The 115,343-nt window shown below is 57.5% G+C and carries 92 protein-coding genes and 2 pseudogenes (2 of these 94 running past the window's edge); 44 read left to right on the top strand and 50 right to left on the bottom strand.

Annotated elements, in window-relative coordinates; genetic code table 11:
• The 7 genes from AC0V6W_RS05100 to AC0V6W_RS05130 form a co-directional block, all read right to left on the bottom strand.
• Positions 1 to 2,396 carry the 5' portion of a hypothetical protein gene (locus AC0V6W_RS05100; protein ID WP_486147802.1) on the bottom strand. It extends 1,261 nt beyond the left edge of the window, so only the first 2,396 of its 3,657 coding nucleotides appear in the window; it begins with the start codon at positions 2,394 to 2,396; the stop codon falls past the left edge of the window.
• Positions 2,397 to 2,401: 5 nt separating this feature from the next.
• On the bottom strand, positions 2,402 to 10,744 hold the full coding sequence (locus AC0V6W_RS05105) for a putative Ig domain-containing protein (protein WP_486147804.1): 8,343 nt from the start codon (positions 10,742 to 10,744) through the stop codon (positions 2,402 to 2,404).
• A 576-nt stretch (positions 10,745 to 11,320) separates the two neighbouring features.
• A complete protein-coding gene (locus tag AC0V6W_RS05110) occupies positions 11,321 to 14,680 on the bottom strand; it encodes an autotransporter domain-containing protein (RefSeq protein WP_486147806.1) in 3,360 nt (1,119 codons plus the stop codon).
• Between the two features lie 246 nt (positions 14,681 to 14,926).
• On the bottom strand, positions 14,927 to 15,529 hold the full coding sequence (locus AC0V6W_RS05115; protein WP_486147808.1) for a sugar transferase: 603 nt from the start codon (positions 15,527 to 15,529) through the stop codon (positions 14,927 to 14,929).
• Positions 15,530 to 15,778: 249 nt separating this feature from the next.
• On the bottom strand, positions 15,779 to 15,919 hold the full coding sequence (locus tag AC0V6W_RS05120; protein ID WP_486147810.1) for a hypothetical protein: 141 nt from the start codon (positions 15,917 to 15,919) through the stop codon (positions 15,779 to 15,781).
• A 162-nt stretch (positions 15,920 to 16,081) separates the two neighbouring features.
• Complete coding sequence (locus AC0V6W_RS05125) at positions 16,082 to 17,410, bottom strand: outer membrane beta-barrel protein (RefSeq protein WP_486147812.1); 1,329 nt, start codon at positions 17,408 to 17,410, stop codon at positions 16,082 to 16,084.
• Between the two features lie 31 nt (positions 17,411 to 17,441).
• Positions 17,442 to 19,592: a GumC family protein gene (locus tag AC0V6W_RS05130; protein WP_486147814.1), complete on the bottom strand. Its 2,151-nt coding sequence runs from the start codon at positions 19,590 to 19,592 to the stop codon at positions 17,442 to 17,444.
• Between the two features lie 227 nt (positions 19,593 to 19,819).
• Between AC0V6W_RS05130 and AC0V6W_RS05135 the strand changes: the two genes are divergently transcribed.
• A complete protein-coding gene (locus AC0V6W_RS05135; RefSeq protein ID WP_486147816.1) occupies positions 19,820 to 20,896 on the top strand; it encodes a sulfotransferase family protein in 1,077 nt (358 codons plus the stop codon).
• A gap of 11 nt (positions 20,897 to 20,907) precedes the next feature.
• Here the strand turns inward: AC0V6W_RS05135 and AC0V6W_RS05140 are convergent, their stop codons facing one another.
• Complete coding sequence (locus AC0V6W_RS05140; RefSeq protein ID WP_486147818.1) at positions 20,908 to 21,783, bottom strand: hypothetical protein; 876 nt, start codon at positions 21,781 to 21,783, stop codon at positions 20,908 to 20,910.
• A gap of 118 nt (positions 21,784 to 21,901) precedes the next feature.
• Between AC0V6W_RS05140 and AC0V6W_RS05145 the strand changes: the two genes are divergently transcribed.
• Positions 21,902 to 22,795 carry a hypothetical protein gene (locus tag AC0V6W_RS05145; protein WP_486147820.1) on the top strand — a complete coding sequence of 298 codons (894 nt, stop codon included), beginning with the start codon at positions 21,902 to 21,904 and terminating at the stop codon, positions 22,793 to 22,795.
• On the top strand, positions 22,792 to 24,003 hold the full coding sequence (locus AC0V6W_RS05150) for a glycosyltransferase family 2 protein (RefSeq protein WP_486147822.1): 1,212 nt from the start codon (positions 22,792 to 22,794) through the stop codon (positions 24,001 to 24,003). Before AC0V6W_RS05145 ends, AC0V6W_RS05150 begins: the two co-directional genes overlap by 4 nt.
• Here the strand turns inward: AC0V6W_RS05150 and AC0V6W_RS05155 are convergent.
• Positions 23,961 to 25,481 (bottom strand): GMC oxidoreductase, encoded by a 1,521-nt coding sequence (locus AC0V6W_RS05155; RefSeq protein ID WP_486147824.1) that lies wholly within the window; start codon positions 25,479 to 25,481, stop codon positions 23,961 to 23,963. The genes AC0V6W_RS05150 and AC0V6W_RS05155 overlap by 43 nt on opposite strands.
• Positions 25,478 to 26,470 carry a glycosyltransferase family 2 protein gene (locus AC0V6W_RS05160; RefSeq protein ID WP_486147826.1) on the bottom strand — a complete coding sequence of 331 codons (993 nt, stop codon included), beginning with the start codon at positions 26,468 to 26,470 and terminating at the stop codon, positions 25,478 to 25,480. The genes AC0V6W_RS05155 and AC0V6W_RS05160 overlap by 4 nt, the downstream gene beginning before the upstream one ends.
• A gap of 113 nt (positions 26,471 to 26,583) precedes the next feature.
• Here AC0V6W_RS05160 and AC0V6W_RS05165 point away from each other — a divergent pair, with 113 nt between their 5' ends.
• The 7 genes from AC0V6W_RS05165 to AC0V6W_RS05195 all read left to right on the top strand — a co-directional run bounded on the left by AC0V6W_RS05165 (position 26,584) and on the right by AC0V6W_RS05195 (position 34,143).
• The gene (locus tag AC0V6W_RS05165; RefSeq protein ID WP_486147828.1) at positions 26,584 to 27,699 is read left to right on the top strand and encodes a glycosyltransferase; all 1,116 of its coding nucleotides are present in this window, start codon (positions 26,584 to 26,586) and stop codon (positions 27,697 to 27,699) included.
• Positions 27,696 to 28,703, top strand: coding sequence for a glycosyltransferase family 2 protein (locus tag AC0V6W_RS05170; RefSeq protein ID WP_486147830.1), 1,008 nt, complete (start codon positions 27,696 to 27,698; stop codon positions 28,701 to 28,703). Before AC0V6W_RS05165 ends, AC0V6W_RS05170 begins: the two co-directional genes overlap by 4 nt.
• 107 nt (positions 28,704 to 28,810) lie before the next feature.
• Entirely contained in the window at positions 28,811 to 29,749 is a 939-nt protein-coding gene (locus tag AC0V6W_RS05175) for a hypothetical protein (protein ID WP_486147832.1), read from the top strand.
• Between the two features lie 3 nt (positions 29,750 to 29,752).
• On the top strand, positions 29,753 to 31,288 hold the full coding sequence (locus AC0V6W_RS05180; RefSeq protein WP_486147834.1) for a lipopolysaccharide biosynthesis protein: 1,536 nt from the start codon (positions 29,753 to 29,755) through the stop codon (positions 31,286 to 31,288).
• On the top strand, positions 31,285 to 32,355 hold the full coding sequence (locus AC0V6W_RS05185; protein ID WP_486147836.1) for a glycosyltransferase family 2 protein: 1,071 nt from the start codon (positions 31,285 to 31,287) through the stop codon (positions 32,353 to 32,355). Before AC0V6W_RS05180 ends, AC0V6W_RS05185 begins: the two co-directional genes overlap by 4 nt.
• 1 nt (position 32,356) lies before the next feature.
• On the top strand, positions 32,357 to 33,361 hold the full coding sequence (locus AC0V6W_RS05190; RefSeq protein WP_486147838.1) for a glycosyltransferase family 2 protein: 1,005 nt from the start codon (positions 32,357 to 32,359) through the stop codon (positions 33,359 to 33,361).
• Between the two features lie 11 nt (positions 33,362 to 33,372).
• A complete protein-coding gene (locus AC0V6W_RS05195) occupies positions 33,373 to 34,143 on the top strand; it encodes a sulfotransferase (RefSeq protein WP_486147840.1) in 771 nt (256 codons plus the stop codon).
• Positions 34,144 to 34,150: 7 nt separating this feature from the next.
• Here AC0V6W_RS05195 and AC0V6W_RS05200 read toward each other — a convergent pair whose 3' ends face one another.
• A complete protein-coding gene (locus tag AC0V6W_RS05200) occupies positions 34,151 to 35,176 on the bottom strand; it encodes a glycosyltransferase family 2 protein (RefSeq protein WP_486147842.1) in 1,026 nt (341 codons plus the stop codon).
• A gap of 218 nt (positions 35,177 to 35,394) precedes the next feature.
• Here AC0V6W_RS05200 and AC0V6W_RS05205 point away from each other — a divergent pair, with 218 nt between their 5' ends.
• Positions 35,395 to 36,672, top strand: a complete 1,278-nt coding sequence (locus tag AC0V6W_RS05205) for a cell wall hydrolase (RefSeq protein ID WP_486147844.1) — start codon at positions 35,395 to 35,397, stop codon at positions 36,670 to 36,672.
• A 19-nt stretch (positions 36,673 to 36,691) separates the two neighbouring features.
• On the opposite strand, the gene AC0V6W_RS05210 is transcribed toward AC0V6W_RS05205, so the two are convergent.
• Entirely contained in the window at positions 36,692 to 37,435 is a 744-nt protein-coding gene (locus AC0V6W_RS05210) for a metallophosphoesterase (RefSeq protein ID WP_486147846.1), read from the bottom strand.
• A 65-nt stretch (positions 37,436 to 37,500) separates the two neighbouring features.
• Between AC0V6W_RS05210 and AC0V6W_RS05215 the strand changes: the two genes are divergently transcribed.
• Together AC0V6W_RS05215 and AC0V6W_RS05220 are read left to right on the top strand one after the other, a co-directional pair.
• Positions 37,501 to 38,460 (top strand): glycosyltransferase family 2 protein, encoded by a 960-nt coding sequence (locus AC0V6W_RS05215; RefSeq protein WP_486147848.1) that lies wholly within the window; start codon positions 37,501 to 37,503, stop codon positions 38,458 to 38,460.
• Between the two features lie 107 nt (positions 38,461 to 38,567).
• A complete protein-coding gene (locus AC0V6W_RS05220) occupies positions 38,568 to 39,140 on the top strand; it encodes a polysaccharide biosynthesis/export family protein (protein WP_486147850.1) in 573 nt (190 codons plus the stop codon).
• 64 nt (positions 39,141 to 39,204) lie between these two features.
• Here AC0V6W_RS05220 and AC0V6W_RS05225 read toward each other — a convergent pair whose 3' ends face one another.
• Positions 39,205 to 40,269 carry a nucleotidyltransferase family protein gene (locus tag AC0V6W_RS05225; protein WP_486147852.1) on the bottom strand — a complete coding sequence of 355 codons (1,065 nt, stop codon included), beginning with the start codon at positions 40,267 to 40,269 and terminating at the stop codon, positions 39,205 to 39,207.
• A 222-nt stretch (positions 40,270 to 40,491) separates the two neighbouring features.
• Here AC0V6W_RS05225 and AC0V6W_RS05230 point away from each other — a divergent pair, with 222 nt between their 5' ends.
• The 7 genes from AC0V6W_RS05230 (at position 40,492) to AC0V6W_RS05260 (ending at position 47,305) form a co-directional block, all read left to right on the top strand.
• Positions 40,492 to 40,629, top strand: a complete 138-nt coding sequence (locus tag AC0V6W_RS05230; protein ID WP_486147854.1) for a lasso RiPP family leader peptide-containing protein — start codon at positions 40,492 to 40,494, stop codon at positions 40,627 to 40,629.
• Between the two features lie 117 nt (positions 40,630 to 40,746).
• Entirely contained in the window at positions 40,747 to 41,031 is a 285-nt protein-coding gene (locus AC0V6W_RS05235) for a PqqD family protein (protein ID WP_486147856.1), read from the top strand.
• Complete coding sequence (locus AC0V6W_RS05240) at positions 41,032 to 41,469, top strand: lasso peptide biosynthesis B2 protein (RefSeq protein WP_486147858.1); 438 nt, start codon at positions 41,032 to 41,034, stop codon at positions 41,467 to 41,469.
• Between the two features lie 52 nt (positions 41,470 to 41,521).
• Positions 41,522 to 43,339 (top strand): asparagine synthase-related protein, encoded by a 1,818-nt coding sequence (locus tag AC0V6W_RS05245; RefSeq protein ID WP_486147860.1) that lies wholly within the window; start codon positions 41,522 to 41,524, stop codon positions 43,337 to 43,339.
• Positions 43,336 to 44,265, top strand: a complete 930-nt coding sequence (locus AC0V6W_RS05250; protein WP_486147862.1) for a hypothetical protein — start codon at positions 43,336 to 43,338, stop codon at positions 44,263 to 44,265. The genes AC0V6W_RS05245 and AC0V6W_RS05250 overlap by 4 nt, the downstream gene beginning before the upstream one ends.
• Positions 44,262 to 46,046, top strand: coding sequence for an ABC transporter ATP-binding protein (locus tag AC0V6W_RS05255; RefSeq protein WP_486147864.1), 1,785 nt, complete (start codon positions 44,262 to 44,264; stop codon positions 46,044 to 46,046). Before AC0V6W_RS05250 ends, AC0V6W_RS05255 begins: the two co-directional genes overlap by 4 nt.
• A complete protein-coding gene (locus tag AC0V6W_RS05260) occupies positions 46,043 to 47,305 on the top strand; it encodes a glycosyltransferase family 4 protein (protein ID WP_486147866.1) in 1,263 nt (420 codons plus the stop codon). The genes AC0V6W_RS05255 and AC0V6W_RS05260 overlap by 4 nt, the downstream gene beginning before the upstream one ends.
• On the opposite strand, the gene AC0V6W_RS05265 is transcribed toward AC0V6W_RS05260, so the two are convergent.
• From AC0V6W_RS05265 to AC0V6W_RS05295, 7 genes are all read right to left on the bottom strand, one after another.
• Positions 47,290 to 47,610: a family 16 glycosylhydrolase gene (locus AC0V6W_RS05265; protein WP_486147868.1), complete on the bottom strand. Its 321-nt coding sequence runs from the start codon at positions 47,608 to 47,610 to the stop codon at positions 47,290 to 47,292. The genes AC0V6W_RS05260 and AC0V6W_RS05265 overlap by 16 nt on opposite strands.
• On the bottom strand, positions 47,610 to 48,107 hold the full coding sequence (locus tag AC0V6W_RS05270) for a family 16 glycosylhydrolase (RefSeq protein WP_486147870.1): 498 nt from the start codon (positions 48,105 to 48,107) through the stop codon (positions 47,610 to 47,612). The genes AC0V6W_RS05265 and AC0V6W_RS05270 overlap by 1 nt, the downstream gene beginning before the upstream one ends.
• Before the next feature lie 81 nt (positions 48,108 to 48,188).
• The gene (locus tag AC0V6W_RS05275) at positions 48,189 to 49,124 is read right to left on the bottom strand and encodes a hydroxymethylglutaryl-CoA lyase (protein ID WP_486147872.1); all 936 of its coding nucleotides are present in this window, start codon (positions 49,122 to 49,124) and stop codon (positions 48,189 to 48,191) included.
• A 4-nt stretch (positions 49,125 to 49,128) separates the two neighbouring features.
• Positions 49,129 to 49,815 (bottom strand): GntR family transcriptional regulator, encoded by a 687-nt coding sequence (locus AC0V6W_RS05280; RefSeq protein WP_486147874.1) that lies wholly within the window; start codon positions 49,813 to 49,815, stop codon positions 49,129 to 49,131.
• A 24-nt stretch (positions 49,816 to 49,839) separates the two neighbouring features.
• Complete coding sequence (locus AC0V6W_RS05285) at positions 49,840 to 51,039, bottom strand: CaiB/BaiF CoA transferase family protein (protein ID WP_486147876.1); 1,200 nt, start codon at positions 51,037 to 51,039, stop codon at positions 49,840 to 49,842.
• Complete coding sequence (locus tag AC0V6W_RS05290) at positions 51,036 to 52,928, bottom strand: hydantoinase B/oxoprolinase family protein (RefSeq protein WP_486147878.1); 1,893 nt, start codon at positions 52,926 to 52,928, stop codon at positions 51,036 to 51,038. Before AC0V6W_RS05290 ends, AC0V6W_RS05285 begins: the two co-directional genes overlap by 4 nt.
• A 4-nt stretch (positions 52,929 to 52,932) precedes the next feature.
• Complete coding sequence (locus tag AC0V6W_RS05295) at positions 52,933 to 54,990, bottom strand: hydantoinase/oxoprolinase family protein (protein WP_486147880.1); 2,058 nt, start codon at positions 54,988 to 54,990, stop codon at positions 52,933 to 52,935.
• A gap of 430 nt (positions 54,991 to 55,420) precedes the next feature.
• Here AC0V6W_RS05295 and AC0V6W_RS05300 point away from each other — a divergent pair, with 430 nt between their 5' ends.
• Complete coding sequence (locus AC0V6W_RS05300; RefSeq protein ID WP_486147882.1) at positions 55,421 to 57,934, top strand: TonB-dependent receptor; 2,514 nt, start codon at positions 55,421 to 55,423, stop codon at positions 57,932 to 57,934.
• Positions 57,935 to 58,042: 108 nt separating this feature from the next.
• Here AC0V6W_RS05300 and AC0V6W_RS05305 read toward each other — a convergent pair whose 3' ends face one another.
• The 3 genes from AC0V6W_RS05305 to AC0V6W_RS05315 are packed head-to-tail and all read right to left on the bottom strand — an operon-like array spanning position 58,043 to position 59,860.
• Positions 58,043 to 58,471 carry a DoxX family protein gene (locus AC0V6W_RS05305; RefSeq protein ID WP_486147884.1) on the bottom strand — a complete coding sequence of 143 codons (429 nt, stop codon included), beginning with the start codon at positions 58,469 to 58,471 and terminating at the stop codon, positions 58,043 to 58,045.
• Between the two features lie 31 nt (positions 58,472 to 58,502).
• On the bottom strand, positions 58,503 to 59,096 hold the full coding sequence (locus tag AC0V6W_RS05310) for an FMN-dependent NADH-azoreductase (protein WP_486147886.1): 594 nt from the start codon (positions 59,094 to 59,096) through the stop codon (positions 58,503 to 58,505).
• A 47-nt stretch (positions 59,097 to 59,143) separates the two neighbouring features.
• Positions 59,144 to 59,860 carry a pirin family protein gene (locus tag AC0V6W_RS05315; protein ID WP_486147888.1) on the bottom strand — a complete coding sequence of 239 codons (717 nt, stop codon included), beginning with the start codon at positions 59,858 to 59,860 and terminating at the stop codon, positions 59,144 to 59,146.
• A gap of 132 nt (positions 59,861 to 59,992) precedes the next feature.
• Between AC0V6W_RS05315 and AC0V6W_RS05320 the strand changes: the two genes are divergently transcribed.
• Complete coding sequence (locus AC0V6W_RS05320; RefSeq protein ID WP_486147890.1) at positions 59,993 to 60,889, top strand: LysR family transcriptional regulator; 897 nt, start codon at positions 59,993 to 59,995, stop codon at positions 60,887 to 60,889.
• A gap of 30 nt (positions 60,890 to 60,919) precedes the next feature.
• Here the strand turns inward: AC0V6W_RS05320 and AC0V6W_RS05325 are convergent, their stop codons facing one another.
• From AC0V6W_RS05325 to AC0V6W_RS05340, 4 genes are all read right to left on the bottom strand, one after another.
• Positions 60,920 to 62,347 (bottom strand): DUF1501 domain-containing protein, encoded by a 1,428-nt coding sequence (locus AC0V6W_RS05325; protein ID WP_486147892.1) that lies wholly within the window; start codon positions 62,345 to 62,347, stop codon positions 60,920 to 60,922.
• A 14-nt stretch (positions 62,348 to 62,361) separates the two neighbouring features.
• Complete coding sequence (locus AC0V6W_RS05330) at positions 62,362 to 64,269, bottom strand: DUF1800 domain-containing protein (protein WP_486147894.1); 1,908 nt, start codon at positions 64,267 to 64,269, stop codon at positions 62,362 to 62,364.
• A gap of 143 nt (positions 64,270 to 64,412) precedes the next feature.
• Positions 64,413 to 65,453 (bottom strand): hypothetical protein, encoded by a 1,041-nt coding sequence (locus AC0V6W_RS05335; RefSeq protein ID WP_486147896.1) that lies wholly within the window; start codon positions 65,451 to 65,453, stop codon positions 64,413 to 64,415.
• A 5-nt stretch (positions 65,454 to 65,458) separates the two neighbouring features.
• The gene (locus AC0V6W_RS05340) at positions 65,459 to 66,871 is read right to left on the bottom strand and encodes a vanadium-dependent haloperoxidase (protein ID WP_486147898.1); all 1,413 of its coding nucleotides are present in this window, start codon (positions 66,869 to 66,871) and stop codon (positions 65,459 to 65,461) included.
• Between the two features lie 227 nt (positions 66,872 to 67,098).
• On the opposite strand from AC0V6W_RS05340, the gene AC0V6W_RS05345 reads away from it, so the two are divergent.
• Positions 67,099 to 67,863, top strand: a complete 765-nt coding sequence (locus tag AC0V6W_RS05345; protein WP_486147900.1) for a hypothetical protein — start codon at positions 67,099 to 67,101, stop codon at positions 67,861 to 67,863.
• Here AC0V6W_RS05345 and AC0V6W_RS05350 read toward each other — a convergent pair.
• Entirely contained in the window at positions 67,838 to 68,125 is a 288-nt protein-coding gene (locus AC0V6W_RS05350) for a hypothetical protein (RefSeq protein WP_486147902.1), read from the bottom strand. The genes AC0V6W_RS05345 and AC0V6W_RS05350 overlap by 26 nt on opposite strands.
• Positions 68,122 to 68,514, bottom strand: a complete 393-nt coding sequence (locus AC0V6W_RS05355) for a hypothetical protein (RefSeq protein ID WP_486147904.1) — start codon at positions 68,512 to 68,514, stop codon at positions 68,122 to 68,124. The genes AC0V6W_RS05350 and AC0V6W_RS05355 overlap by 4 nt, the downstream gene beginning before the upstream one ends.
• Positions 68,515 to 68,583: 69 nt before the next feature.
• Here AC0V6W_RS05355 and AC0V6W_RS05360 point away from each other — a divergent pair, with 69 nt between their 5' ends.
• The 4 genes and pseudogenes from AC0V6W_RS05360 to AC0V6W_RS05375 all read left to right on the top strand — a co-directional run bounded on the left by AC0V6W_RS05360 (position 68,584) and on the right by AC0V6W_RS05375 (position 72,956).
• Complete coding sequence (locus tag AC0V6W_RS05360; RefSeq protein ID WP_486147906.1) at positions 68,584 to 69,447, top strand: hypothetical protein; 864 nt, start codon at positions 68,584 to 68,586, stop codon at positions 69,445 to 69,447.
• Between the two features lie 41 nt (positions 69,448 to 69,488).
• The gene (gene serS / locus AC0V6W_RS05365) at positions 69,489 to 70,901 is read left to right on the top strand and encodes a serine--tRNA ligase (protein ID WP_486147908.1); all 1,413 of its coding nucleotides are present in this window, start codon (positions 69,489 to 69,491) and stop codon (positions 70,899 to 70,901) included.
• Positions 70,902 to 71,045: 144 nt separating this feature from the next.
• Positions 71,046 to 71,809 (top strand): annotated as a pseudogene (gene surE / locus AC0V6W_RS05370) (5'/3'-nucleotidase SurE).
• 25 nt (positions 71,810 to 71,834) lie between these two features.
• A complete protein-coding gene (locus AC0V6W_RS05375) occupies positions 71,835 to 72,956 on the top strand; it encodes a potassium channel family protein (protein ID WP_486147910.1) in 1,122 nt (373 codons plus the stop codon).
• A gap of 38 nt (positions 72,957 to 72,994) precedes the next feature.
• On the opposite strand, the gene AC0V6W_RS05380 is transcribed toward AC0V6W_RS05375, so the two are convergent.
• From AC0V6W_RS05380 to AC0V6W_RS05400, 5 genes are all read right to left on the bottom strand, one after another.
• Positions 72,995 to 73,216, bottom strand: a complete 222-nt coding sequence (locus tag AC0V6W_RS05380) for a helix-turn-helix domain-containing protein (protein WP_486147912.1) — start codon at positions 73,214 to 73,216, stop codon at positions 72,995 to 72,997.
• Positions 73,216 to 73,779: a hypothetical protein gene (locus tag AC0V6W_RS05385; RefSeq protein ID WP_486147914.1), complete on the bottom strand. Its 564-nt coding sequence runs from the start codon at positions 73,777 to 73,779 to the stop codon at positions 73,216 to 73,218. The genes AC0V6W_RS05380 and AC0V6W_RS05385 overlap by 1 nt, the downstream gene beginning before the upstream one ends.
• A gap of 200 nt (positions 73,780 to 73,979) precedes the next feature.
• A complete protein-coding gene (locus tag AC0V6W_RS05390) occupies positions 73,980 to 74,276 on the bottom strand; it encodes a hypothetical protein (RefSeq protein WP_486147916.1) in 297 nt (98 codons plus the stop codon).
• A 275-nt stretch (positions 74,277 to 74,551) separates the two neighbouring features.
• Positions 74,552 to 75,226: an outer membrane protein gene (locus AC0V6W_RS05395; RefSeq protein WP_486147917.1), complete on the bottom strand. Its 675-nt coding sequence runs from the start codon at positions 75,224 to 75,226 to the stop codon at positions 74,552 to 74,554.
• A gap of 339 nt (positions 75,227 to 75,565) precedes the next feature.
• Positions 75,566 to 75,967, bottom strand: a complete 402-nt coding sequence (locus tag AC0V6W_RS05400) for a DUF1761 domain-containing protein (RefSeq protein WP_486147918.1) — start codon at positions 75,965 to 75,967, stop codon at positions 75,566 to 75,568.
• Between the two features lie 392 nt (positions 75,968 to 76,359).
• Here AC0V6W_RS05400 and rimO point away from each other — a divergent pair, with 392 nt between their 5' ends.
• A complete protein-coding gene (gene rimO, locus AC0V6W_RS05405; RefSeq protein ID WP_486147919.1) occupies positions 76,360 to 77,745 on the top strand; it encodes a 30S ribosomal protein S12 methylthiotransferase RimO in 1,386 nt (461 codons plus the stop codon).
• Here the strand turns inward: rimO and AC0V6W_RS05410 are convergent.
• From AC0V6W_RS05410 to AC0V6W_RS05420, 3 genes are all read right to left on the bottom strand, one after another.
• The gene (locus AC0V6W_RS05410) at positions 77,742 to 79,415 is read right to left on the bottom strand and encodes a bifunctional helix-turn-helix transcriptional regulator/alpha/beta hydrolase (protein WP_486147920.1); all 1,674 of its coding nucleotides are present in this window, start codon (positions 79,413 to 79,415) and stop codon (positions 77,742 to 77,744) included. The genes rimO and AC0V6W_RS05410 overlap by 4 nt on opposite strands.
• Positions 79,416 to 79,528: 113 nt before the next feature.
• A complete protein-coding gene (locus AC0V6W_RS05415; RefSeq protein WP_486147922.1) occupies positions 79,529 to 79,840 on the bottom strand; it encodes a hypothetical protein in 312 nt (103 codons plus the stop codon).
• Between the two features lie 161 nt (positions 79,841 to 80,001).
• Complete coding sequence (locus AC0V6W_RS05420) at positions 80,002 to 80,868, bottom strand: hypothetical protein (RefSeq protein WP_486147924.1); 867 nt, start codon at positions 80,866 to 80,868, stop codon at positions 80,002 to 80,004.
• 267 nt (positions 80,869 to 81,135) lie between these two features.
• On the opposite strand from AC0V6W_RS05420, the gene AC0V6W_RS05425 reads away from it, so the two are divergent.
• The 5 genes from AC0V6W_RS05425 to AC0V6W_RS05445 all read left to right on the top strand — a co-directional run bounded on the left by AC0V6W_RS05425 (position 81,136) and on the right by AC0V6W_RS05445 (position 87,274).
• Positions 81,136 to 81,936: a transglutaminase-like domain-containing protein gene (locus AC0V6W_RS05425; protein WP_486147926.1), complete on the top strand. Its 801-nt coding sequence runs from the start codon at positions 81,136 to 81,138 to the stop codon at positions 81,934 to 81,936.
• Positions 81,937 to 82,037: 101 nt separating this feature from the next.
• The gene (gene zwf, locus AC0V6W_RS05430) at positions 82,038 to 83,483 is read left to right on the top strand and encodes a glucose-6-phosphate dehydrogenase (RefSeq protein WP_486147928.1); all 1,446 of its coding nucleotides are present in this window, start codon (positions 82,038 to 82,040) and stop codon (positions 83,481 to 83,483) included.
• The gene (gene edd / locus AC0V6W_RS05435; protein WP_486147931.1) at positions 83,476 to 85,281 is read left to right on the top strand and encodes a phosphogluconate dehydratase; all 1,806 of its coding nucleotides are present in this window, start codon (positions 83,476 to 83,478) and stop codon (positions 85,279 to 85,281) included. The genes zwf and edd overlap by 8 nt, the downstream gene beginning before the upstream one ends.
• Positions 85,281 to 86,261, top strand: a complete 981-nt coding sequence (locus tag AC0V6W_RS05440; protein WP_486147933.1) for a glucokinase — start codon at positions 85,281 to 85,283, stop codon at positions 86,259 to 86,261. The genes edd and AC0V6W_RS05440 overlap by 1 nt, the downstream gene beginning before the upstream one ends.
• Before the next feature lie 92 nt (positions 86,262 to 86,353).
• Positions 86,354 to 87,274, top strand: coding sequence for a L,D-transpeptidase family protein (locus AC0V6W_RS05445; protein WP_486147935.1), 921 nt, complete (start codon positions 86,354 to 86,356; stop codon positions 87,272 to 87,274).
• Positions 87,275 to 87,560: 286 nt separating this feature from the next.
• Here AC0V6W_RS05445 and tilS read toward each other — a convergent pair whose 3' ends face one another.
• From tilS to AC0V6W_RS05470, 5 genes are all read right to left on the bottom strand, one after another.
• Entirely contained in the window at positions 87,561 to 88,598 is a 1,038-nt protein-coding gene (tilS, locus tag AC0V6W_RS05450; RefSeq protein WP_486147937.1) for a tRNA lysidine(34) synthetase TilS, read from the bottom strand.
• A gap of 27 nt (positions 88,599 to 88,625) precedes the next feature.
• The gene (locus AC0V6W_RS05455; RefSeq protein WP_486147939.1) at positions 88,626 to 89,654 is read right to left on the bottom strand and encodes a tetratricopeptide repeat protein; all 1,029 of its coding nucleotides are present in this window, start codon (positions 89,652 to 89,654) and stop codon (positions 88,626 to 88,628) included.
• Between the two features lie 238 nt (positions 89,655 to 89,892).
• A complete protein-coding gene (locus tag AC0V6W_RS05460) occupies positions 89,893 to 91,011 on the bottom strand; it encodes a RodZ domain-containing protein (RefSeq protein ID WP_486147941.1) in 1,119 nt (372 codons plus the stop codon).
• Between the two features lie 125 nt (positions 91,012 to 91,136).
• Entirely contained in the window at positions 91,137 to 93,407 is a 2,271-nt protein-coding gene (ptsP, locus tag AC0V6W_RS05465; RefSeq protein WP_486147943.1) for a phosphoenolpyruvate--protein phosphotransferase, read from the bottom strand.
• A 104-nt stretch (positions 93,408 to 93,511) separates the two neighbouring features.
• Positions 93,512 to 93,667, bottom strand: coding sequence for a YdcH family protein (locus AC0V6W_RS05470; protein WP_486147945.1), 156 nt, complete (start codon positions 93,665 to 93,667; stop codon positions 93,512 to 93,514).
• 361 nt (positions 93,668 to 94,028) lie between these two features.
• Here AC0V6W_RS05470 and AC0V6W_RS05475 point away from each other — a divergent pair, with 361 nt between their 5' ends.
• Complete coding sequence (locus AC0V6W_RS05475; RefSeq protein ID WP_486147947.1) at positions 94,029 to 94,226, top strand: DUF465 domain-containing protein; 198 nt, start codon at positions 94,029 to 94,031, stop codon at positions 94,224 to 94,226.
• A gap of 320 nt (positions 94,227 to 94,546) precedes the next feature.
• Positions 94,547 to 95,008: a DUF1465 family protein gene (locus AC0V6W_RS05480; RefSeq protein ID WP_486147949.1), complete on the top strand. Its 462-nt coding sequence runs from the start codon at positions 94,547 to 94,549 to the stop codon at positions 95,006 to 95,008.
• A gap of 368 nt (positions 95,009 to 95,376) precedes the next feature.
• On the opposite strand, the gene glpK is transcribed toward AC0V6W_RS05480, so the two are convergent.
• Positions 95,377 to 96,849 (bottom strand): glycerol kinase GlpK, encoded by a 1,473-nt coding sequence (gene glpK, locus AC0V6W_RS05485; protein WP_486147951.1) that lies wholly within the window; start codon positions 96,847 to 96,849, stop codon positions 95,377 to 95,379.
• A 65-nt stretch (positions 96,850 to 96,914) separates the two neighbouring features.
• On the opposite strand from glpK, the gene AC0V6W_RS05490 reads away from it, so the two are divergent.
• On the top strand, positions 96,915 to 97,793 hold the full coding sequence (locus AC0V6W_RS05490) for an MBL fold metallo-hydrolase (RefSeq protein WP_486147953.1): 879 nt from the start codon (positions 96,915 to 96,917) through the stop codon (positions 97,791 to 97,793).
• Positions 97,794 to 98,122: 329 nt separating this feature from the next.
• Here AC0V6W_RS05490 and AC0V6W_RS05495 read toward each other — a convergent pair whose 3' ends face one another.
• On the bottom strand, positions 98,123 to 99,742 hold the full coding sequence (locus tag AC0V6W_RS05495) for a class I adenylate-forming enzyme family protein (protein WP_486147955.1): 1,620 nt from the start codon (positions 99,740 to 99,742) through the stop codon (positions 98,123 to 98,125).
• 104 nt (positions 99,743 to 99,846) lie between these two features.
• Between AC0V6W_RS05495 and nadA the strand changes: the two genes are divergently transcribed.
• Positions 99,847 to 100,854, top strand: coding sequence for a quinolinate synthase NadA (gene nadA / locus AC0V6W_RS05500; RefSeq protein WP_486147957.1), 1,008 nt, complete (start codon positions 99,847 to 99,849; stop codon positions 100,852 to 100,854).
• Between the two features lie 4 nt (positions 100,855 to 100,858).
• A complete protein-coding gene (locus tag AC0V6W_RS05505) occupies positions 100,859 to 101,698 on the top strand; it encodes a hypothetical protein (protein WP_486147960.1) in 840 nt (279 codons plus the stop codon).
• On the opposite strand, the gene AC0V6W_RS05510 is transcribed toward AC0V6W_RS05505, so the two are convergent.
• Positions 101,695 to 102,417 (bottom strand): DMT family transporter, encoded by a 723-nt coding sequence (locus AC0V6W_RS05510; protein WP_486147962.1) that lies wholly within the window; start codon positions 102,415 to 102,417, stop codon positions 101,695 to 101,697. The genes AC0V6W_RS05505 and AC0V6W_RS05510 overlap by 4 nt on opposite strands.
• 238 nt (positions 102,418 to 102,655) lie before the next feature.
• On the opposite strand from AC0V6W_RS05510, the gene AC0V6W_RS05515 reads away from it, so the two are divergent.
• Positions 102,656 to 103,768 carry an alkene reductase gene (locus AC0V6W_RS05515; RefSeq protein ID WP_486147964.1) on the top strand — a complete coding sequence of 371 codons (1,113 nt, stop codon included), beginning with the start codon at positions 102,656 to 102,658 and terminating at the stop codon, positions 103,766 to 103,768.
• 6 nt (positions 103,769 to 103,774) lie between these two features.
• Here the strand turns inward: AC0V6W_RS05515 and AC0V6W_RS05520 are convergent, their stop codons facing one another.
• Together AC0V6W_RS05520 and lipB are read right to left on the bottom strand one after the other, a co-directional pair.
• The gene (locus tag AC0V6W_RS05520; RefSeq protein WP_486147966.1) at positions 103,775 to 104,215 is read right to left on the bottom strand and encodes a hypothetical protein; all 441 of its coding nucleotides are present in this window, start codon (positions 104,213 to 104,215) and stop codon (positions 103,775 to 103,777) included.
• Positions 104,212 to 104,909, bottom strand: a pseudogene (gene lipB, locus AC0V6W_RS05525) (lipoyl(octanoyl) transferase LipB). The gene AC0V6W_RS05520 and the pseudogene lipB overlap by 4 nt, the downstream one beginning before the upstream one ends.
• A gap of 65 nt (positions 104,910 to 104,974) precedes the next feature.
• On the opposite strand from lipB, the gene AC0V6W_RS05530 reads away from it, so the two are divergent.
• Both AC0V6W_RS05530 and AC0V6W_RS05535 read left to right on the top strand, forming a co-directional pair.
• On the top strand, positions 104,975 to 105,805 hold the full coding sequence (locus tag AC0V6W_RS05530) for a hypothetical protein (RefSeq protein ID WP_486147968.1): 831 nt from the start codon (positions 104,975 to 104,977) through the stop codon (positions 105,803 to 105,805).
• Positions 105,806 to 105,890: 85 nt separating this feature from the next.
• The gene (locus AC0V6W_RS05535) at positions 105,891 to 107,243 is read left to right on the top strand and encodes an MFS transporter (protein WP_486147970.1); all 1,353 of its coding nucleotides are present in this window, start codon (positions 105,891 to 105,893) and stop codon (positions 107,241 to 107,243) included.
• A gap of 60 nt (positions 107,244 to 107,303) precedes the next feature.
• Here AC0V6W_RS05535 and AC0V6W_RS05540 read toward each other — a convergent pair whose 3' ends face one another.
• On the bottom strand, positions 107,304 to 107,648 hold the full coding sequence (locus tag AC0V6W_RS05540; RefSeq protein WP_486147972.1) for an arsenate reductase family protein: 345 nt from the start codon (positions 107,646 to 107,648) through the stop codon (positions 107,304 to 107,306).
• 190 nt (positions 107,649 to 107,838) lie between these two features.
• Between AC0V6W_RS05540 and AC0V6W_RS05545 the strand changes: the two genes are divergently transcribed.
• A complete protein-coding gene (locus AC0V6W_RS05545) occupies positions 107,839 to 110,028 on the top strand; it encodes a TonB-dependent receptor (protein WP_486147974.1) in 2,190 nt (729 codons plus the stop codon).
• Here the strand turns inward: AC0V6W_RS05545 and AC0V6W_RS05550 are convergent.
• On the bottom strand, positions 110,025 to 110,591 hold the full coding sequence (locus AC0V6W_RS05550) for a (2Fe-2S)-binding protein (RefSeq protein WP_486147976.1): 567 nt from the start codon (positions 110,589 to 110,591) through the stop codon (positions 110,025 to 110,027). The two genes, AC0V6W_RS05545 and AC0V6W_RS05550, sit on opposite strands and share 4 nt — an antisense overlap.
• A gap of 48 nt (positions 110,592 to 110,639) precedes the next feature.
• Positions 110,640 to 111,416, bottom strand: a complete 777-nt coding sequence (locus AC0V6W_RS05555) for a class II aldolase/adducin family protein (protein WP_486147978.1) — start codon at positions 111,414 to 111,416, stop codon at positions 110,640 to 110,642.
• Positions 111,417 to 111,573: 157 nt separating this feature from the next.
• Here AC0V6W_RS05555 and AC0V6W_RS05560 point away from each other — a divergent pair, with 157 nt between their 5' ends.
• Both AC0V6W_RS05560 and AC0V6W_RS05565 read left to right on the top strand, forming a co-directional pair.
• Positions 111,574 to 112,929, top strand: coding sequence for an MATE family efflux transporter (locus tag AC0V6W_RS05560; RefSeq protein ID WP_486147980.1), 1,356 nt, complete (start codon positions 111,574 to 111,576; stop codon positions 112,927 to 112,929).
• A 119-nt stretch (positions 112,930 to 113,048) separates the two neighbouring features.
• Positions 113,049 to 115,343: the 5' portion of a chemotaxis protein CheA gene (locus tag AC0V6W_RS05565; protein ID WP_486147982.1), read on the top strand. The gene runs 150 nt beyond the window's last position; the window shows 2,295 of its 2,445 coding nt (coding positions 1-2,295); its start codon is at positions 113,049 to 113,051; its stop codon lies off the right edge, out of view.

Raw genomic sequence — 115,343 nt, forward strand, 5'->3', positions numbered from 1 at the left:
TGTGCGCTGTTGCCGATAAGGCCTGCGGCCTGATCATCATGGCGCACACCAAGGCTGAGCGAAATCTCGCTATCCAGCGCCTGCGTTATATCGGCAGAGGCCACCGTGCGATCACCAATCCCATCGCTGTCGAGCATTTCGATCTCAGCAGCAAAACGCGTGGTCTCACCAATTTTCGCATCAAGCGCTGCGCCCCAACGGGTGGTGTCCGTTTGGGTCAATTGGCCATTGGCGCTGAAGCCTGCTTCGAAGTCTTCGTAAAAGGCCGTCAGCTTGCCAAGGTCTCCAGTGGACCCAGAGACTTCCGCAAAATCAACCGCAATCTCGCCGCGAAAGGCGTTCGCTTTAATGTCAGCGACGCCCGTTGCACCGATATTGGTGAAAGACAGGCCGCCATCGACCGAATTGTTCTGGCCAAAGCCAGGCCCTTCGGATTGAGCAAACTCTGCCTTGGCATAGGTGCCTGCATGCAGCCTTATGGTCGCATCGCCTGCGATCAGGGTCTGGTCCGCCGCATCGGTCGTCTCGCGCTGAGCGGTCGCGCCCAGTTTTACGACATCGCCAATCCAGCCTGAAACTCGTCCGCCAAGCGTATAGCCCGACACATCGCCGACAGTCGGTGTGAATTCATAACGCGCGACCAGCACGGGGACATTGCCCGGCGCAGAGCTTTGCCGCACCAGCGAACCGTCAGCCACATAAGATGACAGCGGATTGAGCAGGACAACGCGGCCCTGGAAATAATCGATGTCGTAATCTTCCTGCGGACGCAGATCGCGCCGCGAAAGGACAAGACCTGTATCCAGATCGCGAACTTCGACGCTCAGCCGTTCCGAACCCAGCGTAATATCGCGCCGATTGAGGAAATAGAGCGATCCGCCCGTCCCGCGAAATTCATCGCGGCCCGGAATGGTGCCAGGATCAGAAGCAAAAGCAGTGACCTGAAACTTGCGTTCGCCAAATTCGGTAGTGCTAAGCGAATTGTGATCGATGATCGCACCGAATGTCCCGCGGTTCAGCTGAGCGAGTTCCGCTTGTTCGATATCGGCAATGTAATTACCGATCAGCAGGCTGGAATCGTTCTTTTGCACTTTGAGATAGAACCGCCCTTGCGTCGGAGCATCTTCTACAAGCGTCGAATCGTCACCATAAGTGGTGTAGAATTCATCGGAATCGAGCCTGCGCAGCAATTGGCGCGGATCTTTGCGATCCAGATTGCTGAAGATATCTTCCAGCAGCGTCTCGCCTGTATCCAGCGCGCCCGTAATGGTCACACCGCTTTTCAATCGGCCCTTGGCATAAAAGGCCGCGCGCGATGCGACATTGTCGCCATCTGTTAGCGGATCGCCGCTCACTTCTACCGCAGTTGCCCCGCCATTGGTGGAGACGAAAGTCAGATCGCCCTGACCAACGATAAACCAATCGTCTTTTTCCGCTTCGACATCGCGGGTCGCGGTGAAATTGACAGCATCAGCAGTGCCGATGCGGACATTCACTTCATCCGTGCCGCGATCAACGATCTGCTGACTGACGAAGAAACCATCCTCATCAATTGGCACGGTCTGCCCTGCAACCTGCACCCGGTCATTGCCAGCAGGCGCATTGCCCGTGACAGTAACGGTTGTGCCGCGTTCCACGCTGATATTGCGGATCGCTGCTTCGTCTTGGGTGCCAAACAGCGGACGAACAGGTTCTACCGGATGATCGAACTGTTTTTCCAGCACTGTCAGCTCGTGCGGCTGTGTCTGGTCAAAACGGCCCTTTGCATCATAAGCGCGGAACACAAAGAACAGCTCAGCAAAGTCGATGCCCTCGGGCGTCCAGCGTGCAACGCCATCCTTATTGGCGGTTACAATGGCAAGCGGCTCTGAATCGACGCTTACACCCTGGCGGAAAATCCGCACCTCACCCTTTTCAATGAAAGTCGGGTAATTGGTGTAAGTGACAAAAGTCGCCTCGGTATCTTTGACAATCGCGCGTTCGCTATCGCGCAATGCGACAGCCAGCACCGGATCCACATGGATCTGATCGGTACGCACTTTGACCGAATAGGGATTTTCTGCCGTGCGCTCTTCGGGAGCATCCAGAGTGATCTGCATGCCTTCTTCGAGCACGAGCACTTCGGGCTGAACTTCCTGTTCAAGCGCGGGTTCCGCCACAAAGACATTGGCGCGGTTGCCCTGTTCACTGGCTTCGAGCGAAGCAAGAGTTGCAGCCGCGCTCGCATTTTCGCCAGCTTCCGGCTTTTCGTCATCTGCCAACTTGGCCGTATTCAAGGCCGCAGCAGGTGATGCTGCGGTCAGGCAGGCCGTGGTCGAAACGCCTGCCAACATGATCACTTTCAAAGCGGCCTTGTTCGCGGTGGGCGAGGTGAAGATGGTGTTAGATTTTTTCATTGTCTTCACTCCCCGCCCGCGCTGCTGAGGGCAGCACCATTGGCTGCGCGCACCATGTTGGTTTCGATGGTGGGTGGTGGCCCATCCCATTCATCGTCGGCAAAGGCAGCCTCGATCGCGGAACGCATCGTGCTCAGACGATCTGCGATCATCGCATCATTCTCACTCGCCCCCGCAGAATAGGTCACCTGGATCACCAGACGCTGTTCTTCGAGACGGGCCAGATCAGCCAGCTTGCCAGCAAAGGCAGGCTTTAGAACGACACCGCTTTCGAAGGCCCGATCATCAATCGCGATGGTGATGACGCGGCCTTTGACCACTCCGAAGTTCAACTCGCTGATCTTACCGCGTGTGAGGCGGATTGACTGCGGGTTGTCAGTGGACGGCGTGTAGCCATCCGGGATGGTGCGCGGATCAAGTTTGAGCACGAAGTTCGAACCGATCTGAGCATTTGGCACGGCTGCACAAGTGATGTGATAGCGACCAAATTCGTCAGTCGTGATCAGCTCACCATTGACCGTTGCGACACGCGCGCCCGGAATGCCCGGCTCGCCTTCGTCCTGATATCCATCGCCATCAAAGTCATCGAAGACTTTGCCGATGATCTCAGCACAATCGAAGATTGCACTTGCCGTGATTGTCACGACCGCCTGGGCCCGGTTGGACACCTCGGCATTGGAATTGCCGTTCTGTGCAACCGCTGTGTTGATCCGGTCACCTTCACTGACACCTGCCCCGATCACCGCGATGATCGAATAGACGCTGGTTGCATTGCCGGCGAGGAATTGATCTTCCCAGCGCAGTTCGCGAACCGCTTCGGCGGGTTCCTCGGGCACATCATTCACCCGTGCAGATCCGGGCACATATTTGAAGCCTGGCGGAAGGATGTCGACGATATCGACATTGTCGCGGTCAGTGGCTTCAGTGTTGCGCACTGTGATCGTGTACGGAACCAGCTCGCCCACACTTGCCGTGCGCTTGGTGCTGGTTTTGGTCACCAACAGATCAGGCCGATCGGTGAAGGGATCAAGCGGGATGTGGTTGTTCACCACATTCGCATCGCCCTGCGCGATCAGGAAGCTGAGGAAGTAGGTCGTCGGCTCGCCCACTTGCGGTGCGCGCGAGTTTGGCACAACCGCTGCGGGATCACCAAGACCTGCAACATTCAACGAACCGTCTTCAGGTGCAATGATAGTCGATACGGGATCAGCAAACCCATTGGGCGCAGTCACCTGAAGCGCATATTCGGTGCGTCCCACAGGACAGGCCGGATCAGCGCCAGCGACAATGTCAAAGCGATAGAAGCCGTCAGGACCAGTGATCTGACCCGATTGGCTGGGATCGATATAGCAGACATCGGGCAGGATATTGCCAAACTGATCAACCAGATTGACGACCGCACCTGTCACTGGCTGACGCGAGATCGCATCGTAAACGACACCTGACGGGTCAATTGGCTGGTTCTGATCGGTAGTAGTGGTTCCGGCGGCGATCGTAATATCTTCGATCGAGCCAAACTGCGCGCCGCCATTGGGGCTGAAGAAGCGTACTTCATAGTCATCACCTGCAAGCAGGTCTTCGACTGTATAGAAACCATCCGCATCGGTTTGGACGGTGGCAACCACTTCGCCATTACGCACAACCTGCACGGTCCAACCGGTCTGCAGATCCTCTCCGCCTTCGAATGTGCGGTTGAGGTTTTCATCGAGGAAGACCACGCCGCTAATCCCGCCAGCTGTCGGTACGACATTCAGATTGACCGTCGCAGTGGTGCAATTGGTCGGGTTCAGAGCTTCGCAGATTTGATATTCGAAGCTGTAATCACCCTCTGGCGTGCCGCGTTCGACACCCACGATACCGGTGGCCGGATCGAAAGTGATACCGGGCGGCAGCGATGAACCAGGCGCAATTGTCAGGATCGCATTGTCGGGCCCCGCGGGCTGGCCATCAATTGTATCGCCATCAAAGACGTTGAGGACATTAGGCTGGTCAAACGAGCTGTCGATTTCAACTTCGCTGTCATCGGTCGCTTCAATCGGAGCCGCGATCACGGTTACCGTCGCGGTCGCCATGGTGCAATTGGTCGGATTGAGTGTCTCACAGATCTGATAATCAAAGCTGTAAGTGCCAGCAGGAGTGCCCGGATCAACCGAAATGCTGCCAGTGGCAGGATCGAATGTGAGCCCTGCAGGCACTGCCGATCCCGGTGCAACCGTAATCGTGACATTGTCCGTTGTGGCAGGTGCGCCGTTCAGCGTGTCACCGGTCAGAACATTGAGCACATCATCTGCACCATTCGCGCCGACGATATCGTTCACGCTCACATCTTCTGCGAGGATCTCAGATGCCTCGACTGGAACGGTAACCGTAGTGGTCGCGCAATTGGTCGGGTTGATCTCTTCGCAGATCTGATAGGTGATCTCGTAATTCCCAGCAGGGGTGCCGGGCGGCACATTCACCAGGCCAGTGGCCGGATCAAGCACAGGCACCAGCCCGCCATTCACCGGATCAGCAGGTGTTACGACTGTGATATCCACGGTGCTAAGGTCCGCTGGCACACCGTTCAGCGTGTCATTGGGCAGAACATCGATCACGCCATTGGCACCATCAGCGCCATTGGTGGGCGCTGCCACATCCGGATTGGCTTCAATCGGCGCGGCGATCACTTCAACAGTGGCTGTCGCGGTTGAGCAGTTCATCGGGTTGAGGATTTCGCAGATCGTATAATCAAATTCATACGTGCCAGCAGGCGTGCCCGGATCAACCGAGATATCGCCCGTTGCCGGATCGAATGTCAGACCTGCGGGGACGCTGGAGCCGGTCGCAACCGTGATGACGACATTACCCGTGGTCGCCGGATCGCCGTTCAGCGTATCGCCGGTAAGCACATTGAGCACATCATCGCCGCCATCAGCGCCATTGATACCGCCCACGCTGTCATCCACCGCCGCTATCGGAGCCGCATCGACAACCACTGTCGCCGTCGCAGTTGAGCAATTCATCGGGTTGAGGATTTCGCAGATCGTATAATCAAATTCATACGTGCCAGCAGGCGTGCCCGGATCAACCGAGACGCTCCCCGTCGCCGGATCAAATGTGAGCCCTGCAGGAACGCTGGTGCCGGTTGCCACAGTCAGCGTGACCGTGGTCAGATCAACAGGATCACCATCAAGCGTGTCATCATCAAGCACATTCAGGACATCATTTTGCCCATCAAGGCCATTGATACCCGTCGCGCTGTCATCCACCGCAACGATCGGTACCGCATCAACCGTGACGGTTGCAGTTGCAGTTGAGCAATTGGTCGGCACTGCGATTTCGCAGATTGTGTAATCAAAGCTGTAAGTGCCAGTGGGTGTACCCGGATCAACCGAGACGCTGCCCGTTGCTGGATCGAATGTCAGACCAGCCGGGACAGTTGAACCTGTCGCCAGCGTGATGGTCACATTGCTGGTCGTCGCTGGAGCGCCATCGAGCGTATCGTCATCAAGGACATTGAGAACATCGGCCTCACCATCTTGCCCGTTAACACCAAGCCGCGTGTCATCAACCGCCAGAATAGGCGTCGCATCAACAGTGACCGTTGCGGTCGCAGTTGAACAATTCATCGGGTTGAGGATTTCGCAGATCGTGTAGTCAAACTGATACGTGCCGGCAGCCGTGCCCGGATCAACCGAGACATTGCCCGTCGCAGGATCAAATGTGAGCCCGGCCGGAACCGTTGAACCCGTGGCGACTGTAATCACAACCTCGCCTGTTGTTGCCGGATCGCCATTCAGAGTGTCGTCATCAAGGACGTTGAGCACATTGGCTTGGCCCACAGCGCCATCAATTCCTGATGCACTGTCATCAACTGCAAGAATAGGAGCGGCATCAACATCGATGGTTACTGTCGCGGTCGAGCAGTTCATCGGGTTGATCGTCTCGCAGATCGTGTAATCGAACGTGTACTGACCAGCAGGAGTGCCCGGATCAACCGAGACATTGCCCGTCGCCGGATCAAAAGTAAGGCCAGCCGGAACGGTGAAACCGGTCGCGACCGTAATCGTCACATCGGCAATATCTGCCGCTGCACCGTCGAGCATGTCGTCATCAAGGACATTGAGTACATTGGTCTGACCCGTCAGGCCATTAATGCCGGTTTCGCTGTCATCAACCGCCATGATCGATGCGGCCGTGACTTCGATGGTCACCGTCGCAGGTGCGCAGTTATCAGGATCATCCTCATCGCAGATTTCGTAATCGATAGTGTAGGTTCCAGCAGGGGTACCAGCGGGAACATCGACGAGCCCGGTCGCCGGATCAAGCACAGGAACCGACCCGCCATTGATCGGAGTGGCAGGGTTGACGATATTGATATCGATTTCGCCCAGCGTAGCAGTCGCGCCATTGAATTCATCATTGTCGAGCACATTGATGATGTCATCGCCGCCCATCGCGCCAACAACTGCCGCCGGATTGTCATCATCGGCATCAATCACCGCATTGGGGCGGTTCTGGAAGATATAGCCTGTCGCATCAGTGGACGCCGCAAGAACAACCGCACTGATCGTATTTTCAGCGGCGCTATCGCCAAAGGTACCGTTGTTGACTGTGCCGCCAACAGAACCTGCGGTTTCCGCGCGGTCATAGAAGGCAGGACTTTCGGTTTCGACAATCTGATAGCCGTTTGAATCGGATGGCGGCAGATTGGGGAACGTGTAATTGCCATTGCCATCAGTCGTGGCGGTAAAGCTGACCATATTTCCAAACGCATCATCACCGCTGAGCGTTACCGTGATGCCGGACTGGCCTTCGCCTGCGTCAATTATGTCGTTCTCATTGGCATCACCATAAACGGTGCCTGACAAGGACGAAGGCTGGATTTGCGTGTTGGCAGACCCATCATTGTTGCTGTTGTCAGGGTCTTCGCTGAGCGGATCGCCAAATCCATCAACACCTGGCGTAATTGTGGCAGTGTTGGTGGCGTTGGTCGGTGCGACATCACCGGAATACGGGGCCTCTGCCACGGCAAACACTGACAGGTCGACCGTGTTGGCAGCACCCGCCGGGAAATTGCCCGTAACTGTGCAAGTGATCGTGCCGGTGCCGGTGCAGTTGACACCAGTCACACTGGCCCCGCTGCCGCCGGGGATGGAGGTGCTGGGCGCAGGCGTTGCCGAATAGACGAAGCCTGTCGGCAGGACGTCCGTAATGATGACTTCAGTCGCGGTCGATGGGCCATTGTTGCGGAACTGGATCACATATTCGACCGGTTCGTTCACACTGCGAAGAAGCGCGCCATTGCGAACCTTGCTGACAATCTCAAGATCGGTTGACGGAAGAACAGTCGTGTTTTGCGACGCCGTGTTGTTGGGCAGTTGAGAATCTGCACCAGCGCCAGTCGTCGAGGTTTGCTCCGCCGCTGTAACTTCAGCCGCGTTGCCAAAGGTCACAACCCCCGAAGGCGGCGTGCCGCCCGTGGTAAAGGTCAGGCGGAAGATCACCTGATTGCCGGGGTCGAGGAAATTATCCGCCGTGCTGGTCGTATCGATCCGGCACAGCACATTGGCACCAGAAGGCGAGCAACCCGCGTTCGGAGCAGCCTGCAAAGACAGCCCGCTATTGGCAGCAACCGGGTTAATCGTGACGGTATCAAGCGTCATCGTCAGACCGGACGGCGGCGCAGGAATATCTGTCAGCAGGACATCAGTGGCGCGCGACGGGCCAAAGTTCGACACGCGAATGTCGTAATTCAACGTCTCGTCAAAACGCACCGGATCATCGGTTGCGGGATTGGTTTCAACCTTGGTGACGGCCAAATCAAAGGCTGGCGGGTCAACATCATGGACAAGATCAAAGAAATTGTTGCCGGCATTGGGATCATTGCCGCCATTGCTGTCCAGGCTGCTGGTCTCAACCGTCGCGCGGTTCGTGAACGAGGTTGAGCCAAATGGGAATTTAGGCAGAACTTCGACTTGAACCTGGCGGATTTCATTGCGGATGAACTGGTTGAGATTACACGTCACTGTACCGGTTGCGGGCACAACCGAGCAGCTTCCACCGGGTTTCGTAGTTGTGGGCGTGCCAATAATGTCAAACAAGGCAGGATCGATTACATCGGTGACAACCACGTCTTCGGCCGGGTTTGCGCCATCATTGCGCACACTGATCAAATATGTCGCTGGCACACCAACCCGCATGGGGTCAGGCGTCACACTTTTGTTGTTGATCGTCATGTCAGCGACAGGGCCAATCGTGTAATTGGCATCATCGCTGTTGTTGCTGTTGTCTGTTTCTGTCGTGTTGGACGAGAAAATTGTCGCGGTGTTCGTAAACGTGCCGCTGCCAAAGGGCCGCTCAACGCGCAGAACGAAAGTCTGCGGCGAACCCACGACCAGATTGTTGAAATTGATATCGACCCGGTTGTTGTTCGGCTGATAGCTGAAAGAAGGGGCGGTCGGGGTAGTAAAGCTTTCAAGCGTCACCCCCGTGGTAAGGCCGCCTGAATTGATAACGTTTGGAAGCAGATCACGAACGCGAACATTGGCCGCAGGATCGCCAGTGCGATTGCGGGCAACCAACTGGATGTAGAAGACATCAGTCGTATCGGGGATAGTCAAATTGCCAGTAAAGCCGCTCGATGGCGAGAGGCTGACCGATTTGTCGATCGTCAGATCAGCAGAGGAAGTCGTCGACGTTACACTACGCGAAGAGCAGTCATCGCCCGAAGGGCTGGCCGCTGACGACGGGGTATGCATGGAACCTGCGGTTGTATCAGTGCAGGCCTCGTTCGTGATGGCGCCATTTGTACCGGCATTCGCCTGAGTGATCAGCCGCAGTTCAATGTCTGACCCTACCGCCAAGGTGCCTGTCGTGTTTGTACGACAGGTAACCAAAGTGCCGCCCGCATTAGGCGCGGTTGTACAATCGAATTCCGCAGGACCACTGACGAAAGTTTCATTCGGACCCAATTGGTCGGTTATGATCAGAGGGCTGGCAGCGGAATAGCTGGCAATTGATGGACCATCATTGCGTACAAATATCCGTGAAGTAACGTTCGAGCCGGGCGCAACAGGGTTAGGAAACTTGCTCTTGGTGCGCAGGCGAAGATCAGCGTTGGGCTCTTCAACCTCAAACTGAACCGTATCGGTGTTGTTGCTCGCATCGGGATCGGGAAATCCAGCAACAGGCGTTAGAGTGGCAACGTTGTTGATCTGGCCGCCCGTGGCAGAAGCGCCGGTAACCGGAATATCAAAAACAGCCTGGCCCGGCGCATTCAACGAACCGGCGGTACACGTCACCGTCTGACCACTTTGCGTACAACCGGCAGGCAGCGCACCAATGGTGAGTGAAGAGTCAATGGTATCAGAAATCGTGACACCAGCCGGCACGGTCTGCGGACCCGTATTGCTGATCGTCAGCCGGATCGTTGCACTTTCACCAACGATGATTGTCGACGGCATGGACTTTTGCGCGGCAAGATCGCTGCCCGCCTCGACATTGGTCACAACGGTGTTGGAAGTGTTGTTCGACAAGTCAGGATCGAGCGTTGTCAGCTCTGTAATTTCGACGCTGGCGATGTTCGAGATTGTTCCAGCTGAATTCGATATAATCTGGCCGACAATCGAGATATCGGGATAAGGATTGCCCGGAGCGGGTGCCGCACCTGAATAGTCGCACGTAACCGTTTGGCCTGATCGCGAGCACGACCAGCCAGTGCCGCCTGCGCTTTGGAAATCAAAATCGGATGCGGCCGGGAGGTTGTCGACCACTCGCACAGCGGAGGTGGTCGAGGGGCCATCGTTTTGAACAGTCAATGTGTAAGTTAGCGTTCCACCAGCAATTACGTTGGGCGCGGACCCTGATTTGGCGACTGACAAATCGGCACCGTTACGAACCGTAGGCGTGATAGTAACAGAATCATTCCCGGAGTTGGGGTCGGTGATGCCTGCAGCAGAAATAGTAGCCGTCGTGGACGCAGCGCCGCTTGTAAGCGCTGTCGCGGTGTAACTGAATGTCTGCGGACTGTTTCTTACCAGGGTGGGCAGATTACAAGTGATGGTCTGCGAACCAACAGCGCCGCTGACCGAACAAAAGGCCGGCACATCGCCGGCAGTGACTTCGAAGTTTGAGGGTACATCAATCGTCACGACCGGATTGTTCACGGCCTGCGCGCTGTTATTGGCCGCAGTTATCGTGAACGTCGCATCAGCCGATTCCGCGACCGGATCAGGCGCAGAGACATAATCGGTTATCTGCAAATCCTGAGCGCTTGCGGCAGTGCCCATGGTCAAAGCCACAAACCCGATCAGCAACCATTTCAGATTAGCCAAAAGCTGTTCGGTCAGTCGTCCAAAATACCGCATTTTTGCGCACCCACATGAATAAACGCAGAGCCCCCTCAGAGCGCTGTCATCATTTTGCGCTAGAGCAGCATCCCTAACAAATCCTTGCTTAAATCTTACTTATACCCCGAATAGGTGCGCTAAGGCTTCGATTTCATAGGATTTTACAAGTTGCGCCGGTGGCACCAAAGGACTGAGAAATGCGCGCCCATAAAAGAGTTCGTTAATGGTGGGGTACGACTGTCCGCTACACTGAAAAGCTCACTTGCATAACTTACAACACTCTTATGGACAGCGTATTTTTACGGATCAAAGCGGCGATACATCTTAGCGAGACATTCCGAGGCATGAAGTTCGGACAACCCAATTGATGCCTGATTGTTTCGCCGCACAGCAGCGCAGGAAGAGATGTCTGTGTCCCAATGAGCCGCTGCGCTTCAGGCCGAACCTTTGCCGCCCATGATGCAGTCACTAACGACTTGCCCCTGCGATGGCGGCACAAGATCGCTGCAACCCGTCACAACGCAAAACGGCCGCGCTTCCCTTTAGAAGAAACGCGGCCGCTTTTAAGGCAATCTGCCGATCAATCGGGTCTGATCAGAAGCGCCAGTTCAGGGTCATACGACCTTGATTGTTAGTCAGCACACCGCGGCCAAGATCAGATGTGCCGCTTACGCTAACGCTCAGATCATTGCCCAAGGACAATTGCGCGCCAGCGTTGACGCTGACCCATTCCGGATCAAGCGCGTTGCTGATCGCGAAAGGCACATCGGATGCACCGATAAAGTGCGCTGTCACGATATCCGCATTGTCCGCCAGCTCACGTGCATATGCGACTGAGCCAAAGGCGCTCAACTGACCTTTACTGCCAATGCCCGTGTCCAGCGATCCCATCAGGCCAACTTTTGCACCTGCTGATGTGAACGTGCGATCCAGCACCGTCAGCCCGAACTGGCCTGCGCCAAATTCGGTGTAGCCGCCGATATTGTTGCGAACATAATCAAGGCTCGCCACTGGACCCATTTCAACACCTTTGGCGATGTCAAACGTGTAGCCCAGACGCATGCCTGAAAATGTTTGCGAGCCATCCGCTGCGCCATTGGCGTTGAGATATTGGCTGGCAAAATCGCCCTGCGCCGCCCGCTCTACACCGTAGGTTTGCTCGGAAAAGCCGACATACATATCGGCAAAGCCATTGCCGAACTGGTAGGCTGCAAAGCCCGCGCCTGCGACACTGGTATCATCGGGACGCTGCGATGCGCCGATATTGGTGCCGGAATTGCGGATGCTGGTCATTGCGAAACCGATACTAAAGCCATCGGACACTTCCATATCCGCGCCAAGCGTCAGCTCACCCGATTGAGTGAAAGCGGCTTCTTCGAATGCATTGGCACCCGTATTGCGGTCTGCACCGTTCAAGAACACGCCCGATACGGTAGAGAAAAAGCCCAGCTTGTTCTCTTCGCCCGGCGCTGTCCCTGCAATTGCAAAGGAAGCATTGCCCGCCGATGAGAAGCCCGCTGCCGCTTTGTTGGCGCCGCGCAAAGCCAGCGTGCGCTGACCCAATTGCCCGGTGAAACGCTGCGAGAAGCTGTTGGCGACCATGGATTGCCCGAACGCGCTGACCGGAGTCAGCGAATTCAATGTCGGCAAAAGGCTGTCAAAGCCAGCATTGTCGATGACATCGAACAGGCCAGCAAAGTTATCGCCCCGGCCAGAGAACCGCAGCGTATCCAGCGCTTGTCCGACACCTGTGAGATTGCCGGAAACCATATCGCCAATGCTGCGAGCATTGATCGTGACGATGACATCGCCGCCATCAATCCGGGTTTCAGCAAACAGGACAGGAGACCGAGTGAACAGGTTCACTTCCTGGAAATCACCCAGAATGGAATTGGCGCTGAGAACAACAGCCTCATCCCCAAAACGTGGGCGGCCCAGACCTCTGATAGCCAAAGTCCCTGACAGGCTTGCGTCCCCGCTGATATTCAGCAGATCAGACTTAATCCGGCGGCGCGAATAGGAGATATCAACCAGCAAAGCGCCCGATGAGGCTTGGATGTAATCGCCATCAATATTCAGTGTGCCCGTGCCGCGAAGTTTGCCCGGTGCCAAACCGCCTGCAAGGTTGAAGAACGCCTGCGTGTTAACAGTGCCCCCGCCTGACATAATGCCGCCAAACAGCGCAACGATGCCAGCATCCAGCGTCCCATCGATTTTCGATGTGCCATCGAACTGCTCGACACCAATAATGGATGAGAAGGAATAGGCGCTCGGCAGGATGAAGCTCGCATCGCCATTGTCGATCACAAGCTTATCAATCTCAACATCAAGATCGACCGTGGTGCGCCCGAAATTGTTGAGATGCACTTCGAAATATTGCGCAGGATTTTCAAACGCAGCGCCCGGTGTGCCATCGGTGTTTTGCGGGACAAACCCGGTTGAACCCGGCCCAAGCAGCACAGAGCTGTTGGGTGTGTCAGCGCCGAAATTGGGCGTGCCTTCGGGCGGCAGGAACGGCGAAGGCGCGGTGGAATTGCCCGAGATATCAATCCCGACAATCGTGCCGAGTTTGGGCCCTGCTTCATAAACGCCCGGCTCACTGCCCGACGGCAGACCGTTTACGAGCGTACCCGTGCCGTCATCGACAAAGAAGCCGGGATCGAGATCCTGCGTCCAGCGAGACGCATCGGACCACACGCCATTGCCCGCTTTGGCAGAGACATATTTGTATGCCGTGTTCTCTGAGATAAATTCAAAGAACGGATAGATCGGGTTGTAGAAGCTGATATCGCCATATCCTTCAGGAACGCTGAAGAAATCAAACCCGCCCGACAGGACCGCTGTGACAATCGGGAAATCATAAAGCTCATCTACAATCAATGGCGAACCACTGTCGCCGCCCGCTGTCGCAACTTCGTTTGGCAGCGCATCATCATCGAAATAGTCGATCGCGCGAACCGCCTCCAAACTGTCGCATACTGGACCGAATGGGTCGAACACACATCCATCCAGCTCTTCCTGAGTGCGATCGGGGTTGTCGAAATCGGTGAAGTAAAAGGCCTGCGTCTCGAACCCGAAATCGGATGTCGGCGCAAAAGCGGGGAACAGGCTATCGCCCAGATCGGCAGGCGATGCGATCGCGCCCAGCATATTTTCGCCAACGCGGCGCAGGAAGCCAATCCCTTCAGAACCGCCGCCCTCTACGCCATTGGCAACGCCAAAAGTGCCGTAGCCAACCTGAACAACATGAGTCAGCTCATCCAGCGGGGTCAGCAGAATGGGCATTGAGGGAATATCGGTGATCGGCGCGTCCACAGCGACCAGAGCGATATCAGCCCATGGGAAGGCCAAGCCGCCATTTTCCTGGTTGGAGGATGCGTGGATCACAACGTCCGTGCTCGTCGCGACGCCGCCTTCATTATAGCCAGCGCCAGTGCCAAGATACTCGAAAAAGCGTACCGAGCTATCAACGCCGGACGAGATCAGCACCGATGTGTCGCCCGTGCCGGGTGTGCCGTAAGCTTCTGATGGCCGGCTGTTCAAACAGTGCGCCGCTGTCAGCACTGTGCGCGGATTGATGACCGTGCCCGTGCAATTGAAGAAAATGCCGCCGGTGACATTGTCTTGAATAAAGAGCTGAACAACCGATGGCTGCGTGTTGTTGACATCAATGATACCGCCAACGCCAACATCATCGCGCGCGATAATTTCCGGGCTCGCAGGCACTGGGACCGCTTCATAATTTTCTGGAGTGGCGAATGTGGATGCCATCGAAAGGTCGGGCGCCATCACGGTGGACAGGCGCTGATTGATCTGAAAACCTTCAAACGTGCCGCGCGCTTCCAGTGCGACCGTTTCTTCGCTGTTTTCATTTTCTGATGCCATTGCTGGCACGGCGAGACCGCCTGCGAGCCCGATAACACCGACGCTCAGCAGTAATTTCATCTTTTGCATAGATAGCCCCTTGATTGGTCGAGCCCCTCTCGACTCGATGAAGCTACTCTGAACCTGAGCAAAACCACAAACATCACTCGCCCGCGTGGATAAGTTCGCAATAAAGTTGCGTCCACGCCCGCGCAGGCGCACGGTTTTTACTCAGTGTTTACTATAGCGCAAACTAATGTCCTGATTTGGGACGGTTTTTGTGCGAGGTCTGACAAGTAAAGATCGGCAGGGGCATCGCCCCGCAGGCCAGAGCGCTTAGTATGAGCCTTTCGCGGCCAACACCGCTGGCACAGTTTGCAGCAAGATACGCACATTGTCTGCGACACGGCCCTTGCGCACATAGACCACATCGAACGCGACGCGCCGGCGATAGGCAACATCGTTGCGGCCACTGATCTGCCACAGCCCGGTGATCCCGGGGCGCACGGCGCAATAATGCGCGAAATACCGTCCGTATTTCTTGATCTCGCCTTCAACAATCGGGCGCGGGCCGACCAGGCTCATATCGCCGATCAGGACGTTGAACAGCTGCGGCAACTCATCAAGGCTGCTTTTGCGCAGGAAATTCCCAATGCGGTGGACGCGCGGGTCATTCTTCAGCTTATGATCCTTGGCCCATTCAAACCGCGACGCCGCGCAGCTTTCAAGCAGGCGATCCAACCGCTCTTGCGCATCCACTTCCATGGTGCGGAATTTGTAGCAGTCAAATTTCTTACCGCCGCGCCCAATGCGCTGCTGTTTGAACAAGACAGGCCCTTTGGAAGAAATCATAATGCCAAGCGCGATCAACACCATTAAAGGTGCAGCCATCACCAGCAAGAAAAACGAGCCGACACGGTCGATGATCTTTGCTGACACAGGGTCATCAATAATGAAATCGCTCCGAGAGATAATCCTCGGGCGTTCATATTGTGCAAGTTTCCGCGCCTGACCGCCGGACATTGCCGAATCCCCTAAATCTGGTTGAACCTTAAAAAGGCGCTAACACCGGATTAGGAGCATTGAAACTGTTCTGATTCGCAAGGTCGAAGTTTGCCCCAGAATGTAACACTCAAGCGACATTGTCTTATACCGCAATCATCGCCTCAAAGTGGGACAAAATGGGCGCTATGAGAAAAGACTGACAAGCCCGTAGCCAACGCCGATCACCAGCGCCCAGCTGGCCGCAATTCCCGCCAGTAATATGAGCAATCGCGCCGAACGTTGATACTTACCGGCGCGCGCACGGCCAGCTTTCTGGTCTCCCACTTTCCTGCGGAGAAAAGCGGACGTCATTGTCGGTTCAAGCGTTACAGCAAGCAAATTGGCATCGTGCCTGCGACCACGAATAGCTGGCATCGTTTGTCTCCCGGTGCGGCTCGTTTTCGAGCTCAGCCGGTATATAAGCACGATCGTTAGCGAATTGCTACGCTAGAAGCTGTATCTGACCCCTGCCGAGATCGAATTTTGTATAAAGTCATTAAGGCCGGTGCGATCAAAGTACCGCCCCTCAAGCAGGAAGCTCCAGCGGCGATCCAGTCTGTAATCGACAAGGAAACCGGCATTCCACCGGCGACCATCGCGATCAGAATTGCCAAGATTGAGATCGGCGTAACCCAGCCGCCCGGTCAGAACGAGATTGCGCAGCAATTCATGTTCGATCTGCACTCGGCCTTCGGTGCGCAGCAAGCCGGTAAATTCCGGGTTGAGCGTTTCATCCACTTGCCTCAGCGCTGAAAATGCCACTGATGTGAGCGGCGTGACATTCCACAAGACATCCGCCTGGAATGCCAATCCCTCGATTGGGTTGAGAGTGGGATCATCGAAATTCTGCCGCAAATACCCGGCGCGCACATCCAGATACAATAGCTCGGTCACCTGCTGGCCGTATCCAGCTTCAAACCGGAAGCCGTCCGATGATCGGTCAATGAAATCGACGACCACGAATTCTTCGAACAGGGGTGCAAGTTCCGCGTCGCGCTTATCAATTTGGGCTTGCACATAGAAACGCTGATCGCGCGAGCGGGCAAAGGATGCCCGCACCGTGCCGCGATAGGTTTCAAAATCGCGAAAGCTTAAATCAAACAGAGTGCCGCCCACATTGACATCGCCCTGAAACGATACCGCTCGCAAACGCCCTTCTGCGCTGACCCGGAAAGGACCAAATTCCTTGGCCACCCCGCCAGTGGCTTGAACATTGGTGAACGACACAGGCTGCGCGGTGACCACATCGAACGCGTCTATATTGCGGCGCTGTTCGTTATTGCGTTCAAGCAGCACGCCCAGATTGTATTCAAACCCGGTGCCAATCCCTTGACGCGTGGTCGCATCTAGCCGGAACTGCTCTGCATTCTCGCTAGAGATATCGGTGAAACGGCGAAGGTCCGCTGACAGATTAACGCGCGTCTCGCCATCTTCGCGCCGATCGCGCAGCAGGATATTTGGCCGCAGCGATACGATCAGATCGTCGCGCTCATTGGTCTCGGTCGCAAAGACGTTGTCGTTATATTCAACGTCCAGATCAATCGACGGGAACATTTCAAACCCGCCAACAGGTATCGGCGTGCTGGAAAATTCCGGCGCATTGCGCTCGGCAACCGATTGCGCCTGACGGTCCGATTGCGCAGACGCGCTAGCGGTGGGCAAAGCTATTGCGGCCCCTGCCCCTGCAACGATTGCGGCGTTTTTTATAATGCTGGCAGCGCGCAGCCCGCCTGCGGCCTTCGCCGTATTGGCTTTCGCCCCATTGGCTTTCGCCATCGTCAATTTCCCCCTGATGTAAACTTGACCCTTAATTGACGTAATAGCCGCGGAATTTCTTCGTATAGGCATAGACATCACCGTCGCCCGTGCTGGCGAATTTCTTGATATTGACCTGGCTGAGCGCGAGCCCGGTGATCTTTGCCCCGGCCTCCAGCAGCATATCGACCACCGCTTCGACCGCGCGGATTGATGTTTTCTTCCACTGGGTAACCAGCAGCACGCGGTCCACGGCTGCTGCAATCACCCGGCCTTCTGCAATGGCCAGGATCGGTGCGGTATCGACCACAACCACATCATAGCGATTGCGCAATTCGTTGATCATTTCGCGGATTTTGTCATCCGTCATCGGATTGCCCGCTTCATCGGACCCGTCATTGCTGCCAAGCAAATCAAGACCAGTGCGCGGATCGGTGTAAATGCACGCATCCAGATCAGCCCGGCCATGCAGGTAATCATAGATATCGTGTTCGCTTTCATAATCGAGCAGCTCGCTCGATCCGCGGCGGCGCAAATCAGCATCCACCAATATGGTTTTCACGCCCACCATCGCAGTCGCCCGGCCAAGGCAAACAGAAGTGGTGGTCTTACCCTCTCCCGGCAGCGCTGATGTGATGGCGATGGCGCGCGGGCGTTTGCCCGGTGACAGTGTGAGGAAAGTCTGGATGGACCGGAAGCTTTCGGCAAACAAGGATTTGGGATTGTTCACCACATATTCCTGCGGCGGCTCCAGCGCCATGCGCCCTTTGATCGTGGAACGCAGAGTCGGGATTGCGCCGGCATAGCGCAGCCGCAAACGCCGTTCGACATCGCGTTTGGTCTGCACCCCGCGGCGCAGATATTCCGCGATAAAGATCGAAGCAAAGCCCAGCACAAACCCGGCCAGCATCGCCAAGACCAAAGTCAGCGGGTAATTGGGGCTCGATGGGCTGTTTGGAACCGATGCACGCGCGGCAAAGCTGGCATCTGGCAGCGCGCTGTCGCGCAGGGCGACATTTTCCTGCGAGCGTTCAAGGAAGCTTTGATAGATTGACGTGGCTGCCTGCGCTTTCTGCTCAAGCTCGCTAAGTCCAGCTTGCGCGCGGCTATTGGCGGTCAAAGTGCCCAGCGCCTGCTCCCTGCTCCCGGCAAGTGAGGACACCCGCGACTGCGCGGTTTGCACCTCGGCTTGCAGGCTGGAGATGACCCGGTTGATTTCCTGCTGGATGCGGGTCTGGATCTCAATCAATTCCGATTGGGTCTGGCGGCGTTCGGGATGCAATTCGCCATAACGCTCTGTCAAAACGGCCAATTGTGCGCCCACGCGCGCTTCTTGTTGGCGAAGGCTGGTGATCGTGCCCGACCCCAAAGCCGCGCCGACATCCGCACCGCCCCCGCCGCGCGCCAATTGTTCGCGTGCTGCGCTAAGCCGCCCCTGCTTTTCCGCCAGATCGGCCTGAGCAGAAGCGAGCTGCTGGTTGAGATTGGATACTTCCTGTTCGGCATTGCTGCCGCCATTTGCGCTAACGAGGCCGCGCGATGCACGGTAATTGTCGAGCTGGGTCTGCGCATCGATTGCATTGCGCTCAAGCTCGGTCAGGCGCTCTGAAATAAACGCCTGCGTCGCAGCGGACCGCTGCAATTTGTCATTCACTTGCGATTGCAGATACGCCTCTGCCAGAAGATTGGCAGCAGCCGCCACAAAGATATTGTCCGGACCCTTTGCCGAAATATCGATGACTTTGGTTGAGCCAGAACGCACAACACTGGTTGCGTTCCGGATGCGATTGCCCAGGCTTTCAATTTCAGCGGGCGTAAATTCATCCCCATCGGGCGATGCAAAGCGTTCCGCATACAATTGGCCCGCAATCTCGGAAACCAACGGCGAACCAATCAGGCGGATCTCGGTGTCAATTTCATCGGCATTGGGGATCAGCGAATTTTCATTCGGCCCCGATGTGCGCACCGGATCGGTTGCCGGTTCGATCAGCAGGCTGGCGCGCGCGGTGTATTCAGGCGTCACTGTCAGCAAATAGGCGACAGCCGCCAGCACAGCAGCCAGAATACAGCCGAGGAACAGCCACAGATTGCGGCGGAACACCTGCCACAAAAAGCTGGGATCGGGCAGCAAAGGTGTGCGCTGAGAGGCCTCTGAAGGGCCATCATCATCGTCTAGATCGTCTACTGGAACTTCAATTTTCACGTAGGTTTCCCGTTCGTGCCGACAATGACTTAAAACTCTAGAGCTTCTTCACTTGCGCCAATCCCTGTGTGACATGGTGGATTTGCCTTATCCACCCTTGAACATTCAAAAATTGCACCGGAACAAGCCGACCAGAGCCGCGTTTATTAGCTCTAGTCAGATTGAAGCGCGTTTCATAGGAAGCAGTCGACCTTTCGACACAGTTTTTCAGACGAAGCGTGCTATAAATGCAACCTTGCGCCCTACCACCCATATTTATCGTCGGCGCGCCGCGTTCGGGGACGACTATGCTGGCGGCCATGCTGGCTTCGCATCCCAATTTATCAGCCGGGCCGGAAACGCAGTTTTTCAGCAAATTGCCCACCCTTTCGCTTGAACAGGCGACGCGCGATCCTGATTGGCCGCGCGCGGGGGCCGGTCTGATTGCCTCGCTTACGCTGGCCGAACAGGATGTGAGCGCTCTGTTCGGGACAGACCGCGATCAATTGACCCGCTATCTGGCGCAGCGCGAACCGGGGATTGCCGCTTTGCTGGAAGCGCTGGTGGTGCCCTTTGCCCAGCGCCAGGGCAAATCGCGCTGGGTGGAAAAAACGCCCAATCATATCCAGCACCTGCCGACAATACGAAAGCTGTGGCCCGATGCGCGCATCATTCGCATCCTGCGCGATCCGCGCGATGTGGGGCTTTCCACGCGTAAATTGCCGACATTCAGCGACCATATCCTGCCCAATATCTATCTGTGGCAGCAATGGAATGCGGCAGCTGAGCCGTTTCTTGAAGCAGATGCGGGCTCTATCACGGTTCGGTATGAGGACATTGTCGATGATGCAGCAGGCGTGCTGCAATCGATCTGCGATCATATCGGGGAGGATTTTGACCCCGCGATGATCGAATTTGGCCAGTCTGCGCAAAGCGTATCCACCGCCAATGAAAGCTGGAAAGGGCAAGTGGCAGACGGGATGACAAGCGCACGCAAATATGCCTGGCGCGCGGATTTACCGACCGAAATCAGGCAGGTATGCGATATGGTTTGCCATGAATTGCTGATCCGGCACGGCTATGACCATGGCCCGGCCCCAGCACGCACGCGGACCGCATTTCGCATGTCGCGCGGATTTATCGAAGCGCATGAAAACGCCCTGATCGATCAGGCGTCGCGCGGCATCCGCTGGTTGCCAAGCGATGATCCAGAAACAGCCGACAGGATTGTCGATCACCCGCAATATGCCCGCTTTCGCCATCCGGTGATGCTGGCCAAGCTTGCCCTTGGTAAAATACAGGCCCAGTTGGAACGGCGCGGATAGCGCGGGACCTGTCAACCGACCTTATCGGCCACCTTCTGCGCCAATCGGCCCGCTTTATGCTGCGCGGTGATGGCAGCGCGTTTGACCCCGGACAGCTTTTTGCCCGAAGCGATTTCCTCCACCGCAATCCGGTAAGCGGGGTGATCAATCCATTCGCCGCAGAAATGAACGATGGCCGGTTCAACCATCCGCCCGTGCTTTTCAAATCGGGATTCGCCTTTTAAAATGTCGAGATGCACAGGCCCTGTCGCATTCAGCGGCGTGCGCATCAACCGGCCCCCATCATCGTACAGATCGGTCAGCCCCATTTTCGCGCAGGCAAGGCCAATCAGCGTTTCTTCGCCCGGCCCTGCGGCATCAAAATCGAGAATGCCAAGCTCGCTTTGCCGGTGGCGGATGGCTTCGGCTTCGCCAAACACCTGGGCCGCGATGTCGCCTTTGCGAAAGAAATACACCCCGCCATTGAATTTGGGAAAGCGCGCGCCGCCCACTTTTTCAAGCGCTGCGCCCACATCCTCCAGCCACAAATCTTTCTCGCCAGCGCTAAGGTAGGTGTTGACCACGGGCGAGAATTCCCATGCGCGGATAGCGTCCAATTGCGCGGTAAAATCGCGCGTGACCAGGCAATCGCTGTCGATGAACAAGGTTTCTTCAAATGGGGAATATTCGTAAATCCGCGTCTTGAGCACTGTCCCCGCTTCGGCAAAGCTTTCCATGCGGACCTGATGGTCAAACGGCGCGACCGGATCTGCCCGGTCGGTGACCAGACAGATCGGCAGATGGGGCACGTGCCGCTTTACCGATTGCGCCAGCGAAATCGCCTGGTCGACATATTTCTGCCGGCCATAAGCCATCGTAATCAGTCCCAATTTCGCGCTGCTGTGCATTTCGCGTTCGCAATCCTACAATGAAGCGCTTATTGCCAAGCGCGTGTGGAAACGATCTTTACCAGACATTTCTTCAATTTGCCTAAGCGTATTCACCAAGGTGTTTTGAGACAGAACAATGCGCGGCGTCTACCGATTAAAAGTGATCTATCAATGGCTGAGAGCCAAGATCCTGCTGGCCCGCGCGCTGCGGGCGGTCCAGCGGTTCCCTGTTGTGAGAGACAGAGACGCAGTACCGCACGGGCTTGATGCGCCGCTGGTTATCACACTCACATCCTATCCGCCGCGATTTAGCGATCTGGCAAAGACGCTGCGATCGCTGCTCGATCAAAAAATGCCTGCCGATGCGGTGCAATTGTGGATCGCGCATGAGGATATGGACGCGGTGCCGCATGATGTGCGCGCATTGGAAGCAGCCGGGCTCGAGATAAAGCCATGCACCAACACGCGCAGCTATAAAAAACTGATCCCTGCGCTCAATCAGCGGCCCGATTGTTTTTATGTGACCGCCGATGATGATGTCTATTATCCGCCGGACTGGCTGGCGGGCCTTGTGGGGCGCGCAAAGCAGCATCCCGGCGCGGTTGTCGCGGCCCGGTCTCACATGGCGCAGCGCGATGCAGCGGGCATGCTGGCGCCCTATGCCACGTGGGAACTGGCCGCATCGCAAACCGAAAACCGCGATGATGGCCGCGTGCTATTTCCCACAGGGGTCAGCGGCATCCTGTATCCGCCCGGCTGTTTTGCCGATGAAGTTCTGGATGAAGCGCTGTTCACGCAGCTGTGCCCAAGGGGCGATGACATCTGGTTTTTCTGGATGGCGCGCAAAGCGGGCACGCGGCATGTGCGCGTCCCGGGCCATTTCGACATCATTGATTGGCCCCATTCGCAAGATGTCGCGCTGGCCGCGCAAAACCTCTATTCCGATGGCAATGATGAGCAGATTCGCGCGATGGAAGCGCATTTTGGCCCCGTCCCTTACCTTGATCCATCCGCAGGCAAGCGCGCATGAGCACGCGGATCAGCTTCCTTGTCCCAACCTATAACCGCGCCGATTACATCGCCGAGGCTATCGGTTCGATCCTTGCCCAGATGGATGACACCGACGAAATTATCGTAGTCGATGATGGGTCCGATGATGACACATCGCAGGTGCTGGCGCAGTTTGGCACGGCGATCACGCATATGCGGCAAGAAAATGCTGGGAAATCGGTCGCTCTCAATCGAGCGATGCAGCAGGCGCGCGGCGAATATATCTGGATCTGCGATGATGACGATGTTTTGTGCCCCGAAGCGGTCACCACTTTGCACGGTCTGATTGAGCAGACGGGGGCAGATTATGTCTTTGGCCGCTATGCCAAATTCACGCATCGGTTCGGTGTGCGCGTGGATCTGGGCATGGCGCATTGGCCGCCTTTGGAGGAAGGTTCTCCCGCGCGTCATATCCTTGAGGATGCGTTTGTGATGCACAACGCTGCGCTCGCCCGGCGCAGCCTTTATGACGCCGCCGGGCCGTTTGATCCGGCCATGCTGCGCGCGCAGGATTACGATATGTTTGTGCGGATCGCGGTGCGCGGCAGCGCGGCCTTTACCGATGATCTGATTTTCGGGCAGCGCAAGCACGAAGGCGCGCGCGGGCCTTCTGCGATGCTGCATGATGCGGGCCAGTCAAACACGGTTTGGCAGGACTATGACGCGCGCATTTTTGAACGGGTTTACCGCGATGTGCCGCTGTCCTTTTTCGAAGGGATGTTCGCAAGCGCCAAGACTGAACTGGTTCAGCGCGCCGCCCTCCTCCAGCGCGCAACCATTATGGCGCGGCATGATCTGTGGGACCATGCCATCGCCGATTGGAAAGCCGCAGCCGCTCTATCCGATGCGCCTTTGACGGAAGTGGAAAACGGCATTTGCCGCAGGGCCATGGCGGGCAAGCATGGATTTGCAGGCGCGCTTGCGCCCGGTGCTGTGGCCGGACTATGCGCGCTTGGGCAAAACAGCCCGGCAGGGCGCGCGATCGTTCGCGAACTCATCGAAGGGTTGGTGTGGCGCCTGCGAGGTCCCGATGAAATCCAGCGTCAGCAGGCGTGGCAATTGATCGGGCAATTGCACGGATATGGTGATCTGGCGCAGGCGATATTGCGCCGGGTGCTGCGCCGTTCAAACCCCGCACGCACCGATCAGGCCGTCACTGAATTGTCCGAGATTACGCTGTTGACCTGAAGCGGTTCTGATTGCGGCTTCGCGTTCAGATGCTGCGCCAAACGCAAAGCGAGCGCAACGATGGTTTGAGTGGGATTGGCATGGCCGCCGCTCGCAAAAACCGATCCGCCGACGACCGACAAATTGGCAGTTCCATGCACTTGCAGATTGGCATCCACGACGCCGTCTTTCGGGCTATCGCTCATCCTTGTGCCGCCAAGCTGGTGCAAACTATCCCTGCGGACGGCCACATCAATCCGGTCCGGCGTGATCCCTTCGGCGGGCCGCATCTGGCCAAGACCTGATTGCGCGATAAAGCCGCCAAACGCCTGCATAGTCTTGTAAACAGTGCGGCGATCGGTTTGGCCGATTGTCCAGTGAACCTTTGCGCGCGGCTGGCCCAGCGGATCAAGCTCATCCGCAAGCCCGATATGGCTCGCATGATCGACGGTTTGTTCCGTATCCATTTCGACCAGAACGCGCGCTTTGTCGTAATGCACGGTTTCGCCAAGCATGCGCCCCTTTGCAGCGGCCAGCCAGCCGCGCGGGGAATACCCTCTTTTGGGGACATAACGAAGGACAATGGACGCATTGCCCAGCTGGTTTGTGCGGGCAAAATCGGGATTGATCGCCATACCGGTTTCGGCAATCGCACGCCCTTTTTTGCGCACTATGCCAAACGCGCGCTGCAATGCGCCAAGTTGCTCAATATCCGCTTCGATCTCGCCTGCATCAAGGCGCAAATGCTGGCCAAAACCCCGCCCCAGCCACGGGGTAACGCCGGCCAAAACTTCCGGATTGGCGCGCTGCGCCGCGAGCAGCATACGGCATGCCTCAACGCAGCCTGTCGCGATTACGAAATGGCGCGCTTTCACCAGCACATTGCGGCCATCGCGCGTCACCAATTGCACCGCTTTCACTTCACGGTGGGTCGCCATGATCTGAGTGCAATGCGCGGCATGGATGATGGATCGTTTCGCGCCCTGAAACGCCGATTTGAGATGCGCGCCAAACCGGAGAGCTTCGCCCGGTTCAGGTTCTGCAAAGCGCCAGGTTGCAGGCACCAGCCGTCCGTCAGCCTGCGCCTTTTGTGCGATCATCGCGTCTCCCACGTCATCGCCGGGCAAACCCATCAATTGGGCCGCTTTATCGCACCAGGACAGAACCTCATCATGGCTGACCGGCCACCCCGTTTCGCTGATCCAGGGACGATCAGCAAAATCATAGGCATCCAGAGGAATGCAGCGCCCCGTCCAGCGAAGGCTCGCCCCGCCGATACCGCGCACACGCACTGCATCAATCTTCGACAATTCGCCTGTATTGATCGAATGGAATACGTGATGCGTGCGCACATCCGTGGCGACATTGCCGCTTTCAATTACGATGCAATCGCGGTCCAGATGCGCTGCAAGGCTTAACCCGGCAGGCCCGCCTCCGATAACCGCGATATCTGTAGTTATGACGCTTTCGTGGACATCATCGGCTGAAAGGATGGTCATTGCGTCAATCTATCAAAATCGTCCGATGTAAGGAGCGCGCGCGCTGCCATGATGTTTTCCTGCTGTCCCCTGAACCGATCAAGCAATATGTCCCGCACCGCAGTCGGTCTGCGCATCAAAAACCATGCTGTCCTGACACCGCCGCGGTATTTGCGGGTTTCTAAAGCCTCGCGGTGTATGACTTTCTCTTCAAGATGCCTGACATGTTTGGTTATCGCCGCTTTATCCCTGCCTGACAGATGCGGGCTGCGGCTGATTGTGCGCGATGCTGTCAAAAAGGCCCGCAAATGAGAGATTGAATGCTGCGCGCTTAATGAATTGGGGCGGACCAAAGCGTTGTATCCGCAGGCCTCGATCAAAGTGTAACGCGCGCCCAAGGCAAGCATTTGCGTATACAGCACGAAATCTTCGCCCAATCGGCAGCGATCATCAAATGCAAGATCGTGCTCCAACAGAAAAGCGCGGCGGATCACCGGCTTTAAAAAGCCCAGTTCTGTGCGATTGTCATTGCGGCGGCCCAAATTGCCCAGCACAAAGGTTTCGAAATCTATGCTGCAGGACCGGCCTGCTTCACCCGGCGCGGTGCTGGCCGCCGGAACTGCGTTGTGATCGTGTGTAAAATGCAGATTATCGGCGCACAAATCCCAGTTTTTCTGCGCCAGAATGGCTTTGAACCGCCCCGGCAAAAACGCATCATCGGAATCGAGCACAGCGACATAAGGCGCATCGGTTTGCGCCAAAGCGACATTGCGCGCAGCAGACGGGCCTTGATTGAAAGCCTGCTTGATCGTGATGAGCCGGGGGTCGCCCTCGCCCGCAGCTTTCGCGATATCCAGCGTCGCATCGCTGGAGCAGTCATCCACGACGAACACTTCGCGCGTTTCGGGCTGCATCAGAGCGCTTTTGACAGCGGTCGCAATCGTCTTTTCCGCGTTGAAAGCGGCGATAATCACCGCCACGCAAGGGTCTGTCGTTTCAATCTGTGACACGCATGTGGTCCCTGCTGCCTAAAAAGCGTGCGGCGTTGACATCCCCGCACACTTGCCCTTGTTGCAGCGCACAAAGACTGCAATCAAGCATTATCGCCTGAAAGGAGGCACATTTGCGACTGGGCTATCTGGTGCACAATCTGAATGATGCCGCGGTGGAGCGCCGGTGCCGGATGCTGGATGCAGGTGGGGCCGCCATTGCCCTTGCAGGATTTTGCCGCGACGAGGATATCGGCGCGGCAGCAAAAGCGCGCGGGGCGATGATGCTGGGCCGCTCGCACGATGCCGCTTTGGCGGCCCGCGCGATGATGACGATAAAGCACGCTTTTGCGAAAGCTCGGCTGCAAGAATTTTTCGATGATTGCGATGCGATTATCGCGCGCAATCTAGAGCAATTGGCGATTGCCATGCGCGTTTCAGATGGCCGTCCTGTGATTTATGAATGCCTTGATATTCACCGCGCGTTGCTAGGCAAAAGCATTTCGTCGCGCATAATTCAGGAGCTGGAGCTTGCTCTTCTGCGGCGATCAGAGCTGCTGATCACATCATCGCCCGCTTTCATCCGCAATCATTTTGCCAAGCGGCCCGTAAAAGGCGGCACCGTGCTGGTGGAAAACAAGCTGCTGCTCGATCCCATCGGCAGCACGCCTGCCAAGCCCGAGCGCCCGGCTGCAGGCGAACGCCCGATCACCATTGGCTGGTTCGGGATGCTGCGCTGCAAGCGGACTTTGGCGTTTCTCACCGATCTGGTGGCACGGTCTGATGGGAGGATCAAGGTGCTGATTGCGGGCAAACCTTCACCTGCTGAACTGCCCCATCTGGAACACGATGTCGCGGCGCAACCGGGCATAACTTTCACCGGCCCCTATGCCTATGACGACCTGCCTGATCTGTACGGGCAATGCGATTTTGCCTGGTCGATTGACTGGTTCGAAGAAGGGCTGAACAGCCAATGGCTGCTGCCAAACCGAATTTACGAAGCGATTGCTTACGGCGCGGTTCCCATTGCCCTTGCCGATGTTGAAGTGGGCCAGTGGCTGCGCGCAAAAGACGCAGGGATGGTGGTCGGACATGCAGACGAGGCGGCTGGCCAGCTGCTTGCCATGACCCCTGCTGATCTGGACGCGCTCCGCGCGCAAATAGCGGCGATTGATATTAATGCGGTGGTATGTTCGCTCCAGGAATGCCGCGAACTGGTACGCCTTATCGATGCTGCGGCCGACAGATGAGCGTGCTCGCGATCATCCCCTGCCTGAACGAGGCTGAGCATCTTGATGCGCTGCTTAGTCAGGTTCTGGCTGACACCACCTATGGGCAAGTGGTCGTTGCCGATGGGGGCAGCAGCGATGGCAGTCTCGATATCATCGCCGCGCACAGCCTGCGCGATCCCAGATTGCAAGTGCTGGACAATCCCGCCCGCATTCAAAGCGCCGGGATCAATCAGGCCGTGGCGCGGTTTGGCAGCTCGCATGAATGGTTGGTGCGTATTGATGCGCATTGCCTTTATCCCAGTGGTTACGGCGCGACCTTGCTGAAAATCGCGCAGGAAAAGCAGGCAGATGCAGTGGTCGTCCCGATGATCACCAAAGGCAAAGATGGCTGGCAGAAAGCCACTGCCATCGCGCAAAACAGCGTGCTGGGCACAGGCGGTTCAGCGCACCGCCATATGAGCGAGGGGCAATGGGTCGATCACGGCCACCATGCCTTGATGCGAGTGGATGCCTTTGCGCGGCTGGGCGGATATTGCGAGGCGATGCCATGCAATGAAGATGCGGAATTTGATGTGCGGCAAGGCGATGCTGGCCTGCGCATCTGGCTCGACCCGTCCGCTGCCATCACCTATTTCCCGCGCAAGTCTTTAGGCGCATTGGCACGTCAGTACTTTCGCTATGGCACGGGACGCGCGCGCACCGTTCGGCGGCATAAAGTGCGCATGAAACCGCGCCAGCTTGCGCCCGTGGCGATCTTTGCAGCTGTATGCGCAAGCCCGCTTGCCCTGCTGCACCCGATATTCGCGTTGCCCGCGCTTGGCTGGGCTTTGGCCTGCCTTGTTCTGGGCGCGGTCGCAGGCCTGAAAGCAGGGGGCAGCGGAATGGGCCTTTTCGCAGGCATTCCAGCGATGATCATGCATGTGAGCTGGGGCGCGGGATTTGTGAAAGAATGGCTTTGGAATTGGGGCCGCGATCGTCCCAGATATGGACTGCAACAGGAAACCACCCACGAAAGCGCTTAGTTCGGCTGACATACAGGGCGCACGGTCGTAGAGACGGCCATCCAGCGGTGTTGCGGCGCACAATATTGTTCTAGCAGCTCCGCGATGAAAACCACGGGTCAACGGGTTTGGCCAATCAAGGGGCAAAACAGGAAAACACCATGGCAGGGCGGATGGTCAGACTGCATGTCGGAGCGCATAAAACCGCATCGACCTATATTCAGGAAACCCTGCTGCTGAACCGCGCGCAAAGCGCGGCTGCGGGCGTTGCCTATTGGCCGCTTCACACCATTCGCGCCGCTTTGCGCCAAGTGCCCAGCCACGCAGCTGGCGCGGATAAATCCGGCTGGTCATTGCCCTGGACCAAGGCAAGCGAGCCCGAAGCGCCCGCGATTGCCCGGCTGCGTTCCATGCTGCTTGATGATTATGATGTGACGATTTCGGAAGAGAACATCCTTGGCAATGCTGATGATTGCTACAAAGGCGTGTTCTACCGCCGCGCGGCGCAAACGCTTGGTGTTTTGGGTGAATTGCTGAAAGATCGCCCGGTCGAAGTGCATTTGTGCGTGCGTTCCTATGCGCCGTTTCTTGCCTCGCTTTACGCTGAATCGCTGCGGCACGGCATGTTCACAACGCCGCAAAAGATGATGTCGGTCAACCAATCCTGCGCGGGCCAATGGCTCCAGATCATCGATGCCATCCGCGCAAACATCGCGCATGCGCAGATCATCGTGTGGCGATATGAGGATTTCGGCAGGCTTGAAGAGGATATCCTCACGCGGTTGAGCGGGGTTGAAGCGGACGAACTGCTTAAACCCTCCGCCGAAGATGTGCTGCCCAGCGCATCGGGCAAAGCGATTGAACAGATGATCGCGCAGGCGCCCGGCCTCACTCCCGATCAGCGCGTTTTCCGCATGCTTGCCCTGCAAGCTGAATATCCGCGCGGCAAAGCCAATTCTGGGCGGTTTATGCCGTGGTCTGAAGAAGATCAGGCGCGCCTGTCGGGCGAATATGAAGCCGATATGGCCGCAATTGCCGCGCGCGATGATGTGACGCTGCTGGGCTGAGCCATGACCGTTTCACGCTCCAAATTGCTGATTGGCGCTGGCTGGGTTTCGGCAGCCAGCATTGCGGTCAATTCGCTGGGCATTGTCAGCACGCTTATCCTTGCGCGGTTGCTCATGCCCGAAGATTTCGGGCTGGTCGCCATCGCCACTGCGCTGACGAGCATCATCGGTGTGGTTTCGGAATTTTCGCTTTCCAAAGCCCTGATCCAGCACCGCGATCCGAGCGAGAACCACTATCACACCGCTTTCACCATGAACGTGATCCGCGCGGTGATTATCGGTGCGGTCATTGCCGGTCTGGGCCACCCTTTGAGCGTCTTTTACGGCGATGAGCGGCTGGCTGAGATTTTATGGTTGCTCGGTTTTATCACTCTGGTGGGCGGTTTTATCAATCCCAAGCTCGTCGTGTTCGAACGCGAGCTTAGCTTTCGCCAATCGTTTATCATCCGCCTTGCCAGCAAGCTTGCCGGGTTCTGCGTCACCGTTTCCATCGCCTGGATATACCAAAGCTATTGGGCGCTTGTATTCGGCGTGCTCGCCACTGAAAGCGCGATTGTGATCGTGTCTTACGCGCTCATCCCGTTTCTGCCCAAAGCAAGCCTGCGCGAATATCGCGATCTGTTGTCTTTCTCAATCTGGCTGACTTTGGGCCGCTGGGTGCAGGCGCTCAATTGGCGCGCGCAGCCTTTGCTGTTTGGGTATATTCTGCCTGCCAGCCTGCTGGGCCAATATTCCGTCAGCCAGCGCCTGGTCAGCAAAACCATTGATCAGGCAACATCGCCGATTAAGGCGCTGCTGTTTCCCGCCTTTTCAAGGCTGCAGGATGAAAAGGCGCGGCTGCGGCTTGGTTATATGCGATCGCAAGGCGCATTGTGCCTGATCACCTTTCCCATGGCCGCAGGTTTCGCCGTTTTGGCGCAGGACATCGTGGTGCTGGCGATTGGCGAAAAATGGCTGCCCGCGGTTCCGCTGATGCAGATGATTGCGGTGATCCGGATCATCCAGTCATCGGACAATGTGAACTCCATCGCGATGGCCACCGCCCAAACAAAGCGTTTGTTCCACCGCGACATTCGCGCGTTCTTTATCCGCTGGCCGCTGGTTCTTGCGGGCCTGTATGCGGGATATAGCTCGGGCGGCGGCGATCCTTATTCGACGCTGATTGGCGGCATGATCGGTCAGATCGCCTCGGTTGTGATCAACACCGCGCTGAATGTGCGGTTGGTCTCGCGGATCAGCCCTGTATCGATGATGGATCACTGGTCCTATATCTGGCGGCCATTGACGGCGATCCTGGCGATGGCCGCGCTGGTTTACAGCGTCAATCTTGCGCTGCCAGCGACGGAAGGGTTCTGGACGCAGATCGCCGCTTTGGGTCTGCTCGTGGTGCTTGGCGCGGCGACTTACCCGCTTGTGCTGTACGGCCTGTGGGTTATGGGCGGCAAAGCCGGCACGGTTGAAAGCGAATGCGCTGGTATCGTCAAAAACCTTGCGGCAAAGGCGCTGCGCAAATTTTCGCCTAAGGAAGGCAAGGCATGAATTCCCCCAACACGCCCGCCGAAACCGGGCCCGCCCAAACGCGGCACACCGGTGATGCGCCAAAAGTTTCCGTCGTCATGTCGGTTTATAATGGCGAACAATATCTGGCCGATGCGATTGATACGGTGCTGGATCAGACTTTCACCGATTTCGAATTCATCATCATCAATGATGGGTCAAAGGATGGATCGCTGGCAATCATCGAGGATTATGCCCAGCGCGATGCCCGCATCCGAGTGATAGATCAGGAAAACACCGGGCTGACCATCGCCCTGTGCACCGGAGTGGATGCAGCGCGCGGGCAATATATCGCACGCATGGACGCTGATGATTATTCGATGCCGGAAAGGTTTGCAAAACAAGTCGCGCTGCTCGACAGCGATCCCGGCCTTGTCGCAGCCACGGGCGATGTCGAACATTTCTTTGACGATGGCACAATCAGCCATGTTGCCGAAATCAGGATCGATCCCAAACTGCTCAGGCTGTATAATTGCTTTTCGAACCGGATCGGCGGGCATGGGCAAGTGATGTTCCGGCGCGATGCCTATCACAAAGCGGGCGGATATGATCCGGCGTTTCGCATGGCGCAGGATTACGATTTGTGGACCCGTTTGTTGCAAGTCGGCGATTTCGGAATTGTGGACGAGATTATCTACCGCTTCCGCACCGGGCATGACAGCATTTCAAAACGCAGCAAGACCGAGCAGGCAAGCAATGCATTGCGCACCTGTCAACGCGAATATGAAGGGCTTACCGGCATCGCATTGAGCGACGATGTGGCGCTGGCCCTGCGCAATTTCTGGTGGAAGGTTCCAGCCAAGGAAACCACGCGCACCAATAACTTCGTGGTTTCCCAAGCGATGCTCAAAGCGGTTTCAGCCTTCTTCAACAAGTATCCCGAATTGCAAAATGAAGAATATGAAGTCCGCCGGGGCCTTGCCGCGCGGTGGTGGTGGCGCACCAAGGGATTGCCCAAACACAATGTGTTTTATGGGGCCGTCCTATTCTTCAATATCCTACGCTGGGCTGGCAGTGCGCTGTGGGCCAAAGCGCGTGGAAGAGCATAAGATGGCCCGCAAGTTATCCGTGGTGATGTGCGCCTATAATGACGAAGACTATGTCGGCGCAGCCATCGAAAGCGTGCTTGCGCAGACCTATGCCGATTTTGAATATATCATCGTCAATGATGGTTCGGCCGATGCGACTTTGGCGATCCTCGAAGACTATGCCGCCAAAGACAACCGCATTCAGATCATCAGCCGCGAAAATGGCGGCACCACCAAAGCAACCGTTACCGGAATGAATGCGGCCAGCGGCGATCTTGTCGCGCGCATGGATGCCGACGATCTGTGCCTGCCCGACAGGTTTGAACGCCAAGTGGCCGTGCTGGATGCCCGCCCCGAATGCGTCGCGGTGACTTCGCATTTTGAGCATTTCCACGATGATGGCACGATCAAAATGGTCTCTGACGACATCGGCCCCGAAGAATTGATTGGGCTGTATAATGGCTTTGCCAATCGGATTGGCGGGCATGGTCAGGTGATGTTCCGGCGCGGTGCCTATCTGCAGGCGGGCGGATATGATCCGCATTTCCGGTATTCGCAGGATTACGATCTGTGGTGCCGCCTTTTGCATCTGGGCCGCTTCGCCGTGATCGAGGATGTTCTGTACCGTTGGCGCGTTGGCTATGGCAGCACGACGGACAAGAACAAAGAACCGCAATTGCGATGCGCCACCGAAATTACCCGGCGCGAACACAAACGGCTGACTGGCCGCGACATCAGCCATGAAACCGCGCTGGCGATGATTGGCCTGTGGTGGGCGCGTAAGCCTGAAAAGACGCCCATGGCAGAAACGATCAAGGCAAGCCGAGCGATGAACCGGGCCGTCAAAAGCTACTTTGCGCAAAATCCCGATATCGCCCATTTCGAAAACGAAGCGCGCATGCACATCGCGCGCACCTGGAAATGGCGGGCGCCGCTTGCGGATAAAGGCAATCTCCCTCGCCGAGCGCTGTTATTGGGCCATGCCGCGTTTTGGCGAATGAGCGCTATGGGTAAGGGATCAAGATAGGGGCAGCCGATATGAAGCACCTGTTTATCTTATGCTATGGCCGCACAGGCTCAACAGTGGTGCAAGGCCTGTTGAACCGGCTGGATGGCTATTGCATTCGCGGCGAACGCAAAGGCGTTCTTGCCTCCCTTGCAAAAGCAGCTAGCTTTGCGTTTCGCGAAAAAGAATCCTTTTCGAAAAGCGACCTTAAAGGCGGAGTAATTTCACCGCATTTCGGCGTGTCAGAAACGCAGCCCGAGCGGTTTGCCAGCGATCTGGCTGCTTTATACACGCGCGACATGCTCACCCCGCCCGAAGGCACGCGGGTTTGCGGAACAAAAGATATTTCAATGTCGACAAACTGGATTACCGATAAGGAGTTTGATTTCGCCATTGATTTCATTTTCAATCAGTTTGCAGGCTCCCGGATCATTTTCCTGACACGCGACGTGAACGAAGTTGCCAAATCGGGCTGGTGGGCTGGCATGGATGAAAAGAAGGTGCGCGATAACATCACTCAAACCGATGCGCGTTTTGCCCGTGCTTGCGAGGCGCACCCTGATCGCACATTCACGCTCGACTATTCCGAATTCAAAGATGGAGTCGCTGGTTTTCGCCGCTTACTCACTTGGCTGGAAGAACCGATCGACGAGGCGGTGCTGGAAGAAATTTCAGCAAATCGCCTGATGCATCTGAAAGGCAATTGGAGCCCGAACAATCAGCCGCCTTTAACCATCCCCCAGCGGGCAAAGCGAAAAGCCAAACATATTGCCAAGCGCGTGTTCGCTCGCTTTCAAAGCTAAGCGCCTGCTACTTAACCCGCAGCGCACTGATGCCCCAGCGCACGACATTTGCAAGCAGCGTCAATTTGCGCCCCGTATCGCTCCACTTGATATGAAAGCGCCTCCACCACCATTTCGCTGCGATCCACCGGCGCGTTTCATACTCTTCGGACTTAAGCTCAGGGTGTTTGGCAAAAAATGCTGTAACGGCCCGCTCCATGGCAGTGGAAGACTGCGATATCTGGGCAGCGCTGATCTGGTTGATATCAGAATTTGACCAAAAAACGCGCAAGGCAAAAGCCGTGCTTTGATCAATTTCCTGCCCGGTCAATTGCGCATATTGACGCCGGGCAACGCGGCCCGATATTTCAGCCTGGCGCACGGCGTTGCGCGACGAGATACTCTCGTGACCTGTGCGATATCGGTAAAGAACCTCGGGCACCACTCCAAACGGACCCTTTGCGATCATACGGGTCCACAGATCATAATCTTCAGCCAGATTAAAATCCGGATTGTACCCGCCAACCGCCTGATACACTTCGCGGCTGTAGATCATCTGGCCATGCCCGCCGATCCGATTGGAAAATGCGAGGAAAAGCGGCAATGTGCGGGGGTCTTTTTCAAATTTGGCAATGTGGGATGGGCTTCCATCCTCGTAGAAGTGTTCAACATAGCATGTGACGGCGACCATTTGGGGGTTGGCTGCCAGCATCGCCATCTGCTTTTCAAACCGATGGGGCAGCGACACATCATCCACATCCATGCGGGCAATATATTTGCCTTTTGCCGCATCAACCCCGCGTCGAAGCGCAATTGTCAGCCCGGTGTTATCCTGATCGATGATGCGAATGCGCGTATCTTTGGCAGCGTAATCCTGCATGATGGCAAGCGAGCCGTCTTTCGACCCATCATTGATCAGGATCAGCTCAAAATCGGTGAATGTCTGACCAAGCATGCATTCGATAGCATCCGCGACAAATTCCTCTCCGTTATACACGGACAAGACGACCGAGAGACTAACGGGCTGTTCTTTCAAACTGGCAGGATCGGACACTTGCTAGGACTCCAGCAACATTGCATTGCGCGCATCGCCAGAAAAGCCAGAAAAGAATGCGCCGCGCTAATCAAGCGAATTTTGTGCGGAGTCTCATTTTACCGGGATACAAGGAACCCCGCCAAAGCAGACCAAAATGCCTCAATCCGAGACAAAAGTGCGGGGGTTTCCGCTGAAATGCTCGCAAAAATGGCATAAACACCCGATAATAGCTCACTATGGTTGCCCTGCCCTCGCCTTCTTTTGCCAAGCGTTTCGTTTGGATTGCCATCGCGCTTGCCGCTTTGTGCGCGGCGGCGGGGGCTGCTTGGGCGATGTTGCCGGGGTTTGCGGGCAATTACAAAACGATCCTCTCGGTTAAGCTTGACCGGGGTAGCCCATCTGGCGGTCGTATCCCGCTTGCCGATATCTCGGCGATGGCGGCAGATTTTGTGCCTGTAGGGGCAGAGCCGGGCGATGCGCAGCAGAGCGAGGCAATCACCAACACATCAGCCTGGAAGAAAAACGCCGCCCGCGCCTTTGGCACGCGCCCGATTGATGCGGCGAGCGCGTTCAGCTCCGGTCTTGCAGGCGCAGACCTATACCGCGCGGAAAGCTGCCTTGCGATTGCGGGCCTGTATGAGGCGGGCCAGTCACGCGATGATCAGCGCCCCGTGATGCAAGTGGTGCTCAACCGGGTGCGTCATCCCGCCTGGCCTAACAGCGTGTGCGGCGTGGTGTTTCAAGGGCAGGCGCGCGCAACCGGGTGCCAGTTCAGCTTTACCTGCGATGGATCGATGAGCAGGCGGCGCTATTCATCGGCGCAATATCAATCGGCCAAGACGCTGGCAGCAACGATGCTGCGGGGCACGCGCGATGCCCGGGTCGGTTGGTCAACGCATTATCACACGAACTGGGTGTATCCCTATTGGAGCGACAGCCTGGACAAGACCGCCGCTGTCAAAACGCACATCTTCTTCCGCTGGCCCGGCTGGTGGGGGACAAAAGCCGCCTTTACCTCTGCGCCTTCGGGCAAGGAGCCTGCAATCCCGGCTCTGGCGAGTTATGATATCTGGCACGATGGCGCGGCAAGCGACGAAGTGCTCGCCGAAGCCGAAGCGGCAGAAGAGGACGGCAAACCCACTGTGGCAGAAGCCTTTGCGGTGAATTTGGGAGAACCCGCCGCGCGCGCGCCTGCGCCCGGAAACTGGCAAAAACCGATCATCCGGCCCATTGCTGCAGGCACAAAACCGGGCCGCTGGGCGCTTGATGCAGTGGCCTTGTGCGAAGGCAAGCCAAGCTGCCGAGTGGTCGGGTGGAGCGCGGGGTCCGCCATGCCATCGGCGTTTGATCCGGCCAGCCTGCAACGCAATCCGCCCGATATCGTCTATCGCCAGGAACTGCGCAGCCGCACGCAGCAGGTCTATTGGGATTGCGGCAAATGGGCACGCGCGGGCAGCTCCAAATGTCTGGGATCACCCAGCAAGACCGCAGAAATTGCCCTTTTGATCCGCTGATTGAGCCTTTTGGGAACGCTCAGGTCGTAACAACTTCGACCGCGTCATCCTGAAGGCACACTGCCGATAGCGTGTCCGTTTTGTAAGCGCCCGTGTCGCACGCAATGCGGTTGTCATAAACTTCAACCTCATCGACCTGCGAATGGCCATGCACGACGACCTGCCCGTGCCAGCGGTCGGAGCCTGTAAATTCATCGCGGATCGACACCAGCGCCTCGCGCGGTTGTTTGGCAATTGGCACGCCGGGTTTTACTCCTGCATGGGCGAAAAAATACGAACCGCTCGAATAAGACGGCTCAAGCGATTTGAGAAATTCGATATGATTTTCCGGAATGCCCTCTTCCAACCGCTCGGCAAAATCAAACGGGTCTTCGGACAGTTTGGGCGCGCTGATGCCATAGCTGTCCAGCGTTCGCAGCCCGCCCATAGCGAGCCAGGCTTCCTGCGCTTCCCCATCGCCATTCAGGCTTTCGAGCAGCAAATGCTCATGAAAACCCAGCAGAGTGACCGCGCCCGATTCTTCGCGAAGGTCGCGCGCCAATTCAACGCAGCGCGCGCTTTCAGGGCCGTGATCGATCAGATCGCCCAGCAAAACCAGCGTCAAACGATCCGGCGAAGGCTCCAATGTCGGAAAATGACTGATAATTCCGGCTAGACACTCTATCAGCAGATCGTATCGGCCATGAACATCGCCAATCGCGTAAATCCGCTCCCCTTTCACCGGGCGAGGGGTGCGCGCCGTAAATTTGGGAAAAGCGTACATCGTGTTGTGTCTTACCAAAAAAGCGTATTTTGTCAGTGTCTAAGTTGACCTCCCCCACTAAACCTATGGAAACAGGGGAGAAACCGGACCGCTCGCCGGAGGTATCTATAGTTATAGCCTGCTATAATGCGGGCGAATTTCTTGTCTCTGCGGTCGAATCGGCCTTGGGACAGCGCGGTGTAACAATAGAAATTCTAATAGTTGATGACCGGTCGAGCGATAACAGTTTCGAACTTGCCCAAAAGCTCGCTCGCAGCGATCCGCGTATCCGGGTGTTCCAGACCGAAGCCAATGCAGGGCCCGGCGGTGCGCGCAATGTCGGGATCGCGCAGATGCGGGGGCAATGGTATGCGGTGCTGGATTGCGACGATGCGTTTGAACCTGACCGCTGCCGAACGCTGATTGATGCCGCGAATGCCGCCGGTGCGGATATGATCGCCGATGATTTGCAGGTGTTTGGCGGCAGCATGAAAACCACTCGCCATCTTGGGGAAACCTATGCCCCTCCTGCGGGCATCATCACATTGGACCAATATTTTACCGGCACGCGCATGTTTGGCGATGCGCCCAATCTGGGCTTTCTCAAACCGCTCATCCGGCGCAGCGCGCTTGCCGATCACGCGGTCACTTACCGTGATGATCTGCGCATTGGCGAAGATGATGAGCTGGTCATTCAATTGCTGCTGGCAGGCGCGATTTATGCCTATGCGCCGCGCCCGCTATACCGCTACCGCAAACACGATGCCTCTATCTCGCACCGGCTGTCCGCTGAGCACAGCGCGCTGATGGTAAGGTCTGAACAAGACATTCGCGCAAAAGTCGCCGCAGCCGGCAAAGACAGCGCCCAATACCAGGCGCGCTATGCCTCGATCCTTGATGCCGCCGCCTTTTCGGCCAGTGTTGACGCCCTGAAAGCAAAGCATTTTGCCGCCGCATTGGGAGCAATCATCCGCCGTCCTTCAGCTTTGCGTCATTATTCCATGCCGATAAAAGCGCGCCTTGCCCGGCTTTTGGGCGCAGGTTGAGGGGCAAGACCATCGGTTGCGCAAGGCGGTCTTGATGACTAACAGTCCGGGATGATTAACAGACCGGGATGACTTGCAAATCGGCAATCCCGTTTGGAGTGACGCCTATGACAATTCGCCAATCGCTGAGTGCCGCTGCCCTGATCGCTGGTTTGGCCAGCCTTACAGGTTGCGTGGGGTCCGCGCCCCCGCTCGCTTCCAACCCTTATGAGGCGAACGAATACCGGCTGGCGGCTGCTGATCAATTGCGCATCACTGTGTTTGGCGAACCCGCGCTTACCAAGAACTACGTCATCACAACCGCTGGCGACATCGCCTTTCCGCTGCTGGGCGATGTGCCCGCATCGGGCAAAACGGCAAGCGAATTTTCCAATTTCCTCACCAACAAACTCGCCGATGGGTATTTGAATGATCCGCGCGTCAATGTCGAAGTGCTCAATTTCCGCCCGATCTATGTGCTGGGCGAAGTGGGCCGTTCGGGCGAGTTTAAATACAAGCCTGAGCTGACCGCATTGCAAGCTGTGGCGCTGGCCGGTGGGTTCACTTACCGGGCGGACAGGCGGCGCGTGTTCATCCGCCGCGCAGGCGAAGAAACCGAATTTACCTACGAATTGGATCAAGGCCGCGCGATCTATCTGCGCCCCGGCGATACAATCCGCGTGGGCGAGCGGTATTTCTAAGAAACTGGCTCCAAAATGGAGGTGCGGCGCTGTGGCCGAGCGCGCCCGTTGTAACGCGCCTTTTTTAACGCTGCGCTTTTGACGCGCGATCGGCGAACAGATCGTGCTGTATCTCTGCCAGAGTTGACCAGATAAATTCGCGCGCGAACGCAAAAGGCCGAGTCAGCACGCCTTCGCTCCACCGCCATAACAGGCGTGACCGGTACAAAAGCTGCGGCTCTGGCTGCAAATCGGGCACTTGCACCGATGTCTGCTTGGCATGCCCCTGCTGCTCGCCGAATTCAGGGTAGAACACACTGTCAGCGACCGATTTTGCATGCTGCCACAGCCGCGCCATCCCGCTTTGCCGGGCATAATCATCCAGCATGTCATCACCCATCGCAGGATCATTGGCGCGGGCATAGGCAATTTCATGCGCATAGCTGATCCAGGGCTGGCGCGCTCTGATCGCTTTGCCGAACCCGGTTGCGGTCAACATAATGGCGTCGCGCTTTTCCAGCATCGGTATCGAAAACTGGCCCAGATCGCGCATCACCGCATGATCGAGCAGATCGTCGAGGTCTGACAAAGCAGGCGTGCCCGGCTGATGCAGCTTGTAATGCAGGTCCACAGTCGGGCCGGTTGTACCGGTGGGCAGATAAGGCGATTCGCCCAGGAATTCGTGCCACCACACGTCTTTTTCCGAAATTGGCGCGTCATATCCAGTCGACGTCAAAACCTTGGCCGCTTCACGGTAGTCGCGCGCGCGGACCAGCAAATCGATATCGTGAGCAAAGCGCGCATCCCACCTTTCATACACCTCATAAGCGCGCGCCGTGCCTTTGACGCAGACCACATCAATCCCATGCGTGTGAAAATTGCGCGCCAGCCGGACGGCGGCGGCGATGTGCGCCATGTTGTGAGCGAAACAATCGGTTCGGATCTGGCGAAAGCGGGCCGCGACCTGTTTAGGCGGTTCAATTCCTAGCGAATCGAGTGAATGGGCGATTAGGGGAAGAACCTTATTGCCGCGCGCGATTTTATGCAGTTCGTCCCAGTCAATCCCCTCCGGATCGACACTTATCTGTGAAGCGTTGCGAATCCCCGCCGAAAGGAGCCAAATTAAAGTTTGTTGAGCTTTGAAAGCCATCCAAAACCCTTTAATGCTGTGGCGGGAAAAGGAAACGCGAAGCCGCGTAAAAAATTCAAAACAGGGAACATGCACGGCTCAAGACTGTCCCATTATGGGATAGCTTTTGTTTCTGGGAAATTTACGATTGCGAAACCGTAAGTTTTTTGGAAACAAAAAAATTGAACGTGGGTTGCATAACAAAATTAACGAATTTGAACCTCTCTCGGCACGGAGCTGACTATGAAAAAGACGTATGAAAAACCGGCATTCCAGAAACTGGGCTCTTTCGAGACCATGACCAAAGCTGCTTCTAGCGGCGGTCAATTGGACGCCACCTTCCCGGTGACCACACCTTCGGAAGATCTCACCTTTTCGTGAGCCCAACAATCAGGTAAGACGAAAACGGCCGCATTTTGCGGCCGTTTTTGCAGGTGGCGTTGATGCAGGTTTGCGCATCAGCACTTCTGCGGTGACGACCTTTTTGACGGGCATGAAATGGCGATTGACGAAAGACAAGGGTACATCCGCGCAGAGCACGTGGTGGTTTGCGAAATTCAGGATGGCAGCGCGCTGCTCGATCTTGAAACGAGCACCTATTTCCAGCTTAACGGCACTGCCAATTTCATCTGGGAACAATTGGCCGATGGCCCGCTAACCGCTGCAAAGATCGCGTCGAAACTTTCCCAAACATATGACGTTGATGAGGCCACTGCACTGGCGGACGTTAAGATCATGCTGGAACAGTTTTCCAAAGCAGGCCTCATAACCGCGCGAGGATAAATGAAACTTCGCCGATATTGGGGTTTGGGAAGGCGACATTTTGCGTTGCTGTGCCGCGCGTTTTTCACTGTCATTTATTTCCGTATCGCGCTGATTTTCCTCAAATACAAACAATTGGCCAAATCCGTCAGCGTCGCGGGGCCTGATCCTTTGACCGCTTCCATGGGCAAACGCCCGTCAAGCGAAGCGATTGCCTGGTCGGTCAAGCACACATCGCGCATCGTGCCGTTTGCCAGTTGCCTGACACAAGCGCTGGCGGTGCAGCATATGCTTGGCCGATTTGGCGAAGAGAGCGTGATCCGCATCGGCGTGCGCACGACTGAAAAGGGCAAAATCATGGCCCATGCCTGGGTGATGCAGGATGATGCGATCCTGATTGGCGGGCCGCAATCCAATGTGGATCGCTATGTCGTCATGACCGATCTGAAGCCGGGTTGATAAAGCGGCCATGATTTCAGGCGACAGGGGCATATCGGCGCTGGGATGGTCAATGACAATGGGCGCTGACCTTGCACAGGCGCGCTGCACATCCGCCAATGCGGCTGCATGGCCGGCAGCCGCATTCAGCACGGACGGCAAAGCTGCGCGCGTGAAAGTTGCAGGCATTTGGCGGGCAGACGGTGCAGCCGATCTCTGCGCTCAGCTTGGCTTGGACGAGGCGGCAGGGCCAGCAAACGTCATCACAGCTGGATGGCAGGCGTGGGGCACAGCCCTTGCCGATCACCTTTCCCAAAATCTGACCGGTCCTTTTGCCATCGCTGTGTTCGATGCTGAGGCGCAAAGCCTGTATTGCGCGCGCGATACGCTGGGAGTGGAGCCGCTGTTTGTCGCCCGCACCCCCGGCCGGATCGCCGCTGCGCATTGTCCGCGCACCGCCCGGCGCGCCGCGCAGCTCGCCAGCACGCCCGACCGCGCCATGATCGCCGATTTCGTCGAAGGTGAGCTATCCAGCACCACCGCCTCGTTTCACGAAGGGCTGACGCGTGTTGCACCCGGCCATTGGCGGCTAATATCGCGCGATGCGGATCAATCTGAGGCGTATTGGTCGCTCAGTGCTATCCCCGAATGCGAACCTGCGCGCAGTCCCGCCGATCAGGTGCGCGATAAGCTTGCGCGCGAAATCATAGCGGGCGGCGGCACCGGTGAAGGTGTTGCTGTGCCGCTAAGCGGCGGGCTCGATTCCTCCGCAGTCGCCGCGATCACTGCGGATATTCGCGAAAGCACGCGCGATGTTACGACATTGTCGCTGACATATGACAAAAATCCCGGCTGGGTCGATGGTCCATATATCGCTGCAATGCGCGGATCGCTGGCGATGGATCACCGCAGCCTGCCAAGCACCGGTCACGACCCTTTCGCTGAGATAGACGAAGTGCTGCAGGCCATGGACGGCCCGTGCTTTGGTTACGGCGTTTCGGTCAGCACCAGCCTGTTTGCTTTTGCCAAGGCGCACGGATTGCGCACGGTTCTGCATGGCCATGGCGGGGATGAGATCATCTCGTATGGCGTTGGGCGTTTGAACGAACTCGCGCGCGGCGGCGAATGGCGCACTTTATGGCGCGAGGCCGAAGGCGCGGCGGGGCTATCCGGGCAATCAAAATGGGCGATTTTCAAACGATATCTGGTGCACAGGCCCAAATATCGCTGGCTCAAACAGCATTGGTCAGAGGTGTTTGCGCCCAAATCTGCCATGCCAGAGAAAAACGCCCAAACAGGGATACTGGGAGCCGCGCTTGCACCGCATAAATCCCGCACGGATGGCGATCAGCGGCCCTTGCAACAACGGCCCGAACATTCAGAGCGCGACCTGCACATCGCCGCGCTGGAGCATCCGGTGCAGCCGCATGCTTTGGAGACCATTGCGCTGACGGGGCGGTATTACGGCCTCAACATCGTCATGCCGTTTATGTCGCGTGAGCTGGCGCAATTGTGCGTGTCGTTGCCATCGCATTGGAAACTGCGCGGGGGATACACCCGGTTTGTGCTGCGCGAAGCCATCCGTCCGCTGGTGCCCGCCAGCATTGCAAACAGGCGCGACAAAAACGATTTTACGCAAGACTTTATCGGCGGCCTGATCGCCAGCCCGTTTGCCCGGCAATATGCCGATCCCGCCAGTCCCGCGCTCACCCAATATGTCAATTCGCAATGGTTGCACGAAAACTGGGCCAAAGTAGATCACCTTGGCCGCGATGTTTCCATTGCCACCGCGCGCGGTCTATGGCGTGCGGCAGTGCTGGGATATTGGCTCGCGATGGACCGTGATGCCGGAATTCTGGACAGCAGCGAAGGGCAAGCACCGCTTATATGACCGCCAAAAGCGCCTACCATTACGATGCCTTTGGCCTGTGCATCGCCAGCGATTTTCCGCTGCACGAATTGCGCGCGGCTCCGCCCGATTGCGTGCCCAATATCACCATTCTCAATCACCCGATTGGCCGGGCAATGCCGGCGCGCGAAGACGGCGTGCTGATGGATTACACCTGCCCTGATGGCGTGGTGATGGCCTGGCCCGAAGTGGCGGGGTTCCGGTTTGCGGATGACAGCACAATCTGGGCCGAGAAGCCTGATACGACCACCGATCGAATGTTCGCTTTCCCGCTGCTTGGTCCGGTTATGGCGTGGATGCTCAATGCGCGCGGGCTGTTCGTTCTGCACGCCAGCGCAGTGCGGGTTGAAGGGCGCACTATCGGCTTTTTGGGCGACAAGCTGGCGGGCAAATCGACCACGGCTGCTGCCTTTATTCGCGCAGGCCATCCGCTGGTGACCGATGATCTGCTGGCGGTGAAACTGGAAAAGGGCGCCCCACCCCGGTGCTATCCCGCTTTTGCCCAGCTCAAGCTTGAAGACAAAGCCGCCGCGGCAATCCAGATCGACGGAGCCGATGCGCAGCCGCTGGTTTATGACGGGTTCCCCAAACGCCAGCACAAATTGCCCGACATGATGACGTCGGCCACCAGCCTTGATTGCGTTGTAAAGCTGGTGCGCGGCGGCGACAGGCCGCAGCTGGTCCGGTCCGATATGGCTGAGGCAATCGAGACGATCACCCGGTTCAGCTATATGCCGCGATTTGGCAATGCGCCGTGGACGAAAGACGACAATCGCCGGCATTTCAGCCAGTCCGTCGGCCTTGCCGACAGCGTTTTGGTGGGCGCTTTGCATATTCCCGATGATCTGGCGCGGCTGGATGAAACGGTGGATCATGTCGCCCAGATCATGCGCAAATTGCCAGCATGATCCGCCGTTCGGTTCAGTTTCTGCGCTATATGATGGAGCTGACCAAAGGGCGGCTTGCCTATGCCATTGGGCTTAATTTCGTCTCCAGCTTTACCGAAGGGATTTCGCTGTTTCTGCTGATCCCGCTGGTGGCGCTGATTGATCCCGGCAATGCCGCGCGGTTTGACGATATCCCGGTGGTGGGAGCCATGTTGGCGCAGATAAACCCCTCGCTTGAAATGCTGCTTTTGGGATTTTTGGCGTTGATTGTGTTTCAGGCGGTGCTGGTGCGCGTGAAAACCGTGTATCTCGCCGCGATCATGCAGCGCGCGATTGATACGATGCGCACCCGCTTTTTCGCCAGCGTTGGCGCGGCGCGGTGGGATGTGGTGCAGCAAGCGCGCGTGTCAGACTTGCAAAACGTGCTGGTGCAAGAGGCAGGCCGCGCCAATCTGGCCGCCAGCAATCTCACCCGGCTGCTGCAATCGCTGATCCTGGCGGCGACTTATTTCCTGCTCGCCATGCTGGTGTCATGGCAAATGGCGCTGTTTGCCGCAGCCGCAGGAGTGGTGATGCTCGCCGTGCTGTTCCCGCTGCGCCGCAGGGCGACGCGATATGGCGAAGAGCTGAGCCGCCTTTACCGCGGCGAAAACCAGACATTGCTCGATTTTCTGACCGGCATCCGCGTGGCCAAAAGCTTTGTGGCAGAGCCGCGCTATGCCCGCGCCTTTACAGACAGGGTTTTGAAAGTGCGCGATAATCTTCTGGGCATCGGACAGCTTAACGCGACCAGCACGATGGCATTCCAGATCCTCAGCGCGGTTGCCGCTGTGCTGTTCATCTGGTTTGCCGTCAGATGGGCCCAGCTTGATCTTGGCCCGCTTATCATTCTGATCCTGATCTTTATCCGGCTCGCCCCGCGATTTGGCACCATTCAGGATTCCACGCAGGCGCTGCTGGGCAATATGGCGGCCTATGAAAACATCCGCGCGCAAATCGACTATTTTGAAAGCGCAGCAGAACCCCTCAGCGATGATGGCGCGCAGCCGCCTTCCTTTGCGCGCGCGATTGAGTTCAAAGACGTCTCGCTCACTTATCCAGGTGCAAGCGAGCCTGCCGTGCGCGGCGTTGATCTGGTGATCGAAAAAGGCAAATTTACGGCGCTGATCGGACCATCAGGCAGCGGGAAAAGCACGATTGCCGATATGCTGATGGGGCTTTTGCGGCCCAGTTTGGGCAGCATCACAGTGGATGGCACCGCGATCAATGATGCCAATCGCCGGTTGTGGCGCGGCGCTGTTGCCTTTGTCCCGCAAGAGGCTTTTTTGCTCAACGATACGGTCCGCTCCAATCTTGCAATTGCGGCCCCTGATGCCAGTGATGAAGCCATGTGGGATGCACTGACCCGCGCCAAAGCGAAAGGGTTTGTGGAACGGGCTAGCAGCGGCCTCGACACGGTCGTGGGGGAACGCGGCACCAAGTTATCAGGCGGCGAACGCCAGCGCATTGCCTTGGCGCGCGCGCTGCTGCGCGAACCATCTTTGCTGATCCTTGATGAGGCGACAAGCGCGCTTGACTGGGAAAACCAGAAAGCCATCGCAGCCGACATCGAAGCGATGCGCGGTGACATCACTATCGTGACGATTGCGCACCGCCCATCCATGATCCGTTTTGCCGATGAAGTGATTGCGATTGATGCGGGCAAAGTGGTGGAACGGGGCCGTTTCAAAGACCTCGCCGAACAGCCCGGATCTCGCCTGCGCGAAATGCTCGACGGGGAAAATGCAGGCGATGCGCCATGAATGCGGGCGATCCGCAAGGCCAGCGCCCGGTCATCACCATCATCAGCAAACAGCGCGTCGCAGGCGCGCTGAATGGATCATCGGCCTATCTGATCGCGATTGCGAGATCGCTGGATGAGGCAGGCTTTGATGTGGAGCTGATCCAGCCTTCGCCCGCAATCGCTGGGCGCACGCCTTACATGCGGATGCGGCCCGAAATGGCAGTGTTCAAACGCCACCGGGTGCGCGGCGCGGTGCGGATGGGCGATATCTGGGTGTTCGCCAATCCTTCCGTCTGGCTGGGGGCTGTTCGCGGCGTGATCTCGCGGGTGTTTGGCATGGCCGATAAGCCTGCGCCCTATGCCATCGCGACGCCTTGGACACAGGCAGACCGCGCATTCCTGCGCGCAAACATCTCGCCGCAGACCTGCGCGATTATTGCTGACTATATGTTTTGCGCGCCCGGTTTTGATGAGGTGCCCGGTCCCGAAGGGCCGCGCACGCCCAAGCCCACACCCACGCCCACCGCCATCGTGATGCACGATCTGTTCCACGCGCGCGGCGGCGGGGGCAAGGATTCGGTGGCGCTTGTCACGCGCGATGAAGAGATTGCCGCGCTTGGCCGGGCCGGCAGCGTCTTTGCGATCCAGCAGGATGAGCAGAAATTCCTCACTCAAAACGTGCCGCAAACCGCGCCCATTCTGGTGCCCATGCCCGCTTTCCCCGTGGATGCGCCGCAAGTGGGCAAGGCTGATAATGTGCTGTTTATCGGCAGCAACACCGCGCCCAATGTCGAAGGGCTGAAGGATTTTCTTGAGCACGCATGGCCCCAAGTGATCGCGCGCCGCCCCCATGCGCAATTGCACATCGCCGGCACTGTGAACCGCGCTTTTGCAGGCGCTGAATACCCTGCCACGCGGTTTCTGGGGATCGTCGATGATCTGGGCGCGCTTTACCGCGATGCAGGCGTTGTTATTTCGCCTTTGACTTTTGGATCGGGCCTCAAAATCAAGCTGGTTGAAGCGATGGCGATGGGCAAGGCGATGGTGGTATCGCCTGTCACGTTACAAGGGGTAGAAGAGGTGTGCGGCCCCGGCGTCACCCTTGCGCAAAATTCCGATCAAACAGCGGATGCGATTGCGCATTTGATGGAGGATGAGGCAGCCCGCGCCGATCTGGCAAGCCGCGCGCTGGGAATTGCGAAAAACCATTTTTCCGCCGCAGCCGTTCATGCAGACCTGCGCCAATGGGCGCAAGACCTCGATCAATCGCAGGATTGACGCGCGTCAAAACTGGGCGAATAGCTGACGCATTCGGCCACCATCATCGTTGGCAGGTCGCGCGGATCAAACGGGCCGACCCATTCGGTCAGCGTTTTTGAACCCCACAGCGACAGCATCAATTTCTGCGTGTTTTTGGGCAATGGCAGCCCTTCGCCGCGCGCTTCGTGCACCATTTCGCCATCGACATACCAGCGGATATATTCAGGCTGCCAGTCAAATCCGTAAGTGTGCGTTTCTTTTGTCGCGTCAAAATCGAGGCGGTGCAGATGTTCGCGTTTTTGGCCGTCGCGGTAATAGGTCATCAAAACCTCGCGCGGTTTTGCGCCCAGAATTTCGATGTCGATTTCGTCCCACGGCTTGCCAAAGGGGGGCCGGTATAGGTGAAGAACCCGCTGACGGTGCCCGATGCATGGGCGGCGCGCATGCGGACTTCGAAATAGCCGTGCCCGTAATTCTTGTCGCTCTGCACTTCGCCGCCGACAAACTGCGCAAGGTTCGTCTTGCGCGGTTCCAGCAGGAGTTTGAGCGATCCATCAAAGCGCGCCTGCGACCGCCGCCAGTCATTGACTGTCCATTTGCCATTGCGCCAGCCATGCGAGACATTCCAGCGCGGCTTGTTCAGGCTATCGAATGTGTCGACAAACGGTGTGCCGCCGCCTGTTAAACGCGGCGGGGTTTTGAGGATCGGCTGAGCGGCAGCTTCGGCTGGCTGCGAATTCGACTGAAAAATCAATGGCAGACCGGCCGCTGAAACAGCGCCCACGATAATTGCAGGGATGATGATTTTCTGTGCCAACATCACGCGCCACGCCTAACACAAGGCCCGCCGCGCTCAACACACAATCGCTCAAAGGTCAGCCAGAACGGGCCGGCCCCGCGATCAACCGGCTGCTTGGGTTTTTCCGGGCGCTGTATCGTCGCCCGCAGGAAAGCCGCCTGCACGGATCAGCATGCCCGGCACCCGGCCCGGCAATTTATCCGCCAGCCATCCGCCCGCCGCGATTGCCGCGTCCAGATCCAGGCCGGTTTCAAACCCGGCCCGCTCCAGCATGTAGAGCAAATCCTCAAACGGGATGTTGCCTGTCGCCGCAGGCGCAAACGGGCATCCGCCAATCCCGCCAAAACTGGCATCCAGAGTGGTCACGCCGGCCTCTATCGCGGCAAAGGCATTGGCGATCCCTGTGTTGCGGGTGTTGTGGAAATGAGCGCGCAGGGGCGTATCGCCTGTCACGGCGCGCACTTTGTCAAACAATTCGCGCACGGCCCACGGATCGCCCACGCCGATTGTGTCAGCCAGCGCAATCTCATCCGCGCCCGCATCCACTGCCATCTGCGCCAGCTGGGCGACATTTTCATGCGGCACCTCGCCTTCGAACGGACAACCAAAGGATGCGGCGATTGTCACCGATGAGCGTCTGCCATGTTCTTTTGCCAAAGCGACAATCGCAGCCGAGCTTTCGCCCGATTCCCGCCGGGTCTGGCCCTGATTTTTGCCGGCAAACGTGTCAGAGGCCACGCACACCGCGCCAAATTCATCCAGCCCCGCTGCCAAAGCGCGCTCTGCCCCGCGCAGATTGAGCACAAGGCCGATATATTCCACCCCGTCGCGGCGCGGCAGCATACCGCTCAGCGCATCCGCATCGGCCATTTGCGGCACGCGCTTTGGATTGACAAAGCTGGTGACTTCAACCCGTTTGACCCCGGCTGCAATGCCCAGATCAATCAGCTCCAGTTTCTCCTGCGTGGAGAACACACGCTGTTCATTCTGCAAGCCGTCGCGCGGGCTGACATCAAGGATGGTGATAGCGGGTTTCATAAGTTCAATCCTGACGGGAGAAATAGCTGTTGGCCGCGGCGCGGATGTGCACTTGCATGATGGTGTCTGCCAATTGCGCATCGCGGTTTTTAAGAGCGTCTATAAGTTCGCGGTGGTGTTCATTGCTGCGGCGAAGATCGGCAACAGAGTATTTATCAGCCGTGCGCGTGACAATCGCAGGCGCGATCAGATTGGCCAGAGTGGCGCTTAAGCGCGGGCTGTCGGCTGCATCCAGAATGGCGCGGTGAAACACGGTGTTTTCGGCAAGGAACCCTTCCACATCGGGTTCAGGCGCTGCATTCACCGCCACATCAATCCGGTCCACGCATTGCTGCAATCGGTCAAGGCATGCCGCATCGTGCCGGGTCGCGGCGCGCGCTGCGACCATCCCTTCGAGCAGTGCGCGCATGTGGAACAGGTCTTCGATATCGCGGCGCTTCCACACCGCCACAACCGCGCCCTGATTGGGGCGAATGACAACGAAATATTCCGCCGCCAACCTGCGCAATGCATCGCGCACTGGCGTTCGGCTGACCCCGCAGCGGCGCGAAAGGTCTTCTTCGCTCAATCGGTCGCCGGGTTTGAAATGGCCATCCAGAATAGCCGCGCCAATGGTGTCATAGGCACGGTCCGCCGCTTTCGAAAGCGTCGGCTTTACACGGTCATCATTGGCGGGAAGCTGGGTTGCCATAGCGAAGTGGAAAGGCCTCTCAGCCTATACCAGCCCCTTTTCCTGATGCTCTTTTAAAGTCGCCTCGTCCCAGCCGAGAAGCTCGCCATAAATCTGCGCGTTGTCCTGTCCCGGCGTGACAGGGGCAGACTTTCGAAAGCCTGAAAAGCTCTTGGAAAAACGGGGGAAAGCGTTTTGCATTTTCAGCTTGCCGCGCCCTTCGGTTTCAACCTCGATAATGGCCTCGCGCGCTTTGAAATGCGGGTCTTCCAGCATATCCTTGGCGGTGAAAACGCGCCCGGCAGGGATCGAATATTCGATCATCAGCGCCTCAACCTCGTCCATCGTCAAAGTGGCCGTCCAGGCGTTGATAATCTCATCAAGCTCCGTCTGGTTTTCGCCGCGCGCCAGATGCGTTTTATAACGCGCATCTTCGGCCATTTCGGGCTTGCCCATTGCCTGCGCAAGCCGAGCGAAAATCGCATCGCCATTGCCGCCAATCATGAACGGGCCATCCTTGCACGAATACACATTGGAAGGCGCAATGCCGGGCAGGATCGAACCGGATCTCTCGCGGATAAACCCGTTATAGTCATATTCGGGCACCAGCCCTTCCATGACTTGCAGCACCGCTTCGTACAATGCGGTGTCGATCACCTGACCTTCGCCCGTTTTGTCGCGGTGACGCAGAGCGGCAAGCACGCCCATCGTGCCATAGCTGGCGCACAAAGTGTCGCCGATGGAAATGCCCATGCGCGCAGGCGGACGATCCGGATCGCCCACAATGTAACGCCAGCCGCCCATCGCTTCGCCAATCCCGCCAAATCCGGCGCGCTTGGAATAGGGGCCTGTCTGACCATAGCCCGACATGCGCGCAATGATGAGGCCGGGATTGGTCTGGTGCAATGTCTCAGGCGCAAGGCCCCAGCGCTCCAAAGTGCCGGGCTTGAAATTCTCGATCAGCACATCGGCTTTATCAATCAGCGCCTTGGCGATTGCCTGGCCTTCTGCTTCGCGCAGATTGCACGTCACCGATTGTTTGTTGCGAGCGATGACTTCCCATTGCACCTTGGTTTCGCCTTGGCCCCAATTGCGCATGGGATCGCCTGTGCCCGGCGGCTCAATCTTGATAACATCCGCGCCCATATCGCCCAGCAATTGCCCGCAAAACGGCCCAGCGAGAAGCTGACCCATTTCGACCACGCGCAAACCTTCCAATGCGCCGGTTTTATCAGCCGTGCTCATTCTGCCGCCTCCGCATGATCGGTGTGCCATTCGGGCTGGATCGGGGCAGGAAGGCCCGTTTCTTCTTCGCAATTGGCGCGCAAAGCCTCGATGCCGGGGCCGTAATCAAACAGCGGCAATTCGCCGCGTTCCCCGCGCATTTTGGTGCGCAATGCCTCAGTTGCGCCCGCGTCAACCGTGCCTTCCTCATCGGCGATAACGCCGTAATCCTTCGCGCCTTCGGGTGTGACAAGGCCCTGGCGGATTTCGAGGCCAACCAGATCGGGATCGCGCTCCAGCGGATCGCCCCAGCCGCCGCCGCCCCAAGTGATAAAGTGCAGCAGATCGCCCGCTTTCACCGCGACATCTTCCACTTTATTGCCGACAATTTCGGAAGTGCCATCGCCGCGTTCGAGCACCTTTTTCGCGCGCGCGCCCGGATGGCCGCCATTCACGCCCCAAGGCGGCACGAACCAGCGATCATCGTGGATGGCAATGTCGCCATCCGCAAGGAAACGGTACGTCATATGGATGCCATTGCCGCCCCGGTGCAGGCCTGCCCCGCCGCTGTCTGGTTCGGTGGAATAGCGTTCGATCCGCAGCGGGAAATACCGCTCCAGAAATTCATTGGGCACATTGGTAAAGCCCGGCCACAGCGAATGCCCATCAGGCCCATCGCCCATGGGACGGCCCGGAATACCGCCAAATCCGATCTGGAACAGCTGGAACCAGTCGCGCTGGCCCGGCTGCCGCATATCCCACCCGGAATAGAAAACGTGCGGGGATGAACTAAAGCCAGCCGCGTTCAAAAATTCAGGCGTGCCCTGCCCCAGCAATCCGCCAAGGATATCGAAAATCCGCCCCAAAGCATGCGTGCGCCCAGACAAAGCAGCGGGGAATTGCGGTTTGAGCAGCGATCCTTCGGGAATGCGAACCTCGATCAGATCGTAGAACCCATCATTGAACAGGATCTGCGGGTCAAAGACCATGATCATGTAAATGCCAAAGAACATCTTGAACATGTTCTCGTTGAGATAGAAATTGATCGAGGCCGCCGATTGCGGATCGGTTCCGTCAAAATCGAGGATGACTTTATCGCCCTCGCGCCACATCGTGCATTTGATCTTGTAAGGGCCGTATCCCTTGCCATCATCGCAGATGTAATCTTCGAAACTCGCTTTGGCTTCGGGGATGGCTTGCCCGATCAGCGCTTTCATTGCGCGGTGATTGCGAGCGAGCAATTCCTGCGTGGCGGAATAATAGACATCATCGCCAAACCGCTCAGCCATTTCAATTACGCGATTGGACGCGACACGGCAGCTGGCGATGAGCGCGTTAAGATCAGCCTGGCACCAGTCTGGCTTGCGCGTCTGGTGCATCACCAGCTTCATCAGGTCTTCGTTATATTCGCCATTTTTCCAGATCTTCACAGGCGGAATGCGCACACCTTCCTGAAAGATGGATGTCGCGCCAATGGGCATGGAGCCGGGCACCATGCCGCCAATATCGGATTGGTGGCCAAACATGGATGTGTACGCGATCAGGCGGCCATCCTTGAACACCGGCAGCAGCACCAGCCAATCGTTTGAGTGGCTGATTGCGCCGCCGACAGAATAGGGATCGGACAGGAAGATCATATCGCCTTCCTCTACCGTGCCGTCATACCCATCGAGGAACGGGCCGATATAGCTGCCGAACTGGCCCACAATCATCTCGCCCGTGGGCGCAGCGATCAGCGGAAAGGCATCGCCCTGTTCGCGGATGCCAGGCGACATGGCGGTGCGCACAAGGGTCGCGTCCATTTCGATCCGGGCATTGCGAAGCGCGTTTTCGATAATGTCGAGAGTGACCGGATCAATGTCGATTTTTTCAAAAGGGGTGGTGTTTGATTGGATGATCTGTGCTGGCATCGTCTCAGCCCTTTTCGTTCAAGTTGATAAGGATATTGCCGACCGGGTCGACGCGCGCGGTGCAGCCATTTTCAACGAGAGTGGTCGAATCCATCTCGGTGATAATGGCGGGGCCGGGGATGATATCGCCCTGTTTCAGCTTTGCCCGGTCATAGATGACGGCGGCGCGCTCTTCCCCGTCCATCCATAAAGTGTGATCGCGGATTTTCGCCTCGGATGGATCGCCATTGCCTTTGGGAAGCTCGTTTGCGGGCAAATCAGGCGCGATGCCCAATGCGACAGCGCGCAGGTTCACGATTTCGTGCGGGGTATCCATGTTGAAAGTGAAAAGCCGCAAATGTTCCGCATCAAACCGGGCAAGCAGCCCTGCGATCCCGTCTGCTTCCAAAGTTGCGCGGTCAATCGTCAGCGGCACTTCGAAAGCCTGCCCTGCATAGCGCACATCGACTTCAAATTCAGAAGTGATCGCGCTTTCAGCCACCCCATCAGCGAGCAATTCGCCGCGGGTTTGATCTTCCATTTCCTTAAGAACGCCCATCAAATCGGCGACATGGGTGTCCTTGGCAAGCTTGCTGAAAGAGCGTGCGGTTTCCGTCCGCATCCGGGTGGTTGCATCGCCAAGCGCGCACAGCACGCCGGGGGAAACCGGGCTAATCGCGGGCCAGCTGCTCATCAATTTGGCAACGGCATTCACATGCAATGGCCCCGCGCCGCCAAATCCCATGACGGCAAAATCGCGCGGGTCATAACCCTGCTGAACCGAGATCATGCGCAATGCGCCGAACATGTTCTCATTCACAATGTCGATAATCCCGCGCGCGGCTTCCATCAGGCCCACGCCCAGCGCATCGGCAATGGTTTGCACCGCCTTTTTCGCGCCTTCACGGTCAAGCTGGAAAGAACCGCCCAAAAGATCTTCGGGCAGATATCCCAAGACCACATTGGCATCTGTCACCGTGGGCGCTTCGCCGCCTTTGCCATAAGCGACAGGGCCGGGCACTGCGCCTGCGCTTTCGGGGCCGACGCGCAAGGCACCTGTAAGTTCGGGCACGTGCGCAATGGAACCGCCGCCTGCGCCCACTGTCTTTACATCCAATGCCGAAGCCCGCACCGACAAGTGGCCCACTTCGGTGGTACGTTGCCGGCGCGGCTCCAGCCCCTCGATCAGCGCCACGTCAGTCGAGGTACCTCCCACATCCAGCGTGAGGATGTTTTTCACGCCTGCATTCTTGCCAACCCACAATGCCCCAGTGACGCCGCCAGCCGGGCCGGACATCAGGATATTGACGGGATGTTCTTCCGCCTTCTGGCTCGACATCAAACCGCCATCTGAACGAAGCAGCGACAAGCGCCCCTTGATCTCGCGCGCTTCCAATTGATCGCGCAGATTGGAGACATATTTGCTCACCACCGGGCGCACCGCCGCATTGGCGACAGTGGACAAAGTGCGCTCATATTCCTGCATTTCGGGTAGCACTTCGTGGGAAAGCGATACGGGAATGCCGGGCAATTCTTCAGCTGCAATCTCGCCAATGCGCGCCTCGTGGCGGCCATCGACATAGGCGTTGATGAGGCTGACGGTCAGCGCCTCGACGCCTTGGCCTTTCAGTTTTTGCAGCGCCGCACGCACCGCATCCTCGTCCAGTTCGCGCACCACTGCGCCGTCCGCGCCCATGCGTTCGGGCACTTCAACCGTGTCTTCAAGATGGGCAAGCGGTTGCGGTTTGGGCCACACGATCCACGCGGCAAGACCGCCGGGCACGAAACTGCGCGCGATCTGCATGACATCGCGGTACCCTTCGGTCACGATCAGGCCGACTTTCGCGCCTTTCCCTTCAAGCACAGCATTGGTCGCAACCGTGGTCCCGTGCAGGAAATATTCGATTTCAGAAGCCGCAACGCCCGCCTCAGCCGTGATCGCTTCAACGCCTGTCAGAATGCCTTCGGAACTGTCATGCGGGGTCGATGGCGTTTTGTGCCGCCAGAACGCGCCTGTGTCTTCGTTGAACAGCAGGAGGTCGGTGAATGTCCCCCCCACATCTACTCCGAGGCGATAGCTCATATTGGCGTTTGTCCTTTTGCAGTGGGCGGCCCTGCTGTTTGCTGTTGCGGGGCCGCCGTTTGGCGTTGTTTGGCGCAGTGCCTGTTAAGTGGATGCAAGCGCAACGTGTATACAAATAGCCACACATATCCGACTATCGACCAATGTAGAAGTTCGTGAGCCCAGTCAAATCCAGTGCCGATTGCGATGGCGATGTTCGTTCGAAGAATCTAAAGTGTTGTTTATATGTGTAAAATGTGATGAGTGACCGAGACCTACGCGAACCAGCGCAGATTACCCCTATGAAATTTGAGCACTGCCGCATGATTGACTTGTGAAAGATTGTATACAAAGTCACGAGCTCGGCGCAACGGTCTTTCGATAGGGATGCGAATAAAGGGCGCCGCCAAATCCAGCACCGCAACCGTGCCAATCAGGGAAAAAGACCACCATGCGCATTCGCAAAAGCCACCTTCTCGCCGCTGCTGCCCTGCCCGCCTTTGCCAGCCCCGCTTTTTTAAGCCCGGTGCTCGCTCAGGATGCAGCCGCAAACGAAGATGACAATGACAACGCTATCATCGTGACCGCGCGGCGCCAAAGCGAAAGCCTTGCCGAAGTGCCCGCATCCGTCACGGTGCTGTCTGCTGATGCCATTGAGAAAACCGGTATCCAGCGCGCGGATGATTTCGTCCAGCTTACTCCCGGCGTGACCATTGTGACAGGCACCGCAGAGGCAGGCGACACGCAGATCAATATTCGCGGCATTAACGGCGCGCGCGATGCGGAAAGTTCGGTCGCGCTGGTGGTTGACGGCATTTTGAAAACCAACACCGCGCAATTGAACCAGAACCAGGGCACTTTGCGTCAGGTCGAAATCCTCAAAGGCCCGCAAGGCGCGCTGTATGGCCGCAACGCAGCCGCAGGCGCGATTGTGATCCAGACGTTAAAGCCCGATGGTTTCCTTGAAGGCGGGATCGAGGTTTCTGCCGCCGAAGACAACACCTATGCCGCCAACGCTTATATCTCTGTGCCTGTGGGCGAGGATGCGGGCTTTGTCCTGTCAGGATCATATGCGACCAGCGACGGGTTTTTCTTCAACCGCTTTCTTAACGACAACGTGGTCGATGATAGCGAGACATGGTCTATCGATGGCCGCTTTGTCGCCAATCTGACGCCTGCGACCGAACTCGACGTAAAAGCGCGCTATGCCAGCCTTGATGGGGCATCGATCAATTTCAACGCGGCGTTTCACCTGCCCGGATTTGGCGGAGCGTTCTTTGAAGATGTGAACGAGCATCCATTTGATTTTTATTCCAATATCCGCCCCACCAACACGCAGGACACCTTCGAAGTGTCCGCCAAGATTGAGCATGATTTTGACGGCATGGTGCTCACCGCATGGGCGCTTTACAGCGATGTCGATCAATTGCTGACAGCGGATGGCACATCGGCAGATTTTGCGCGCTTTACTTTTCCCGGCGCAACGCAGGATTCGATCGATGCATCCAATTCCTGCTTTGCCACCACGGCTGGGTTGACCGGCTTTCCCGTCAATCCGCCCGGATTCATCGGCGCAACGCCGGTGCCGTTTATCTTTGATCCGGTAAACGGGTCCACTTTTGGGCCCTATAGCCCCACAACATGTGATGGGACGCAGCTGCAAACCCGCCAGCAAAGCGATATCAGCGGCGAAATCCGCCTGGCCTCTGACACAGATGGCCCGCTGCAATGGCAAGTGGGTGCGTATTATCTGCATATTGACCGCGAAACCGGCGTGTCGCTGGGCGCGGATCTGGGCAATGGGGTAAGCACAAGCCTGTTCAACGCAGCAGGGTCCGGCAATCCGACGACGCTGCTTTATAACGATGACTTTTCGACCGACGTCTATGCGGTGTTCGGATCGCTCGAATGGGAAATGAGCGAACGCGCCCAGCTGGGTCTGGCGCTGCGTTATGATATCGAGGATCGCTCGGTCACCAATCTGGTGCCCAATGTGCTCGACCCGATCACAGGCGCGCCGATCAATCCGGGGCTCGCCTTTGGCCCGATTGCCGATCAGTCGGAAAGCTTCAAGCAATTGCAGCCCAAGCTGACATTCCGCTACGCGCTAACAGACGATATCAATTTCTACGCCAATTGGGGCATCGGGTTCAAATCGGGCGGGTTCAACAATCAGGGCTCTGCCGCGATTGTTGACCAGAATTTCAACCAGTTCATTGGCACCAATGTCCTCATCACCGATCTGTTCGACAAGGAAACATCAAGCGCATTCGAAGCCGGTTTCAAAGGATCGCTGCTGGATGGCCGCGTCACGTTTGATCTGGCCGGATATTACACCGAAATCGACGATATGCAGTTCTTTGAATTCTTCGTTGGCACTTTCGGATTGCTGCGGGTCGTTTCCAACATTGATGAAGTGGAAGTGATCGGGGCGGAGCTGAACCTGACTGCCGAAATCGTGGATGGGTGGAGCGTGTTCGGATCGGCCAATGCCACCGGCAGCGAGATCAATGCGAATTCATCGCGGCCCATCACGGTTGGCAATGAAAGCCCCTACACAGCGGACTACACCATCAATCTGGGCACTCAGATCGACCAGCCCCTGACCGACACAATCAATTTTGTCGCGCGCGCTGATTACCGGATCACCGGGCCTACATGGTTCCACACGGTGCAGGATGATGTGAGCCCGACCTTGTTCAGCGGGCTGCTACCCGGCTCTGCGCTCGCTTTGCCAGCAGAAGTGGGCAATGCGGATTATTCGATCACCGAACGCGACACGTTTTCTATCCTCGATGTGCGCGTCGGGCTGGAGATCGACACGTTCCGCATCACCGCTTTTGTCGACAATCTGACAGACGAGAATTACCTTAACGAGGTTATTCCGGCGATTGAATTTGGCGGATCGTTTATTTCACCGGGCGGCCTGCGCCGGTTCGGGGTAGAGGTTGGCTATACCTTCTAACTGCGCTGCAAAACGCAGCCCTTCAGCGTCGCAAAACAAAAAAGCTAAAGGCCGGGATGCACCACCAGATGCATCCCGGCCTTTTCGTTTGCCGCCTCATAGAACTGTTTAGCTGCGATCGATTGAAAATCTACCAGCACCAAAAGCTGCGACAGCGAACATGCCCCCTGCGATTGCCAGGTTTTTGAGGAACGCTGTCATTTCAGCCTGCTGCGAAAAATCATTGTGAAAGATCACCGCAGTCAGGACCGTAAAGCCGCCCATAACCAGACCTGTCAGGCGGGCCTTGAAACCAAGTGCAAGCATCAATCCGCCCACAATCTCAAGCGCGATAGTGCCGAAATAGACCAATTCAGGCAGCGGCATACCGACGGATGAAATGTAGCCCACCGTCCCCTCCATCGATGAGAGCTTGTTAATCCCTGCTAGGACAAAAAGCGTTCCCAACAAAACGCGCCCTAAAAGAGCGAGCGCATCTTGCGCGGCATTAGGCGAAGTGACTGACATCGTCGTATTCTCCTTGATAACTGGTGTCATGGTGTGCCTCCCGGCAATGTGTGTTTTGCAATTAGGCTGATGCGGAAACTTCGCCCGCTGTTTGAATGGCAGCGGCAATCTTTGCATCACCGTCTGCGCCCATGACCCCATCGGCTGCGATCACTTCAACATCCTTGATCCCCAAAAAGCCCAGGAAAAAGGTGAGCCAGCTCGTCATGAAATCCATGTCAGAGCCAATTGGTGTGCCGCCAGACGCTGCAGCGATATAGGCCTTTTTGCCGGTCAGCAGGCCTTCTGGCCCGGTCGGCGAATATTTGAAAGTTGTGCCAGCACGGGCAACAAGATCGGCCCATGCCTTTACAACGGCAGGAACGCCGAAATTGTACACTGGCACACTTAAAACGATGGTGTCTGCCACTTGCAATTCAGCAATCAGCCTATCTGCAATCGCTGCAAGCTGGTTTTGCTCCGGTGTTCGCTCGCTGGCAGGGGTCAAGTTCGCATCGAACACAGCGGCATCGATGAAAGGTATGTCATTGACGCTGAGATCGCGCTTGGTGACTTCTGCGCCGCTGCCGATATTGGCAATCAGCGCATCGCCAATCCGGTTCGAAATGCTCTCAGAGCCTCGAATGCTGGCGGTGATATGGAGAATGTTCGACATTTTTCAGGTACCTTTCATAAGATCAGTCATAAGGGTGTAAGCAGGGGTCAGGCGGCATCCACCAGGACAAGTTCGCTATCGTCGAGCGCGGTTATGGTGACGCTTTCAAGGTCCGTCATCGCCACCCCGTCACGGGCGTTGGCCTCGATATTGTCCACGCGGACCCTGCCGGTGGACGGCACCAGATAAAGATGGCGATCGGCGCTGCGCGGGGTGTACGTTACGGTTTCGCCCGCTTTCAGGGTTGCTCCCAAAACGCTGGCGTCAGCGCGGATTGGCAAAGGGCCGGCAGCGTCTTTATCGTCATTATTGGAATGCGCACTGGCGAGAGGCACAAACTGGCCTGCCCGGTCACCTTTGGGAAACGGACGTGCGCCCCAGTCCGGCTTACCGCCGCGCTCATCGGGGATGATCCAGATTTGGAAGATTTGGGTGTCTTCATCTTCGAAATTAAACTCAGAATGCGCTATCCCGGTGCCTGCACTCATCACTTGCACATCGCCTGCAATCGTGCGGCCTTCATTGCCCTGATTGTCGCGGTGAGTGATCGCGCCTTTGCGAACATATGTGATGATTTCCATGTCGTTATGCGGATGAGTTGGAAAGCCCTGTCCCGCAGCGATGGTGTCATCATTCCAGACCCGCACCGCGCCCCATCCCATCCGAGACGGGTCGTGATAGTCATCAAATGAAAAATGGTGATGGGCATCGAGCCAACCGTGATTGGCAGAACCCAAAGCGTTAAGTGGGCGAAGTTCGATCATGGCTCTATCTCCTGTTTCGCAAACGCCGCTGTGAAAAGCGCTGCGTGTTGAGAGATGAGATAGGCGCGGAAACTATTTCGATATACTGCGATAAAATTTGCTAAAATGTTCATATTATCCGAACATACGAGCATGAGAATAGGCGAACCCAGTCTCGATCAGATGCGCATTTTTCTGGCCGTCGTGGACGAAGGAAGCTTTGGCGCAGCGGCTCGGCATATGGGACGCGCCATTTCCGCGATCAGTTACGGTGTGGCGCAAATGGAGGCGATGCTTGGCCTCAGCCTGTTTGACCGCGAGGGATCTCGAAAACCCGCGCTGACCGATGCTGGGCGCGGCATTCTGGCCGAAGTGCGCGCGGTGGTGGACCGCTCCGATGGCCTGATCGCCAAAACACAAGGCCTGCACCAAGGCCTTGAGGCGAGTGTCGGCCTCGCGATTGATGTCATGGTGCCAAGCGAAGCAAGCGCGCGCGTGCTGCGCACATTTCGCGAAGAATTTCCGACAGTTGCGCTGCGTTTGCAGGTGGAAGCTCTGGGCGCAGTGGCCGCCTGCCTGCTTGATGATGAACCCGCCAATATCGCGATCGCAGGGCCAGTCATCAGCGACAATGCCCAGCTTGAAAGGCGCGCGATTGGCGATGTTGACCTGATCCCGGTCGCATCCCCCGGCCATCCCCTGGCCCAAGCCGGCCTGCCCGCTGGCGCTACACGCGAACATTTGCAACTGGTCCTGTCAGACCGGTCCCGCTTGACGCAGGGGCGCGAATTTTCCGTGCTCAGCCCGTTAAGCTGGCGGCTCGGCGATCTTGGCGCGAAACACGCTTTGCTGCGGCAGGGGATCGGCTGGGGCAATATGCCGCGCTGGATGGTCGAGGCTGACTTGCAAAGCGGCACATTGGTGCAATTGGATCTACCGGAAAAGCCCGGTGCCGATTACCTGTTGAGCGCCTTGTGGCGGCGAGACACAGAGCCCGGCCCCGCCGCCAAGTGGCTGATAAAGGCGTTCGAAAACGCGCTGACGCCCTGATACCCTGACGCCCTTACTAGCGCCCAAACCTCAAGCAGGCGCTTGCATAAAGCCAAGATCGCTTGAAGCGAACCGGCCAATATTGGGCGAAACGCTGGGCAATTCGCTGTTTGATACGCCAAACCACCGCGCCAAAGTCGCCGAATATTGATCCACCGCCGTGCTGGGCAGCAGACGGCCTCTGCCCACCTGATCGGGCGTGTCCACAGAAACGCTGGGCGCGGTGCCGTAAAAACGGCCACCGTTCACCGCCCCGCCCATGATAAAGTGATGCGCCCCCCAGCCATGATCGGACCCATCGCCATTGGATGCGAGTGTTCGGCCAAAATCAGATGCGGTAAAAGTCGTCACCTGATCGGCCACGCCCAATTCCTGTGTCGCGCGGTAGAAGATGTCCATCCCGTTATCGAGCGTGGAGAGCAAACCTTCATGCGATCCCATCAGCCCGTCATGATGGTCAAACCCGCCCAGCGCCACCATGAACACTTGCCGCGTTACACCCAGCGAACTGCGCGCCGCAATCAGCGAGGCCACCGTGCGCAGCTGATCGTTAAAGCCATTGCCGCTACCAAAATCAGTGCTCAATGAAGCGTTTTCCAGCGCATCATTGACGAACTGGCCATATTGGATCGAACGGTCATTCACCATTGCATGATCGGCTGCCAGCACATTGCCGCTGCCTGATCGCAGGATAGTGTCCAAAGCGGTTGCCGCTTCGCGTGAGCGATACAGATTGCCCTGACGCAAAGGCCGGAACAACGTCGCTCCATTTGACCCGATGCGGTAAGGCACCGAATTCTGACCGCTCAAAAACACGGCATTGCCGCTCACATTGATCGCGGTGAACATCGCATTGGTGTTGGATGTTTGCGCCAGATCGCCCATGCGCCCGCCCCAGCCCGATGGCGCGCCTTCTGGCTGCGAGCTTTGCCAGGTGGATTGCTGATCGTTGTGCGAAAACAGCTTTGCAGGGATCGGCGCGCTGCCATTTTGAAACTGCGACAGGGTAAGCGGCGCCAAGAGCGGCCCCACATTCAGCAAAGGCGCCATATTGCCCTGGTCAAAGCGCTGCTTCAACAGCGGCATGCTGGGCGCCAGCGCATAGGTGATGTCATCTGTCAGCGTCTGGCCCTGCGGCGGGGTCAGCACGGTGTTCGCCAGCGATGCGCGCGGCAAAGCGATGCCGCCGCCCGCTTCGGACCCATCGCCGCCGCGAATGGTGGAATACCGCGCATAATTGGCCGCATCAAACGGGATCAGCGTGTTGCCCTGATCGTTCCCGCCATACAGGAAAATGCACACCAGCGCTTTGTACCCGCCGCTGTTTGAAAAGGCCGCAGCCTCCCCAATTCCGGCAAGGCCCATGGCGTAAGATGATGCAGCTCCCATCGCGGCAAGCTGGCTGGACCGGCGCATAAAGGCACGGCGCGACAATTCGGATTGTTTGCCAATAAACATGGTGAGCGGCCCTCTTATTTTTGGATCAGGTAATCGGTGGATGCCATTACGAGCAGCACAGCGGTGTGAACCCTCTGCAACCGGTCTTCGGCATCGCTGGCCGCATCAATGCTGATAGTGTCGAGCGCGCCAATAATCGTATCGCGCACATCATCGGATAATTGGTTGGCCGTCAGCAACAGATCCAACCGGTCCACCAAGGCTGCCGGATCATCGGCAATCGCGGTTTCAGCCGAATAATCGAGCGACAGATCACGCACTTGCCAATGCGATGTGTTGATCGCCAATTGAATGAAATTGACATAACCTGCGACCGTGGTTTCGTTCACCAGCTGAAATTCTGGCGCAACCAGATCATTGGCGGCTGCCTGCGATCCCACCGGAAAATAGGTCGGGCGGAAAAAGTTGAACACAGATGCCGGGCGCAGCGGCGATTGACCAAGGCCATAACTGTCATCTGACAGATTGCGCACTTCGAAATTGCCGCTGACAGAGCGCACGCCGAATGTGCGGTTCAACTGGACAAATCGCAGCATGGGTTCGCGCAATTTGCCAAAGCCGGGATCGCTGGCATTGCTGATATTGGTGGCTTCATCATCGAGCACGATGGCTTTGAACACCGCGCCCAAATCGCCGCGCTCGCCGCTGCCATTATTGGCAAAGACCGACGCGACGCGCCCCACATAAGCAGGGCTGGGATTGCTGGTGACCAGACGCTGGATCATCTGCTTGGCGAAAAACGGGCCGACATTGGCATGCTCAAACAGGTGATCGAGCGCCAGACGCAAAGTTTCCTCTGCCCCTGTGCCTGCCGGGATGGTGAGGCCAAGAAAGCTCTTTTCCTCATCGGAATGATAGCTGCTGTTGTCAGGATACGCCCAGCGCGTTGCATCGGCGGTCATCGGCTGGCGTGCATAATCAGGATCGGGCACTTGCCAAGTTCCACCAAAAGCCTGTGTCCGGCCAATGCCGGTAAAATCATAATCATACCCGGTGAAAACCTTGGCGATGCCGGTCACATCATCATTGTCATAGGTTTCTATGGGGTTGCCGCCGGACAATCGCTCGGTCCCGTCCGAATTGAGTTCGAACAGGCCGATGGAGAACAATTGCATGATCTCGCGGCCATAATTTTCATCGGGCACCCGGCCAGAAGACGGGTCCGCTTTGCGATTGCCGCGCGTGTTCAAAAACACGCCCATAGCTGGGTTCAGTGTGATCTCTTCGATGAGTTCACGGTAATTGCCAAAGGCATTGCGATTGAGCAGATCCCAATATTCGCCAATGGCAGGTGAGCGGTGCGCGATGCTGACGCTGTTGAAAGAGACGACGAAAAATTCGGACAAAGCCAGCGCCCAACGTTTGCGAACCGGGCTGGAACCCGAAAGCAATTGCGACCAGATCATGTAATCGCCGGGGAAACGCAGATTGTAATACTGGTTCGAATCCACCTGATCGAAACCGCGTTCGGCAAAATATTGCCGCGCGGTCTGGCTGTTTTGGGTGCGCATCTGCGCATCGAGCCAGGGTTCATAGCCTTGATCTTGCACTTGCTGGATTGCAGCGGTGCTGGCGGAAAGGCTGGCCTGAAGCAAAAAGCGCGCGGCTTCTGTATCGTTTTGCGGCCGCGCTACGGTCGGGGCCGGGGTTCCCCCGCCTCCGCCAGCAACTGCGCCGCCGCTTGCGGGGCTGCTGCCACCACCGCCGCCGCCGCATGCCGCCGTTCCCAAGGCAAGCGCGCTGACACCAGCGACTTTTCCGAGCGCTTTGGCGTTCGACGTTACCTGTGATGCGGGCTTCGCTGCGGACTGCGATGTGCCAGAGGTCTCTGGCTGTTCCGATTTTCGAGGTTCATTTCCCGTTTCAGGCTTTTTTGCGTTGTTCGTGCCTGAGGTCGATTTTTCTTTTGTTATAGTCGTCATTGCTGGTCCCTACGCCGCATTCCATCCCCTGCTGCATCGCCAACCTGACCAATAAATGTCGAAAGAAGATTAACTTGAAAGCAAGCATCCTTGAAAAGGGATGGAACGTGGCGAAATCCCGCCAAGTGGGTTTTGGGAGCGATCTAAAACGCGAAACGTAGCGAAGAAACGGCGGTAACTTCCTCAATATCCAGCATAGTGACGCCGTCTGCGGCGATTCTGGCATTGGCGTAATTGCCGCCAAGGTTAATCGAAAGACCGCGGGCAAGCGCGTAGGATGCGCCGACGGCTCCTGATATTTCGTCCGCGCCGTCCAATTGTCCGTAATGCCCTTCAACCGACATTTGCAGCGGGCCAAACTGGGTTTGCCCGCCTGCCGATACGAACCAGCGATCCGCGTCAACCAAAGCGCCATCCAGCCGTTCGTAGCCTACGCCCAGATCATACAGCGAGCTGCCATAAACAAATTCGCCGACCAGCCCCGCCCCGTCGCTGTTAAACCGGGTGATGCCATCGGGCGCGGTGTATTGCGCGCGGCGATAGCGCGCGGCAAAGCGCACATCGCGTTCGCCCAAAGGCCGCTGAAACTGCGCGCCAACCTCGAAATCGCCGTTCTGATCGACCACCGCTCCGATTATGCTGGGGCCAAACCGGCCAACATAGGCCCCGCCCCAATTATCGAGCTGGCCGTAAAAATCATCAAACGCCAAAAAGGAATTGCCCGCGCCGCGCTGGCGCCGGGTCAGCTCACGCACCTGGCCATTAACATTCCCGCCCAGAACGGTGCCAAAACTGGTGCCGATAAAGCCTGCGACATTGTCCGAATAATCATCGGGCACGCCCAGCGCATTGTCCGAATATTGCGCGAAGTAAGCGAGCCCCAGCGTCCATCTGTTCGCCAGCTGCGTTTCGGCTGACACCTGAACATTGGTGACAAAGCCAAAGGTGACCTCTTCATCATCAATCAATTCGTCAAAGTCAGCCGTGATATTGGCATCCGCCAGCCCGGTGACAGCGATGGTCACATCGCCCGCTTCGATCGACAAGGGTTCCTCGAATGAGGACAGATTGTCGTAATTGAGGTTCACGTCCTGCGCGGCGGCGGCTGCGGGCAAAACCGCGCACACAGCAGCGCTGGCAAAGGCTTTGGCCAGAAAGCTGGCTGGGAAAAGAGTGCGCGTCATTGCTCTTACGCCTTTTTACGGAACATGGTTTTGACGGCGTGGCGCGCGATCTGGCGACCGGCATTGTCGGCAGCTTCGTGATCGGCAAGCCAGTGGACACCGCCGTAAATCCGGCTCCACCCATTTTCATGGGCGGCCTGATCCAGACTGGTGAAATACCGCCTTTTGCCGGTCAAAGTGGGCCACAGCACCTGATCGGGGCTTTCATGACTGAAACTGACCGCATCGGTGCCAATCAGCAGCTTGATCATCTCAACCCCTACCGCACCAAAGGTCGAATGCCCCGATGTGTAAGCGGGGAAATTGGGCGTCGGGATCATGCTTTCCCAATTGGGCTGTTCGACAATACGCGGATCAGAGCTGCCAAACTTGCTGCAGCGGAATTTGATCGCGGTTTCCGGGCGCAGGATATCGTGGTGATATTTGCTGTCCCAGGCATTGATCGAGGCATCAGCCTGCACCGCGCCCATCAGCGCGAAATGGCGCGCATGATCGAGGAAGTCATACCCTCTGTCCTGCATCACCTGAAGCCCGATATAAAGGAAATGCCCCGGCGGCGTGATGCCCCACGGGCCATCTTCCCAGAACAGCGCAATTTCTGCCTGATCTTCGGTCCTTCGGGTGGAATCCTTGCCCCCCAACTGGCGCACAAGATCAAATTGCGCGGCAAATTCCGGGCTTTTCGGATCTAGGAAATCGGGCACGCGGAACTGCGCAGGGCTGGTCATTGTCCATGGCTTGATCGTGCCGTGACCGGGAAACAGGCCGCGCTCATACGCGCCGATCGCAGGGCCGGGTCCGGCGCTGTAGGAGGGGCCGGTTGGGGTCCATTTGAGCACATCGTCGCGGCGCGGATAGCGGCCATGGTAAAAGTTCACCCGGTGCGGCTCTGCCCCGTCATGGGTGCGCATTTTGTTGATCGCAAGGCCAACATGGCGCCCCCATTTGACGCCCAGATCCTTTGCTTCTCCATCGGGAAAGCGGCCCTTAAACGCGCGCCTTTCCCATAGGAATGGCTGCTGAAAACATTCCGATGCAGCCGTGGCAAAGGCCGTGCCATAAGCGATTTCGGGATCAGCGCCGCGCGGTGCCTCGCCAAAGTCATAGGGCATGTCGTACCGCCCCATAATCGCATTGGCCGCGGCAAATCCGGCCACCATAGGCGCTGCAAAGTTATACGCAGCGCGCGGCGGTGCAACCCGCTGATCGCGCACTTGCTGCATCACGATATCAACCCAGTGATAGACCGTGTTCGCATGTTTGGGATCAACGATATTGGTGAGATAGCTCGACCGGCTGCCCAAGGACGCCGTCGAACATCCGCCAAGCCCGGTGGCCGCGATGCCTGCTGCCGCCCCGGCGAGCATATTGCGCCGCGAAATCTGCATCAATTCCTCCTGCCGAGCATCGCCATCCATGCCCGATTTTTGCCTGTTTAGTGTCTGTCTCTATCGCCCCGCCGCGCCCGCCCTTTGTTAGAGGCGCACACCGCACACGCTATTAATCTGCGGGCTGCGTGTTAGCGGGAAAGTGTCGCCAATCGCTTAACCGCCTAACGCGCGTCCCCTTTTGCAACAGCGTTTTTGCGAAAGTTTACGCGCGCGATCATATTGCGCGGCTTCCAGAACTCTTTAAGCTTGACCCCGTGGACCTGTTTGTCATCCTCATCGCGCTGCACGTGGTCACCGGGCTGACCGGGTTGATTGCGTTCTGGGTGCCGATTGCGACGCGCAAAGGGGCCAGGAACCACCGGCTCGGCGGAAAATGGGCGTGTTACGGCTTTATGGGAGCGGGCGCGCTAGCTGTCGCAATGGCGCTGCTCACGCTCTACGCACCCGATAAACGCCACCCCGAAATCGCAGACCGCGATCTGTTCGAAGGGCTGTTTGTCTGGATGATGCTGTATCTTGGGATTTTGACGATTGGTTTTGCCGATTACGGGCTCAGCGTGGTCAAACATGCGCGCAATCGCAAAGCTTTGCGCCGGCCCCGCACCCAAATCGTGATCGGCGCTGTGGTGATATCGGGGCTTTACTGCGGATATTATGGCTTTCGCATTGGCGATGTGCTGATGATGGCCCTGTGCGCTCTTGGCGTGGCGGCAATGGCGATCCAGCAGCTTTTTATCTGGCGCCCTGCCGCGCCTTCCCCCACCGCTTATGTCGGTGAGCATTTCCGCGCGCTTATTGGGATGGGCATATCGGCTTACACCGCGTTTATGTCGGTCGGGCTGATCCGCTGGGTGCCGCAGCATGTGTTTAACCCGCTTGTGTGGGCCGGGCCAAGCGTGGTTGGAGTTGGCCTGATTATCTATTTCACCGCGCAGGGTAAGCGTAAGGGGAAAGCCAAGGTAGAAGACCCCGGGCGCGCTTCTAAAGCCGGGGTTAAGGCGCGCTCCACATCCGCATAAGATTGGCGATTGTCTTGTCCAAAGTCAGCAATTCCGGCGCCCCTTTCGGCAGACGCGCGCGCAGGCTAGCGCGCAGATTTTCCAGATCGAACAGCATCTCGCGCTGGGTGGGATCGGCAATCAGGCTCTCAATCCAGCCGACACACACTATGCGCGCGCCGCGCGTCACAGGGGTCACTTCGTGAATGGAGGAGCTGGGATAGAGCACCAATTCCCCCGGTTGACCTTTGACGGTGTAATCCATGCCAGCGGTGTGGATCACCAATTCGCCGCCTTCATAATCCTCGGGGGGGTTAGAAACAGAGTGAATGACATATCGGTCCGCATCCGCGCCGTACCTGCGCCCATCAGCGCATTATCAATATGCGATCCATAATGCCCGCCACCATGTGTCTTGCTGATGATGAGGTGCGAAAACCGGCGCGGATGACTTGCCGCAGAGAGCACGGAGTTCTGGTTCAAATGCTGCATAATAAGCGCTTGAACAGCATTGCCCGCTTTATCGGCCATCACGGCTTGTTGGTTTTGCTTCACGGCGCTCGCGGTTTTACCAGCGGTTTGTTTGCCATCGCGCCATTGCAATGCAGCAATCGCGGCGGTGATCTCAGCAAGTTTATCCGCATCCTGAATGGCGGTGAGGGTTAGGATCATGGGAAAGTGTGCACCGCTTTATGATAATGATTTGCATCAGCGCAAACGCGGCTTATGACACAATGACAGATGAAGCCAAAGATTATCCCCGGAGGACACAAAATGAAAGTCACCACCAAAACCTGGAAAACTCTTGGCCTTGCCACCGCGCTGGCTGGCGCGGGTCTTGCGGGATGTTCTGGGGAAGCAGGCGAAAGCGGTGAAGGCGGCGAAGCAGCCCAAACCGGCGAAGCGGGTGAGGCTGGCGAAAGCGGCGAAGGCGGAGAAGGTGGTGAAGGCGGCGAAGGCGGTGTTGCTGTGAGCGAAGCGGGCAGCGATCCGGTCGTCTATGGCTCTGCTCTCGCCATTGCAGAGGCGCATGTGATCGCCGCGCGCGATGCGTTCAAAGCGGGCGAAAGTGATGCAGCCGCTGAAATGTTCGGCCATCCTGTATCCGAAGTGCTGGCCGATCTTGATCCGACATTTAAGCAATTGGGCGTTGCAGATATGAAGCCGCTGTTCAACGCAGCCTCCCGGGGCATTCTGAACGGTGATGACGCTGCCAAAGTGGATGCGCATTATGACGGTATCATCGCCGCCCTTCGCGCAGCAGCTGACAAAGCGCCCGATAATGGCACCAGCGCGGCAATGGTCGCAGCAGGCGTGGCCGCTGACCAGATAGAGCGCGCCGCCAGCATGTATGGCGAAGCGGCCGAAGGAAAGATCTACGGCCCCTATCTGGATGGCTATGGTTTTTACAAATCCGCCAAGGCCGCTTTTGATGGGTCAGCAGGCGCAATCAAAGCCGAAGACCCGAAAGTCGCAGAAGCCATCAGCGCGGCTTTGGACACGCTTGCCAAAGCCTATCCGGGCGCGGCCCTTCCTGAAACTCTGGATGCCAATCCGGGCGAATTGCAGGGCGCTTCCTCCGCCGTCATGCTTGCCATCGGGTAAGCCCTTTCCAAGCGCGCGCGAAGGCGGCATAGGCGTGCCCCATGCACGATATTCGCCTGATCCGGGATGATCCCGATAGCTTTGATGCCAATCTCGTCCGGCGCGGGGGCGAGCCTGTGGCCGTACAAATCCTTGCGCTGGATGAAGAACGCCGCGCGCTCGCAACCCAGCTGCAAACCGCACAATCGCGCCGCAACGAAGCCTCCAAAGCCATCGGTAAAGCGATGGGCCAGGGCAATGCGGATGAGGCGGAAAGGCTGAAAGCCGAAGTTGCCGAGCTGAAACAGACAATGCCCGCACTGGAAGAGCGCGAACGCGCGGTGGCAGAGCAGCTTAAAGACGCGCTCGCCGTCATTCCAAACCTACCTTTTGATGATGTGCCGAGCGGCGCGGATGAAGCGGACAATGTTGAGGTTTCCAGTTGGGGCGAGAAACCTTCGTTCGATTTTGAACCCAAGGAACACGCCGATTTCGCGCCCGATCTGGGCATGGATTTTGAAACCGGAGCGCTGTTGTCTGGCGCGCGTTTCACATTCCTGCGCGGCGATATGGCGCGGCTGCACCGGGCGCTGGGTCAATTTATGCTCGACCTGCAAACCCGGCAGCACGGCTACACCGAATGCATGCCCCCCGTTCTGGTCAAGGACGAAGCGATGTATGGGACCGACAAGCTGCCGAAATTTGCGGAGGATAGTTTTCAGACTGCACCGCCTAGCTATCGAGAGAATGTCATCAACATCTTTCGTAAGGTTCTGGCAAACCCCAACTTAGTCGATCTGGCGAAAGAGGCTGAACCTAACTTCGTAGAAGAGTCTCTCGAACTGGTTGAGGGCCCTTTTCTCAATCGCCGCTGGCTTATCCCCACAGCCGAGGTCTCCCTGACCGCGTCCACCATGGGGCAAATCTTGGACGACAGCGCCCTGCCCATGCGCATGGCAGCGCTGACCCAATGCTTCCGCTCCGAAGCGGGCTCTGCGGGGCGAGATACGCGCGGGTTTATCCGTCAGCACCAGTTTGAAAAGTGCGAGCTTGTCTCCATCACCCGCCCCGAAGATAGCGCCGCTGAACACGAACGCATGCTCAAAGCAGCGCAGAGCGTGCTTGAGGCTTTGGGCCTGCCCTATCGCACCATGCTTTTGTGCACCGGCGATATGGGTTTTGGCGCGCGCAAGACCTATGATCTGGAAGTGTGGCTGCCGGGCCAAGGCGCCTATCGCGAGATCAGCTCATGCTCGAACACCGGCGATTTTCAAGCGCGCCGGATGAACACGCGGTATCGGCCAGAAGGCGGGAAGAAGACTGAGTTCGTGCACACTCTAAACGGCTCCGGCCTTGCGGTTGGGCGCACTTTGGTGGCGATCATTGAAAACTATCAGCAAGCAGATGGCAGCGTAACCGTTCCCGAAGCTTTGCATCCCTATATGGGCGGGGTCACGCGGCTCACTCCGCAATAAACCCGTTCGCCCTAACCCAACCCCCGCTCATGCTGAGCTTGTCGAAGCATCGCCCTTGTCTTCGGGGCGACATCGCAAAAGAAGGAAAGCGCTTTGACCAATTCAGGGACAAGCTCAGGGCGAGCGGATTGAGAGATTAAGACTATGAAAATCCTCGTAACAAACGACGACGGCATCCACGCGCCCGGCCTCGAAGTCTTGGAAGCCATCGCGGCTGAGTTGTCAGACGATGTCTGGGTGTGCGCGCCATCGGAGGAACAATCGGGTGCGGGTCATTCGCTCACGCTCAACCGCCCGGTGCGCCTCCAGCAATTTGGCCCGCGCCGCTTTGCCGTCACGGGCACGCCGACAGACAGCGTCATGATGGCCCTTCGCGAAGTGATGGACACCCCGCCCGATCTCATCCTGTCGGGCATCAATCGCGGGGCCAATCTGGGCGACGACATCACCTATTCGGGCACGGTGTCAGCCGCGATTGAAGGCGCGCTTGCAGGCATTCGCTCAATCGCTCTAAGCCAGGTTTATCGCGGCGGTGATAGCGCACCTGATGACCTGTTCGGCGCGGCAAAAGCGTGGGGCAAGCGCGTTATTGAACCTTTGATTGAAACGCCGTTTGAAAATCGCACGCTTATCAATGTCAATTTCCCCCTTGCGAGGCCAATGCGGTGAAAGGCATTCGCGCGGTCCGTCAGGGGTTTCACGATTATTCGCGCGGGAGCATTGTCGAAGGGCGCGATCCGCGCGGGCAACGCTATTTCTGGTTCGGCCTGCACGCCATCGAACACACGGCCGACCACGGCACCGATCTGGAAGCGATTGAGGACGGGTTTATCGCGGTCACTCCGCTGCAATTGGACCTGACGCACCATGCCAGCATCAACGCGCTATCAGAACGATTTGCCGGGTAGGCCGGGCGCTGTTATCGGTTAAGCCATGGACGGGTCCAAGACTGACAAATCGGGCGGGCTGACAGGCCGCGACAAACAGGCCTATCGCATCGCTCGCCGCCGGTTCAAACCGCTGCGCCGCGCGGTCAAACTGCCGGTATGGGGCGATCTCAGCATCCGGCTGGGCGCAGCGCTGATCCTTATCATGATCGTCGTGATGATCCATTGGTGGGACCGCGAAGGGCTGGTCGACAATGTCGATGGCCATGTCAGCTTTCTTGATGTCGTCTATTTCACAATGATTTCGATCACCACGACAGGGTTCGGCGATATCGCCCCCGTCAGCGACAAGGCGCGCCTGGTCGAAGCGGTGATTGTCACCCCCATCCGGTTTGCGGTGTTCTTCATTTTCGTGGGCACAGCGTATAACTTTATTATCAAGCGTTCTTGGGAGAAATGGCGCATGTCCAACATTCAGGACAATCTGGCCGATCATGTCGTGGTGCTGGGATATGGCGTATCGGGTTCGCAAAGCGTTGAGGAATTGATCCAGCGCGGCACCGATCCTGCCAATATCGTCGTGGTCGATCCCAGCGAGGACCGCCTGTCAGAAGCCGAAAAGCTGGGCGCCAATGTGATGGCAGCCGATGCGACGCGCGATGAAACTTTGCGCGCTGTGCGAATAGAGGAAGCGGGCAGCGTGCTGGTATCAGCGGGGCGCGATGACACATCCATCCTGATCGTGCTGACCGTGCGGCATCTTGCGCCCAAAGTGCCCATCAGCGTGGTCGTGCGCGCCAACGACAATGAATTGCTCGCCCGTCAGGCGGGCGCGAACAATGTCATCAATCCGGTGCGGTTTACAGGACTGCTGCTGGCTGGCAGCGCGCAAGGGGCGCATATTTCCGATTACCTTGCCGATCTCGCCTCAGTTTCAGGCCGGGTGCAATTGGTCGAACGCATTGTCGAAGAAGATGAATGCGGCGCTGCCATCACCGAATTGAAAAGCGGCGGACGCGGATTGCGCATTTATCGCAATGGCCGCGCCATCGGATATTGGGAAGATGAATGCCAGTGCCTGCAAAAAGGCGATGTCATCGTTGAAATTGTGCCGACCGAAAACGGCAATGGCAACCGCGATACAGGCGGGGTTGGCCTGCACGTCTAGGGCGTATTGCAAGGCGAGAGCCTTGGCCCGCGCCTGCCCTATTCTTCATCCGGGCTATCGGGAACATGGCGCAGAATATCGCCGGGTTCGCATTCCAGATAGTCGCAGATTTTTGACAGCGTTTCGAACTTCACGCCTTTTACCTTGCCCGATTTAAGCAATGACAGATTGGCATCGGTGATCCCGATATGGGCGGCCAGATCCTTTGATTTCACCTTGCGCGTGGCCAGCATGATGTCGAGAGTTACTTCGATAGCCATCAGACGTATTGCTTTGCCTCCTCCTTGGCGGCCTGACCTTCGCGCAAGGCCTGCCCCAATGCCAGCAAAACCACGCCGATCAACAGGTACAAAAAGTCCAAATCCACAAAAGAAAACGGGATCATGATGCCGTTATCCGCCCAAAAGCCGGCAATGCCGATCAAGGGAATGCCCACCGCCATCATCCGCGTGGTCAGATACAAAAGGATCATCCCAACCCCCAGACGTTTCAGCGCATTGCGCGCCGATGAAACCAGCAATTCGCCGCGCGCGGCCTGTCTTAAAAAGCGGTTCATGGAGAAAAACAGCAGCCACAAGGATGTAAGGGCAAGCGCATTGGTAGCGAGTATCGCGATGATAGTGGGCGCATTCATCGTCAGAACGCCGCCATCTTCATCAATAAACTCCATCAGCAATTCTGTATCGCCAAACAGGGCAGCGATACAGGCATAAGAAACTAGCATGCCGGCGATCACTGTCATCACCCCGGCCAACACACGCATAACCCGGTACAGCGCGGGGTTAGGGCTCAAATGGCTGCGGGTTGGCCGTTCGTCTTGCATGGCGTCTCTTTTCGAAAAATTGCCTGCCCGGCATACAGGCCAAGCGGTGTTTGTGTAATCTTTTCCCTTTTCAAAAACACTGCGCAAAGGCGAGGAAACATGCCTGCGGCTTAATGGCGCTGGGCAGGCCCTGCCTTGCATGAAAAAATACCACGCCAGCAAGACCTGCCGCGGACGCAAGACCGCGCGCGCTATCGGCATCAGCAATCGAGGTAATCTTGCCGGTCACGGATATAATCCTTGGCCGCGCGGTGTTCATCAGCATCCAGATCATCGCCCAACGCATCCAAGGCCGCATTGTCAGCGACGGCCCCTTTGCCCAGCAGGCTGGACACTGAATTGAGCGCGCCGCTGGTTTCCGCCTCGCGCTCGCCGCGCTGTTCGTAATCCAGCGCGACCGCCAATTGGCTGCACGACATCGCGTCAAAACGCGAGATTTGCCGGTCCGACAGGCTGACACAGCCAGCCAAAAGCACAGCCATGGATAAAGTGGCCACACAAAGAGGGGCCATCCTAAGCGGAGTTGGGGCAAGCGGGGGTATTGTCATTTTCATGGGTCATCTCCGTTTCATCGATCAGCCCGAAAGGCTGTTCGAAGCGGTCAAAAAGAACGCGGTGACAAGAGCGATCAGATGCACAATCAAAGCGATTAAACCCAATACAATCAGATATTTCGCATGTTTCATGCAGCGCCCTTCACTGGGTTGGAAAAAGATGCTGCTGGACAGATCCCTGGTGGGGGTACGGACCTGCCCAGCAACATCAAGACAAGTCAAAAGCGCAGTGTCGCACCGGCCAAGACTTGATCTGAGCGCAAGGAGCCGCTCAAATTTGTGCGGCGATATTCGACCCGCAAAGCTGCATTGCGGTTCACCGCAAATTCCGCGCCGCCGCCAAACATAAAGCCATCGCGGTTTTCGGTTTCTGTGGCGATGGCGGTATCAGCGTTGCCGCTGGCGAACCGATTGATGGAAAGGCGGGTGCGGCTGTATCCTGCGCGGCCATAAAAGAGCACGCGGTCCCCCAGAACAACGCCTGCGCGAACCGAAGCATCGGCAGACCATTTGGGGTCGATATTGACGGTGCCGCCGCCTGTTACATCGCCTGTGATGGTGCGGCCATTGGGGCTAAAGCCTGCCTCTGCGCCAAGCACAAACTGTTCAAACTGCGCGTCATATCCGATATACCCGCCATACGTGATGCCGCTTTTGCGCTCATCCAGCACTGCCGCATTCGCGCCTGTCAGAACGGTTTCATCCACGCTTTGGCGCGAATAGCCGCCTTGTGCGCCAATGCTGACGCCTTCGAAATTTTCCTCATCCTGCGCAAAGGCTGCGCTGGATGCGGTTAGCGCGGTGAGCGCTGCCACAGCGCTGATTGCAGTGATTGCGGATCGGGCCGCGAGTGTGAGGGGGAACGGGGAGTAGGAGGGGGTTAAGTGTTTCATTTTGTATTCCTTAGATTTGATTTGGGCGCAAAAATCCGCCGCGCAAATCGCTGCGCGCCAGATCCACATTGTGTGAAAGGAGCCGTTGGCCGGGCCCGGTTGCCGCTTTGGCCTAGACCATGCTGAGCCTGTTTAAGGGCGCAGACTTAGCCAAGACCAAGCGGGCGGGGTTTGGGTGGGTTGCGGGGTAGGGTCGGCTTTAGGCTCCAAATGTGATTGCAAGAATCGCATTATGGCCAGATTTGCCGAAAAGCAAATACTTTTTATTGTGGAATGATAATTTCGTATTGTTTTAGGAGAAAGAGAGAGGCGCGATTGGTGCGCCGCTCCCCGCTCGGCTTACCCCCTGAACCACACAAACACGCCGCCCATCGCCGCCATTCCGAGCAGGAAGTGGCCCGCATCAATCACAAACAGCATAAAGGATTTGCGCTGGAACAGATAATTGATGCCCATGGCAGGCACCATGATCCCGCCGGCAAAGCCCATGGCCATCATCATCACCACATGGGGCGCAGGGTTCACGCGGGCGAGCAGATGCCACAGCACCATCGCGATCAGCATTTCAAACAGAAAACACAGGCCAAAGATAATGGCGGGATTGCCGCCTTCCACTTCGGCATCGCTCATCCCTGCGGCTTTCTGCCAGGCTTTACCAAACAGCGCGCCGTACCAGATCATGCCGACAACAAAGAACGCGGCTGCCCCTGCCAGCACCGGCCATAATGCAAAATCACTCATAGTGTCCCCTCCTGCTCAATTGCTCTTTTGATGCAAGCCTAGCGGGGGATGCGCGACGTGGACAGGGGGTTAAGCCAGAAGTGCGCGGCGGGGGGGTGCCTAAGGGCGGGGGGAGCCTCTGTGGCGGGCCCCTGTTGGGGGGAACTAATGGCAGGCCCCAGTGAAGGGAACTGGCGGAAGGCAGGTGCGGCGGGATTTTCCTACATGGCCGGCGCGTGCTACTTTTGCTTCTGGGTCGTTTGTGCGCGGGGTTGGAGGAGCGGCTGGATAAAAGGCCCCATCCCCCCTGCCAAAACCTTTTTAAACCCCCATCCCCCGTATGTACTTAATCAGCGACTCGCCCCTGCAAAGCCTATGGCACCCAGCCAGCGAACCGTGTAATGGCCCGCGCAATGAACACGCCTTCAACCACTCTGCCCGATGCCAAAAAGGTTGGCATGGTTTCCCTCGGCTGCCCCAAAGCCCTGGTCGATTCCGAACGCATCCTAACCCGCCTAAGAGCCGATGGTTACGCGATGAGCCCCGACTATGAAGGCGCCGATGTGGTGCTGGTGAACACCTGCGGTTTTCTCGACAGCGCCAAGGAAGAAAGCCTTGCCGCAATCTGGGAAGCGATCGCCGAAAACGGCCGCGTCATTGTGACAGGGTGCATGGGCGAAGAGGCCGACACGATCCGCGCCGCCCACCCACAAGTGCTCGCAGTGACAGGGGCGCATCAATACGAACAGGTGGTCGAAGCGGTGCACACTCACGCCCCGCCAAGCCAGGGTCCGTTTGTCGATCTGATCCCCCAGCCGGACGAGGCAGGGATAAAGCTGACCCCGCGCCATTACAGCTATCTCAAGATTTCAGAGGGCTGCAATCATTCGTGCAGCTTTTGTATCATCCCTGATCTGCGCGGAAAACTGGCCAGCCGCCGGATTGATGCGGTCTTGCGCGAGGCGGAAAAGTTGGTCGCTGCCGGGACGCGCGAATTGCTGGTGATCTCCCAGGACACCTCAGCCTACGGCGTCGATACAAAGCATGATCCGCGAAGCTGGAAAGGCCGCGAAGTGCGCGCGCATATGACCGATCTCGCGCGTGAATTGGGCGGTCTGCGGACAGCAGATGGCATTCCGCCCTGGGTGCGATTGCACTATGTCTATCCCTACCCTCATGTCGACAAAGTGATCCCTTTGATGGCTGAAGGGCTGCTGACGCCTTATCTAGACATCCCGTTCCAGCATGCCGCGCCTGCTGTGCTCAAATCCATGCGCCGCCCCGCGAACGAAGCAAAGGTGCTCGCAAGGCTCAAAAAATGGCGCGAGATTTGTCCCGACATTGCCATCCGATCAAGCTTTGTCGTGGGCTTCCCCGGAGAGACTGAAGCGGATTTTGAGTATCTGCTCGAATGGCTGGAAGAAGCGCAATTGGACCGGGTGGGCGCATTCCGTTTCGAACCCGTCGAAGGGGCAGCCGCCAATGCTCTGCCCGATCCGGTGCCTGAGACGGTCAAAGAAAAACGCTATGCCCGGCTGATGGAATTGACCGAAAAGATCAGCGCGGCAAAGCTTACCGCCAAAGTGGGCAAGATATTGCCCGTCATCATCGATGAAGTCGGCGAACCGGACGAAGACGGCGATACAGGTGCCACCGGGCGCAGCCAGGCCGATGCGCCCGAAATCGACGGCGCTGTCTACCTGCGCAATGTCCCTGCAGCTCTAGAAACCGGCGCAATCGTGGATGTTGAGATCGAGGATGCCGACGCGCATGATTTGTTCGGCGTGATCCGCGCCTAGTCCAGCCCGTCCATCACCGAGCGGATATAGCGGGTCACTGCCTGCGGCTGATCATAAAGCAGAAAACTGCCGCCGCCCGGGATCATCACGGGCGCATCGAGGCCATAGCGTTCGCACATCGTTTCGACAAAAGCGCGCGGCGTTGTCCCGTCACGCTCTCCCAAAAGCAGGTGCAAAGGCAGCTCGCATTTTGCCAGCTCCGGTCCCCAGTCATGCGACCAGTTCATCATGGTATCGAGCATCCCGGTGGAGCCAGGCGAAAGACCATAGCGCGCTGCATGGCGGAACAGCTTGACGATTTCCGGGTCGCGCGCCGTTTCCAGCTCCCGCTCGCAATCCTTGTAGAAATCTTCGACGAAACGGTAAAACTGCCCGTTTCCCAGACTGGCCAGCATGGCGCGGATATAGGCGCGCGCAAAAGCCGGAGCGATCCGCGATGTGCGAATATGAATGCGCGGCTGCGTCTTGAGATGCTGAAAATCTTCGCGCTTTGAGAACGGGAAAAATGCCCCTGCCCCAATCCCTTTTGACAATCGCTGCGGCATCGCGTTGGCCATGCCGATCATGAATGGCATGCCTGCCTGGGTGGCAAGACCCGCAGCGCTTTCGATCTCAAGGATGTCCAGCAAGGCCGCAAAACGCTGAGCATGCGCGACCGGTGCAGCAGGGCCCGTGGGTGCGGGACTTGAATCGCCCAAACCAGGCCGCCACGGCGCGATGATACGCAGCCCCTGATCTATTGCCGCCTTATGCACCCGCAAGGGCATCATCGGGCCTTCAAGCGGGTGAAAATACAGCACCGGATCACCCGCAGGATCGCCGCATTGCTCCCAAGCGATCGTGATACCCTTGGCAATGTTGAAGATATTCGTGTTGAGCGACAATGCGTCATCATCGACCGATCCAACCGGGTTTAGCGAATGAATGAACCCGGCATAAAGCAGCAACAATTCCTCTTTCGAATTGATCTCCAGCTTGCGTTGCAGAGCTTTCAATTGGTTGCGCACCGTGCCCAAAGAACGCTCGCGGATTTCGGAGAATTCGCGCACGCTGCCGCCGATCACCAAATGCCGGGTCAACGCCAATTCGGTGGGAGTCATTGAAAATGCGCGGGCGAAAATGTCGCTGGTGGCTTCATCCCACCTCAGCTTAACTGCCGTCAGGACGATTTGCGATGAAACCTCGCCGTCGATCCGCCGCGCGGCAAACCAGCGCGGTGCCTTGGATACACCGCTGGAGAACAGCTTGAGAAAATGCGGCTCGTTTGTCGCCTTAAGCCCGCGCAGCAAAGCAATATCGGCTTTTTCGGTGACGGGATTGAACAACATATCTGGCAGAAACGCGCCAAACTTCAGATCATTGTCTGCGAATGTGCGCGCATCGAAATAGACAATTCGCAGATCGTCATCGAGCGCCAGATCGCAATCCATGATCGCGCCCGCTTCGGTTTGGATGGCGTTGAAATTGGTGGTTCTAAGCGGGTAGAGCTTATCCAGAATTCGCAGCGTGTTTTCGAAATGCTCGTCTGCGCCGTTATGCGTAAAATCGGAATGTTCGCTGGTTTCAACCAATAACGGCATCAGGCTCACGAATTGCTCTGGCTCTGCAACAGCGGCATACGCTTTCGCAATCACGGATTGCACATCTAGCTGATTGTCTGGATCGGTCACTGAATGGGGCTCGATTTGGCTAGAGGCAGATAACACTGCGCGGCGGGAATGCCATACGCGAAAACCGCGCCCATTCTAGACGGGCGCGGTTACTCAATCGTTTGAGGCGCAGATTACTTGATGCAGTATTTTCCCGAAGCTTTCAGCCCTGAAGGGCAAGATCCGCTTTTCACTTCGGCATAATCACCTTTGTCACCGACACAGTAATTGGCGCTGGCTTTAAAGCCTGTGGGGCATGATCCGATTTTGGTGATCGCGACCTGGCTGGATGATTTGCAGCTGCTGCCGCTTTGTTTGAACCCTTTGGGGCACGAGCCGTCCTTTGCGACCTCGCTAGACGATGATTGTGCGGATGCCGGAGCCACAAGAACAGGAGCAGTGCCGATAGCAAGTGCACCGGCGAGAAGAGCAATACGAAAACGCATGATATTTGTCCTTTTATGAAGAAATCGGAGGCGAAAGATGCAGCGGCCAATGAGCCTAGAAAAATCCAGCATCCACTGACCGCTGCAAAGTGTGAGCAAAGCGAAATGAAAAATTCACTTGGGTATGCGCCTTGCCCGCGGGTCGCCTCAAGAAATTGAAATTAGCCGGCAGGGCCGCGGCGGAATGTCAGGGCAACGGCGCTTTTACCGGTGCTTTTATCAAACCATTGGCAGTAAAAATCCGTGCCGGATTTGTCGGTGTGCAACGCGCCGAAATTGAACGTCGTGAAAGTGCGTCCGCGCTTGTCCATATACGCTTTGTAAGCGCTCGAACGGTCAGAATTGCTGCCAGACGCCGTGGGTGTGTAGCCGGTTGAATTGCCGGTGTGCAGCATGATTGCCTTCCCGCCATAATTGCCGACACTGGGGCCATTGGTGTTATTGAGCTGCTCGCCGCCGTCAAAAGACACGCATTGGATCGCATAAGCGTGTTTTTTGTATTTGTTCTTGTCAAATTCGACATAGAGCACATCGCCAACGCCCAAACCTTCAAACACACAGCCGCTCGTGGGCTGAACATTGCGGCGATCGAGGAGGCCGCTGCGCTCTTGAGTGCTGATACCCTGGCTGAAAGTATATTCGCCATCACGCGCAACGAATGCGTTTCCAAGGCCTACATTTGCGCATTGGGTTGCGCTTGCATATTTCGCAGGGGTTGGTCCCGCACTGCCCGCATGATCCGGCGCCCGCGCGGTGCATGGTGAGTTGGAATTGCTGCCGCGATTGGCATTGCAGCGCGAACCATTGGCCGATGCGCCGACACCGCTTGCGGAGACACCGCCGCCATTCACAACCGCATCGACGGTGCGCGCGGCTTCGCTGGCCTGGTCTGCTTTTTTCTTGGCTTTCTTGGCTGCCTTTTTGAGCTTGTCAAAAGGCCCCGCCGTCATTTCTGCTTGAGCCGGTGCAGCGGCAACGAAGCCGGTCGCAAGCGCGGCGCTGGCAATCGCCAGAACACTGATTTTCATGGATACAATCCCTTGTATTAGCGCCGGTCGGATCGTCTTTCGGGAAGCAAGACCGGCACTGCGTTGATGAGGATTGATCAATTAGGCCGGGCCATACCCGTCATGAATATCCCATATGGGACAGACAGGTTGGCCCCATGCGCTGTGCACTAAACCGTTGCAAAATGGGGCACTTGGGCACGCAAAGGTTAATTGGAGCAGCTGTATCTTCGCGATTTTCTTTTAGCTTTTGCGCAACCCTATCGCAATTGGGCGATTGGATGAAGTATGCCTCTTCAAATTCAATCTTCCATCGCTTTCGAAGCTGATCAGCCAACCGATGTTCTATTGCAATTCGAAGCTGCCCAATTGCCTGAGCAACAGCTGAGCAATCTGTCCACTCTTGTCACCCGGTCCGCGCATTTCGCTCGTATCGGTGCGCATGATAATATTGGCGAGAGGGCATGGTTGCGGTGCAATGGCCTGATCCAGATTGATTATGCCGCAACTGTCAAGATAGACCGGCAATGCGATGATCTCAGCGCGCTTGAGGGCCTGCCTCATCATCAATTGCCTGGCGAAGCGGTGCAATATCTGCTGGATTCCCGGTATTGCAGGGGCCAGGAATTTCAGGCGCTCGTCGCCTCGGAATTTGACGGGACTGAGGGCGGTGCGCGCATCGCTGCAATCCTGGCGTGGATTGACCAGCATTTCGAATATGTGCCCGGTTCGAGCAATGCCGATACAGATGCACGGCAGACCTTTATCGAGCGGCAAGGCATTTGCCGCGATTTCGCGCATGTGATGATCGCGCTGGCACGTGCCTCTGCTATCCCCGCGCGTTATGTTGCGTGTTATGCGCCGGGCGTAACCCCGCCCGATTTTCACGCCATCGCCGAAGTCTTTTTGGCCGATCCGGCCATTGCAGGAGGCGGAACATGGCAGATGGTTGACCCCACGGGCATGGCTGATCCTGCAAACACGGCGAAAATCGGGGTGGGCCGCGATGCCGCCGATGTCAGTTTCCTCACCTCCTTTGCTCCTATTAACTTCCTTAGCAGCAGCGTCGAGGTCACTCTGATTGATTAAGCGCAAATAACAGGCCTGTAGTGCGTCAATTTGGATTGCCGCTCCCTAAACAATTGGCTAGCAGCGTGACGCTACGCTCCGCTCATGTTTAGGGATCATAGATGACCCAGTTTGCCGCTGACAGGCTCCTTCTTTTCGGTGCAACCGGCGATTTGTCGCGCCGTAAGCTTTTGCCATCATTGTGTGCGCTTGATGCTGATGGATTGCTGCCCGAAGGGCTCAAGATCATTGGCACTGCACGAAGCGAACTCGACGATGCGGGCTTTCGCGATATGGCGCGCCAAGCGTTAGAGGCTCATCTCGAAGACGAGCGGCGCGGCGGGATGGCGGGGTTCCTCAACCGGCTGAGCTACCAGCAATTGGATGCCTCCACTGTCGAAGGGTTCGATGATCTTGCGGCAAAGGTCGGCGACTATTCGGAGCAGGGCCTCGCAATATTCCTCTCAACCGCGCCCAGCCTGTTTGAGCCTACGATCGAAGGCCTGCGCCATGCAGGTCTGGCGGGTGACAGGGTGCGGATGTGCCTCGAAAAACCGCTCGGCACTGATCTGGAAAGTTCGGCGGTTATCAATGATGCGGTTGCGGATGCTTTCCCCGAAGACCGCATCTTCAGGATTGACCATTATCTGGGCAAGGAGACGGTGCAAAACCTGCTGGCTCTTCGCTTTGCCAACATCCTGTTTGAACCCATCTGGAATGCGAACTTTATCGAGCATGTTCAGATCACTGTGGCAGAGACCGTCGGGCTGGAAGGCCGCGTCAGCTTTTATGATGATGCAGGCGCTTTGCGCGATATGGTCCAAAACCATATGCTCCAATTGCTCAGCCTTGTTGCGATGGAGCCGCCCACCAGCTTTGATGCGACCGCTGTGCGCGATGAGAAAGTGAAAGTGCTGCGCGCCTTGCGGCCTGTCATCGCAAACGAAACAGTTACCGGACAATACCGAGCAGGGGCAATCGGCGGACAGGCGGTACCCGGATATGACGAAGAACTGGGCAAAGCCTCCAACACGGAAACTTTCACCGCGATCAAGGCGCATGTTGAAAACTGGCGCTGGAAAGGCGTGCCCTTTTACCTTCGCACGGGCAAACGTCTGCCCGAACGCGTAACGGAAATTCTGGTCCAGTTTCGCTGCGTCCCCCACTCCATCTTTGGCGCAGGCGGCAGCGGCCTCAATCCCAATTCGCTGCTGATCGGCATTCAGCCGGAAGAGAACATTACCCTTTCGCTGATGGCGAAAGTTCCAGGGCTTGAAGCGACGGGCAATGCCCTGCGCGAGGTGCCATTGGAAATCACAATGCCCGACGCATTCGTGGGATCACATCGCAGGATTGCCTATGAACGCCTGCTGCTCGATCTCATAAAAGGCGATCAGACCCTGTTCGTGCGCCGCGATGAGGTTGAGGCGCAATGGGAATGGGTCGATGCGATCCGTGCTGCATGGAAAAATGCGGATATGACGCCAAAGACTTACACCGCAGGCAGCTGGGGGCCAAGCGCGGCGATTGCCTTGGCAGAACGCGACGGGGTCAGCTGGCATGAGTGAACTTAACGGCACCATCCACCGCGTGACACAGCGCGTGACCAGACGCTCCAAGCCGGGGCGCAGCGCCTATCTCGAATTGATGAAGCGCGAGGCGGATCGCCGGCCAGAGCGCGAAGCCGTGTCCTGCTCTGTTCTGGCCCATGCCTTTGCAGGCGCTCTGGAGGATCAGGACGCGCTAAAAGACAATCGCGGGCCCAATATCGGGATTGTCAGCGCGTATAACGACATGCTGAGCGCGCATCAGCCTTATGGCCGCTATCCTGACCGCATGAAGATCTACGCGCGCGAAGTGGGAGCCACGGCGCAAGTTGCAGGCGGAACACCTGCCATGTGTGACGGGGTAACGCAGGGCGAAGACGGGATGGAATTGTCCCTGTTCAGCCGCGACAATATCGCGATGGCGACCGGCGTTGCGCTGTCCCACCAGATGTATGATGGCGCGGCTTTTCTTGGCATTTGCGACAAGATTGTGCCGGGTCTGCTGATGGGCGCTTTGCGCTTTGGCCATTTGCCCGCGATCTTTGTGCCCTCCGGCCCCATGCCCAGCGGCATTTCCAACAGCCAGAAACAGGCAACCCGCCAGAAATTCGCATCGGGTGAAGTGGACCGCGATGCCTTGCTCGAAAGCGAGCTTGCCAGCTATCATTCGCCGGGCACCTGCACCTTTTTCGGCACGGCCAATTCCAATCAGATGATGATGGAGATGATGGGGCTGCATGTTCCGGGCAGCGCCTTTGTCCAGCCGGGCACAAAATTGCGCCAGGCATTGGACCGTGCCGCGGTGCACCGGCTTGCCGAATTGTCGGGCACCACCACCCGCACTCTTGCTCAGGTCGTTGATGAAAAAGCCATCGTGAATGCGGTGATCGGCCTGCTTGCTACCGGCGGATCGACCAATCATGCGATCCATATCCCCGCCATGGCGCGCGCGGCGGGCATTATCATCGACTGGAGCGATCTGGCCGAGCTTTCCAGCGTCGTGCCATTGCTTGCCCGCGTCTATCCCAATGGATCAGGCGATGTGAACCAGTTCCATCACGCGGGCGGCATGGGATATGTGATTGGCGAATTGCTTGAGGCTGGCCTTGCCCACCGCGATATCCTGACCGTGTGGGAGGACGGGTTTGAGGCTTACGCCGCCGAACCTGCCTGGCAGGACGATGCGCTTTTGTGGTCCCGCGTTGCTGAAAGCCGCGATGATACGATGGTCCGGCCTGCTGACGATCCATTCCAAAGCGATGGGGGGATGAAATTGCTAACCGGCAATCTGGGCCGGGCGTGCTTCAAATCCTCTGCTGTTGCCAAAGAGCGCTGGACAATCACAGCCCCCGCCCGCGTGTTTGAAACACAGGATGCCGTCACCGCCGCATTCAAGGCAGGCGAGCTTGACCGCGATGTTGTTGTCGTCGTCCGGTTTCAGGGGCCGCGCGCGAACGGAATGCCGGAACTGCACTCGCTTACCCCTGCCCTCGCGGTATTGCAGGACAAAGGCCACTCGGTCGCGCTGGTTACCGATGGGCGCATGTCAGGCGCATCAGGCAAAGTGCCAGCGGCAATCCATTGCACACCCGAAGCGCTTGGCGGCGGGCCGCTTTCGCGCATTGCAGATGGCGATATTGTGACCGTGTGCGCAGCAACCGGAGAGCTTTCCACCACAGCCGATCTTGATGAGCGAACCCCTGCACCCGATCCCGCGCCCGAATGGGGCGTGGGGCGCGAACTTTACCGGATGATGCAGTCGCACGCCGACGGCGCAGAACAGGGCGCATCGGCGATGCTGAAAGCGGCGGGGCTTTAATGAGCACCGATCTTGTCGCGGTTGACATTGGCGGCACGCATGCACGCTTTGCGATAGCCGCGATTGCGGGCGATGGCACCATTGAACTGGGCGAACCGGTAACACTGCACACCGAAGCGCATGCCAGCTTTCAAACCGCTTGGGAGCATTTCCGCGAGGAGAAGGGCGGCAGTCTGCCTGACAATGTCGCAATGGCGGTCGCAGGGCGGATCAAACCTGATATCATCCGCTTTACCAACAATCCCTGGATAATCCGTCCGCCATTGATGGCAGAAAAACTGGGCTGCACAGCGCATATGATTGTCAACGATTTCGAAGCTGTCGCCCATGCCGCAGCGCGCGCACCGGCTGACCAATTCCTGCATCTCACCGGGCCCGAAGGCGAATTGCCCGGCACCGGCACGATCAGCGTATTGGGGCCCGGCACCGGCCTTGGCGTTGCGCATTTCTGGCGAAGCGCGCCCGAACACTACCGCGTACAAGCGACCGAAGGCGGACACGGCGATTTCGCCCCGCTTGACGCCATCGAAGATGCGATCCTTGCCCGCTTGCGCAAGCGCCACAATCGGGTCTCCACCGAACGCGTGGTATCCGGGCCGGCGATCGTCGATATCTACCAGGCGCTTGCCGCGCTAGAGGGGCGCGCGGTCGCCGAATTGGACGATGTCGCGATCTGGACCGCAGGCACGAGCGGTGACGATAGCCTTGCTGCTGCTGCGGTTGACCGGTTCTGTCTGTCTTTGGGAGCCGTGGCAGGCGACATTGCTCTGGTACAAGGCGCAAACGGTGTGGTCATTGCAGGCGGGCTTGGCTACCGCATTCGCGAAACACTCCTGTCTTCAGGGTTCGCCTCACGTTTTCGCGCTAAGGGGCGGTTCGCAGGTTTGATGGGGACCATCCCTGTGAAACTTATCACGCACCCCCAACCCGGCCTATTGGGAGCCGCAGCCGCCTTTGCGCAGACGATTGACTCTGGCTGAACGCGTTAACTTTTGCCAAATCCGCGTCCCCCGAGGGGACTTGAACCATCGCGCCACTGGCGCAAAATGCGCAAAAGAGGCATAAGGCATGAATGAAAAAGGTGCAGACCCCCAACCGATTCACCGCTGCCATGGCTTTGGCTGCGTGCGTTTTTGCCTCTCCGTTGGCCGCACAGGATACTGCCACCAGCCTGCTTGGCGATGAAGCCGAGCTGATCGCCAACGAAGCATCCGACGCAATCCGGGCGATTGACCCTAATACCGGCGCTCCTTCGGCGATTATCGATCCCAGCCTGCCCACGCCTTACGGTGCAGACATCGCATCAAGCGAACAGCCCAACCGCACCATTGCGGCCCTGCCCCCCATCACTGGCGATGCCGCGATGCCTGCTGCGCCGCGCGGTCCCGCCACGCGCACTATCCCGGCGCGGCCTGCCACTTTGGCGAACAACACTGCGTCCTTGCCCATCGCGCCGCCGGTAACGCGCCCCTCACCAGCGCAGGCCTATGTCGAAGAGGCCGCGCCTACGCCAGTCATCGAAAGCGATGATCCATTCGTTATCAAAAGCATTCTGCCGATCAGCGGGTCCATCCGTTATGGCGAATGGTATTGGGACGAAACCCGCGCGCCGACCAAAGGCAAGCTCATCATCACGGTGGATCTCGATGCACGGATTATCTCGGTGTTCCGCGATGGCCATGAAATCGGCACTTCTGTTGCTCTGCTCGGAACGAAAAAGCATCCCACACCGCTGGGCGTGTTTCCGATCCTGACCAAAGAGATCGACAACGTTTCGGAAAAATACAACAATGCGCCGATGCCATACACATTGCGCCTGACATGGAGCGGTATCGCTATCCATGGCTCGCCCGTGCTCAACGGTTATGCCAGCCATGGCTGCATCGGTGTTCCCGATGATTTTGCCGAAAAGCTGTTCGCCATTGCAAAGCGCGGCGACAAGGTTGTGATTACCAAAGGCAATATCGTTGGCCTTGGTCACAAAATGCTCTGATCAAACGGTTTGAACCATTGAAAAGGCTCGCCTGATGGCGGGCCTTTTTTGTTTTGGGTGCGGACCAGACATCCGACTGATCCTTGGCCGGACCGCCCCGAGTCTTTGTTGAGTGCGGATTGCACATCCGTGCAATCCTTGGCCGGACCGCCCCGCCTCCCCGCCCGTCCACCATATCCTGTGGAACCCTTGGTGGACGGGCGGGGAGGCGGGGCGGTCCGGCGTGAGCGTTAGCGAACACAGACAAAAACACGCCCTAGCGAACACAAGAGCAAGCCAACGCAAACTAATGCAATGAACGCGGCGGTTCAGGGGTGAAACGCCAGCTGCGCATTTCAACGCCCACCTTCGCGACAAGCTCTGATCCCGGCACAGCCAGCACTCCGCCTAACGAAGCATTTTGGCCCTGCCATAACCGATCAAAGGCGCGGCCTGCTTCTGCCCGGCTGACGGCCCCGCCCAATTCACCAACAATCCGGCAAATCGTCTCCACTGCCACCGCGCGGGGGACATTGGCGTAATAGGTGAACGCTGCCGAACCATCGCCATCGCGGTGGACCATGTCTTCCCAGTCAATTTCGGCAAACCAACTCAAAGCCAGCCATGCCTCCCCCAGATTGGCGGCGCTTTGGGCGAGCTGCTCGGGAGCGAGCCATTCATTCTCGCTCAGATGCTTGCGCACTCGCACCCGGTCAAACTGAGCGTCTTTATTGGATGGGTCATTGACCGGCTTAATCCCGCACCGGGCAACGACATTTTCAAGTTCCGCTTTGCGCCAACGCAGCAGCGGGCGGATCAAAAGCAAATCATCAAAACCCGGCACATGCGAGGCGGCACGCACTCCTGCCAGTCCCGCCAGCCCGCTTCCGCGCGCAAGACGCATAAGCAGCGTTTCCGCCTGATCGTCAGCATGATGCGCGGTGGCAAGCGCGCCCAGTTCAGCCTTTTCTGCCCATGCACCAAGCGCCCGGTACCGTGCGTCGCGCGCGCGCGCTTGAAGATTGCCGGGAGAAAGTGTCACTTTAATCGGGGTAAAAGGCACATCCAGCGCGGCGCACAATTCGCCCACAAATGCGACTTCGCTGGCCGCTTCTGCTCGCAATCCGTGATCGACACTGGCGACCGCGATATCGCCATCCAACGCAGCATGCGCGAGGAGCACCAGAGCCAGGCTGTCCGGTCCGCCAGACACCGCCAACCCAAGCGGCCCGGCGCGCGCCTCTTTCGGCCAGACGAGGCTGAGCGCGCGCGAAAAGCGTTCGGCAAGGTCCGCGTCATTCAACCCGGTTAAATCAAGCGCGCCAAGTTGGAACGGTTCTGACATCGCCCGCAGTGCTGGAACAGCGCGGCGTTAAGAGCAAGTGACCTTTTGCCTATTGCTCTCATACTTGTCCGACAAACGCCCGGTTGCGACCGCCGGATAGGTTTCGGCAAACTCCGACAAGGCGATACAGGCGCGCGTCGTGTCACCCAAAGCGATCATGCTTTCGGCAAGGAACAACAGACTGTCGGGTGCGCGGCGCGCGGTTTTGTCGGCCTGATAATTGCGCAGGAACCACCGCGCTGCCTCTTGCGGCATACCATCATCAAGGAAAGCCCGGCCAAGCAGATTGCGGCCATAGGTTACCCGGAAATGGAGCGGGTATTCCTCAACATATTTGGTGAGCTGCTGGCGCGCTTCGGGGTAAAAGCCCGCGTTCCAAAGGCGGAAACCATAGGAATATTCATCATCGCCCGCATCTTCGGTTTGCGGTTTGGTGATGGCCTGCACCGCGGCAAGCCGCGCAGCGGACGGACCCGTCGCCGCTGGCGTTGGCGTTTCAGCCGGACGTGATTGCGCACCGGAACCAGTCGATCCCAAATCGCTTCCCGCACCCTGAGCGGAAAGATTGCTATCCACTGCGGTTGCTTCTTCTGACCCGCCACCTGTTAGCGGAGCGCTGGTGCCACCGGATTCGAGCGCGGTCACCCGATCATCCATCAAGGCGATGGCATTGGCCTGTTCCTCGCTAAGCGCTGTTAGCCGCTGCAATTGCAGCTCCATCGCATCAAGCCGGGCGAGAATATCTGTAACAGCCGTGGTCGATGGCGCGGAAACACCATCGGCAGTGCTGCCCTGCGCTGCGCCTGTTCCCGGGGAGATCTGGGGCTCAAAATAGCGCCCTGCACCGCCCGGAAATACATTGCGCTGCAAGGCGCGAACTTCCGCTTCGATCTTGCGCAAGCGCGCCTCGGAATTGTCCTGAGCCAGCGCGGGGACGGGCGCCGCAAGCACAGCCAGCACTGCAAAACATGCACCAATGCCGCTTTTGACCTGAGGTCGCTTCGTTAACGGCGCAATCACCGATGATTGCGTTTTGGGCGTTCCTAGTTTGAGCATGGCTTGCGTGGGCTCCCTATTCTTCGTGGCTGCATTCTTGATGGAATGACACAGCGCGCCTGAACCGTGGCCGAATCTTTGCGCGCCCTCGGCGGTCAAGTCGAGAGCGCGGCGGGCGAAATCCCAAGGAAATCGGGTTCAGTTTGGGGGTAACTGGCGCGATTGATCACAAATGATACCGGCCAGACGATCCCATTTCCGACACTTCCTAACCAGAATGGGCAATTAGCCCCTTGGCCTAACGAGCAGGCGGCGGTGCTTCTTCACTTGCCGGTGCGGCTGGTTCAGACGCGGGTTCGGATAGAGGCGCATCGGCTGGCTGAGACGGTGCAGCGGTTTGATCTGCGGCTGGCGGAGGCGCATCGGCGGATGGGTCGCCCTCTATCTCAGTCGGAGCCTCTTGCTGAGCCGGCGCATTTCCTGCGGCATTTGATGATGAGGCAGGTCGCGGGTTCGAGCGGACGGGCGGTGCCTGCCGCGCCGGAGACGAAGCGGTCCCGGTATTGGCGCCTTGGGCCTCTAGCGCCGTGTCGCCGACGGGGGCAAAACGCGCGATTAGATCGCGTGCCGTTACAGGCTCAACCAAAGTGACCTGCTCATCCGACAATTTGGGCACATCCTTGCCGTCGATTGTGATCGAAAGAAATTGCGGACGGCCAGTGTTCAGCTGAACATTGGGCACATTCTTAGGCACCCGGAATTCATCGCCGCGCGCCATCGTTGTCTCAAGCAGGACATCCCCGCCTTCAACAAAGAAACGCACCCAAATTTCGTCATCCAGAGCCGTGAACACGACTTGCCCGTTCGGATTAAACTCGGGCTGTGCGCCGCCATCGGCCGCAGCAAGAGCTTCCCCATCCCCTTCGCTGCTCGCCTCATCGCTTGCCAGCAAAGATCCAAGACCGGGGCCTGAGGCGTAATAGGTGTTGTAAAAGGCATAAACGCCCGCGGCGAGCACTATCGCGGCAAATGCGCCGAACCATGCAAGGCCAGCAGAGGGCAACTTGGCCGGATCACCCGGCTCCATGCCGCCGGTTTGAGCCGCGCGCCGTTCGTTTTCATCGACCATTTCTGCGCGGACGGCATCGGTTATTTCAACCTCGTCCAACCCGACTGCACGCGCATAATTGCGCGCAAACCCAATCGCATAAGCGCGCGCGGGCATATTTTCGAACGCTTCATTCTCAAGCGCTTCGAGATGGTGGACCGGTATGCGCGTTTCGGCTGCTACGAATTGGAGATCGAGACCCTTGGCAAGCCGTGCAGCGCGCAATTGTTCGCCCGGCCCCATCGGTCCGGTGGATGTTTCCGCTTCGCTCAAGTGCTCGGCTTCGCTGGTTTCTTGCTCGCTATCCATGACCCGGTTTCTCGTTCGCTCAACTCGTGGCTTCCCGCCCGCTAGCACAATGGCCGCGCGCTGTCTTTCATCCTGTCTGTCAAGTTTTGTGAACGCATGTCAACCGATGGTTGAAAAAGGTAGGCCTATTCAACCTCGATTGCGCGCTCGCCAGCCCATTGCATAAGGGCGCCGCGCAAATTGACTTGCGGGTCAGCGAGCCACCCTTCCATGGCGTTTTCGAGGTCGAACAGATTGACCTTGCACACCAATTCCTTGATCGGGCCAACAGCTGCGGGCGTGATCGAAAGGCGGCGAAATCCGATGCCGAGCAATGCCAAAGCTTCCAGCCGCCGCCCGCCCATCTCTCCGCAAACGCCGACAGACGTGTCGCTGCCTGCTGCCTCTTTCGTGACCCGGCGCAAGAACCGGATGATCGGCAAGCTCAGCCAATCATAGCGCTGCGCAAGTTCCGGGTTTGATCGGTCGGCGGCAAACAAAAACTGAGTAAGGTCATTGGTGCCAACCGACAAAAAGCTGAGTTTGGGCAAAAGCAGATCAAGCGTTTCTGCCAAAGCCGGGACTTCGAGCATCGCGCCGTAATGGATGGCATCGGGGCATTGTTTCTTTTTGGAGCGCAAAAAGGCGAGCTGTTCTTCGAACACGGCTTTCGCCGCGTCAAATTCCCACACTTCGGACACCATCGGAAACATCACGTGCAAACTGCGCCCCGCCCCTGCCTCAAGCAGCGCGCGCGCCTGCGCTTTCATCAGCCCTTGACGTTCAAGTGCCAGCCGCAAAGCGCGCCAGCCCATGGCCGGGTTTTCATCATTGCGGGCAATATCTGAGGCGAGATATGGCACCGCTTTGTCCCCGCCAATATCGACCGTTCTGAAAATAACAGGCTTGTCACCTGCGGCCTCCATCACATCGCGGTACAGCTTCATCTGGCGTTCGCGTTGGGGCAGCGTGGCGGAGACCAGAAACTGAAATTCGGTGCGGAACAATCCGACACCATCCGCACCCGTCATGGCCAAAGCGCTCATATCATCGCGCAGGCCTGCATTCATCATCACTTCGATCCGGTGCCCGCACAGCGTTTTTGGCTCAACATCGCGCAATTCGGCATAGGCCGCCTGTTTTTCGCGCGACCGGGCAAACCGCGCCGCGAACGCTTCGGAGATCGGGGCGGACGGGCGCACTGTTGCTGTGCCAGCGGTCGCGTCCAGCAAAACCTCGTCGCCTTCGCGCACGATCCCGCGCAAGCCATTGGTGCGGCCCAAAACCGGCACACCCATCGCGCGCGCAACGATAACGACATGCGCGGTAAGCGAGCCTTCTTCCAGGATCACGCCTTTCAAACGGCGTTTGTCATATTCAAGCAATTCAGCAGGGCCCAGATTGCGGGCAATCAGCACAGTGTCGCGGGGCAGCCCCTGCGATGCGGCAGTCGCGAGCTGGCCTGAAACAATCCGCAGCAAGCGATTGGCGAGATCTTCCAGATCATGCATCCGGTCGGCCAGCAAAGCATCGTCAATCTCGCGCATGCGCATCCGGGTGTGCTGCTGCACCCGTTCAATCGCGGCCTCGGCTGTCAGTCCGCTGTCGATCGCTTCGTTAATGCGGCGCGACCAACCTTCGTCATAAGCGAACATTTTGTAGGTTTCCAAAACCTCTTCGTGTTCGCCGCCAACGCCAAATTCTGCCTGTCCTGCCAGGTGGTCAATCTGGTCGCGCATCTTGTCAAAGGCGCGGTAAACGCGGGCGCGTTCCGCTTCTATATCATCGGCCATCACCTGCGTGATCTGGACGCGCGGCTGGTGAAAAACCGCTTGGCCGACGCCAAGTCCTTTTACCAAAGTCAGCCCGGTAAGCGATTGCTGACCCGTCTGCGCCCCGCCAAGATTGAGCACCTCTTCATCATCGACCAGTTCAGCATTGGCAATCAATTCGGACAGAACCATGGCCGTGGTCTGCAACGCTTCAATCTCGACTTCTTCGTACCGGCGCGGATCGACATGCTGGACGCACAGCACGCCCACCGCGCGCGCCCTGTAAACAATTGGGACGCCGGCAAAGGAGTGAAATTTCTCCTCGCCCGTTTCCGGCCGGTACTGAAAGTCTGGATGCGCTTTTGCTTCGGCAAGGTTCAGCGTTTCGACATTGTCTGCGATGACGCCCGTCAGCCCCTCACCAATCGCCATGCGGGTAACGTGCACCGCGCTTTGATTAAGGCCGCGCGTCGCGAACAGCTCCAGCATGCTCTCACGAAGAAGGTAGATCGAGCACACCTCAGATGAGAGGCTTTCGCCGATAATCTGCACCACACCGTCAAGCTTGCCCTGCGTGTGCATACGCGAAGCCATCACCTCGTGAAGGCGAGTAAGTATTTGTCGGGCGGAAGCAGCAGCACTCATGCGAATGCAAGCCTAGCTGTCAATTCAGCCAAAAGCAAAGCGGATTGCGCCATGGTAATCCGGTGAACGAACCCAAATTGATGGCGACCGGAGCCGCAGGCGAGCTAGTTTCGAGATAGCTCTTCTTTCAATCGCAATTTGCGTTTCTTGAGACTTTGTATTGTCGCTGCATCAGGCACCGGGCGGGCCATTTCATCGCGCAATTGCGCTTCGATGCCGGCATGCTTGGATTGGAGGGCATGGACGTGCGACGATACCATTGACGTGTCTCCTGTATAAGCGGGGGCTGCCCCCGGATGAGCGACTCGGCACATGAAATGCCGAACGGCCAACACGGATCAAACCACACACATCGTGTCTTGAAAAGGCCCAACACAGCGTGAAGGCGAGCCAACGTTGGAAATACGCGGTCAATCGTGGGCAATGCCTAGTGTCCCATATAGTGCCCCGGCGTTCTTGGCCGATCCCAACCGCCGATTTGCAGCCTGCCAGCACAGTGGTATGGCGCTTTATGAGCACCGGCCATAGAAGGCTTTGGGCCATGGAAGGCTTTGGGCCGCGAAAGCCTTGGGCCGCACTGCAAGCCACGTGATCTGCGATATTCGATAAGGGCGCAATTTTATGAATGAGGCTGAGCTTCGCAAACGGCTCGAATTGCTCCGGACAGAGCATGGCGATTTGGATGCCGCAATCGCCGCCTTGATTGATGCGGGCGCAAAGGATCAATTGCAGATTGCGCGATTGAAAAAACGCAAATTACGGCTGAAAGACCAAATCGCCATGATCGAAGACAATCTGGTCCCCGATATCATCGCATAGGCTTTGTGCGCTTTAGTGTGCGAAAACGGACATTGGGGTGGCGAATGGGGGTTCGCGCTTGGGGGGTTCGCGCATGGTTTTTGAATAGCGGCCCGCGCGTAAAGCCCACTTGTTCCACGGAATTTTTGTAAGCTTCGTCCACCGCATTTCGCACACTGCGAGGGGCAAAAACCGCAGCACTCAGGGGCGTTTATCCCTAACGCGCGATAAGGGTTTGCCCCCGTTCCTGTCCCGCTCAGGGACGGTCCCAGTTTGGGGCGGGATAAACCATGCCGGGTGCTGGCGAACAGGCGATCAAGCCATTAGCGTTTGGCTCCAACATGACCCGCACATCAAGCCTTTCCCGCCCGATAATTGAGGCCCTTTATACCGAAGCGCTCGTCCTCACCGACGATGTGCGTTCGGTGTTTGCATTGGGATCTGACAACCGTGACATGGGGGAGGATTGCATGGTGCGCCTCGCTCTATCGACCGAGGGGCTGAAGACCACCACTCGCATGATGCATGTGCTGGCATGGCTGCTGAACCAGCGGGCCTTTTTCTCCGGCGAGCTGAGCGAAAGTCAGGTGCGCAAGCATGGCGTGCTGCCATCGGATCGCAAAGCTGATCCAGAACAATTGCAGCGGCTGGAACCGGAAACCTGCGCGCTGATTGCAGAGACCGAGAAACTGCACCAGCGTATCGCGCGGCTGGATGAGGCATGGCGGCAGAATTTCGAAATGAATTCGCCCGCGCGCGCTTTTCAAGGGCGGCTTGAACGGCGACTTGCTGATCTGGGCTAGATCTGATTGGGCTGGGTCTGATTGGGGCTGGGTCTGATTGGTATAAAGCGCAGCGGATTTACGCCTTAAGGGCGCGAGCGTTTTCCTACTTGCGATGAGCGTTTTATAAAGGTGCGCTTTCGCTCTTTCACATTGTTGGTCTTGGGGCCTGTTTCAGGGCTTTGTTTTGGCGTTTATGCTGCGCAGCCCGGTGCGCTTATGCGCCGCCCAATCCCCGTTCAGGCTTGGCATTTTCGCAATATGAATAAGGTTACACTAACGGCACGAGTTTGCGGCTCTGCCTCTTGAATTTTGGGCGAAATTGGAATTTTGAACATTTTGCAAAACAGGGGGTAAGCGGTCCATGTCTCGCCCTATGCCCGCCCCTGTTAGGCAGCTGCCAAGGCCTTGTGCCAGCGCGCCAATCGCTCAGCGCGGGCATCATCGTCCATATCGGGCTCAAACTGGGCAAGCTTGCCCCGCATCGCATCCGCCGCCGCCGCAAGATCGGGATACAGCCCGCATCCCGCAGCAGCCAGCATCGCTGCGCCCAAAGCGGTCGTTTCGACAAAGTCAGGCCGTTCGACCGTTAGTCCGAGCATATTGGCAAGATCCTGCGCCATCCAGTCATTGGCAGCCATCCCGCCATCAATCCTGAGGGTAGCCCACTCAGCGCCGTCAGCAGCGAAAGCCTTTGCCAGATCATGCGTCTGATGCGCCATTGCCTCCAATGCAGCGCGCGCCAGTTCTGCCTTGCCGCTTGCAAAGCTGAGCCCGGTGATGACCCCGCGCGCATCGGCTCTCCAATGCGGTGCGCCAAGCCCTGCAAGCGCGGGAACGATCGTCACGCCGCCGCAATCGGGAATGGAGCGGGCAAGCTCTTCGGTCTGGCTCGCCACATCGACAATGCCAAGGGAATCGCGCAGCCATTGAACCAGCGATCCCGCAACGAAGACAGACCCTTCGATAGCGTATGTCCGCTTGCCCTTGATCTGGGTAAGAACCGTTGAAAGCAAGCGGTGATCGGATCGCGGCGGTGTTGTGCCCGCATTGGCAAGGACAAAGGCCCCGGTGCCGTAAGTCGCCTTGGTCTGGCCCGGTGCAAGGCAGGCCTGGCCGATAGTGGCCGCTTGCTGATCGCCGGCCATCCCCGTGATCGGTATGGCGCGGCCCAGCAGCCGGGCATTGGTCGTCGCAAGCGCGCCTGACATATCGACGACTTGCGGCAAGGCTGCATGGGGCACACCGACAAGCTCACAAAGCCCTTCGTCAAACCCGGTTCCAGCAAGCTCCATCAGCAAAGTGCGGCTGGCATTGCTTGCATCGGTGATATGCGATGCGCCGCCTGTAAGCTTGAAGACAAGCCAGCTTTCAACCGTGCCAAAGGCTAGCGTGCCTGCCTCTGCCGCCGCTTTCACCGCAGGCACATTGTCGAGCATCCAGCGCATTTTGGTGCCCGAGAAATAGGGATCAAGCAGCAGGCCGGTGCGGCTCTGGATATCCGCTTCGTGACCTGCTTCGCGCAGCTGAGCACAAAACCCTTCGGTTCGCCGATCCTGCCAGACAATCGCGCGTGTGAGCGGCTCCCCCGTAGCCTTGTCCCAAGCGACAACGGTTTCGCGCTGATTGGTGATGCCAATGGCAGCGATGCAAGCTGCCCCGCCGACTTGCGGGATCACTTCGCGCGCGCATGCCAGCGTCTTGTCCCATATCTCGGCTGCATCATGCTCAACCCAGCCTGATTGCGGGTAGTGCTGGGTCAGCTCTGCCTGTGCGCTCGCGGCCAGAACACCGTCGCTGGCAAAGACCATAGCCCGTGTCGAAGTGGTCCCTTCGTCCAAAACCAGGATGTAATCAGCCATTGTGTGTTCCCCGCGATGCAAATCTCATTCGACTTCTGCCGATATCAAATGCATACGCAAGCCCCATGAGCCGCATTCCCCCCAAGCCTTGGCCAACAGGCCTTGCAGAGCAGGTCGAGCCGCTGATTGCGCGCGTGCTTGCGCCTAACCCATCCCCGTACACGTTCACCGGCACGCAGACCTATGTTATTGGCGACCCGAATGGGCCTGATTGCGCGGTAATAGATCCGGGCCCGGATGACACTGCGCATATTGATGCAATCGAGAGCGCGGTGGCGGGACGGACGATCACCGCCATCATGTGCACCCACACACACCGCGATCATTCGCCTGCCGCTGCCCCCTTGGCTGAGCGGACGGGGGCGCCGGTCGCGGGATGTGCGCCCTTGGTGCTCGAAAGCGATCACCCCCGCGCAGATGAAGCATTCGATGCGACTTATGCGCCGACCCGCGTTCTTGAAGATGGCGAACAGATGCGCGGGACGGGATGGACGCTAACCGCAGTCGCGACGCCCGGGCACACTTCGAACCATCTGTGTTATGCGCTGGAAGAAAGCGGTTCGCTGTTCACAGGCGATCACGTAATGGGCTGGTCCACCAGCGTCGTAATCCCGCCCGATGGCGATATGGGCGATTACATGGCAAGCCTTGAAAAGCTGATGGCGCGCGAGGACCGCGTGTATCACTCAGCCCACGGCGAAGCGATCACCAAGCCCAAGCAATTGGTGCGCGGTATGATCGGTCACCGCCGACAACGGGAAAATCAGATTTTGCGGTTGTTGGGCGAGCAGGCGCGGCCCGTGAGTGGCTTTATCCCCGAGATGTATAAAGGGCTGGACGAACGCCTGATCCCCGCCGCCGAACTAAGCGTTACGGCGCATCTGATTGATCTAGAGCGAAGGTCGCTCGTTGCTGCGGATGGCGATGTTTGGCAGGTGGTGTGACTCTCACTGGGATCTGCCGAGCGTGAGCTGACCTTTATTGCGGTACAGATGCTATCAAAGGTTTGGGTTATTGGGATTGGATGCTCGACGCTGCCAGAACCCTCGAGCTATGCATACGGCATTGATCGCAATTGCCACCCAGAAAAAAGGCTCTAGCCATGAGGGCAAATCAGCATCGAATATTTCAAAGTGCAAACATAACGCGATTACGCCGCACAAAACGATAACATAGACCCAAGCATAGATTGAGTTGTGCGCGTCTTTATTCATCGGGAACGTCCTCCGCCATGTGTCAACAGTAGCAATGGCGAGAATAGTGCGCAATCAGGTCAAATCGGCTCTTTGCCCAAGTCGCCCTTCGCAAAACTCTCCGCCAGCGCGAATTTTTGTATCTTGCCTGATCCCGTCAGCGGAAATTCCTCCACCCATACCCAGTGCGCGGGCGTTTTTTGCGGGCTCAATCGCTCGCGAATAAACGCCTTAAGCTCATCATCCGATGGCCGCTCAGCCCCTTCGGCAATCCGCATAAAGCACGCGACAATCTCACCCCATTTCTCATCCGGCACACCTGCGCAAGCGACCTCGGCCAATGCGGGATGCTCGGCCAATGCGGCCTCGATTTCGGCGGGAAACAAGTTTTCGCCGCCGCGAATGATCATCTCTTTTACGCGGCCTGTAATCTTCACATAACCGCGCGCGCTTATGCTTCCCAGATCACCTGTGTGCAGCCAGCCCTCTGCATCAATGGTTTCGGCGGTGGCTTTGGGATTGTCGTTATAGCCGACCATCATATTGTAGCCGCGCATGCAAATCTCGCCCTGTTCGTCGGCTGCGCAAAGCTCGCCTGTCTGCGGGTGCTTTATCGCGACTTCCATGTGGCTACAGGGCTGGCCGATGGTCTCTGTAAGCTCCGCGCCCGTATCCGTGGGCCATGCAGCAGTGATAGCGGGCGAAGTTTCGGTTTGGCCGTAAACGATCAGGATGGGCACGCCGAAAACATCTTGCGATGCCTGATTGAGCGCCGGCTGCACCATTGCACCGCCGCTGATAATCTGTTCAACCACTTTGACATCGGTGCCTGCGGCTTTGGCGGCTTCTATCATCGCAAAGATCATGGTGGAGACTCCGCCAACAATCTCAGGCTTTTCGCGCGCAATCGCGGTGACGCAGGCGACAGGATCAAACACCGACACCAAAAGCAAACAGCCGCCATGCGCCAACACGCCCAGCACGCAGACGGCGCTGCCTGCGGTGTGGAACAAGGGGAACGGGCACATCACGGTCTTGCCCGCGCTTAAACCCCAGCGGTGAAACACGTCGTGATTGCTTTGGACAAGGCCGTGTTGATGCAGCAAAACCCCTTTGGGAAAGCCAGTGGTGCCCGATGTGTACTGGATCATCACAATGTCGCGCGGGTTGCTATCGCGCAATTCGCCATCGCCTTGCCCTGCGAAAAGTTCAGTGTGTTCTTCGATGTCGATAATATGCTGTGATGCGGCGAGACCCGCTGCAGCCTCATCAATGATTGGGCGAAGCGCTGCGCCGCGCACATGGCTTTGATAATACACCGCCTGCGATCCCGATTGGTCCAGCACATAGCGCACTTCGCGAACGGTAAAACTGGGATTGACAGTCACAATGGTCAGGCCCGCCAGCGCTGCGCCCAATTGCACCAGCACCCATTCAGGACAATTGCCCGCCATAATCGCGATGCGCGTGCCAGCGTTATGACGCGATGCCAGCGCTCTTCCGGCCCGCTCCGCATCTGCAAGCAATTGCGCGTAAGTCCATTCGCGCCCGATACTGCCATCTGCCAGCAGCTCTCGCAAAGCGAGCCCGTCGCTGGATGCGGCGGCCTGTTCGCGCAGCATCGCACCGATTGTCCGCTCCTCATACGGTGTGTCAGCCTGCGCCGGGCAATACGCCTCTTTCAAATCGAGTGTGTACATTTTTGCTTCTCCCCCTTGTGACTAACACAGATCACGGGCAAATCGCTCGCAAAATTGAACGCGCGCGCCTACATCGTGCGCAACAAAGTTAGCGGGGTATCCGAATGAGTGTTGAGAGCAAAATCCCCAGTGGGACCGATCTGCTCGCCGAGATTGATCGGCTGCGCAAAGAACGCAATGCGGTTATTCTGGCCCATTATTACCAGACACCCGACATTCAGGATATCGCCGATTTCGTGGGTGACAGTCTTGAATTGTCGCGCAAGGCGGCAGACACAGACGCGGATGTCATCGCCTTTTGCGGGGTGAAATTTATGGCAGATACCGCCAAAATCCTAAGCCCTGAGAAAACCGTGATCCTGCCCGATATGGATGCAGGTTGCAGCTTGGAAGACAGCTGCCCGCCAGAGAAATTCAAGGCTTTCCGCGAAGCCCATCCCGATCATATTGCGCTGACTTACATCAATTGTTCAACCGAAGTGAAAGCGCTGTCCGATGTGATCGTCACCAGTTCAAGCGCTGAGACAATCCTTGAGCAGATACCGCGGGACCAAAAGATCATCTTTGGTCCTGATCGCCATTTGGGCGGGTGGCTGGCGCGCAAGTTTGATCGCGAAATGTTGCTTTGGCCGGGCGTGTGCATTGTGCACGAAGCGTTTAGCGAGACAGAGCTTTTGAAACTGAAAGAGCTGCACCCCGGCGCTCCTGTAGCAGCCCATCCAGAATGCCCGCCGACGATCATTGACCACGCCGATCATGTCGGCTCGACCAGCTCGATTTTGACATTTGCCAAAAATTTTGAAGGTGACACGCTGATCGTCGCGACCGAGCCGCACATTATGCACCAGATGGAAAAGGCATTGCCGGAAAAGACCTTCATCGGTGCGCCTGGGGCAGATGGGAATTGCTCGTGTAATATCTGCCCATATATGGCGCTCAACACGATGGAAAAACTCTATGCTGCCTTGCGCGATCTCGAACCTCGGATTGAGATTGACGAAGATCTCCGGCTGAAAGCGAAAGCAAGCCTTGATCGAATGCTGGACATGGCCAGCGGGACGGTTGGCATGGGCGATCTTGGCAAGATGCCGTTTTCGGTCGACGGTGACTAAGCTGATGCACGCGAAATCGCTGATTACCGCTGCAATGGCGTTGTGCTTGAGCTTTGCAGCGCCTGCCCAATCCGAATCCCAGCAAGAGAAACCCGCCACCAGCAATTTTTCAATGGTGGGTTTCGAAATCGATTTGACCAACCCTGAAGGATACAGCGCGTCGATCGATAATGTGCTCGCCCAATGCGACCTTTACGAACTTTCAGGTGATGCCATTGCTTGCATGCAGCAAAAGGACAATGGCGGACAAGTGTGGTTGGGTCTGCGCGTTGAAAATGACGCAGCAGAAGTTATCACCGCCAACCCCGCATTTGTGGGCAAAAGCCGCTTTCCGGTTATTGTTGAAGGGCGCACATCTGATGCTGACTGGGAACCGTTTGAATATCAGTTGGCAGTCACTTTCAGCGATTTTGAAATTCCCTTGCTAGTCGAACTTGCTGACCCGCGCGAAGCTACCACTTTTTCCGAAAGCGGGCCGCAGCGCGCGGCCATGCTGGATTTGACAGCCTTTGTATTTCAGCCAGAAATCTTCGCTTCCCCCGACACATTTCTGCAAGTGCAGGCCGACAGCAAAACCGAGCCGCAACTGGCGTCCGACTTCTTTATTCCTTCAGGCCTGTTTGGCGAAAAGCCCAGCGCAAGAGCAAGCTTTGCAGGCACGATAGTGGAGGCTGAGCTGATGACGACCAAGGACGGTTCCAGCCATTGGCGCACATTGGTTGAGGTTTTGGGAGGGGCCACCATCAATGTAGTTTTCGACGATGATGCGATAGCCAAAGCGCCCGAAAAAGGCAATCTTATCGTGGGGGATTATTGGTTGAGCGCCAGAATTGTGAGCGGCTAACTGCGCCGCTCACTGCGTACTCGCGCAACGACAAGCGCAGAGCCTAGAAGTACCATACCCAACACGTCGAGCGGTGTAAGAACCTCTCCAAAAATACTCCAGCCGATGCCTGCAGCAATGACGGGCTGTGTCAGCAGAGCAAGCCCGATCACGAGCGGCGGGAAGTGTCCCAATGAATAGACCAGCAATCCCTGTCCGATCAGCTGGCTGGTAACAAACAGCACCAGCACGGGCGTCCAATCAGTTGGCCACACAGGCTCGCCCAAAACAAGAGCAAGCGCGAGCAGAACGGGGCAGGCAAAAAAGCTTACCCAGACCAAAAGGCTCCACGATCCAAAATGCTCGCGTGCAGCCTGCAAATTGACCAGATAAACTGCGTATAAAAGCCCAGCTGCCAGACAGAACAGGTCGCCTATCAGCGTGGTTTGAGAAATTGTCAGACTGCGCCCCATCAGGATTGCAGCGCCGCTGATTGCAAAAACGATCGCCAGCCATTCTGCGCCGCGTGGAAGGCTGCGGGCAATCAAGAAGCCCCAAAAAAGCAAAACAAATGATCCGCCATTGCCGAACAGGGTTGCGTTGCCCAGCCGCGTCATCCCGATCCCGATATGCCAGCTGGCCAGATCGAGAGCGAAGGCGATGGCGCCAATGGCAATAAATCCTAACGGCCGAGCCGGTATGCCGCCCAATTTTTGTCCGCTTATCTTGGCGAGCAGCATCAAGAATGGGAGCGCTAGAAACAACCGCCAAAATCCGGCGGACACGGGCCCAGTATCAGCGAGCCGCACCAGCCACGGCCCTAATGCCAATGCAGCATTTCCCACCAATAAAGCAGTCAAAAGCAACACCCCGCGCCCTTGTGATAGCTTTGATTTTGGGACGCGGGCTTTTTCCATACTTGCGCCCTAGCCACAGGCACGCCAAGTGAACAGCAGATAGATTTTGAAAGAGAACCCAATGCACGATTCCCTGTTTGAACCTTTAAAAATGGGCTCGCTGGAGGCCAAAAACCGCATCTTCATGGCCCCGCTTACACGCGGAAGAGCAGCCGATCCGATGTTTGAACCGAATGAATTGATGGCCACCTATTACCGCCAGCGTTCGAATGCCGGGATGATCCTGTCAGAGGCAACCGGTATCAGCCGCGAAGGGCTTGGCTGGCCTTCTGCACCCGGCATCTGGAGCGCGGAACAAACAGAAAGCTGGAAATTGGCAACCGACGCTGTGCACGCAGAAGGGGGGCTGTTCGTTTGCCAATTGTGGCATATGGGGCGCATCGTCCATCCCTATTTCCTTGATGGCGAACCGCCCTTTTCGGCAAGCGCGACCTGCGCCCCCGGCCATGCGCACACGCCCGAGGGGACCAAAGACTATGTGACAGCGCGCGCCATGACCCATGAGGACATCAAACGCACAATCGCTGATTATAAGCGCGCCGCAGAAAATGCGAAAATTGCAGGCTTTGACGGGGTGCAATTGCACGGCGCAAATGGCTACCTTGTGGATCAATTCCTCCGCGACAAAACCAATCTGCGCACCGATGAATATGGCGGCTCTGCCGAAAACCGCACTCGTTTTATGCGAGAAGCACTAGAAGCGATTGTTGATGTTTGGGGCGCAGACCGGGTTGGTATTCGCCTGTCACCCAATGGGGATAGCCAAGGAACCGATGACAGCGATCCAGCCAAGACATTTGGCGCTGCTGCCAAGGTTATCGAGGACATGGGCCTTGCCTTTCTTGAATTGCGCCAGCCTGGCCCAGATGGCACGTTCGGCCAGACGGACGTGCCCAAGCAAGACCCATTAATCCGCGAGATTTATTCGGGCGCTTTGATCCTAAATTCCGACTATTCGGCTGCCGAGGCTGAGGCGGATGTTTCTAGTGGGCGGTGCGATGCGGTCAGCTTTGGCAGACCCTATATCTCCAATCCCGATCTGGCTCACCGGATCAAAGTGGGTGCGGAATTTGCGCCCAATAAGGACGTGCCCAAAAGCTGGTATTTCCCGATCCCGCAGGGCTATGTCGATTATCCAACTCTAGCCGAAGAACAGGCCGCAAAGGCAGGCTAAACCCGCCTAGCGGCCATCACCCAGCGGCGGCGCAACGCTTGGCGTATCTGGTGCAACAGGCGGCGGTGTCGGCGAAGGAGCGCTGGGCGTCTGCGCCGGTGCGGCAGCGGGGACAGAATTGTCTGATGCTGGTTCATCATTGCCCGTTTGCGCAGCTGGTTGATCATCCGAAGCCGAAGCGTTTGAGCCACCGGAAGAAGACGGTGTATCTTCGCTGCCGCTCGCATCAGTTGACCGCGCGCCGTTTGGATCATCCTTGGCCGATGGGGATTGCGAGCTCAATTGTTCAAGCGGCAGCATATCATCGCTGATTGTGCCGCCAAGCACACTTCCGGTTGCTTCGTTTTCCGCCGCGGCATCCGTACCACCTTCAGGCGCGGTTTCTTCACCGCAGGCTGCGAGAAGCAAAAGCGGCACCGCAAAAGCTGTATGAAACTGTCTCATCATTCGGCCGTCTTTCGGGCATCACCCCCCAGCGCGTCAAGAAAGCTGTCAGCATGGGCGAATAAAGCGTCGTCCCAATCCTCGTTTGAGATCGGTTTGCCCAGCCGTGCCATGCTGGTGACCCCGAATTCTTCGATCCCGCACGGGACAATTCCGGAAAAATGGGAAAGGTCCGGATCAAGATTGATCGAAAATCCATGCATCGTTACCCAGCGGCGCACTCTAACACCAATCGCGCCAATCTTTGCCTCTCGCCCGTCAATGTCCTTGGTCCAAATGCCCACGCGGCCTTGCGCACGCCATGCCTCGACCCCGAAATCAGCGAGAGTGGCGATCACCCAGCCTTCGATTGCATGAACGAAACAGCGCACGTCTTTACCGCGCTGCGCCAGGTTGAGCATGAGATAGCCAACCCGCTGGCCCGGTCCATGATAGGTGTACCGCCCCCCCGCCCGGCTTTGACCACATCAAACTGCGGATTGAGAAGCTCTGCTGGATCTGCGCTGGTGCCTGCGGTGTAGATGGGCGGGTGCTCCAGCAACCACACCAGTTCTGAGGCATCGCCGGCACCGATTGCGGTGCTCCGCGCGTCCATTTCTTCCAACGCAAGCGTGTAAGGCACAAGCGCGGTTTCGCGCTGCCACTCTATCGCGCGTGCGGCGCACGGCTCGTTCTGACTGCTTGCAATACTTGCCATTGTCCCTGCGTGCAGGCATTGCAGCTGCTTATCAAGACTTGAATGTCTGTGGGGAGCACACCGCCATGAATTTCGACATGAGCGCGGCCTGGTCGCGGGGAATGGAATTGATCCGGGACAATTTTCAATTGCTGTCCATTGTAGCTGCGGTGTTTCTGCTGCTGCCATCTGTCGCGATCTATCTGATGTTCCCGGATCTGGCGATTTTGGCCGATCCCAATGCCGACCCGGAGGTGGTCAGCGAACAATTGCTTTCAATGATCGGCCCATTAATAGCCATCGGGCTTGCCGCATTTGTCGTTCAATTTGCAGGCTATGGCGCGATTATCGCGTTGATGGGCGATGACAGGCCGACAGTGGGCGAAGCGATTGTAAGGGGCTTTAAAATCGTGCCCAGCATGATCGCGGTCTTTATTCTGTTTATGCTCGCTTATCTGCTGGCCGCCATCATTGTCGCGGTGCCATTCAGCATTCTTAGTGGGGCCAGCGGGACACCGGCAATCGCAGCGCTTGCCGTGCTGCCAATCATCTTTGCTGTTGTTTACATTGCTGCGCGCATGTCGATGACCATGCCTGTGATGGTGCTTGAGAGCAATCTCAACCCGCTCACATCCGTCTGGCGCTCGGTTAAGCTCACCGGTCCCAACCAATGGATGATCCTGGTCTTTTGGGTGGTTCTGTTCATTGCCTATTTCGTCATCGCACTGCTGCTAGGCGCCGTGTTCGGTCTGTTGTCAGCCTTGGCGGGCACAGGCACCACTGCGATGCTGATCCTTGGCATTTTGAACGGAGTGATGGGGATGGCCATCGGGCTTATCATTTGCGGGATTTCTGTCGCAATGTACCGCCAGCTTGCCGGGATGAGCGATGAGGATATCACTTCGACATTTGGATAGCCGGGCAATAACGCGCACCATCAAAAACACCGATATGTGCAATGCCCGATTGAAAGCGTAAGCCCGCTGGCCTAGCGCGGCTGTTATGGCGCATTCTTCCCCTTCCCTCGATGGCGGTCCGGCCGGACCTTTTCCTTCCGGGGAGGAAGCCAAAGGCATATCCACTGCCCGTATGACGCTGCTGTTCAGCGTTATGCTCGTTACCGCTGCGGGCAACACCGCCATGCAATCGGTAATGCCATCGATTGGCACCGCGCTCGACGTCAACGATGTCTGGATCAGTCTGGCCTATAGCTGGTCCGCCTTGCTCTGGGTCGTGTGCGCCCCCATTTGGGCGCGCCGATCAGACAGGCGCGGGCGCAAAGCGATGATGGCGCTGGGGCTGGTCGGTTTTATCGTATCGATGGCCCTTTGCGGAGCGGTCTTGTGGGCTGGCTTTTCCGGCTGGTTGACCCCGCTGTGGGCGCTCATCGCCTTTGCGGCTGCGCGCAGTCTTTATGGCGGGTTCGGCAGCGCCGCTCCGCCAGCAGTGCAAGCTTACGTCGCATCGCGCACCCCGCGATCTGAGCGCACCAATGCGCTTTCTCTAATCGCCTCAAGCTTTGGCCTCGGCACTGTCATCGGGCCGGTATTGGCGCCTTTGATGGTGGTGTCTTTCCTTGGTCTGGGGCTGGTCGGGCCGTTTATGGGGTTTGCGCTTGTGGGACTGGTCGCGCTTGTCTTGCTGCGACTGCGCCTTCCCAATGACGAACCACAATTCGCAGCGCGCGGACAAGCAGCGCCCTATTCAAGCGCGTCTGAGGGCATGGAGCTTGATGAGGATGACAGCGCGCCATCGCCTACCCGGTTAAAATGGTCCGATCCGCGCCTTCGTCCCTGGGTAATGGCCGGTCTTATCGGCGGTCATGCCCATGCGATGGTGATGGGAATTGCCGGGTTTCTGGTGCTTGACCGGCTGGGCCTGCGCGGCGATCCCGAAGCGGGCGCGACCTATGTCAGCCTTGTGCTGGTGTTCGGAGCGGTCGCGACCCTGCTGGCGCAATGGGGGATTATCCCGCGCTTTAAAATGGGGCCGCGCATGGCAACCTTGTCGGGCGTGCTGGTCGCCGCTTTTGGAACGGCAGTTCTTGCCGCTTCGTGGAGCGTTTTTGGGCTGTCGCTGGGCTATGCCATTGCCTCTTTGGGCTTCGGGCTGTTCAGGCCCGGCACCACGGCGGGCACATCGCTTGCGGTCACACGGGCAGAGCAAGGGCAGGCATCGGGCGTCGTTGCCAGCGTTGCCGGTGCGAGCTTTATTTATGCACCGGCGCTGGGCGTTGCGCTCTATTCGCTGAATGATTGGCTTGGCTTTGGTCTGGTGATCGTTTTGTGCCTGATCGTTGCCATTCTGGGTTGGCGCGGATTGCAAGCTGATAGCGTGATGACTCGCGACAATTAACACGTCTGCTAACCCGCCTTCGTTCGGCAAGTACATTCGGAGCGCCGGGAAAAGCGCCTCCTATAGCAGGGCGAAAACCTTATCTTGCGGACGGCATAAATTGACGCCTTTTTCGGTTTCCACCAAGGGGCGTTCGATCAGCTTGGGTTCTGCCGCCATGACGTCAAGAACCGCATCGGCATCGGCGGTAAGCAGGCCGCGTTCTTCGGCGTCGGTGCCGCGCAGGCGCAGGCCTTCTTGCGGAGTCATTCCGGCATCGGCGAACAATTGCGCCAGTTTTTCGCGCGTGGGCGGGTGTTTGAGATATTCAATCACAGTCACCTCAACACCGGGCTGATCTTCTAAAATAGACAATGTTTTCCGTGATGTACCGCATTTGGGATTGTGCCAGATGGTTGCTTTCATAGTGCCTGATCTCCGCAAAATTGAACCGGGAGGCGAGTAGCCAGATATTGGCAAAAAAGCCACAGATCATCCTTTTCGAGAATAATTCGCAATTTCACTTGTTTTTGCAAATCGCTTGCAATAGCGGGTTTTGCGCAACAACGAAAAGCACGCTGGCACATCACACCCGCCAGCAATGAAAAGGATCATCATGTCACGTCGCCTCAGTTACGCAGTTCTTTGTCTCAGCACCGCTCTGGCCGCAGTTCCCGCCTATGCCGAGGAGGAAAATCAGGCAGCCAATCGCGAAGCAGGCGAAAATGACGGGCGCATTATCGTGACAGGCGATGTGCTCTATTCTGACCAGGTCAACGCGCTCAAAACGCCGACGCAGATCATCGACGTGCCCCAATCTCTGACAATCACCACGCAGGACGAAATCCTCAAACGCGGGTTCGACAGCATCGGCCAAATCGTCGATTACACGCCCGGCGTGAACAATTCCCAAGGCGAAGGGCACCGCGATGCCATCGTCTTTCGCGGGGTGCGGTCCACTGCCGACTTCTTCATCGATGGCGTGCGCGATGACGTGCAATATTATCGCGGGCTGTATAACCTAGAACAGGTCGAAATCCTGCGCGGTCCCAATGCCTTGCTGTTCGGGCGCGGCGGCACGGGCGGCATCCTCAACCGCGTGACCAAGAAGGGGACGCTGGGCGAAACCTTTGGCGGCGGGCAGCTTGCCGTGGACACATTCGGTGCATTCAGCGTTCAAGGCGATATCAACCTTTCGGCCAGTGACACCATCGCGCTGCGGGTGAATGCCGCTTATGAAAGCCTCGATAATCACCGCGATTTCTACGATGGCGAACGCATCGGCTTTAATCCCACTGCGCGCATTGCACTGGGCGAGGCGACAACACTGGATCTGTCCTATGAATATGCCAACCATGACCGTTTCATTGATCGCGGCATTCCCACCGGCATAGATGGCCGCCCGGTTGAAGAATTTGCCGACATCACCTTTGGCGATGAAGAATTGAACTTCACCGAATTGGAAGCGCATCTGCTGCGCGCCAATCTTGCGCATGAATTTTCAGAGAACCTCAAAGGCAATTTTTCCGCCTTTTACGGCGATTATGACAAGGTCTATTCAAACTTTTACGCATCGGGATACAACCAGCTGGCATCGCCCGATGTCGTGACCACCGATGGCTATATCGACACGACCGAGCGTCAGAACCTGATCCTGTCGGGCAATCTGGTGGGCGAATTTGAAACCGGCGCCATCAATCATACGCTGATCGTGGGCGGGGAATATATCAACACATCATCCGATCAGAACCGGATCAATCCGATCTGGGACCAGACCAATGATGATAACGAGGTGTTTACAATCGAACGCCCGCTCAATTTCAGAAATGGTATTGGCATCAACGCTTTGGGCAACCCAACCAGCGTCACGTTTGATCCCGCCGTCAGCCTGAATGATGACACACGCGTCGATATTGATGTGATCTCGCTTTATGTGCAGGACGAGATCAAATTGACTGATTGGCTGCGGGTCGTTGTGGGCGGACGCTTTGACAGTTTCGATATCACCGTCAACGACGTTCCCGGTGCAGAAATCCGCACCCGCCGCGATCAGGAATTCACCCCGCGCGGCGGCATCATCCTGAAGCCGCAAGAGAATATCTCGATCTATGCGAGTTATTCGGAAAGCTTCCTGCCGCGTTCGGGCGAACAGTTTGCCAATATCAATGGCGATAATGATGCGCTTGCGCCCGATACATTCACCAATCTGGAAGCGGGCATCAAATGGGATTTCGATCAGGGTTTCAGCCTGACCGCCGCCGTGTTTGATATCGAACAATCCTCGCCCCAGCCCAATGATGACAATCCCGAAACGCTTGATGTGATCGACAGCAACATTCAGGGTTTCGAAGTGCAATTGCAGGGCGAGATCACCGATGGCTGGTTCGTATCTGCAGGCTACAGCTTCCTTGATGGGGTGCAGGTGGATGCGCTGGGCAATGATGGTCTTCGCCCGCGCGAATTGCCTGAAAACATGTTCTCTATCTGGAACAATGTGCAGGTGACAGACAGGTTCGGCATTGGCCTTGGCCTGACGCACCAGTCGGAAAGCTTCATCACCAATGGCAATGTGACATACAGCGACGGCGATCTCGTCGACCCTACGGTCATCACTACCCGCGCGGTCCTGCCTGCCTATACGCGGATCGATGCCGCCGCCTATTACGACGTGAGCGACCGTTTCCGGCTGCAAGTGAATGTCGAAAACGTGACCGACACGCTCTACTTCCCCAATTCGCATTCCACCCATCAGGCGAGCGTTGGCGCTCCGCTGAATGCGCGCTTTGCGATTACCGGGCGGTTCTAATCGGAGGTTTGCGGTGAAGACGGTGCCGGTGCGTTGATCGCCGGCACCTCTTCGGCCGCATCAGCGGCGCTTGTTCCCGGCGCAGGGGGCGCATTGATTGCGTCAACCTCGCGCAGCACTCGTCCCGCTTTTTGCACCGCATCAACCAGCCGGGGATAGACCCCGCAGCGGCACATATTGGGGATCGCATCCACCACATCATCGCGGCTGGGCGCTGCATTGCGCTGAAGCAGCGCCGCCGCTGACATCACAATGCCCGGCGTGCAATATCCGCACTGGATCGCCTGCGCTTCGACCAGCGCCTGCTGCACCGGGTGCGAACGGTCCCGCGACAACCCTTCGATAGTGGTGACATAGCGCCCCTCGGCCTCTGCCAGAGTAATCCGGCATGATCGCAGCGCCGCACCATCGACCATCACCATGCACACCCCGCACGAACAATCGCCCCCACCGGCGCTTTTGGTGCCGGTCAGATTGAGCGCTTCGCGAAGCGCGTAAAGCAGCGGCATATCAGGATCAAGATCAAACTCGACCGGGCGATCATTAACCGTCAGTCGCGGCATGGCTGATTTCTATCGTAAGTGTCTGGCGCAGATTACTGGAGCAGACGCTTACGAACGCCAGCTGTCATCGATGCGGCTGACTTTGCGTTTCCACGCTTCGAAATCGAACACACCCGCACCGCCTTGCGCCTGCATCACGTGCAAATCGCGCTGATGCACATCAACGACATCCTGCGGCACGATATTGGCTTCGCCCTGGCTGAGAGTCGCGACCTGAATTTCGCAAGCCCGCTGCAAGGCCCACATTTTGACGAACATGCCCTGAATGCCTTTGTCCATCACAACAGGGCCGTGATTGCGCAGCATCAAAATGGTGTGGTTCCCAAGGTTCTTTACCAGCCGCTCGCCTTCTTCTTCGCGCACGGTCACGCCTTCGAAATCGTGATAGCCGATCTGATCCTGAAAATTGCAGGCGTAAAAATTGGTGGGCATCAACCCGTTTTTGTGGCTGCAAACGGCCATGGTTGCGGTGGTGTGGACATGGCAAATGGCATTCGCCCGCTCGCCCAGATGTTTGTGGAAATAGGCGTGCTGGGTAAAGCCGGCCTTGTTCACCATGTAAGGCGACCCGCCAACATTGTTGCCTTCGACGTCGATTTTCACCAGATTGCTGGCGGTCACTTCGTCATAAAGCAGGCCAAACGGGTTGATAAGGAACGTGTCGTCTTCGCCCGGCACTTTCAAAGAGATGTGGTTGTAGATCGATTCCGACCACCCAAGATGATCGAAAATGCGGTAACAAGCCGCCAGATCAAGGCGCGCCTGCCATTCCTCTTTGCTTACCTGCCCTTCGAGGCTGTCTGATTGTTTGAGCTGTGTTGCCATGGCGGGCTTCCTTCACGAATTTTTTGTTTTGAATATTGCACGCAGTATCGCAGCCTTCCCCACCTGCTGCAAGCATTCGTGATGAGAGGTGTTTTCAGGCGCCGGTATGATTGCTTTTGCCAAGCTGGCCGCAGCCGTATAGCGCAGGGAACAATCCATGGCCACTTCCTCCACCCCAACAGCCAAGCTAACTCAAGGGAGCATTCCCTCCCATCTCGTTGGGCAGACCCTGCCCGCGATCATCGGCGTCGCGGCGATCATGTCGATCGGGTTGGTGGATGCCTATTTTATCGGCCAGTTGGGCAGCGAGGCCTTGGCTGCGATTTCGTTTATCTTCCCTATTTCTGTGGCGCTGTCTTCGCTGGGCGTGGGCGTGATGGTGGGGATCAATTCGGTCGTTGCGCGCGCTCTTGGCGAAGGGGACGAGGACCGGGCAGCGCGGCGCGCCAATCTCGGATTGCTGTTTGCCGCAAGCGTGGGGCTGGCGATGGGCGCGCTGCTATTTGCGCTGTCTGAGCCGCTGTTCCGTTTGATGAATGCGCCCGATGATCTGATGCCGCTGATCCAGACCTATATGCGCCCATTCGCGCTGGGGTTCCCGCTGATCCTGGCGATCATGGGCTTTAACGGCGTTCTGCGCGGTCAGGGCGAAGCGCGCAAGACGAGCTACGTCAGCCTGACTTATGCGGCGGCCAACTGGGTTCTGGATCCCATCCTCATCACTGGCGCGTTTGGGTTTGAGGGATTTGGCATTGCCGGCGCGGCTTATGCGACGATTATCGGCTGGGGCGTGGGCGCTGTTATGGCGTTTGTGCTGGTCAAGAAAACGGACATCCCGATTGACCTGTCGCTTATCCAGAAAAGCAATCTTGGCGATTCGGCATCCGCCATTGCCAAGGTTGCAGGCCCTGCCGCGTTTTCCAATGCGATCAATCCGATCGGCCTTGCCATTCTCACCGCGCTTATCGCCAGCGCAGGACAAGACGCGGTGGCAGGATTTGGCGCGGCGGGCCGATTGCAGAGCTTTGCCACGGTTCCGCTGCTCGCTTTGTCGGGCGCGATTGGGTCGATTGTGGGGCAGAACTGGGGCGCGGACCAATACGACCGGGCACGCAAGGCGGCGCTGTATGCGGGATTGTTCTGCATCGTATGGGGCCTTGGCACAGCCGCGGTGCTGGTATCAGCGGGGGAGACATTTGCGCTGCTGTTCACCGACAAGCCCGCCGTGATCAAGGAGTTTGCGCTCTATCTGGAGATTGCCGCCTGGGGCTATGCGGGATTTGGCATCCTTATCGTGGCGAACGGCATTTTGAACGCAATCGATAAAGCCGCGTTCGCCCTTGCCCAATCCGCGATGCGGGTGTTCCTCGTGATGCTGCCGATTGCCTGGCTGCTGCAACCCAGCTGGGGCAGCGCAGCGATTTATTCGGCTGAACTGGCGGCCAATTGCCTTGGCGCGTTAACCGGCTCTGCGTTTGTGTGGTGGGTGCTGCTTCGGCGCAAATCTGCCTGATTTCGCCGCCCGGCCCCTCCTCCCGGAACTATGCCGAGGGCCTGTGATAGCGTTTCGTTAACCATCAGCAGGCATATGCAGGGGCGTAAATTGTAGCGTCGAACGGGGGCCTGTGCGCCATGGATGACCTGCTGGCGGACTTCGTCGCAGAAACACGCGAAATGCTGGAGGCAAGCGAGGGCGAGATTATCGCCTGGGAAGCCAATCCAGCCGACCGCGCGCGTCTCGACACCATTTTCCGGTTTGTCCATACGGTCAAAGGCAATTGCGGGTTTTTCGATTTTCCCCGCCTCGCCGCTCTCAGCCACGCTGCCGAAGATGCGCTTGCCGATTGCCGCGCAGACCGCCGGACAGCCGACACCGCTTTGGTATCCGCCGTGCTCGCGATCATCGACCGCATCGTGCAAATGGTCGATGCAATCGAAGCGGGCGAGGAATTTGCCGATGGCGGCGATGACGCGCTGATTGCCGCCTTGGAAAATGGCGGACACCCCGCCGTACACCCATCACAAGCGGCCGATCAGCCCAAGTCTGCACATGAACCGGCCAGCGCCCTTTTGGAAAACGACGCGCATCCCGGCGCAGACACTGACGGCCGCGAAACTGCGACGGCCAAACCACCCCAAGTCCAGCGCTCCATCCGGCTGCCCGTTGATCTGCTCGACCGGGTGATGAGCGGTGTGTCGGACATGGTGCTGGCGCGCAATGATCTGGCGCACCGTTTGCGCCAGGCAGGCACGCAGCCCACGATTGATGGACCGTTCGAACGCCTCACCACGATCCTGTCAGATGTTCGCGATGCGATCACCCGCATGCGGATGCAGCGGATTGAAACTCTGTTCGCAGCCTTGCCGCGTTTGGTGCGCGATTTATCGGGCGAACTTGGCAAACAGGTGATGATCGATCTGGAAGGCGGCGATGTCGAGCTTGACCGCGAAATGATCGAAACCATCCGCGATCCGCTGACGCACATTATTCGCAATGCCATCGATCATGGTCTGGAAAGCCCAGCGGACAGATTAGCCAAAGGCAAACGCGAGATCGGCCTTTTGTCCATTTCCGCGCATCAATCGGGCAATACAATTTCCATAGTCGTCAGCGATGACGGGCGCGGATTGGCAGAAGAAGCCATCGCCGATAAGGCTTTGGCAACGGATCTGATTGATGCCCGCCAACGCGAAACAATGCCGCGTGACAAAATTCTGCAACTGATATTCGAACCCGGCTTTTCAACGGCTCAGGCCGTCAGCTCGGTATCCGGGCGCGGCGTCGGCATGGATGTGGTGCGCGACAATCTGGAAAAGGTCGGCGGCAGCATCAAAGTGTCGAGCACTCCCGATGTTGGCACGCTGTTCACTTTGCAGGTTCCCCTCACTCTCAGCATTATCGCCGGGCTAACCGTTCAGGTCAGCGACCAGCGTTTTGCAATCCCGCAAAGCTATATCGAAGAGATCATTCACGCATCCTCAAAAGCGCTCGATTTCACCCGGCTGGGACAAACGGCCATGGTGACATTTCGCGGTCAGCGCGTGCCCTGTTTGATGCTGAGCGATGTGCTTGATCTGCCTGCAAGCGAGAAATCGCTGGGCGAATACACCATGGTGATGCTGCGGCTTGCCAGCGGGGATCAATTTGCGCTCGCAGTGGATGGCATTGCGCATCACGGCGATCTGGTGATTAAGCCGCTATCGCCTGCGATTATGAAATGCGGGCTGTATGCAGGTACAACCCTGTCGGATGATGGCCAGCCGATCCTGCTGCTGGATATGACCAATGTGGCAGCGCGCTATGATCTGGTTTCGGACGCCCGAACACGTGTTCGCAACACTGAAACAGACGAACAAAAAGATGCGGACACCGCGATCAATCGCGTGATGCTGTTTACCGATTGGCGCGGCCGCCGATGCGCGGTTCGATTGGAGCTGGTCCAGCGCATCGAAACTGCGCCAATACATGCAATCGATCAGTCTGGCGAAACGCCGCGTGCGGTCATTGATGGACTGATATTGCCGCTTATTGGCCTCCCTGATCCTATGCCAGCCCTTGAGAAATTGCGGCTGTTGCGGCTGAGCGATGGCGGATGCGAATTGCTTTATGCAGTGCGCGAAATTGACGATGCCCATGAAATGACGGGCGCGCTTACCCCCGTCCGCGAGGATCCCCTTACAGAAGCCATCACGCTTATCGATGACACCGCCGTATCGCTGATCGATGGCCACGAATTGTTCGCGCAATTTGGCCGGCCGCCCGATCATGCGGGCAAACCAACCTGCCGGCTGCCCGATGGCGAATGGGCGCGAACGATCCTTGGCCCCCTGATACAATCGGCCGGATATGAAGTGTCATCGCAAGACGGCTCGGATGTCACTATTGTTTTTGAAGATGATCCAGAATTCGAGGATGCTGGCGAGATC

The organism is Erythrobacter sp. JB1-7 (assembly GCF_057365015.1).

Coding starts and splice junctions, on each gene's coding strand:
- AC0V6W_RS05105 (WP_486147804.1), bottom strand. CDS start 10,744: ATGCGGTATTTTGGACGACTGACCGAACAGCTTTTGGCTAATCTGAAA.
- AC0V6W_RS05110 (WP_486147806.1), bottom strand. CDS start 14,680: ATGCAAAAGATGAAATTACTGCTGAGCGTCGGTGTTATCGGGCTCGCA.
- AC0V6W_RS05125 (WP_486147812.1), bottom strand. CDS start 17,410: ATGGCGAAAGCCAATGGGGCGAAAGCCAATACGGCGAAGGCCGCAGGC.
- AC0V6W_RS05135 (WP_486147816.1), top strand. CDS start 19,820: ATGCAACCTTGCGCCCTACCACCCATATTTATCGTCGGCGCGCCGCGT.
- AC0V6W_RS05140 (WP_486147818.1), bottom strand. CDS start 21,783: ATGCACAGCAGCGCGAAATTGGGACTGATTACGATGGCTTATGGCCGG.
- AC0V6W_RS05145 (WP_486147820.1), top strand. CDS start 21,902: ATGCGCGGCGTCTACCGATTAAAAGTGATCTATCAATGGCTGAGAGCC.
- AC0V6W_RS05150 (WP_486147822.1), top strand. CDS start 22,792: ATGAGCACGCGGATCAGCTTCCTTGTCCCAACCTATAACCGCGCCGAT.
- AC0V6W_RS05155 (WP_486147824.1), bottom strand. CDS start 25,481: ATGACCATCCTTTCAGCCGATGATGTCCACGAAAGCGTCATAACTACA.
- AC0V6W_RS05170 (WP_486147830.1), top strand. CDS start 27,696: ATGAGCGTGCTCGCGATCATCCCCTGCCTGAACGAGGCTGAGCATCTT.
- AC0V6W_RS05180 (WP_486147834.1), top strand. CDS start 29,753: ATGACCGTTTCACGCTCCAAATTGCTGATTGGCGCTGGCTGGGTTTCG.
- AC0V6W_RS05185 (WP_486147836.1), top strand. CDS start 31,285: ATGAATTCCCCCAACACGCCCGCCGAAACCGGGCCCGCCCAAACGCGG.
- AC0V6W_RS05190 (WP_486147838.1), top strand. CDS start 32,357: ATGGCCCGCAAGTTATCCGTGGTGATGTGCGCCTATAATGACGAAGAC.
- AC0V6W_RS05195 (WP_486147840.1), top strand. CDS start 33,373: ATGAAGCACCTGTTTATCTTATGCTATGGCCGCACAGGCTCAACAGTG.
- AC0V6W_RS05205 (WP_486147844.1), top strand. CDS start 35,395: ATGGTTGCCCTGCCCTCGCCTTCTTTTGCCAAGCGTTTCGTTTGGATT.
- AC0V6W_RS05210 (WP_486147846.1), bottom strand. CDS start 37,435: ATGTACGCTTTTCCCAAATTTACGGCGCGCACCCCTCGCCCGGTGAAA.
- AC0V6W_RS05215 (WP_486147848.1), top strand. CDS start 37,501: ATGGAAACAGGGGAGAAACCGGACCGCTCGCCGGAGGTATCTATAGTT.
- AC0V6W_RS05220 (WP_486147850.1), top strand. CDS start 38,568: ATGACAATTCGCCAATCGCTGAGTGCCGCTGCCCTGATCGCTGGTTTG.
- AC0V6W_RS05225 (WP_486147852.1), bottom strand. CDS start 40,269: ATGGCTTTCAAAGCTCAACAAACTTTAATTTGGCTCCTTTCGGCGGGG.
- AC0V6W_RS05230 (WP_486147854.1), top strand. CDS start 40,492: ATGAAAAAGACGTATGAAAAACCGGCATTCCAGAAACTGGGCTCTTTC.
- AC0V6W_RS05235 (WP_486147856.1), top strand. CDS start 40,747: ATGGCGATTGACGAAAGACAAGGGTACATCCGCGCAGAGCACGTGGTG.
- AC0V6W_RS05240 (WP_486147858.1), top strand. CDS start 41,032: ATGAAACTTCGCCGATATTGGGGTTTGGGAAGGCGACATTTTGCGTTG.
- AC0V6W_RS05245 (WP_486147860.1), top strand. CDS start 41,522: ATGACAATGGGCGCTGACCTTGCACAGGCGCGCTGCACATCCGCCAAT.
- AC0V6W_RS05250 (WP_486147862.1), top strand. CDS start 43,336: ATGACCGCCAAAAGCGCCTACCATTACGATGCCTTTGGCCTGTGCATC.
- AC0V6W_RS05255 (WP_486147864.1), top strand. CDS start 44,262: ATGATCCGCCGTTCGGTTCAGTTTCTGCGCTATATGATGGAGCTGACC.
- AC0V6W_RS05260 (WP_486147866.1), top strand. CDS start 46,043: ATGAATGCGGGCGATCCGCAAGGCCAGCGCCCGGTCATCACCATCATC.
- AC0V6W_RS05265 (WP_486147868.1), bottom strand. CDS start 47,610: ATGACCTATTACCGCGACGGCCAAAAACGCGAACATCTGCACCGCCTC.
- AC0V6W_RS05270 (WP_486147870.1), bottom strand. CDS start 48,107: ATGTTGGCACAGAAAATCATCATCCCTGCAATTATCGTGGGCGCTGTT.
- AC0V6W_RS05275 (WP_486147872.1), bottom strand. CDS start 49,124: ATGAAACCCGCTATCACCATCCTTGATGTCAGCCCGCGCGACGGCTTG.
- AC0V6W_RS05280 (WP_486147874.1), bottom strand. CDS start 49,815: ATGGCAACCCAGCTTCCCGCCAATGATGACCGTGTAAAGCCGACGCTT.
- AC0V6W_RS05285 (WP_486147876.1), bottom strand. CDS start 51,039: ATGAGCACGGCTGATAAAACCGGCGCATTGGAAGGTTTGCGCGTGGTC.
- AC0V6W_RS05290 (WP_486147878.1), bottom strand. CDS start 52,928: ATGCCAGCACAGATCATCCAATCAAACACCACCCCTTTTGAAAAAATC.
- AC0V6W_RS05295 (WP_486147880.1), bottom strand. CDS start 54,990: ATGAGCTATCGCCTCGGAGTAGATGTGGGGGGGACATTCACCGACCTC.
- AC0V6W_RS05300 (WP_486147882.1), top strand. CDS start 55,421: ATGCGCATTCGCAAAAGCCACCTTCTCGCCGCTGCTGCCCTGCCCGCC.
- AC0V6W_RS05305 (WP_486147884.1), bottom strand. CDS start 58,471: ATGACACCAGTTATCAAGGAGAATACGACGATGTCAGTCACTTCGCCT.
- AC0V6W_RS05310 (WP_486147886.1), bottom strand. CDS start 59,096: ATGTCGAACATTCTCCATATCACCGCCAGCATTCGAGGCTCTGAGAGC.
- AC0V6W_RS05315 (WP_486147888.1), bottom strand. CDS start 59,860: ATGATCGAACTTCGCCCACTTAACGCTTTGGGTTCTGCCAATCACGGT.
- AC0V6W_RS05320 (WP_486147890.1), top strand. CDS start 59,993: ATGAGAATAGGCGAACCCAGTCTCGATCAGATGCGCATTTTTCTGGCC.
- AC0V6W_RS05325 (WP_486147892.1), bottom strand. CDS start 62,347: ATGTTTATTGGCAAACAATCCGAATTGTCGCGCCGTGCCTTTATGCGC.
- AC0V6W_RS05330 (WP_486147894.1), bottom strand. CDS start 64,269: ATGACGACTATAACAAAAGAAAAATCGACCTCAGGCACGAACAACGCA.
- AC0V6W_RS05335 (WP_486147896.1), bottom strand. CDS start 65,453: ATGACGCGCACTCTTTTCCCAGCCAGCTTTCTGGCCAAAGCCTTTGCC.
- AC0V6W_RS05340 (WP_486147898.1), bottom strand. CDS start 66,871: ATGGATGGCGATGCTCGGCAGGAGGAATTGATGCAGATTTCGCGGCGC.
- AC0V6W_RS05355 (WP_486147904.1), bottom strand. CDS start 68,514: ATGATCCTAACCCTCACCGCCATTCAGGATGCGGATAAACTTGCTGAG.
- AC0V6W_RS05360 (WP_486147906.1), top strand. CDS start 68,584: ATGAAGCCAAAGATTATCCCCGGAGGACACAAAATGAAAGTCACCACC.
- serS (WP_486147908.1), top strand. CDS start 69,489: ATGCACGATATTCGCCTGATCCGGGATGATCCCGATAGCTTTGATGCC.
- AC0V6W_RS05375 (WP_486147910.1), top strand. CDS start 71,835: ATGGACGGGTCCAAGACTGACAAATCGGGCGGGCTGACAGGCCGCGAC.
- AC0V6W_RS05380 (WP_486147912.1), bottom strand. CDS start 73,216: ATGGCTATCGAAGTAACTCTCGACATCATGCTGGCCACGCGCAAGGTG.
- AC0V6W_RS05385 (WP_486147914.1), bottom strand. CDS start 73,779: ATGCAAGACGAACGGCCAACCCGCAGCCATTTGAGCCCTAACCCCGCG.
- AC0V6W_RS05395 (WP_486147917.1), bottom strand. CDS start 75,226: ATGAAACACTTAACCCCCTCCTACTCCCCGTTCCCCCTCACACTCGCG.
- AC0V6W_RS05400 (WP_486147918.1), bottom strand. CDS start 75,967: ATGAGTGATTTTGCATTATGGCCGGTGCTGGCAGGGGCAGCCGCGTTC.
- rimO (WP_486147919.1), top strand. CDS start 76,360: ATGAACACGCCTTCAACCACTCTGCCCGATGCCAAAAAGGTTGGCATG.
- AC0V6W_RS05415 (WP_486147922.1), bottom strand. CDS start 79,840: ATGCGTTTTCGTATTGCTCTTCTCGCCGGTGCACTTGCTATCGGCACT.
- AC0V6W_RS05420 (WP_486147924.1), bottom strand. CDS start 80,868: ATGAAAATCAGTGTTCTGGCGATTGCCAGCGCCGCGCTTGCGACCGGC.
- AC0V6W_RS05425 (WP_486147926.1), top strand. CDS start 81,136: ATGCCTCTTCAAATTCAATCTTCCATCGCTTTCGAAGCTGATCAGCCA.
- zwf (WP_486147928.1), top strand. CDS start 82,038: ATGACCCAGTTTGCCGCTGACAGGCTCCTTCTTTTCGGTGCAACCGGC.
- edd (WP_486147931.1), top strand. CDS start 83,476: ATGAGTGAACTTAACGGCACCATCCACCGCGTGACACAGCGCGTGACC.
- AC0V6W_RS05440 (WP_486147933.1), top strand. CDS start 85,281: ATGAGCACCGATCTTGTCGCGGTTGACATTGGCGGCACGCATGCACGC.
- AC0V6W_RS05445 (WP_486147935.1), top strand. CDS start 86,354: ATGAAAAAGGTGCAGACCCCCAACCGATTCACCGCTGCCATGGCTTTG.
- tilS (WP_486147937.1), bottom strand. CDS start 88,598: ATGTCAGAACCGTTCCAACTTGGCGCGCTTGATTTAACCGGGTTGAAT.
- AC0V6W_RS05455 (WP_486147939.1), bottom strand. CDS start 89,654: ATGCTCAAACTAGGAACGCCCAAAACGCAATCATCGGTGATTGCGCCG.
- AC0V6W_RS05460 (WP_486147941.1), bottom strand. CDS start 91,011: ATGGATAGCGAGCAAGAAACCAGCGAAGCCGAGCACTTGAGCGAAGCG.
- ptsP (WP_486147943.1), bottom strand. CDS start 93,407: ATGAGTGCTGCTGCTTCCGCCCGACAAATACTTACTCGCCTTCACGAG.
- AC0V6W_RS05470 (WP_486147945.1), bottom strand. CDS start 93,667: ATGGTATCGTCGCACGTCCATGCCCTCCAATCCAAGCATGCCGGCATC.
- AC0V6W_RS05475 (WP_486147947.1), top strand. CDS start 94,029: ATGAATGAGGCTGAGCTTCGCAAACGGCTCGAATTGCTCCGGACAGAG.
- AC0V6W_RS05480 (WP_486147949.1), top strand. CDS start 94,547: ATGACCCGCACATCAAGCCTTTCCCGCCCGATAATTGAGGCCCTTTAT.
- glpK (WP_486147951.1), bottom strand. CDS start 96,849: ATGGCTGATTACATCCTGGTTTTGGACGAAGGGACCACTTCGACACGG.
- AC0V6W_RS05490 (WP_486147953.1), top strand. CDS start 96,915: ATGAGCCGCATTCCCCCCAAGCCTTGGCCAACAGGCCTTGCAGAGCAG.
- AC0V6W_RS05495 (WP_486147955.1), bottom strand. CDS start 99,742: ATGTACACACTCGATTTGAAAGAGGCGTATTGCCCGGCGCAGGCTGAC.
- nadA (WP_486147957.1), top strand. CDS start 99,847: ATGAGTGTTGAGAGCAAAATCCCCAGTGGGACCGATCTGCTCGCCGAG.
- AC0V6W_RS05505 (WP_486147960.1), top strand. CDS start 100,859: ATGCACGCGAAATCGCTGATTACCGCTGCAATGGCGTTGTGCTTGAGC.
- AC0V6W_RS05510 (WP_486147962.1), bottom strand. CDS start 102,417: ATGCTGCTCGCCAAGATAAGCGGACAAAAATTGGGCGGCATACCGGCT.
- AC0V6W_RS05515 (WP_486147964.1), top strand. CDS start 102,656: ATGCACGATTCCCTGTTTGAACCTTTAAAAATGGGCTCGCTGGAGGCC.
- AC0V6W_RS05520 (WP_486147966.1), bottom strand. CDS start 104,215: ATGATGAGACAGTTTCATACAGCTTTTGCGGTGCCGCTTTTGCTTCTC.
- AC0V6W_RS05530 (WP_486147968.1), top strand. CDS start 104,975: ATGAATTTCGACATGAGCGCGGCCTGGTCGCGGGGAATGGAATTGATC.
- AC0V6W_RS05535 (WP_486147970.1), top strand. CDS start 105,891: ATGGCGCATTCTTCCCCTTCCCTCGATGGCGGTCCGGCCGGACCTTTT.
- AC0V6W_RS05540 (WP_486147972.1), bottom strand. CDS start 107,648: ATGAAAGCAACCATCTGGCACAATCCCAAATGCGGTACATCACGGAAA.
- AC0V6W_RS05545 (WP_486147974.1), top strand. CDS start 107,839: ATGTCACGTCGCCTCAGTTACGCAGTTCTTTGTCTCAGCACCGCTCTG.
- AC0V6W_RS05550 (WP_486147976.1), bottom strand. CDS start 110,591: ATGCCGCGACTGACGGTTAATGATCGCCCGGTCGAGTTTGATCTTGAT.
- AC0V6W_RS05555 (WP_486147978.1), bottom strand. CDS start 111,416: ATGGCAACACAGCTCAAACAATCAGACAGCCTCGAAGGGCAGGTAAGC.
- AC0V6W_RS05560 (WP_486147980.1), top strand. CDS start 111,574: ATGGCCACTTCCTCCACCCCAACAGCCAAGCTAACTCAAGGGAGCATT.